Source organism: Tranquillimonas alkanivorans, from assembly GCF_900115595.1.
GTDB classification, from domain to species: Bacteria; Pseudomonadota; Alphaproteobacteria; order Rhodobacterales; family Rhodobacteraceae; genus Tranquillimonas; species Tranquillimonas alkanivorans.
Genome location: NZ_FOXA01000001.1, coordinates 549,976 through 662,719 on the forward strand (window position 1 = coordinate 549,976; position 112,744 = coordinate 662,719).

At 67.4% G+C, this 112,744-nt stretch carries 114 protein-coding genes and 1 pseudogene (1 of these 115 cut by a window edge); 39 read left to right on the forward strand and 76 right to left on the reverse strand.

Features of this window, described 5'->3' with window-relative positions:
• Positions 1-39: 39 nt before the first annotated feature.
• The 3 genes and pseudogenes from BM162_RS02775 to pip form a co-directional block, all read right to left on the reverse strand.
• Positions 40-1,212, reverse strand: coding sequence for an ABC transporter permease (locus BM162_RS02775; protein ID WP_093417349.1), 1,173 nt, complete (start codon positions 1,210-1,212; stop codon positions 40-42).
• Positions 1,209-2,207, reverse strand: a pseudogene (locus BM162_RS02780) (ABC transporter permease). The gene BM162_RS02775 and the pseudogene BM162_RS02780 overlap by 4 nt, the downstream one beginning before the upstream one ends.
• 122 nt (positions 2,208-2,329) lie before the next feature.
• Positions 2,330-3,304: a prolyl aminopeptidase gene (gene pip / locus BM162_RS02785; RefSeq protein ID WP_093417351.1), complete on the reverse strand. Its 975-nt coding sequence runs from the start codon at positions 3,302-3,304 to the stop codon at positions 2,330-2,332.
• Between the two features lie 68 nt (positions 3,305-3,372).
• On the opposite strand from pip, the gene ubiG reads away from it, so the two are divergent.
• A complete protein-coding gene (gene ubiG / locus BM162_RS02790) occupies positions 3,373-4,110 on the forward strand; it encodes a bifunctional 2-polyprenyl-6-hydroxyphenol methylase/3-demethylubiquinol 3-O-methyltransferase UbiG (protein WP_093417354.1) in 738 nt (245 codons plus the stop codon).
• Here ubiG and tspO read toward each other — a convergent pair.
• Genes tspO through BM162_RS02805 form a run of 3 tightly spaced genes read right to left on the reverse strand, consistent with a single transcriptional unit; the run spans position 4,107 to position 7,177 of the window.
• On the reverse strand, positions 4,107-4,565 hold the full coding sequence (tspO, locus tag BM162_RS02795; protein WP_093417356.1) for a tryptophan-rich sensory protein TspO: 459 nt from the start codon (positions 4,563-4,565) through the stop codon (positions 4,107-4,109). The two genes, ubiG and tspO, sit on opposite strands and share 4 nt — an antisense overlap.
• 6 nt (positions 4,566-4,571) lie before the next feature.
• On the reverse strand, positions 4,572-5,621 hold the full coding sequence (gene crtB / locus BM162_RS02800; RefSeq protein WP_093417359.1) for a 15-cis-phytoene synthase: 1,050 nt from the start codon (positions 5,619-5,621) through the stop codon (positions 4,572-4,574).
• Positions 5,618-7,177: a phytoene desaturase gene (locus BM162_RS02805; RefSeq protein WP_093417360.1), complete on the reverse strand. Its 1,560-nt coding sequence runs from the start codon at positions 7,175-7,177 to the stop codon at positions 5,618-5,620. The genes crtB and BM162_RS02805 overlap by 4 nt, the downstream gene beginning before the upstream one ends.
• A 142-nt stretch (positions 7,178-7,319) precedes the next feature.
• Here BM162_RS02805 and crtA point away from each other — a divergent pair, with 142 nt between their 5' ends.
• From crtA to bchO, 4 genes are read left to right on the forward strand one after another with little or no spacing between them, the layout of a single operon-like run.
• Positions 7,320-8,021, forward strand: coding sequence for a spheroidene monooxygenase (gene crtA / locus BM162_RS02810; RefSeq protein WP_342741132.1), 702 nt, complete (start codon positions 7,320-7,322; stop codon positions 8,019-8,021).
• A complete protein-coding gene (bchI, locus tag BM162_RS02815) occupies positions 8,018-9,043 on the forward strand; it encodes a magnesium chelatase ATPase subunit I (protein WP_093417365.1) in 1,026 nt (341 codons plus the stop codon). Before crtA ends, bchI begins: the two co-directional genes overlap by 4 nt.
• Entirely contained in the window at positions 9,040-10,692 is a 1,653-nt protein-coding gene (locus tag BM162_RS02820) for a magnesium chelatase subunit D (protein ID WP_093417368.1), read from the forward strand. The genes bchI and BM162_RS02820 overlap by 4 nt, the downstream gene beginning before the upstream one ends.
• A 1-nt stretch (position 10,693) precedes the next feature.
• Positions 10,694-11,584 carry an alpha/beta fold hydrolase BchO gene (gene bchO, locus BM162_RS02825; protein ID WP_245759147.1) on the forward strand — a complete coding sequence of 297 codons (891 nt, stop codon included), beginning with the start codon at positions 10,694-10,696 and terminating at the stop codon, positions 11,582-11,584.
• A 15-nt stretch (positions 11,585-11,599) separates the two neighbouring features.
• On the opposite strand, the gene BM162_RS02830 is transcribed toward bchO, so the two are convergent.
• The 15 genes from BM162_RS02830 to bchF all read right to left on the reverse strand — a co-directional run bounded on the left by BM162_RS02830 (position 11,600) and on the right by bchF (position 27,607).
• Positions 11,600-12,067 carry a c-type cytochrome gene (locus BM162_RS02830; protein ID WP_093417373.1) on the reverse strand — a complete coding sequence of 156 codons (468 nt, stop codon included), beginning with the start codon at positions 12,065-12,067 and terminating at the stop codon, positions 11,600-11,602.
• A 68-nt stretch (positions 12,068-12,135) separates the two neighbouring features.
• Complete coding sequence (hemA, locus tag BM162_RS02835; protein WP_093417376.1) at positions 12,136-13,350, reverse strand: 5-aminolevulinate synthase; 1,215 nt, start codon at positions 13,348-13,350, stop codon at positions 12,136-12,138.
• Positions 13,340-14,140: a putative photosynthetic complex assembly protein PuhE gene (puhE, locus tag BM162_RS02840; RefSeq protein ID WP_093417378.1), complete on the reverse strand. Its 801-nt coding sequence runs from the start codon at positions 14,138-14,140 to the stop codon at positions 13,340-13,342. The genes hemA and puhE overlap by 11 nt, the downstream gene beginning before the upstream one ends.
• A gap of 72 nt (positions 14,141-14,212) precedes the next feature.
• Positions 14,213-15,343, reverse strand: coding sequence for a magnesium-protoporphyrin IX monomethyl ester (oxidative) cyclase (gene acsF, locus BM162_RS02845; protein ID WP_439332811.1), 1,131 nt, complete (start codon positions 15,341-15,343; stop codon positions 14,213-14,215).
• Positions 15,340-15,636 (reverse strand): O2-dependent cyclase accessory protein, encoded by a 297-nt coding sequence (locus tag BM162_RS02850; RefSeq protein ID WP_093417381.1) that lies wholly within the window; start codon positions 15,634-15,636, stop codon positions 15,340-15,342. The genes acsF and BM162_RS02850 overlap by 4 nt, the downstream gene beginning before the upstream one ends.
• A gap of 13 nt (positions 15,637-15,649) precedes the next feature.
• On the reverse strand, positions 15,650-16,132 hold the full coding sequence (gene puhC, locus BM162_RS02855) for a photosynthetic complex assembly protein PuhC (RefSeq protein ID WP_177215023.1): 483 nt from the start codon (positions 16,130-16,132) through the stop codon (positions 15,650-15,652).
• Positions 16,133-16,143: 11 nt separating this feature from the next.
• Positions 16,144-16,776, reverse strand: a complete 633-nt coding sequence (gene puhB / locus BM162_RS02860) for a photosynthetic complex putative assembly protein PuhB (protein ID WP_093417386.1) — start codon at positions 16,774-16,776, stop codon at positions 16,144-16,146.
• Between the two features lie 10 nt (positions 16,777-16,786).
• On the reverse strand, positions 16,787-17,542 hold the full coding sequence (gene puhA / locus BM162_RS02865) for a photosynthetic reaction center subunit H (protein WP_093417389.1): 756 nt from the start codon (positions 17,540-17,542) through the stop codon (positions 16,787-16,789).
• An 18-nt stretch (positions 17,543-17,560) separates the two neighbouring features.
• Complete coding sequence (locus tag BM162_RS02870) at positions 17,561-18,994, reverse strand: MFS transporter (RefSeq protein ID WP_245759148.1); 1,434 nt, start codon at positions 18,992-18,994, stop codon at positions 17,561-17,563.
• Complete coding sequence (gene bchM / locus BM162_RS02875) at positions 18,991-19,671, reverse strand: magnesium protoporphyrin IX methyltransferase (protein WP_093417391.1); 681 nt, start codon at positions 19,669-19,671, stop codon at positions 18,991-18,993. Before bchM ends, BM162_RS02870 begins: the two co-directional genes overlap by 4 nt.
• A complete protein-coding gene (bchL, locus tag BM162_RS02880; RefSeq protein WP_093417393.1) occupies positions 19,671-20,567 on the reverse strand; it encodes a ferredoxin:protochlorophyllide reductase (ATP-dependent) iron-sulfur ATP-binding protein in 897 nt (298 codons plus the stop codon). Before bchL ends, bchM begins: the two co-directional genes overlap by 1 nt.
• A gap of 112 nt (positions 20,568-20,679) precedes the next feature.
• Entirely contained in the window at positions 20,680-24,228 is a 3,549-nt protein-coding gene (locus BM162_RS02885; RefSeq protein WP_093417395.1) for a magnesium chelatase subunit H, read from the reverse strand.
• Positions 24,218-25,771 carry a ferredoxin:protochlorophyllide reductase (ATP-dependent) subunit B gene (gene bchB, locus BM162_RS02890; RefSeq protein WP_093417398.1) on the reverse strand — a complete coding sequence of 518 codons (1,554 nt, stop codon included), beginning with the start codon at positions 25,769-25,771 and terminating at the stop codon, positions 24,218-24,220. The genes BM162_RS02885 and bchB overlap by 11 nt, the downstream gene beginning before the upstream one ends.
• Positions 25,772-25,838: 67 nt before the next feature.
• A complete protein-coding gene (locus BM162_RS02895) occupies positions 25,839-27,113 on the reverse strand; it encodes a ferredoxin:protochlorophyllide reductase (ATP-dependent) subunit N (RefSeq protein ID WP_093417400.1) in 1,275 nt (424 codons plus the stop codon).
• 5 nt (positions 27,114-27,118) lie between these two features.
• Complete coding sequence (bchF, locus tag BM162_RS02900) at positions 27,119-27,607, reverse strand: 2-vinyl bacteriochlorophyllide hydratase (RefSeq protein WP_093417403.1); 489 nt, start codon at positions 27,605-27,607, stop codon at positions 27,119-27,121.
• 292 nt (positions 27,608-27,899) lie between these two features.
• On the opposite strand from bchF, the gene BM162_RS02905 reads away from it, so the two are divergent.
• The 9 genes from BM162_RS02905 to BM162_RS02945 all read left to right on the forward strand — a co-directional run bounded on the left by BM162_RS02905 (position 27,900) and on the right by BM162_RS02945 (position 36,944).
• Complete coding sequence (locus BM162_RS02905) at positions 27,900-28,682, forward strand: cobalamin B12-binding domain-containing protein (RefSeq protein WP_177215025.1); 783 nt, start codon at positions 27,900-27,902, stop codon at positions 28,680-28,682.
• A 38-nt stretch (positions 28,683-28,720) separates the two neighbouring features.
• Entirely contained in the window at positions 28,721-30,133 is a 1,413-nt protein-coding gene (gene ppsR, locus BM162_RS02910; protein WP_093417408.1) for a transcriptional regulator PpsR, read from the forward strand.
• A 62-nt stretch (positions 30,134-30,195) separates the two neighbouring features.
• A complete protein-coding gene (gene cls / locus BM162_RS02915) occupies positions 30,196-31,581 on the forward strand; it encodes a cardiolipin synthase (RefSeq protein ID WP_093417411.1) in 1,386 nt (461 codons plus the stop codon).
• Between the two features lies 1 nt (position 31,582).
• Positions 31,583-32,305 carry an endonuclease/exonuclease/phosphatase family protein gene (locus BM162_RS02920; protein ID WP_093417413.1) on the forward strand — a complete coding sequence of 241 codons (723 nt, stop codon included), beginning with the start codon at positions 31,583-31,585 and terminating at the stop codon, positions 32,303-32,305.
• Between the two features lie 56 nt (positions 32,306-32,361).
• Positions 32,362-33,267 carry a chlorophyll synthase ChlG gene (gene chlG, locus BM162_RS02925; RefSeq protein WP_093417415.1) on the forward strand — a complete coding sequence of 302 codons (906 nt, stop codon included), beginning with the start codon at positions 32,362-32,364 and terminating at the stop codon, positions 33,265-33,267.
• Positions 33,264-34,544 (forward strand): BCD family MFS transporter, encoded by a 1,281-nt coding sequence (locus BM162_RS02930; RefSeq protein WP_093417417.1) that lies wholly within the window; start codon positions 33,264-33,266, stop codon positions 34,542-34,544. Before chlG ends, BM162_RS02930 begins: the two co-directional genes overlap by 4 nt.
• A 2-nt stretch (positions 34,545-34,546) precedes the next feature.
• A complete protein-coding gene (locus BM162_RS02935; protein WP_093417419.1) occupies positions 34,547-35,725 on the forward strand; it encodes a geranylgeranyl diphosphate reductase in 1,179 nt (392 codons plus the stop codon).
• Complete coding sequence (gene idi, locus BM162_RS02940; RefSeq protein ID WP_093417422.1) at positions 35,722-36,252, forward strand: isopentenyl-diphosphate Delta-isomerase; 531 nt, start codon at positions 35,722-35,724, stop codon at positions 36,250-36,252. The genes BM162_RS02935 and idi overlap by 4 nt, the downstream gene beginning before the upstream one ends.
• A gap of 122 nt (positions 36,253-36,374) precedes the next feature.
• Entirely contained in the window at positions 36,375-36,944 is a 570-nt protein-coding gene (locus BM162_RS02945) for a L,D-transpeptidase (protein WP_093417424.1), read from the forward strand.
• 14 nt (positions 36,945-36,958) lie between these two features.
• On the opposite strand, the gene pufX is transcribed toward BM162_RS02945, so the two are convergent.
• The 12 genes from pufX to BM162_RS03005 all read right to left on the reverse strand — a co-directional run bounded on the left by pufX (position 36,959) and on the right by BM162_RS03005 (position 46,976).
• Positions 36,959-37,204: an RC-LH1 core complex protein PufX gene (pufX, locus tag BM162_RS02950; protein ID WP_093417427.1), complete on the reverse strand. Its 246-nt coding sequence runs from the start codon at positions 37,202-37,204 to the stop codon at positions 36,959-36,961.
• Positions 37,188-38,129: a photosynthetic reaction center subunit M gene (pufM, locus tag BM162_RS02955; protein ID WP_093417429.1), complete on the reverse strand. Its 942-nt coding sequence runs from the start codon at positions 38,127-38,129 to the stop codon at positions 37,188-37,190. Before pufM ends, pufX begins: the two co-directional genes overlap by 17 nt.
• Positions 38,130-38,142: 13 nt before the next feature.
• Positions 38,143-38,973 (reverse strand): photosynthetic reaction center subunit L, encoded by an 831-nt coding sequence (gene pufL, locus BM162_RS02960; RefSeq protein WP_093417431.1) that lies wholly within the window; start codon positions 38,971-38,973, stop codon positions 38,143-38,145.
• Positions 38,974-39,070: 97 nt separating this feature from the next.
• Positions 39,071-39,253, reverse strand: coding sequence for a light-harvesting antenna LH1, alpha subunit (gene pufA / locus BM162_RS02965; protein ID WP_093417432.1), 183 nt, complete (start codon positions 39,251-39,253; stop codon positions 39,071-39,073).
• Positions 39,254-39,269: 16 nt separating this feature from the next.
• Positions 39,270-39,419 (reverse strand): light-harvesting antenna LH1, beta subunit, encoded by a 150-nt coding sequence (gene pufB, locus BM162_RS02970; RefSeq protein ID WP_093417434.1) that lies wholly within the window; start codon positions 39,417-39,419, stop codon positions 39,270-39,272.
• A gap of 119 nt (positions 39,420-39,538) precedes the next feature.
• Positions 39,539-39,763, reverse strand: coding sequence for a cytochrome PufQ (pufQ, locus tag BM162_RS02975; RefSeq protein ID WP_093417436.1), 225 nt, complete (start codon positions 39,761-39,763; stop codon positions 39,539-39,541).
• Positions 39,760-41,259, reverse strand: coding sequence for a chlorophyllide a reductase subunit Z (gene bchZ, locus BM162_RS02980; protein WP_093417438.1), 1,500 nt, complete (start codon positions 41,257-41,259; stop codon positions 39,760-39,762). The genes pufQ and bchZ overlap by 4 nt, the downstream gene beginning before the upstream one ends.
• Before the next feature lie 82 nt (positions 41,260-41,341).
• Positions 41,342-42,940, reverse strand: a complete 1,599-nt coding sequence (gene bchY, locus BM162_RS02985; protein WP_093417440.1) for a chlorophyllide a reductase subunit Y — start codon at positions 42,938-42,940, stop codon at positions 41,342-41,344.
• Positions 42,927-43,928 (reverse strand): chlorophyllide a reductase iron protein subunit X, encoded by a 1,002-nt coding sequence (locus BM162_RS02990; RefSeq protein ID WP_093417442.1) that lies wholly within the window; start codon positions 43,926-43,928, stop codon positions 42,927-42,929. Before BM162_RS02990 ends, bchY begins: the two co-directional genes overlap by 14 nt.
• On the reverse strand, positions 43,925-44,860 hold the full coding sequence (gene bchC / locus BM162_RS02995; RefSeq protein WP_093417444.1) for a chlorophyll synthesis pathway protein BchC: 936 nt from the start codon (positions 44,858-44,860) through the stop codon (positions 43,925-43,927). Before bchC ends, BM162_RS02990 begins: the two co-directional genes overlap by 4 nt.
• A 110-nt stretch (positions 44,861-44,970) precedes the next feature.
• Positions 44,971-46,098 carry a methyltransferase gene (locus BM162_RS03000; protein WP_093417446.1) on the reverse strand — a complete coding sequence of 376 codons (1,128 nt, stop codon included), beginning with the start codon at positions 46,096-46,098 and terminating at the stop codon, positions 44,971-44,973.
• Positions 46,095-46,976 carry a polyprenyl synthetase family protein gene (locus BM162_RS03005; RefSeq protein WP_093417448.1) on the reverse strand — a complete coding sequence of 294 codons (882 nt, stop codon included), beginning with the start codon at positions 46,974-46,976 and terminating at the stop codon, positions 46,095-46,097. The genes BM162_RS03000 and BM162_RS03005 overlap by 4 nt, the downstream gene beginning before the upstream one ends.
• 73 nt (positions 46,977-47,049) lie before the next feature.
• On the opposite strand from BM162_RS03005, the gene crtD reads away from it, so the two are divergent.
• Both crtD and crtC read left to right on the forward strand, forming a co-directional pair.
• The gene (crtD, locus tag BM162_RS03010) at positions 47,050-48,597 is read left to right on the forward strand and encodes a 1-hydroxycarotenoid 3,4-desaturase CrtD (protein ID WP_093417451.1); all 1,548 of its coding nucleotides are present in this window, start codon (positions 47,050-47,052) and stop codon (positions 48,595-48,597) included.
• Between the two features lie 14 nt (positions 48,598-48,611).
• Positions 48,612-49,445 (forward strand): carotenoid 1,2-hydratase, encoded by an 834-nt coding sequence (gene crtC / locus BM162_RS03015; RefSeq protein WP_500691296.1) that lies wholly within the window; start codon positions 48,612-48,614, stop codon positions 49,443-49,445.
• Here the strand turns inward: crtC and BM162_RS03020 are convergent.
• Genes BM162_RS03020 through BM162_RS03035 form a run of 4 tightly spaced genes read right to left on the reverse strand, consistent with a single transcriptional unit; the run spans position 49,436 to position 51,710 of the window.
• Entirely contained in the window at positions 49,436-49,873 is a 438-nt protein-coding gene (locus BM162_RS03020; RefSeq protein WP_093417453.1) for a MarR family winged helix-turn-helix transcriptional regulator, read from the reverse strand. The two genes, crtC and BM162_RS03020, sit on opposite strands and share 10 nt — an antisense overlap.
• Positions 49,870-50,700, reverse strand: coding sequence for a carbon-nitrogen hydrolase family protein (locus BM162_RS03025; protein WP_093417455.1), 831 nt, complete (start codon positions 50,698-50,700; stop codon positions 49,870-49,872). The genes BM162_RS03020 and BM162_RS03025 overlap by 4 nt, the downstream gene beginning before the upstream one ends.
• Before the next feature lie 3 nt (positions 50,701-50,703).
• Positions 50,704-50,961: a glutaredoxin 3 gene (gene grxC / locus BM162_RS03030; RefSeq protein ID WP_093417457.1), complete on the reverse strand. Its 258-nt coding sequence runs from the start codon at positions 50,959-50,961 to the stop codon at positions 50,704-50,706.
• Positions 50,962-50,993: 32 nt separating this feature from the next.
• Positions 50,994-51,710, reverse strand: a complete 717-nt coding sequence (locus BM162_RS03035) for a double zinc ribbon domain-containing protein (protein WP_093417460.1) — start codon at positions 51,708-51,710, stop codon at positions 50,994-50,996.
• Between the two features lie 30 nt (positions 51,711-51,740).
• Here BM162_RS03035 and BM162_RS03040 point away from each other — a divergent pair, with 30 nt between their 5' ends.
• Positions 51,741-52,586, forward strand: a complete 846-nt coding sequence (locus BM162_RS03040) for a methyltransferase domain-containing protein (RefSeq protein WP_093417814.1) — start codon at positions 51,741-51,743, stop codon at positions 52,584-52,586.
• Positions 52,587-52,648: 62 nt separating this feature from the next.
• Positions 52,649-53,743 carry a ferrochelatase gene (gene hemH, locus BM162_RS03045; RefSeq protein ID WP_177215026.1) on the forward strand — a complete coding sequence of 365 codons (1,095 nt, stop codon included), beginning with the start codon at positions 52,649-52,651 and terminating at the stop codon, positions 53,741-53,743.
• Positions 53,744-53,821: 78 nt separating this feature from the next.
• Here the strand turns inward: hemH and BM162_RS03050 are convergent, their stop codons facing one another.
• Together BM162_RS03050 and BM162_RS03055 are read right to left on the reverse strand one after the other, a co-directional pair.
• Positions 53,822-54,004, reverse strand: coding sequence for a hypothetical protein (locus tag BM162_RS03050; protein WP_093417465.1), 183 nt, complete (start codon positions 54,002-54,004; stop codon positions 53,822-53,824).
• Between the two features lie 144 nt (positions 54,005-54,148).
• Positions 54,149-54,745: a L,D-transpeptidase gene (locus BM162_RS03055; protein ID WP_093417467.1), complete on the reverse strand. Its 597-nt coding sequence runs from the start codon at positions 54,743-54,745 to the stop codon at positions 54,149-54,151.
• Between the two features lie 168 nt (positions 54,746-54,913).
• On the opposite strand from BM162_RS03055, the gene dalA reads away from it, so the two are divergent.
• Positions 54,914-55,426: a divisome-associated lipoprotein DalA gene (dalA, locus tag BM162_RS03060; protein ID WP_093417470.1), complete on the forward strand. Its 513-nt coding sequence runs from the start codon at positions 54,914-54,916 to the stop codon at positions 55,424-55,426.
• A 13-nt stretch (positions 55,427-55,439) separates the two neighbouring features.
• Here the strand turns inward: dalA and BM162_RS03065 are convergent, their stop codons facing one another.
• The 9 genes from BM162_RS03065 to hslO are packed head-to-tail and all read right to left on the reverse strand — an operon-like array spanning position 55,440 to position 63,974.
• Positions 55,440-55,940: a L,D-transpeptidase family protein gene (locus BM162_RS03065; protein WP_093417472.1), complete on the reverse strand. Its 501-nt coding sequence runs from the start codon at positions 55,938-55,940 to the stop codon at positions 55,440-55,442.
• A 32-nt stretch (positions 55,941-55,972) separates the two neighbouring features.
• Positions 55,973-56,785 (reverse strand): ion transporter, encoded by an 813-nt coding sequence (locus tag BM162_RS03070; RefSeq protein WP_093417474.1) that lies wholly within the window; start codon positions 56,783-56,785, stop codon positions 55,973-55,975.
• A gap of 17 nt (positions 56,786-56,802) precedes the next feature.
• Positions 56,803-58,029, reverse strand: a complete 1,227-nt coding sequence (locus BM162_RS03075; RefSeq protein WP_093417476.1) for a class I SAM-dependent RNA methyltransferase — start codon at positions 58,027-58,029, stop codon at positions 56,803-56,805.
• 39 nt (positions 58,030-58,068) lie between these two features.
• Positions 58,069-59,958 (reverse strand): ABC transporter ATP-binding protein, encoded by a 1,890-nt coding sequence (locus BM162_RS03080; RefSeq protein WP_093417479.1) that lies wholly within the window; start codon positions 59,956-59,958, stop codon positions 58,069-58,071.
• A gap of 47 nt (positions 59,959-60,005) precedes the next feature.
• Entirely contained in the window at positions 60,006-60,584 is a 579-nt protein-coding gene (locus tag BM162_RS03085) for a LysE family translocator (protein ID WP_093417481.1), read from the reverse strand.
• Between the two features lie 4 nt (positions 60,585-60,588).
• Positions 60,589-61,185 carry a LysE family translocator gene (locus BM162_RS03090; RefSeq protein ID WP_093417484.1) on the reverse strand — a complete coding sequence of 199 codons (597 nt, stop codon included), beginning with the start codon at positions 61,183-61,185 and terminating at the stop codon, positions 60,589-60,591.
• A 53-nt stretch (positions 61,186-61,238) separates the two neighbouring features.
• A complete protein-coding gene (locus tag BM162_RS03095) occupies positions 61,239-62,339 on the reverse strand; it encodes a CCA tRNA nucleotidyltransferase (RefSeq protein WP_093417817.1) in 1,101 nt (366 codons plus the stop codon).
• Between the two features lie 47 nt (positions 62,340-62,386).
• Positions 62,387-62,989, reverse strand: a complete 603-nt coding sequence (locus BM162_RS03100; protein ID WP_093417486.1) for a CoA pyrophosphatase — start codon at positions 62,987-62,989, stop codon at positions 62,387-62,389.
• Positions 62,976-63,974, reverse strand: a complete 999-nt coding sequence (hslO, locus tag BM162_RS03105; protein WP_093417489.1) for an Hsp33 family molecular chaperone HslO — start codon at positions 63,972-63,974, stop codon at positions 62,976-62,978. The genes BM162_RS03100 and hslO overlap by 14 nt, the downstream gene beginning before the upstream one ends.
• 82 nt (positions 63,975-64,056) lie before the next feature.
• Between hslO and BM162_RS03110 the strand changes: the two genes are divergently transcribed.
• Positions 64,057-64,503: an NUDIX domain-containing protein gene (locus BM162_RS03110; RefSeq protein ID WP_093417491.1), complete on the forward strand. Its 447-nt coding sequence runs from the start codon at positions 64,057-64,059 to the stop codon at positions 64,501-64,503.
• Here the strand turns inward: BM162_RS03110 and ilvA are convergent.
• Positions 64,500-65,747, reverse strand: coding sequence for a threonine ammonia-lyase IlvA (gene ilvA, locus BM162_RS03115; protein ID WP_093417494.1), 1,248 nt, complete (start codon positions 65,745-65,747; stop codon positions 64,500-64,502). The genes BM162_RS03110 and ilvA overlap by 4 nt on opposite strands.
• Positions 65,748-65,864: 117 nt before the next feature.
• Here ilvA and BM162_RS03120 point away from each other — a divergent pair, with 117 nt between their 5' ends.
• Both BM162_RS03120 and msrA read left to right on the forward strand, forming a co-directional pair.
• The gene (locus tag BM162_RS03120) at positions 65,865-67,082 is read left to right on the forward strand and encodes an argininosuccinate synthase (RefSeq protein WP_093417497.1); all 1,218 of its coding nucleotides are present in this window, start codon (positions 65,865-65,867) and stop codon (positions 67,080-67,082) included.
• A 135-nt stretch (positions 67,083-67,217) separates the two neighbouring features.
• Positions 67,218-67,877: a peptide-methionine (S)-S-oxide reductase MsrA gene (gene msrA / locus BM162_RS03125; protein WP_093417499.1), complete on the forward strand. Its 660-nt coding sequence runs from the start codon at positions 67,218-67,220 to the stop codon at positions 67,875-67,877.
• A 25-nt stretch (positions 67,878-67,902) separates the two neighbouring features.
• On the opposite strand, the gene BM162_RS03130 is transcribed toward msrA, so the two are convergent.
• Complete coding sequence (locus tag BM162_RS03130; protein ID WP_093417502.1) at positions 67,903-70,158, reverse strand: NADP-dependent malic enzyme; 2,256 nt, start codon at positions 70,156-70,158, stop codon at positions 67,903-67,905.
• A gap of 129 nt (positions 70,159-70,287) precedes the next feature.
• Between BM162_RS03130 and mutS the strand changes: the two genes are divergently transcribed.
• Positions 70,288-72,945, forward strand: a complete 2,658-nt coding sequence (gene mutS / locus BM162_RS03135) for a DNA mismatch repair protein MutS (RefSeq protein WP_439332812.1) — start codon at positions 70,288-70,290, stop codon at positions 72,943-72,945.
• Here the strand turns inward: mutS and BM162_RS03140 are convergent, their stop codons facing one another.
• Complete coding sequence (locus BM162_RS03140; RefSeq protein WP_093417504.1) at positions 72,946-73,551, reverse strand: nucleotide exchange factor GrpE; 606 nt, start codon at positions 73,549-73,551, stop codon at positions 72,946-72,948. It abuts the gene before it with no gap.
• 11 nt (positions 73,552-73,562) lie between these two features.
• The gene (hrcA, locus tag BM162_RS03145; protein ID WP_093417823.1) at positions 73,563-74,627 is read right to left on the reverse strand and encodes a heat-inducible transcriptional repressor HrcA; all 1,065 of its coding nucleotides are present in this window, start codon (positions 74,625-74,627) and stop codon (positions 73,563-73,565) included.
• Positions 74,628-74,745: 118 nt separating this feature from the next.
• Between hrcA and rph the strand changes: the two genes are divergently transcribed.
• From rph to hemW, 3 genes are read left to right on the forward strand one after another with little or no spacing between them, the layout of a single operon-like run.
• Entirely contained in the window at positions 74,746-75,456 is a 711-nt protein-coding gene (rph, locus tag BM162_RS03150) for a ribonuclease PH (RefSeq protein ID WP_093417507.1), read from the forward strand.
• Positions 75,453-76,064: an RdgB/HAM1 family non-canonical purine NTP pyrophosphatase gene (gene rdgB, locus BM162_RS03155; RefSeq protein ID WP_093417509.1), complete on the forward strand. Its 612-nt coding sequence runs from the start codon at positions 75,453-75,455 to the stop codon at positions 76,062-76,064. Before rph ends, rdgB begins: the two co-directional genes overlap by 4 nt.
• A complete protein-coding gene (hemW, locus tag BM162_RS03160) occupies positions 76,057-77,214 on the forward strand; it encodes a radical SAM family heme chaperone HemW (RefSeq protein ID WP_245759149.1) in 1,158 nt (385 codons plus the stop codon). Before rdgB ends, hemW begins: the two co-directional genes overlap by 8 nt.
• On the opposite strand, the gene BM162_RS03165 is transcribed toward hemW, so the two are convergent.
• From BM162_RS03165 to hemJ, 7 genes are all read right to left on the reverse strand, one after another.
• Positions 77,215-78,129 (reverse strand): ParB/RepB/Spo0J family partition protein, encoded by a 915-nt coding sequence (locus tag BM162_RS03165; RefSeq protein WP_093417514.1) that lies wholly within the window; start codon positions 78,127-78,129, stop codon positions 77,215-77,217.
• 15 nt (positions 78,130-78,144) lie between these two features.
• Positions 78,145-78,936, reverse strand: coding sequence for a ParA family protein (locus tag BM162_RS03170; RefSeq protein ID WP_093417516.1), 792 nt, complete (start codon positions 78,934-78,936; stop codon positions 78,145-78,147).
• Complete coding sequence (gene rsmG, locus BM162_RS03175; RefSeq protein WP_093417519.1) at positions 78,929-79,552, reverse strand: 16S rRNA (guanine(527)-N(7))-methyltransferase RsmG; 624 nt, start codon at positions 79,550-79,552, stop codon at positions 78,929-78,931. The genes BM162_RS03170 and rsmG overlap by 8 nt, the downstream gene beginning before the upstream one ends.
• 2 nt (positions 79,553-79,554) lie before the next feature.
• A complete protein-coding gene (gene mnmG, locus BM162_RS03180) occupies positions 79,555-81,420 on the reverse strand; it encodes a tRNA uridine-5-carboxymethylaminomethyl(34) synthesis enzyme MnmG (protein ID WP_245759150.1) in 1,866 nt (621 codons plus the stop codon).
• A gap of 9 nt (positions 81,421-81,429) precedes the next feature.
• On the reverse strand, positions 81,430-82,716 hold the full coding sequence (gene mnmE / locus BM162_RS03185; protein WP_093417526.1) for a tRNA uridine-5-carboxymethylaminomethyl(34) synthesis GTPase MnmE: 1,287 nt from the start codon (positions 82,714-82,716) through the stop codon (positions 81,430-81,432).
• Positions 82,717-82,740: 24 nt separating this feature from the next.
• Positions 82,741-84,012: a transcription termination factor Rho gene (rho, locus tag BM162_RS03190; protein ID WP_093417529.1), complete on the reverse strand. Its 1,272-nt coding sequence runs from the start codon at positions 84,010-84,012 to the stop codon at positions 82,741-82,743.
• Between the two features lie 117 nt (positions 84,013-84,129).
• Positions 84,130-84,582, reverse strand: a complete 453-nt coding sequence (gene hemJ, locus BM162_RS03195; RefSeq protein ID WP_093417826.1) for a protoporphyrinogen oxidase HemJ — start codon at positions 84,580-84,582, stop codon at positions 84,130-84,132.
• Between the two features lie 404 nt (positions 84,583-84,986).
• On the opposite strand from hemJ, the gene BM162_RS03200 reads away from it, so the two are divergent.
• Genes BM162_RS03200 through dnaQ form a run of 4 tightly spaced genes read left to right on the forward strand, consistent with a single transcriptional unit; the run spans position 84,987 to position 87,709 of the window.
• Entirely contained in the window at positions 84,987-85,595 is a 609-nt protein-coding gene (locus BM162_RS03200; RefSeq protein ID WP_093417532.1) for a Maf family protein, read from the forward strand.
• Positions 85,592-86,428 carry a shikimate dehydrogenase gene (locus BM162_RS03205; protein ID WP_093417535.1) on the forward strand — a complete coding sequence of 279 codons (837 nt, stop codon included), beginning with the start codon at positions 85,592-85,594 and terminating at the stop codon, positions 86,426-86,428. Before BM162_RS03200 ends, BM162_RS03205 begins: the two co-directional genes overlap by 4 nt.
• Positions 86,425-87,024 carry a dephospho-CoA kinase gene (gene coaE / locus BM162_RS03210; protein WP_093417538.1) on the forward strand — a complete coding sequence of 200 codons (600 nt, stop codon included), beginning with the start codon at positions 86,425-86,427 and terminating at the stop codon, positions 87,022-87,024. Before BM162_RS03205 ends, coaE begins: the two co-directional genes overlap by 4 nt.
• Positions 87,017-87,709 carry a DNA polymerase III subunit epsilon gene (dnaQ, locus tag BM162_RS03215; RefSeq protein ID WP_093417541.1) on the forward strand — a complete coding sequence of 231 codons (693 nt, stop codon included), beginning with the start codon at positions 87,017-87,019 and terminating at the stop codon, positions 87,707-87,709. Before coaE ends, dnaQ begins: the two co-directional genes overlap by 8 nt.
• Here the strand turns inward: dnaQ and secB are convergent, their stop codons facing one another.
• Together secB and BM162_RS03225 are read right to left on the reverse strand one after the other, a co-directional pair.
• Positions 87,710-88,243: a protein-export chaperone SecB gene (gene secB / locus BM162_RS03220; RefSeq protein ID WP_093417543.1), complete on the reverse strand. Its 534-nt coding sequence runs from the start codon at positions 88,241-88,243 to the stop codon at positions 87,710-87,712.
• A gap of 57 nt (positions 88,244-88,300) precedes the next feature.
• Positions 88,301-88,810, reverse strand: coding sequence for an FxsA family protein (locus BM162_RS03225; protein ID WP_093417546.1), 510 nt, complete (start codon positions 88,808-88,810; stop codon positions 88,301-88,303).
• Positions 88,811-88,914: 104 nt separating this feature from the next.
• On the opposite strand from BM162_RS03225, the gene BM162_RS03230 reads away from it, so the two are divergent.
• The 3 genes from BM162_RS03230 to BM162_RS03240 are packed head-to-tail and all read left to right on the forward strand — an operon-like array spanning position 88,915 to position 91,217.
• A complete protein-coding gene (locus BM162_RS03230) occupies positions 88,915-89,583 on the forward strand; it encodes a Tim44/TimA family putative adaptor protein (RefSeq protein WP_093417548.1) in 669 nt (222 codons plus the stop codon).
• A gap of 1 nt (position 89,584) precedes the next feature.
• Entirely contained in the window at positions 89,585-90,613 is a 1,029-nt protein-coding gene (gene mltA / locus BM162_RS03235) for a murein transglycosylase A (RefSeq protein ID WP_245759151.1), read from the forward strand.
• A 4-nt stretch (positions 90,614-90,617) separates the two neighbouring features.
• Positions 90,618-91,217 carry a Smr/MutS family protein gene (locus BM162_RS03240; RefSeq protein WP_093417550.1) on the forward strand — a complete coding sequence of 200 codons (600 nt, stop codon included), beginning with the start codon at positions 90,618-90,620 and terminating at the stop codon, positions 91,215-91,217.
• Here BM162_RS03240 and BM162_RS03245 read toward each other — a convergent pair.
• From BM162_RS03245 to BM162_RS03270, 6 genes are all read right to left on the reverse strand, one after another.
• Positions 91,179-92,423: an MFS transporter gene (locus BM162_RS03245; RefSeq protein WP_093417553.1), complete on the reverse strand. Its 1,245-nt coding sequence runs from the start codon at positions 92,421-92,423 to the stop codon at positions 91,179-91,181. The two genes, BM162_RS03240 and BM162_RS03245, sit on opposite strands and share 39 nt — an antisense overlap.
• Positions 92,424-92,470: 47 nt before the next feature.
• Entirely contained in the window at positions 92,471-93,781 is a 1,311-nt protein-coding gene (hslU, locus tag BM162_RS03250) for an ATP-dependent protease ATPase subunit HslU (protein WP_093417556.1), read from the reverse strand.
• 70 nt (positions 93,782-93,851) lie between these two features.
• Positions 93,852-94,409 carry an ATP-dependent protease subunit HslV gene (hslV, locus tag BM162_RS03255; RefSeq protein ID WP_093417558.1) on the reverse strand — a complete coding sequence of 186 codons (558 nt, stop codon included), beginning with the start codon at positions 94,407-94,409 and terminating at the stop codon, positions 93,852-93,854.
• A 75-nt stretch (positions 94,410-94,484) separates the two neighbouring features.
• Positions 94,485-95,774, reverse strand: coding sequence for a nicotinate phosphoribosyltransferase (gene pncB / locus BM162_RS03260; protein ID WP_093417561.1), 1,290 nt, complete (start codon positions 95,772-95,774; stop codon positions 94,485-94,487).
• Between the two features lie 4 nt (positions 95,775-95,778).
• Complete coding sequence (pncA, locus tag BM162_RS03265) at positions 95,779-96,384, reverse strand: bifunctional nicotinamidase/pyrazinamidase (protein WP_093417564.1); 606 nt, start codon at positions 96,382-96,384, stop codon at positions 95,779-95,781.
• 73 nt (positions 96,385-96,457) lie between these two features.
• On the reverse strand, positions 96,458-96,775 hold the full coding sequence (locus BM162_RS03270) for a four-helix bundle copper-binding protein (RefSeq protein ID WP_093417566.1): 318 nt from the start codon (positions 96,773-96,775) through the stop codon (positions 96,458-96,460).
• 86 nt (positions 96,776-96,861) lie between these two features.
• On the opposite strand from BM162_RS03270, the gene trhO reads away from it, so the two are divergent.
• On the forward strand, positions 96,862-97,764 hold the full coding sequence (gene trhO / locus BM162_RS03275; RefSeq protein WP_093417569.1) for an oxygen-dependent tRNA uridine(34) hydroxylase TrhO: 903 nt from the start codon (positions 96,862-96,864) through the stop codon (positions 97,762-97,764).
• A 36-nt stretch (positions 97,765-97,800) separates the two neighbouring features.
• Here the strand turns inward: trhO and BM162_RS03280 are convergent, their stop codons facing one another.
• The 8 genes from BM162_RS03280 to BM162_RS03310 are packed head-to-tail and all read right to left on the reverse strand — an operon-like array spanning position 97,801 to position 105,626.
• Positions 97,801-99,219, reverse strand: coding sequence for an NADH-quinone oxidoreductase subunit N (locus BM162_RS03280; protein ID WP_093417571.1), 1,419 nt, complete (start codon positions 99,217-99,219; stop codon positions 97,801-97,803).
• Positions 99,220-99,222: 3 nt separating this feature from the next.
• On the reverse strand, positions 99,223-100,695 hold the full coding sequence (locus BM162_RS03285; protein ID WP_093417574.1) for a complex I subunit 4 family protein: 1,473 nt from the start codon (positions 100,693-100,695) through the stop codon (positions 99,223-99,225).
• A 1-nt stretch (position 100,696) separates the two neighbouring features.
• Positions 100,697-102,586, reverse strand: coding sequence for an NADH-quinone oxidoreductase subunit 5 family protein (locus BM162_RS03290; protein WP_093417577.1), 1,890 nt, complete (start codon positions 102,584-102,586; stop codon positions 100,697-100,699).
• Entirely contained in the window at positions 102,583-102,888 is a 306-nt protein-coding gene (nuoK, locus tag BM162_RS03295) for an NADH-quinone oxidoreductase subunit NuoK (protein ID WP_093417579.1), read from the reverse strand. The genes BM162_RS03290 and nuoK overlap by 4 nt, the downstream gene beginning before the upstream one ends.
• Positions 102,888-103,493: an NADH-quinone oxidoreductase subunit J gene (locus BM162_RS23070; RefSeq protein ID WP_245759152.1), complete on the reverse strand. Its 606-nt coding sequence runs from the start codon at positions 103,491-103,493 to the stop codon at positions 102,888-102,890. Before BM162_RS23070 ends, nuoK begins: the two co-directional genes overlap by 1 nt.
• On the reverse strand, positions 103,487-104,389 hold the full coding sequence (locus BM162_RS23075) for an NADH-quinone oxidoreductase subunit H (protein ID WP_218153064.1): 903 nt from the start codon (positions 104,387-104,389) through the stop codon (positions 103,487-103,489). Before BM162_RS23075 ends, BM162_RS23070 begins: the two co-directional genes overlap by 7 nt.
• Complete coding sequence (locus BM162_RS03305) at positions 104,386-105,297, reverse strand: hypothetical protein (protein WP_143096104.1); 912 nt, start codon at positions 105,295-105,297, stop codon at positions 104,386-104,388. Before BM162_RS03305 ends, BM162_RS23075 begins: the two co-directional genes overlap by 4 nt.
• Positions 105,288-105,626 (reverse strand): NADH-quinone oxidoreductase subunit A, encoded by a 339-nt coding sequence (locus BM162_RS03310; protein ID WP_093417588.1) that lies wholly within the window; start codon positions 105,624-105,626, stop codon positions 105,288-105,290. The genes BM162_RS03305 and BM162_RS03310 overlap by 10 nt, the downstream gene beginning before the upstream one ends.
• Before the next feature lie 196 nt (positions 105,627-105,822).
• Between BM162_RS03310 and BM162_RS03315 the strand changes: the two genes are divergently transcribed.
• From BM162_RS03315 to BM162_RS03330, 4 genes are read left to right on the forward strand one after another with little or no spacing between them, the layout of a single operon-like run.
• Positions 105,823-107,097 carry an ATP-grasp domain-containing protein gene (locus tag BM162_RS03315; RefSeq protein ID WP_093417591.1) on the forward strand — a complete coding sequence of 425 codons (1,275 nt, stop codon included), beginning with the start codon at positions 105,823-105,825 and terminating at the stop codon, positions 107,095-107,097.
• A gap of 12 nt (positions 107,098-107,109) precedes the next feature.
• Positions 107,110-107,616, forward strand: a complete 507-nt coding sequence (locus tag BM162_RS03320; RefSeq protein ID WP_093417593.1) for a CinA family protein — start codon at positions 107,110-107,112, stop codon at positions 107,614-107,616.
• A 5-nt stretch (positions 107,617-107,621) separates the two neighbouring features.
• Complete coding sequence (locus BM162_RS03325) at positions 107,622-109,676, forward strand: NAD(+) synthase (protein WP_093417596.1); 2,055 nt, start codon at positions 107,622-107,624, stop codon at positions 109,674-109,676.
• 9 nt (positions 109,677-109,685) lie between these two features.
• On the forward strand, positions 109,686-110,081 hold the full coding sequence (locus tag BM162_RS03330) for a PIN domain-containing protein (RefSeq protein WP_093417600.1): 396 nt from the start codon (positions 109,686-109,688) through the stop codon (positions 110,079-110,081).
• A gap of 18 nt (positions 110,082-110,099) precedes the next feature.
• Here BM162_RS03330 and ggt read toward each other — a convergent pair whose 3' ends face one another.
• Positions 110,100-111,884: a gamma-glutamyltransferase gene (gene ggt, locus BM162_RS03335; protein ID WP_093417603.1), complete on the reverse strand. Its 1,785-nt coding sequence runs from the start codon at positions 111,882-111,884 to the stop codon at positions 110,100-110,102.
• 71 nt (positions 111,885-111,955) lie between these two features.
• Here ggt and BM162_RS03340 point away from each other — a divergent pair, with 71 nt between their 5' ends.
• Positions 111,956-112,744, forward strand: the 5' portion of a protein-coding gene (locus BM162_RS03340; RefSeq protein WP_342741135.1) for a flagellar motor protein MotB. It continues 144 nt past the right edge of the window; 789 of the gene's 933 nt are visible here — the first part of the coding sequence; it begins with the start codon at positions 111,956-111,958; its stop codon lies off the right edge, out of view.

The window sequence follows — 112,744 nt, forward strand, 5'->3', positions numbered from 1 at the left end:
GCGCGCCGATCAACCCGAAGCCATAAAGGGCCAACATCCTCACTCCTTCAGTCCCGACGACCGGTGCAGCATCCAGTCGACCACGAAGTTCACCGCCACCGTCAGCAGCGCGATGGCCCCCGCCGCCATCAACGGCAGCGCGGCGGTCAGCGGCGAAAACGCGGCGAAGTTGATGAACTGCGAAAGGTCGCGCACCATCGTGCCCCAGTCGGCCAGCGGCGGCTGGATGCCCACGCCCAGGAACGACAGCGACGCGATGGTCAGGAAGACGAAGCAGAACCGCAGCCCGAACTCGGCCAGAAGCGGGGCATAGGCGTTGGGCAGGATCTCGCGGAAGATCAGGTAGCCCAGCCCCTCGCCCCGCAGCTTCGCCGCTTCGATATAGTCCATCACCACGATGTTCCCGCCCACGGCCCGCGACAGGCGATAGACGCGGGTCGAGTCGATCACGGCAATGATGATCACCATGTAGAAGGTCAGCATCCCCGACTGCGACCCGGCCCAGGCGCTGGCGATGGTCATCAGCAGCAGTGCGAAGATCAGCGACGGGATCGCCATCAGCACATCCACCGCCCGCGACAGCAGGTTATCGAGCCAACCGCCGATGGTGGCAGCAAGGAACCCCAGCGAGCCGCCCAGAAGGAAGGCCAGGCAGGTGGTGGCAAAGGCGATTCCGACAGTGTTCTGCGCGCCGTAGATCAGGCGCGACAGCAGGTCCCGCCCGATCTGATCGGTGCCAAGCGGATGCGCCGGGTCGCCGCCCGCCGCCGGATCGCCGCCCGGCAGGACGTTGACCTGGGCGAAGACCTCCTCCTGCCCGTAGGGCGCGAGCCATTGCGCGAAGATCGCGACGATCGCGTAGATGAGGATCATCAGGATGCCGAAGCTCGCCGTCAGCGGCATGTGGCGGAACAGCTTTCGGGTCCCCTCGGTCCCGACATGGCGGCCGAGCAGCCGGAACAGCCAGGCCGCAAGCGCGAAGATCACGAAGCCTTGCACCGCCCAGCGGAAGAACACCGCCTGCTCAACGAAGAAATAGAGCCAGACACCGACGCCGATGGTGAACACGCCGAGCGCATAGCCGAACGCCGTCGTCATCTCCATGTCGCGGAAATACGGGCGGCCGGTGACGGTCTGCCCCGCGAAGCGGAAAACCCAGCCCGCCGCCACGAGCGCGGCGAACACGAGGACGATCCAGATAAGCGTGCTCATCTCGGGTGCCTCAGCCTGGGGTTCGACAGGATCGACAAGATGTCGGCCAGCAGGTTCAGCGTGATGTACGCCCCCGCGAAGATCAGGCAGCAGGCCTGCACCACGGGGATGTCGCGGATCTTCACGCTGTCGACGAAAAGCTGGCCGATGCCGGGATAGACGAAGACGACTTCGACCACGACGACGCCGGTGATCAGGTAAGCCAGGTTCAGCGCGATCACGTTGATGATCGGCGCCAGCGCGTTGGGCAGCGCGTGCCGGACGATCACCCGCCACGGCGACAGGCCCTTGAGCCGCGCCATCTCGATATAGGGCGAGGCCAGCAGGTTGATGATCGCCGCGCGCGTCATCCGCATCATGTGTGCCGTCACCACCAGCGTCAGCGTCAGCGCGGGCAAGAGCGTCCGCTCCAGCCGCTGGCCGAGGCCCATGTCGGCATAGATGTTCGACAGCGACGGCAGCAGCGGGTTCAGCACCGCCAGGAACAGGATCAGGATGTAGGCCAGGAAGAACTCGGGGCTCGAGATCGAGGATAACGTGAACACGTTCGTCGCCCGGTCGAAGACCTAGTTCCGGTAAAGCGCGGCGAGGATGCCGAGGATCAGCGACAGCGGCACCGCGATGCAGGCCGTGACGCCCGCCAGGAACAGCGTGTTCTGGAACCGCGGCGCGATCTGCGCGGCCACGGTGTTCAGGCCTGATCCCGTCCCCTCGCCCACGAAGCTGGCGAAATTGGCCTGCGCGAAGCTCGTGCCCAGGTCACCCTGAAGGACCCCGCCCAGCCAGCTGAGGTACCGCGTCACCGGCGGCTGATCGAGCCCCAGGTCCCGCCGGATCGCCTCCACCGCCTCGGGCGTGGCGCCCTGACCCAGGATCGCCTGCGCGAAGTCGCCGGGCAAAAGGTTCACTGCGACGAAGATCACCAGAGAGACGATGAAGAGCGTCAGAACGCCGAAAAGAAGACGTTGCAGCACGATGCGTGCAACCGGTCCCACGTGAAACAATCCCCAACCTTTTTCAGGTGGCGGCTAACCTATGCCGGCGCAGGGGGCCAAGTAAACCGAAAGCGACACAAAATGTTCCGCCCGCGGCATGCGGTCCGGTCGGAAACGTCGCGTCAATCCCCGTCGCGCAGGGCGTCGGTGGCGCGCACGAGCTCGCGGCTGATGCCGGGCTCGGACAGGGCATGCCCGGCGCGCGGCACCATCCGCAGGCGCGAGGCCGGCCAGAGATCGTGCAGCCGGTGCGCCGACACCGGCGGACAGATCATGTCGTAGCGACCCTGCACGATGGTGCCGGGGATCGACTCGATCCGTGGCATGTCCTGCAGGATCTGCTCATCCCGCTCCAGAAACCCGGCGTTGGTGAAATAGTGGTTCTCGAGCCTCGCGAAGGCGCGGGCATAGTCCGCCGGACTTTCGCCGCCGGGGCCGTCGTTGTCGATCGAGGCGAGCGTGTTTTCCCAGCTCGCCCAGGCGCGGGCGTGCCGGATCTCGGTTGCCGGGTCGTCCGAGAACAGCCGGCGGTGATACGCTGTGATCAGGTCGTCGCGCTCGTCCTCGGGGATCAGGTCGGTAAAGCGCTTCCACACATCGGGCCAGAACTTCCCGGCGCCGCCGCCATAGAACCACTGGAGCTCGGCCTGCGTCATCAGGAACACGCCGCGCAGCACCAGGTGCCGCACCCGATCGGGATGTGACTGCGCGTAGATCAGCGCCAGCGTCGCTCCCCAGCTTCCGCCGAAGACGACCCACTCACGGATTCCCAGAACGCCGCGGATCTTCTCGATATCCGACACCAGGTGCCAGGTCGTGTTGTTCTCGACGCTCGCATGGGGCCGCGACCGGCCGCAGCCACGCTGGTCGAACAGCACGATACGATAGACGGTGGGGTCGAAATACCGCCGCATCGCCGGCGAGCAGCCGCCGCCGGGCCCGCCGTGCAGCACCACGACCGGCAGCCCCTCGGGGTTGCCGCACTGTTCGAAGTACACGCGATGACCGTCGCCCACGTCGAGCATCCGCTGATCGAACGGGTCGATGGGCGGATACAGGAACTGGGCTGCGCTTTTTTGACCCGACAATCTGTCCATGACAGAGCTATATAACTTCGCCGGGCGTCCTGCCACGGGGACGAAACGGAAATTCCAGGAGGATGGGCATGAACACCACCACGATCGACGCGTCCGAAGTCGCCAAGTTCGAGGCGATGGCCGCCGAATGGTGGGACCCGAACGGCAAGTTCAAGCCTCTCCACATGCTCAATCCGTGCCGGCTGGACTACATCTGCGCGCAGATCGCGGCCGAATTCGGGCGCGATCTTTCGACCGGGACGCCGTTCGACGGCCTGCGCCTGCTCGACATCGGCTGCGGCGGCGGCCTGCTGGCCGAGCCCATGGCGCGGCTGGGGGCCGATGTCGTGGGCGCCGACGCCGCCGCCCGCAACATCCCCGTGGCCGAGGTGCACGCGCAGCAGTCCGGGCTGGACATCGATTACCGCCACACCACCGCCGAGGACATGGCCGCCGCGGGCGAGCAGTTCGACGTCGTGCTGAACATGGAGGTGGTCGAGCACGTGTCCGACCCGCTCGCCTACCTCACCGCGTGCCAGCAGCTTCTCAAGCCCCACGGGCTGATGATCTGCTCGACCATCAACCGCAATCCCAAGAGCTTCGCCATGGCCATCGTCGGGGCCGAGTGGGTGATGCGGTGGCTGCCCAAGGGCACGCACGAATGGGCGAAGTTCATCACGCCCGACGAGCTGTATGACCTGATCCGGCAGTCGGGCCTCGACCCCGTCGACCGCACCGGCTTCGTCTTCAACCCGGTGTCGTGGTCGTGGAAGCTGTCGGACCGCGACCTGTCGGTGAACTACGTCACGGCGAGCGTGAAGCGCTAGGCCTCGGACGGGTTGCGCCGCCAGACGCTGAAGTTCAGCGCGCCGGCGGTCGTCACCCAGGCGAGGTACGGCACGAACAGCAGCCCCGCGATCAGGTCAAGCTGCAGGAAGGCCACCAGCGTCGCCGCCACCGCGAGCCAGAGCGCGGCCAGCACGACCATCGCCGCCTTCATTCGGCGCAGCCCGAAGAAGACCGGGGTCCAGAGCGTGTTGAACGCGATCTGCACCGCCCACAGCGCCATGGCATAGCCGCTGTCGGGCAGCACGGCGACGCGCGCGGCGGCATACGCAATGCACAGGTACAGCGTCGTCCAGACCACCGGGAACGCCCAGTTGGGCGGCGTCCAAGGCGGCTTGTCCAGGCGCTGGTACCACGCGCCGGGCTGGAACATCGCGCCCGTGGCCGCCGCGGCGGCGCAGGCACAGAGAAACAGAAAGAACAGACCCCACTCCATACGGGATCAACTAGCGCCGGCCGCGTCGCGCGCCAAGGCCCTGCGGTCGCGGTCGCGCGCCTCGAGCTGCGCGAAGACCGATACCAGCGATCCGGCCCGCCCTTCGCCCCAGGCGTGCCGCGCCGGGCCCGGCCGCGCCGCCGCCTCGACCAGGAACGCCGTTTCGTCCAGCGGCGGCGCATACAGCACGGCCGAGCGTGGCATCCCCGCACTCGCCAGCGCGCGAAGGCCCGAGAGCCCGAGGCACCCGGCCTTCTGCCGCCGCGAGGTGCGCCCGCGCCACGACACCGAGTCGTAGCCGTTGCGCCGCACGGCCAGTCCGATACCGGCATAGATGTGCCGCGCCGCGAAGATGCCGGGCCGCACCGCCATGGGCAGCGCGGCAATCCCGGCCTCGGCCCGGGCATAGAGCCTGTCGGCCTCGTGCAGAAGCCGGCGCGTCATCTCGCGCACGGGGTCAAGCGGGAGCGGCTCGGCGAAGAAGCTTTCCGCGTCCAGCCGCGCCGCCTCCATCCAATCCGTCGGCAGATAGAGCCGCCGCGCCCGCGCATCCTCGCCCACGTCGCGGGCGATGTTGGTCAGCTGCATCGCCACGCCCAGGTCGCAGGCCCGCGCCAGCGCATGGGCGTCGCGCATACCCATCAGCACGCACATCATCGCGCCCACCGCACCGGCCACCCGAGCGGAATAGGCCCGCAGGTCCGAAAGCGTCGCATAGCGCCGCCGCTCGGCATCCCATGCCAGCCCGTCCAGCAGCGCCTCGGGCAGCGCGCGCGGCATGTCGTAGTCTTCGACCACGGCGGCGAAGGCGCGGTCCGCCGGCGCGTCGCGCGGCACGCCGCGATAGGCGGCGTCGAGCCGCTCGCGCAGCCGCCGAACCGCCGCGCGCTTGTGGTCATGCAGGTCCACCGCGTCATCGGCCAGCCGGCAGAAGGCATAAAGCGCCAATGCCGGGTCACGCAGCCGCGTCGGCATCAGCCGGGACGCGGCATGGAACGACAGGGACCCGTGGCGGATCGCGCTTCGGCAATGCTCAAGATCATGCGGGTCGATCATTCTGAGGCCACCTTCATCTGTGCGGGACCGGGCACGGCGTCGGGCACCAGCTTGCCCAGCACCTCGGCCGACGAAAGAACGCCCGGCAGCCCGGCTCCGGGATGCGTTCCCGCCCCGACGAGATAGAGGCCGGTGGCCTCCTCACTCACGTTGTGCGGGCGGAACCAGGCCGATTGCAGGATGCGCGGCTCGATCGAGAAGCCCGAGCCGCGCGTCGACAAGTACCGGTCGCGGAAGTCGTGCGGTGTGAACACGCGGCTCGCCGTCAGGTGCTTCGACAGGCCGGGAAGCAGCCGTTCCTCCAGCACCTCCTGCACGCGCCGGCGGTAAGGCTCGGCCACCGCGTCCCAATCCACGGGCTCGTCGAAGCCCAGGTGCGGCACGGGTGAGAGAGCATAGAACGTGTCTCCACCCTCGGGCGCGACCGAGGGGTCGGTGATCGAGGGGCGGTGCACGTAAAGGCTCATGTCCCGCGCCAGCCGGCCCTTGATGAAGATGTCTCGCACCAGGCCTCGGTAACGCGGGCCGTTCAGGATGGTGTGATGGCCGACATCGGACCACATGCCGCGCGTGCCCGCAGTGCCGAAGTACCAGACGAACAGGCCCATCGACCATCGCGAGCGGCCGAGCCGCGGCGAGGTCCAGCGCCGCCGGACGTGGTTGCGCAGAAGGCGGTCGTAGGTGTGGCCCGTATCCGCGTTCGACACGACGACCGGGGCGTGCAGCACCTCGCCCTCCACCAGCCGAACGCCCTGCGCCGCGCCGCGATCGACCAGGATTTCGTCCACCTGGGTGTTCAGCCGCAGCAAACCGCCCTGCCGCTCGATCACCCGCGCCATCGCCCGGGCGATCGCGGCGACGCCACCCATGGCGTAATGGACGCCGAACTCCTTCTCGAGATGGCTGACCAGGATGTACATGCTGGTCACGTTGAAAGGGTCGCCACCGATGAACAGCGGGTGGAACGACAGCGCCATGCGCAGCCGCTCGTCCTTCACCCGCCGCGCGGCATGGGCATAGACCGACCGGTCCGCGCGCAGGCGCCCGAAGGCCGGAAGCGCCTTCAGCATGTCGGCCACCGCGTGCATCGGCCGGCGGCCCAGGTCCTCGAACCCCAGCGCATAACGCCGGGCGCTGTCGGCGAGGAACCGATCGTAACCCTTCAGGTCCCGCGGCGACAGGCGCGCCACCTCCTGCCGCATCGCCTCGGTCGATTGCCGGGCGCGGAATGTCGAGCCATCGGGCCAGCGGATCTCGTAAAACGGATCGAGCGCGCGCAGGTCCACGTGGCGGTCGAAGTCTTCGCCGCAGTCGCGCCAGAGCTCACGGAAAAGCTGCGGCACCGTCACGATCGTGGGGCCAAGGTCGAAGCGGTGACCATCCTCGGTGATCGAGGACCCGCGCCCGCCGGGCATGTCAAGGCGGTCGAGCACGGTGACGGCGTATCCCTTCGCGCCCAACCGCATCGCGGCGGCGAGCCCGCCAAGCCCCGCCCCCACTACGATCGCGGTGGGCCGGGTGCCGGAGTCTGAGGGGCGGTCGGGCTGCTTCAACATGCAATCAGGCTAGCCTGTGTCTAACAAAGTTGACAACCGTTTTCCTTATCTAGAGCGCATGAGCCTTTTTCTCTTTATGAGCCGCGCCCATGATGTCATCTTTACTTTACACACCCGAACCCGGAGTCGCGTCATTCAAACGGTGACCCTGTCCCTGCACCGCTTCAACTCGCCCCTCGGGCGGGCTTGGGCGTTTACCCAGATGGGCTTTTCGCGGCTGTCGCTGGCGGGGATGCCCGACTGCGGCTTCTGGAAGCTCTGCGGTTCGGGCACTGGCGAGGGATTCACTCCTGTCCCCAATACCGCCGTCTGGGCGATCCTTGCGGTCTGGCCAGACCCGGACACAGCCCGCACCGCCATCGAGGACAGGCCGCTCTTCCGTCGCTGGCGCCGGCGCGCCGACGAAAGCTGGACCGTGTTCCTTTCCGCAACCTCGGTACGCGGCCGCTGGTCCGGCCGCACGCCGTTCGACGCCGTCGCCGCGCAAGACGCGGGCCTGGTGGCCGCGTTGACCCGCGGCACCATCCGGCCCACCCGGCTGGCCCGCTTCTGGGGCCGGTCGCCCGACATCTCGCGCGCCATCGGGCAAGACCCGAACGTGATTTTCAAGATCGGCATCGGCGAGATCCCGTGGCTGCACCAAGTCACCTTCTCGATCTGGCCGGACACGCAAAGCATGGCCGCCTTCGCCCGCGCCGACGGGCCGCATGCCCGCGCCGTACGCGCGGTGCGCGCGGGCGGCTGGTTTTCCGAAGAGCTTTATGCCCGGTTCCGCGTTCTCGGCGACCGGGGCACCTGGGGCGGCGCTTCGCCGCTCCACCGATACGAAAGGCATGCCGCATGACACAGCCATTCCCCTTCTCGGCAATCGTTGGACAGGACGAGATGAAGCAGGCGATGATCCTGACGGCGGTCGATCCGCGCATCGGCGGCGTGCTCGTCTTCGGCGATCGCGGCACCGGCAAGTCCACCGCCGTGCGCGCACTGGCGGCGCTTCTCCCGAAGATCGACCAGATCGAAGGTTGCCCCGTGAACAGCGCACGCCTGTCCGACTGCCCGGGCTGGGCCGAGGTAAAGTCGAAACGGCGCGTAGAGCGCCCCATGCCGGTGATCGACCTGCCGCTTGGCGCGACCGAGGATCGCGTGACTGGCGCGCTCGACATCGAACGCGCCCTGACCCGGGGCGAAACGGCCTTCGAGCCGGGCCTGCTGGCGCGCGCAAATCGGGGGTACCTCTATATCGACGAGGTCAACCTGCTTGAAGATCACATCGTGGACCTTCTCCTGGACGTGGCGCAATCGGGCGAAAACGTGGTCGAGCGGGAGGGTCTGTCGATCCGCCACCCGGCGCGATTCGTCCTCGTCGGCTCGGGCAACCCGGAAGAGGGTGAACTGCGCCCGCAACTCCTCGACCGGTTCGGCCTCTCGGTCGAGGTCGAAAGCCCGCGCGAGGTCGAACAGCGTATCGAGGTCATTCGCCGACGCGACGCCTACGAACGCAATCCCGCCGATTTCGCAAAGACCTGGAACGCCGAAGACGCCCGCCTGCGCCGGCGAATCGTCACCGCGCGGGATGCGGTGGCGCGTATCGAGACCCCGGAACAGACGCTGCGAGACTGCGCCGAACTCTGCCTCGCACTCGGGACCGACGGGCTGCGGGGCGAACTCACGCTGCTGCGCGCCGCCCGCGCACTCGCCGCCTTCGACGGGGCGGCGGTGGTCGAGCGGGCGCACCTGCGCGCCGTCGCCGCGCCCGCCCTGCGCCACCGTCTGCGCCGCGACCCGCTGGACGAGGCCGGATCGGGCGCCCGCGTCGCACGCACCGTCGACGGGCTGTTCGGGGCGTTCAGGACCGCAGCCGAATGACAAGCCCCCTTTCGCCCGCCGCCCGCGCCGCGCTCGCACTCGAACTGCTGGCGATCGACCCGCTTGGACTGGGCGGAGTTTGGATCCGCGCCCGCTCCGGCCCCACACGCGATGCATTGCTCGACCGGGCCAGTGCGCTGCCCCTGCCCCTCCGCCGCCTTCCGCCGGACGCGGGGGACGACGCGCTGTCCGGCGGCACCGATCTTGGCGCAACGCTGGCGGCGGGAGGCCTCGTGCGCCGGCCTGGACTTCTGTCGACGCACGCCGCGCTGATCGTGCCGATGGCCGAGCGGGTCCGACCCCGCTGCGCCGCACGGCTCGGTCAGGCGCTCGACCGCCGTGCCGTCTGCCTTCTGGCGCTGGACGAGGGCGACGCGGCCGAGGAGGCCCTGCCCACCGCGCTGGCCGACCGGCTGCCCATTGCGGTGTTCCTCGACGGCGTACGGCCCGCCGACCTCCCCCCGGCGCGCGACGCGCAGGCGGCACGCGCCCGTCTGGCAGAGGTGCGGCATGACAGCGGCGCGCTGCAAGAACTGACCCTGGCCTCCACCGCCCTCGGCATTTCGAGCCTGCGCGCCCCCCTCGCCGCCCTCGCCGCCGCCCGCGCCCACGCGGCCCACGCCGGGCGTGACGCCCTGGCGGCGGAGGATCTGCGCGTCGCGGTCGAACTCACCTTGGTCCACCGTGCCGAGGCCGCTCCGCAGGACGACGCTCCGCCGAGCACGGCGAGCGAGCCCGAAACGGAAGACGACCGTGACCCGCATGACGACGCCTCCGGCAAGCAGAGCGAGACGCTGACGGAGGCCGCGCGCGCCGCGCTGCCCCCAGGACTCCTCGCACAACTCTCCGCCGCGCGGGCGGCGCGAATGGCACGCGGCTCCGGCAGCGGCGGCACGAAGCAGGGCGGACGGCGCGGACGTCCCCTGCCCGCGCGGCCGGGCCGGCCCGACGGCAGCGCCCGCATCGACATCGTCGCCACCCTGCGCGCCGCCGCGCCATGGCAGACGATCCGCCGGCGGGACGCGCAGGACGACCGCGCGATCCACGTTCGCCCCCGCGACATCCGCCTGCGCCGGCACGAAGAGCATGCCGACCGCCTGCTCGTCTTCGTCGTCGACGCCAGCGGATCGGCCGCCATGGCACGGCTCGCCCAGGCGAAGGGCGCGGTGGAGCTTCTGCTGAGCGAAGCCTATTCGCGCCGCGACCACGTGGCGCTGGTCGCCTTCCGCGGCGCATCGGCCGAGGTGCTGCTGTCGCCCACCCGCTCGCTCGTCAGCACCAAGCGGCAGCTCGCCGAGCTTCCGGGCGGCGGCGGTACGCCACTGGCCGCCGGGCTTCAGGTCGCCGCCACACTCGCCGCGCAGGCCTCCGGCCGCGGCATGACGCCGTCCTTCGCCCTGCTGACCGACGGTCGGGCCAACATCTCGCTCGACGGCCGCCCCGACCGCGCGGCGGCCTCGGCCGATGCACAGCGCGTCGCGGCGACGCTGCGCCGGCACGGCTGGCCTGCGCTAGTGATCGACACAGGCCGCCGCCCCGCCCCGGCGCTGCGCACGCTCGCCGGGACTCTCGACGCGCATTACCTGCCGCTGCCACATGCCGACGCCGCCACCATGTCCCGCGCGCTTGCGGCAACGCTGGACGGCTAGCGTGGATTGGGCGAAGGACGGCCGCGACTGGCCGAACAACGAGCATTCCCGCTTCGTCGCCTGCCGCCCGCACCGCTGGCACGTGCAGGCCGCCGGCGAAGGCCCCGTGCTTCTGCTGCTGCACGGCGCGGGCGGCGCGACGCAAAGCTTTCGCGATCTTCTACCCCTGCTCGCGCGCCGCTTCACCGTCGTCGCGCCCGACCTGCCGGGGCAGGGTTTCACATCGCTCGGCACCCGCCAACGCTGCGGCCTCGCGCCCATGGCCGAGGACATTGCCCGCCTGTGCGAGGAAAACGGCTGGCGACCCCATCACATCGTCGGACATTCGGCGGGCGGGGCGATCGCCCTGCAACTGGCCCTGCACTGGCCGGTGAAAAGCGTCGTCTGCCTGAATGGCGCGCTCGGCACGTTCGAGGGGCTGGCGGGCTGGCTGTTTCCCGTGCTGGCCAAGCTGCTGGCGATGAACCCGCTGGTGCCGCGCCTGTTCGCGCGCCTGTCCTCGACCGAGAAGCGGGTGAGCGACCTGCTCGCCTCGACCGGCTCTCAAATCGACCCCCGCGGTGTCGGGCTCTACCGCCGGCTCGTGGCGGATCGAGCGCATGTCGAGGGGACGCTCTTGATGATGGCTCAGTGGCGGGTCGAGGGGCTGATGTCCCGGCTCGACCGGATCAGCGCGCCGGTCCTGTTCTTGACTGCCGAGAACGACCGCAGCGTACCGCCCGCGACATCCGTTCTGGCCGCCGCGAAAGTGCAGGACGGCGAGATCGTGGAACTGCCCGGCCTCGGACACCTGGCCCACGAAGAAGCGCCGGAGCGCGTGGCCGAGGAGATCCTCGCCTTCATCGACCGCATTGAGACGAAGAAGCCGCCGAAGGTCTCCGGCGGCTCCTGAATGATCGGTCGCGGCTCAGTTGGTCGCGGCCGCGTCCTCTTCCATCCCGGGCCCGAGCGAGGCGAGATAGGCGAACAGGTTTTGCGCGTCCTCCTCGGACCGTACGCGGTACGACATCTTGCCCCGCGCGCGCGGGTCGTCGAGGTACTCGCGCAGGAAGCCGGTCGGGTCCTGGACGTAGGGAACGAAGGTCTCGGCGGTCCAGACGAGGCCTTCCTCCCCGGCCTCCTCCATTGCGCTCGAGTACCGGAAATCCTCGACCGTGCCGGCGGTGCGCCCGACCACCCCGTAAAGGTTCGGTCCGGTGCGCGCGTTGCGCCCGGCAAGCGTGTTGCCCTCGTCGTCGACGACGACGTGGCAGGTCTGACACTGGCTAAACAATTCCTCGCCGGCCGCCGCGTCGCCGACCATCTCGTGCTGCTCGGCATAGGCCGGAGCCGACATGGCCATCGCCGTGGCACAGGCGATCCAGAACTTCGTCATGGCTGTCTCCCTTTCACCGTCTCTCTCTCGGCGCTTTGCGCGCGGATCAGGACGCCTTCTCAACTAGATCAGGCAACCTGCCGGGCAAGCGCGCACTGCCGCCACAGCGCGTTCAGCGCGGTCGCGAGGTGCTCGATATCGTCGTCGGAATGCAGCGGGCCGGGCGTCAGGCGCAGCCGCTCGGTGCCCTTGGGCACGGTCGGGTAGTTGATAGGCTGCACATAGACGCCCCACGCGTCCATCAGGATGTCGCTGATCTGCCGGCACTTGACCGGATCCTTGATCATAACCGGGATGATGTGGCTCGGGTTCGGCAGGTGCGGGATGCCCAGCGTGTCGAGCCGCGCACGCAGCTTCTCCACTTGAATCTTCTGGCTCCGCCGCTCGACATCCGAGGTCTTGAGATGCCGGATCGAGGCCCGTGCCGCCGCGGCGACCGCCGGGGGCAGTGCGGTGGTGAAGATGAAGCCGCTCGCGAACGAGCGGATGAAGTCGCACAGCGCCGCCGAGCCCGTGATGTAGCCGCCGAAGCAGCCGAACGCCTTGCCCAGCGTGCCCTCGATCAGGGTTATGCGGTCCATCAGCCCTAGTTCCTCGGCCACGCCGCCGCCGCGGGGTCCGTACATGCCGACGGCGTGCACCTCGTCGATATAGGTCATCGCGCCGTGCCGCTCGGCGACCTCGACGATCTCGGCGATGGGGGCGATGTCGCCGTCCATGGAATAAACCGACTCGAAGGCGACGATGGGCGTGGCGTCGGCGGGCAGCGCGGCAAGCTTGCGGTCCAGGTCCTCGGGGTCGTTGTGCCGCCAGATCACCTTCCCGGCGCGGGAGTGGCGGATGCCCTCGATCATGCTGGCGTGGTTCAGCGCGTCCGACAGGATCACCGCGTTAAGCAGCCGCGCGCCCAGCGTGGACAGCGCCGCCCAGTTCGAGACATAGCCCGATGAGAACAGCAGCGCCTGCTCCTTGCCGTGCAGGTCGGCCAGCTCTTCCTCGAGCAGCAGGTGATGGTGGTTCGTGCCCGAGATGTTGCGCGTTCCGCCCGCGCCCGCGCCGCAGATCTCGGCCGTCTCGACCATGGCACGGACAACGTCGGGGTGCTGACCCATCCCCAGGTAGTCGTTCGAGCACCAGACCGTCACCTCGCTCGGGCCGTCGCCGCCGTGGCGCGTCACGCGCGGGAACGCGTCGCGCTTGCGCTCGAGATCGGCGAAGATGCGATAGTTGCCTTCGGCCTTCAGGTCGTCGAGCTGGGCCTGGAAGAGGCGGTCAAAGTCCATGGGTCTTCTCTCTTGTCAGCATCTCGTCGTCGGGGCGCGGCGCGGGGATCATCCAACGCCACAACTTCTGGTCGGGCAAGGGCAGCACCATCAGCCAGTGCTCCAGCAACGCCAGGCCCGTCAATGCCGCGAGCAGCGCAAAGCGCGCTTCTCCGGTGGAATGAAGACGTTCCAGCCAGCAGGAGGTCGCCAGGCTGAGCACCGTGACCGACACCGGAAACAGCCAGTTCAGCCGCGCGATACGGAAATGGCTGGGCACGTGCGACAGCGGCAGCGGCAGGAACTCGACGTTGATGCGCGGAACGCCCAGGAACAAGTTCAGCTTGGCCGAGATCCGGGCAAGGTAAAGCACCACGAAAGTCCACAGAGCCACCGTGTTCGCGGCCTCGCGCGATAGCCAGACGATCAGCGCCAATGCCGCCGTCAGCAGGACCTCGTGATAGGCCACGATGCCCCAGGCATGGGCGAAGCGCGCCCGCAGCGGCAGGCCCGGCGGGCACTCCGACCGGTTCGGCCCGGTCACGATCCCGGCCAGGAACGAGATCTCGATCCACCCCCAGATCGCCAGCGCCGACAGAAAGCCCAGATACACCTCGCGCGGGCCGCTCCCGTCGAGCGTCGCGGTCAGGGCGACGACGCCGAAGAACAGAAGTGGGAGCGACAAAAGCAGCGTGTAGAGGTGCGCGTCCGGACCGCCCCGGTCGGCGCGCTTGACCGCCCACAGGATCGCGCCGGTGGCGAACCACCAGACGAACAGGGCGACCAGCGCGGCGATCCACGGATTGTCCACTTACGCTCCTTCCTCCCGTCCTCGACCAGAAGCCGCGATTTTTCGTCGAAAAATCGCCGCCCGGCGGCGCCGTCAGTACGCGGGCTCCAACCGCGGATCCTCGGGCACCTCGTTGCGCTTGACCGGGATGGTGTAAAGCTGCGCGAAGGCCAGTGCCGCCGCCGCTCCTGCCTTCGCCCGCCCCAGCGCGCCGGCGACGCCGCCGCGCCTGCGCGCGCGGTCCATCGCCAGGAACGCCCGGTTCATCCGGTCGAGCCCGCTTCGAAAGCGCGGGTTGTCGATGTCGAGTTCCACGGGAAACACCTGCCGCGCGATGGCCGAGGTCTTGCGGAACACCTCCATGTCGTACCAGTCGATGTCGACGCCCAGCGCCTCGTGGAACTTCGGGCGAGCGTGGTCGCGCACCCACATCGTGGCGTAGACGGCGGTCAGGAAGAACCGGATCCACAGTTTGTTGGTGAAGGATTGCGTGATCTTCGGCTCGGTTTTCATCAGCAGGGCGAACGCCTCGCCATGGCTGAACTCGTCGTTGCACCACTCCTTGAACCACTTGAAGATCGGGTGGAAGCGATGCTCGGGATGCGCCTCCAAGTGCCGGTAGATGGTGATGTAGCGCGCGTATCCGATCTTCTCGGACAGGTAAGTGGCGTAGTAGATGAACTTCGGCCTGAAGTACGTGTACTTCTTCTGCTTGGTCAGGAAGCCCAGATTCACGGCAACGCCCGCCTCGCGCAGGGCGTCGTTGATGAAGCCGGCGTGCCGCGCCTCGTCCCGGCTCATGTAGCTGAACAGCTCGCAGATGTCGGAGTTGTTGCCGCGGCGCTTCATCTCCTTGTAAAGCACGCAGCCCGAGAATTCGGCCGTGCACGACGAGATCAGGAAGTCCAGGAACTCCTTCTTCAGCTCGGGCTCCATCCCCTCCCAATCGATTTGGTCCCAGTCCTCGGTCTTGCGGAAATGGCCCTTGTTCGGGTCGGCCTTCATCCGCCCGAGCAGGGCATCCCATTGCGGCCGCACCGGCGTGACGTCGATCGCGTCGAGCTCGTCGAAATCGGTGGTGTAGAAGCGCGGCGTGAGGATGGTGTTCTGCATCGCCAGGTCGGTCGCCGCCTGGCTGTCGAACTTCGCCTTCTCCTGCTGAAGGGCGAGCCCCTCCTCGACGGTGGTGGCGTCGGCGGTGTGGGTCGGGGTCTGCACGTTCACAGCGTGGCCTCCTCTGAGAAGGAAAATTCGCAGAGTTCCATGAACTCCAGGTCGCCCGTCAGCCGGGTCCAGAGCCTTTCAAGCCCGCTGGCCCGCGTGATCGTGGCGGTGCGGCGTTCCTTCACCGCCTCGCCGAACGGCGCGAGCACGGGCCGGCCGTGCACCTGCACGCTGTCACCGGGATGGACGACCGCGCCGTTGTCGATCCTGACATGCGCGCTCAGTTCCTCGAATTTGTGGCAAACCTCGACCGTGCAGGGCGCGGTCTCGGTCACTCTTGTCAGCAGTCCCATTCCTGTCGTCCTTTCACCGTTCCGCCAGCACGCGGTCCCAGACCGCGCGGTTGCCGGGGCCGAAGCTGCCCAGTTCGGCGCGCCAGCCCGTCGCCGGGTCGGTCAGCGCCAGCCGTCCATTGTCGAAGCGGGTGAGGGTGACCCGCGGATTGCCCGCGACCCGGTGCACGCGCCGCGCCCGATCCAGTCCGTCGGCCACGACGGCGACGAAGCCGCCCTGCCCGGTGTCCAACAGCACGCGCCCGTCCGGCGCGGTCAGCCGCACCGCGTTGCCGTCACCCTCCAGCCGGAAGCTCACCACCTGCGCCACCTGGGCCGCCGGGGGTCGGCCCACCAGCGGCCGGTCGGTCGCCACGGCGAAGGCCGCCAGCGCCACCGCCGACAGCGCGAGCGCCGCCATCGCCGCCACGAGCCGCGTCGGGATCATCTCGCGGTCGCGGGCCTGCATCTCGCGCCGCTCCGCGTCGTAGTAAAGGCCGCCCTCGATCCGTTCCATCGCCGCCTCCTTCATTCCGCCGCCACCGCGCCGCCGCGCGCGGCGACCGCCAGTTCGGGCTGCGTAACCCGCGCCTCGGCCGCGCGCGCCAGGATGCCGGCGACACGCTCGGCATCGGGGATGCAGCGCAGCGCCGGTTCGGGCCGCTTCATCCGCCAGGGTCGCGCGTGCGGCCACAGGACGAGGTAGCTGAGCTTCGTGCGCCCGGCCGTGCGCAGCGCCACCGTCCCGGTCCCGTCGCGCCGCAGGGCCAGGTCCGCCGCGCCGATGCGCGGGAACGGCAGGTTCAGCGTCAGCGTCAGCGCCGCGCCGATGCGCATGGCCACCCGCGCCGTCGTGACGGTGTAGAGCGTCGCCCGCGCCTGTGCCCACGCGATCAGCAGGATCAGTCCGCACGCCGCCGCGCCGAGTGCCAGGAACGGCAGGCCGTGCAGCAGCGCCTGCGCCAGTGGCTGGCCGGACGCCGACACCGCAACGCGCCAGACGGTGAGCAGGGCGAAGTAGCCCGCCACCCAGTCCAGCCACAGCGCCTCGCGCGCGAGCGGCAGCGTTCGGGGACGACCCTGCCACAGGATCACCTCGCCGCGCGGCGGGCGCTCGGGCAGGCCGGGAAGCGGCTCGAATGCGGTGTCATCGTGGGCCATCCTCTCCTCCTCAGGCAAAGAGCAGGCCGCCGGCGTACCAGGCCGACACCTTCTCTTCCTCGAGCAGCGTGATCTGCGCGGGGGATTTCACCTGCGGCGCGTCCGCGATGCGGGCCGCCGTCAGCGAAAACAGGTCGACCCAGCGCGGATCGACCCGCACCATCGTCATCGGCGCCAGTCGCGTGCCGCTTCCGAATTCCGGCGCGACCTCGTACTCGACGTAGCGGACGTTGCTTTCGGGCACGTCCACCCACAGGTCGGTGACGCGGCCGACGACCTTGTCGTCCTTCGTCACCACCGGCAGGCCGCGGGGGTCGTAACCCGCTGAGACGAAGAAATCCTCGTGCGCCGACATCGGCTGGATCTTGGGCCGCCCGTGACCGTCAAGCTCGGGCATGTCGCGGCGCGGCACCCAGGCCGCCGGACCTACGCCGTCCTTCATCGGGTCCCCTGTCGGCGCGAACGGAAAGCCCGAGGCCGCGTCGGTACGCGCCAGCGCCAGCGACTCGCGCCGGTGCGCGGCCTCGTTCGCGGCGCCCGGCACGGTCACCTCGCCGCGCCCGAAGGGCAGCTTGAACGACTTGGGGCTGGGCAGGGACCACAGGCCCGGATTGGCGGCAGGCTTTCCGTCCTCGTCCTCGAGCGGATAGCCCTCGCGCATGTTCTCGGTCTGCAGGTAGTAGACGAGGACCGCGAAGAAGAGCCAGAACGACCAGATCGCCAGACTGGCAAGGTCGAAATTCCCGAAGAACGTGACGCCGACCATTGTGGTGTCCTCCCGTGGTCAGGTCGGAAAGTCGGCTAGGCCGAACTTCCCGGTGTCGTGGGTTGGCGGATGAAGAAACGACAGCCGCACCAGAGGGCCCAGCGCGACGAGCGTGGCGAACAACAGCGCGACCTCGATGTGATAGACGGCGGAATATCCGGTGGCGGGCGTGTTCAATGCGTCGCCCAGCGCGCCTGACAGCGCCAGCGCGTTCATGCCGTCGCGCACCAGCCCGCCCAGCGCGATGGCGCAACCCGCCGCGGTCGCCTGCGCCGCGCCCCAGGCGCCCAGGGCGAGGCCCCGTCCCGCCGCCCCCGCCGCCGGCATGGTCATCGCGGCCGTCAGCGTCGCGACGGCGAAAAGCCCCCCGCCCATGCCGATGCCCGTGGCTCCGGCGAAGAACAGCGGCGGGGCGTGCATCGGGTCGGCGAAGATCACCGCCGAGAAGCCGGTCACGCCGATCAGGATGCCCCGCGCCGCCATGCGGTAGGGGCTGAGCCCCCGCGCCAGCCACCGGGCGGCGCAGGCAAAGCCTGTCAGCGCCCCGGCGGCCCAGAGTGCGGTTATCAGCGTCGTCGCGCTCACCGACAGGCCGAGGATCTCGCCGCCATAGGGCTCAAGCAGCACGTCCTGCATGTTGAACGCCATCGTGCCCAGGAAGACGACCGCCAGCAGCCGCCCTGCATCGCCGCCCTTTGCAAAGTCGCTCCACGCATTTGCAAAGCTCGGTCGGGGGCGGTCGCGCTCGGCCCGGCTCAACGGGCGCACGCGCTCCTGCTTCCAAAGCGCCAGCAGGTTCAGCGCCACGGTCGCCACCGCCGCGCCCTGCACCACGCGGATCAACCGCAGGGCCGAGAAGTCGCGCAGCAGCCAGCCGATGACGACCGCCGAGAGGCCCATCCCCAGCAGGAACATGACGTAGAGCAGCGCCACCACGCGCGGCCGCGTGGCGTCGTCCGCCCGGTCCCCGGCGAGCGCAAGGCCCGCCGTCTGCGTCATATGCAACCCGAGGCCCGTCATCAGGAAGGCGAGCGCCGCCAGCACCTCTCCGGCGAAGGGAACGCGGTGCACGGTGTCGCCCGCCAGCACCAGCAGCGCGAAGGGCATCAGCGCGAGCCCGCCCATCTGCCACAGCGTCCCGAACCACAGGTAAGGAACGCGCTTCCAGCCGATGGCGCTGCGATGTGTGTCCGACCGGAAGCCCAGCAGCGCCCGGAACGGCGCGACCAGCACCGGCAGGGCGATCATGCAGGCCACGATCATCGCGGGAAGGGACAGCTCCACGATCATCACCCGGTTCAGCGTGCCCAAAAGCAACACCGTCGCCATGCCCACCGACATCTGGAACAGCGACAGCCGCAGAAGCTGGCCCAGCGGCAGCCCCTTGCTCGCCGCATCCGCGAAGGGCAGAAGCCGCACCGCCAGGCGCGACAGGGGGAGCGGCCCGCTCACGCCCGAAGCTCCATGGCGCGGCTGATATAGAAACCGCTGTTCACCGTCTCGCCCGGCCGCAGGGTGCGGCCGCACCCGGCCCGCCGCAGCTCGGCCGCGACCCGGCCCGGCGTGTGCGGCACGATGGCCGGAGAGCGGTCGCCGCGCGGGAAGGCCTTGCCGGCCCACCACATCGCCGTCAGCAGCGGCGTGCGCGGCGCGGCGGTAAATGCGATTGTGCCATCGGTACGCTCCGCCAGCCGTGCCAGCGCCGCGCCGATGTCGCTCGCGCCGTAGTGGATCAGGCTGTCCATCGCCACCACGTGATTGAATCGCCCCAGCGCCGGGTCCAGCATGTCGCCCGCGCGGTACGCGATCCGCCCGGCCAACCGCGCCGGCGTCCGCCGCGCCGCCACGTCCAGAAGGCTGGGCGAGATATCCACCGCCACGACCTCGGCCCCGCGCGCGGCGAGGTCCTGCGCCATCCGGCCGGCGCCACACCCGGCGTCGAGCACGCGCACCCCGCGCAGATCCATAGGCAGCATGTCCAACAGCACCCCGCGCATCCGCTCGCGGCCCGCGCGTACCGTACGGCGGATGCGGCTGACCGGCGCGTCCGAGGTCAGCGCCTCCCACGCGCCCGCGGCGGTACGGTCGAAATAGTTTTCCAGCCGCTCGCGCGTTGCCTCGTACGTCATCAGTCGAACCCCAGAAGCTCGAAGATCTCTCGGTCGGGCAGCGGCTCGGGCGCCAACGGCTCGGTTCCGCGCCAGAGCGTCTTGGCCAGCCGCACGTACTCCGCCCGCGCCGCGACGATGTCGTCCTCGTCCGGCATCTCGAACAGCGTCTTCTTCTTGAGCCGCGACCGGCGGACCGCGTCGATGTCGGGCATGTGCGCGACGCGGTCGAAGCCCACGGTGCGGCAGTAGCGGTCGACCTCGTCGGTATCGGTCGAGCGGTTGGCCACGCAGCCCGCCAGCCGCACACCGTAATTCTTCGCCTTGGCCTGAACCGCGGCGATGATGCGGTTCATGGCGTAAATCGAGTCGAAGTCGTTCGCCGTGACGATCACCGCCCGGTCCGCATGCTGCAACGGTGCGGCAAACCCGCCGCAGACCACGTCGCCCAGCACGTCGAAGATCACCACGTCCGTGTCCTCGAGCATGTGGTGCTGTTTCAGAAGCTTCACCGTCTGACCCACCACGTAGCCCCCGCAGCCGGTCCCGGCGGGCGGGCCGCCGGCCTCAACACACTGCACGCCGCCCCAGCCCTCGGTCACGAAGTCCTCGGGGCGCAGTTCCTCGGGGTGGAAATCGACCTCCTTGAGGATGTCGATCACCGTCGGCTGAAGCTGCCCGGTCAGGGTGAAGGTCGAGTCGTGCTTGGGATCGCAGCCGATCTGCAGCACGCGCTTGCCCATCGTGGTGAAGGCCGCCGACAGGTTCGATGAGGTCGTCGACTTCCCGATGCCACCCTTGCCATAGACCGAGAACACCTTCGCCCCCTCGATCCGCATGCCGGGGTCCTGGTGCACCTGCACCGACCCCTCGCCGTCTTCTCCCCTCAGCGCGGGGATCTCGTCGCGGGGGCTCATGCCGTTCCTTTCCGCGGGGACATGCGCCCCCGCATCTTCGTCTCGGAAATTCCCCGGCAGGCGCGAGGGGTCGGGCCCCAGCCCTGCCGGGCGCGATATGCGGGCCGCCGGGTCATTCCGCCGCGATCCCTTCGACTCGATCCTCGATCTCGTCCGCCGCACCCTGAAGCGCCGCCAGAGTTTCGGCGTCCGGCGTCCAGTAGGCACGGTCCGACGCGTCGAGCAGCCGGTTCGCCATCCGGGCCGAGGCTTGCGGGTTCAGCGACGCCAGCCGCCGGCGCATCTCGTCGTCCAGCACGAACGTCTCGCTGATCCGCTGATACACCCAGGGCTCGACCTTGCCGGTGGTGGCGGACCAGCCCAGCGTATTCGCGACCTGCGCCTCGATGTGGCGCACCCCCTCGCTGCCGTGACGCAGCTGCCCCTCGAACCACTTCGGGTTCAGGCTCCGTGTCCGGGTTTCGAGCGCGATCTGGTCCTGCAGGGTGCGCACCTTGCCCTGCCCGCGGGTCTGGTCACCGATATACACCGGCGCCTCCGCCCCCTTCGCCCGCTTCACGGCGCGGCTGATGCCGCCCAGCGTGTCGAAGTAATGGTCGACGGTGGTGATCCCCAGTTCGACAGATTCGAGGTTCTGATATGCCAGGTCCACGTCCCGCAGCGCCCGCTGCAGCAGCGCCGACTGCTTCTCTGCTCTGCCGCTGCGGCCATAGGCGAAGGACTTGCGCGCCTCGTATGCGTCGGCCAGTTCGTCCTCTTCGGCGAAGGCGCCCTGGTCCACCAGCATGTTGACGTTCGAGCCGTACGCCCCTTCGGCGTTGGAAAAGACGCGCAGGCTCGCCGTCTCGGCGTCACAGGCCATCTGCTGGGCATAGGCCAGCGCGTGGGCGCGGACGAAGTTCATCTCGGCCGGCTCGTCGGCGGTGGCGCATTTCCAGGCGGCCTCGGCCAGCATGCGGGTCTGAAGCGGCAGCAGGTCGCGGAATATGCCAGAGAGCGTCATCACAACGTCGATGCGCGGACGGCCCAGTTCCTCCAGCGGCACCAGATCGGCGCCGCACAGCCGCCCGTAGCCGTCGAAGCGCGGCCGCGCGCCCATCAGCGCCAGCGCCTGCGCGATCGGGCCGCCGTCGGTCTTGATGTTGTCCGACCCCCAGAGCACCAGCGCCACCGTGCGCGGCAGGCCGTCATGCGCCGCCAGCAGCGCGCGCGCCTGTTTCGCGCCGTCCGCCATGGCGAAGGCGGTGGGCATGCGGAACGGGTCGAAGGCGTGGATGTTGCGGCCCGTGGGCAGAATGTCCGCGCCGCGGTTCAGGTCGCCCCCCGGCACCGGCGGGACATAGTGCCCGCCCAGCGCACGGAGCAGCGCCGGCGTCTCGTGGTCCTCGGCAAGCAGTGCCTCGGCCCGCGCGCGCCCCTCGGGGTCGAGACCCGGGATCAGGTCGAGCTGGGCGCGCCGCGCCCCGGCCGCCTGCGGGCGGCCGACGACATGCAGGCCGTCGGGGATCAGCGCCTCCTCCGTCTCGAGAAGCGTGAGCCACAGGGCGTCCGGGGCGACGCCGCCCAGGTCCACCGCCTCGGCCTGCGCGGCGATCAGCGCCTCGAGGTCGGCGCGATCCTCTCTGTCCGGCAGGCCGCGCCAGCGCGTCAGGCTCTCTTTCAGGTCCAGTAGGCCCTTGTAGAGCCCCGAGGTGGACAGCGGCGGCGTCAGGTGCGTCACGCAAACCGCGTTCGCCCGCCGCTTGGCCAGCGTCGCTTCCGAGGGGTTGTTGGCCGCGTAAAGGTACACGTTCGGCACGCCCCCGATCAGCCGGTCGGGCCAGTCCGACGCGCCCACCCCGGCCTGCCGGCCCGGCATGAATTCCAGCGCGCCATGCATGCCGAAGTGCAGGCAGACGTCGGCGCCGAAGTCGTTCCTGATCCAGCGGTAGAAGGCTGCGAAGGCGTGGGTCGGGGCGAAGCCGCGCTCAAACAGAAGCCGCATAGGGTCGCCCTCGTAGCCGAAGGCCGGCTGCACGCCGACGAAGACCTTGCCGAAGCGCGCGCCCAGCACGAACACGCCGCGCCCGTCCGACTGGATGCGGCCCGGCGCGGGGCCCCAGGCAGCCTCGATCTCCTCGAGCCACGGGGTCTCGGCCACCAGCCGGTCGGCGGGAACACGGGCGGCGACGTTCGCCTCCTGCCCGTACTGCGCCGCGTTGCCCTGCAACAGAGCCGCGCGCAGGTCATCGACCGTCTTGGGCGGGTCAAGATCCCAGCCCTCGGCCTTCATGGCGTGAAGCGTCTGGAACAGGCTCTCGAACACTGCAAGGTGCGCCGCCGTGCCCACGGCCCCCGCGTTGGGCGGGAACGCGTGCAGGACGACCGCCGTCTTCCGCTCGGCCGCCTTCGATTGCCGCAGCCGGGCCAGCCGCAGGGTCTTGTCGGCCAGCGCCTCCACCCGCTCTGGACATGGCGCCATCGCCCGGCTGTCGGTCGCGCCGCAGCCGCGCACGCAGCCGGTACATGTGTCACTGCCGTGCCGCCCGGCGAAGACGGTGGGGTTCGTCGCCCCGTCGATCTCGGGCAGCGCGATCAGCATCGTCGTCTCGACCGGCCCCAGACCGCCAGGGCTCGCCGCCCACTGGCCCAGCGTCTGGAACTCCAGCGGATGCGCTGCCACATACGGCACGTCGAGCCCCGCCAGCGTCTCGACCGCAGCCGGGCTGTCGTTGTAGGCCGGCCCACCCACGAGGCTGAACCCGGTCAGCGACACCATCGCGTCAATGCCCACGCCTTCTACGCTGCGGAAGTACGCCTCGATCGCCGGCCGGCCGTCGAGCCCGCCGGCGAAGGCCGGAATGCAGCGAAGGCCGCGCGCCTCGAACGTCCGGATCACCGCGTCGTAATGCGCCGTGTCCGAGGCCAGAACATAGGACCGCAGCATCAGCAGCCCGACCGTCGCCACCGGCCGCTCCGGCCCCGGCAGGTCGGCCGCGCAGGTCGCGATCCGCTCCGGCAGGTCAGGGTGATAGAGGCCCACCTCGGGATGCTCCACCGGAGCCTTCGCCTCGCCCCCACGCCAACCATGCTTGCTGGCATAGCGCGACAACAGGAAGCGGATCAGCTGCTCGACGTTCTCGTCCGAGCCGCCCAGCCAGTACTGCATCGACAGGAACCAGGCCCGCAGGTCCTGCGCCCGGCCGGGAATGAACCGCAGAAGCCGGGGCAGGCGACGCAGCATGCGCATCTGCCGCGCGCCCGAGCCTCCGCCGCGCGACGTCCCGCGCAGCCGTCGGATCAGTTGCGCCGCCCGCCCCGCAGGCCGTGCCATGTCCAGCTCGCCCATCTTCGTCAGCCGCACGATCTGCGGGTCGGCGATCATGCCGACGAAGGCGTCCGCCCGCTCCCGCGCGGCCCGCAAGTCGGGCAAGATCGCGTTCAGGTGTTCCTCCAGGAACAGGAGGGTCGAGATCACGATGTCCGCGTGCCGCACCGCGTCCTTCGCCCGTTCCAGCGCCTCGGAACTCTCGCCCCATTCGGCGGCGGAGTGAACACTGACATGCAGACCGGGGAACTCCCGGGCCAGCCGGGGAAGCACCCGCGCCGCCGGCCCCGCCGCGTGCGCGTCCAGGGTGACGATGGCGATCCGGTAACCGGGGATGTGGCCGTCATCGCGCATAACGGGCCTTCGCCTCGTAAAGTGTCTCGACCCCGATCTCGGACAGGCCGCGCGCCGCCGCGAAGGCCTCGGTGTTGCGCCGGGCCTTGCCACGCACGAAGAACGGCACCTTCCTCAGCTCGTCCTCCGCCGCCCGCGCCCAGACCGGGTCCATCTTCGGTCCGGAAATATCCCGGGGGGAATGCGCCGCAGGCGCATGGGGGGCTGGCCCCCCCTCCCCGGTCCCGGCCCGCGCGGTGCGGCCGTGATGGCTCGCCCCCGCCGCGTCATGGAACTCGAAATCCTCGCGGAACATGTGCAAAAGGTGCTCTTCCAGCCCCATGACCAGGGGGTGCACCCAGGTGTCGAAGATCACGTTCGCACCCTCGAGCCCCATTTGCGGCGAATACCGCGCCGGGAAGTCCTGCACGTGGACGGGGGCCGAGATGACGGCGCAGGGGATGCCGAGCCGCTTGCCGATATGACGCTCCATCTGCGTGCCCAGGATCAACTCGGGCTGGAGCCGCTCGATCTCGGCCTCGACGTCCAGGTAATCGTCGGTGATCAGCGCCTCGACGCCGTGGTCGCGGGCCAGCGTGCGGACGGGACGAGCGTATTCGCGGTTGTAGCAACCGAGGCCCGCCACCTCGAACCCCATCTCGTCGCGCGCGATGCGGGCGGCGGCGGCGACGTGGGTGCCGTCGCCGAAGATGAACACGCGCTTGCCGGTCAGGTAGGTCGAATCGACCGACCGCGCGTACCACGGTAAACGCAGCCGCGACTCGTCGAGTCGCGCGTCGACCCCGGCCAGCCGCGCCGCCTCGGCCACGAAGGCGCGGGTCGCGCCGACGCCGATGGGCACGGTCTTGGTGAAGGGCTGGCCGAGGGACCTCTCGCACCACCGTGCCGCCGTCTCGGCCGTCTCGGGGTACATCAGCACGTTGAAATGCGCCGCACCCAGCCGCGCCAGGTCGGCAGGCGTCGCGCCCATGGGCGCGCAGACGTTCACGCCGATGCCGAGGTCCGACAGCAGCCGCGTCACCTCGTCGATGTCGTCGCGGTGCCTAAAGCCCAGCCCGGTCGGACCGAACAGGTTCGCCGTCACCTCCGGCGTCCGCGCCATCGGCCGCGCAAGGTGGCGGACCAGCTGGAAGAAGGTCTCGTCCGCGCCGAAATTCTCCTTGCGCTGGTAGGACGGCAGCTCGAGCGGGATCACCGGCACCGGCAGGTCCATCGCCGCCGCCAGCCCGCCGGGATCGTCCTGGATCAGCTCCGCTGTGCACGAGGCACCGACGATCATCGCCTGTGGGCGGAACCGCTCGTATGCGGCGTGGCAGGCAGTGGTGAAAAGCTCGGCCGTGTCGGACCCGAGGTCGCGGGCCTGGAACGTCGTATAGGTGACCGGCGGGCGGTGGTCGCGCCGCTCGATCATGGTGAACAGCAGGTCGGCGTAGGTGTCGCCCTGCGGCGCGTGCAGCACGTAGTGCAGGCCGCGCATCCCCGTCGCCACGCGCATGGCGCCGACATGGGGCGGGCCCTCGTATGTCCAGACCGACAGCTTCACGGCCGCCCCCGGGGGTTTTGCACCCCCGGACCCCCGCAGGATATTTCAGGACCGAAGATGTGGCGGGTCATTCTGCGGCCTCCAGCTTCAGAAGGTCCCGGCGGCGCAGGGGCCGGGCGAAGAGCTGGGCGAGGTCGCCGACCTGTTCGTAGAGGTGGACCGGCGTGAAGACGAGCTCGATAGCCCATTTCGTCGCCAGCCCCTCGGCCTCGAGCGGGTTGGCGAGGCCGAGGCCGCAGACCGTGAGGTCCGGGCGTGCGGCGCGCAGGCGGTCGAGCTGGCGGTCGACGTCCTGCCCCTCGGACAGGTTCGGGCCCGGTGCGATCAGGTCGAGGTCGGGGCCCATCAGCGCCTTGTGCAGGTAAGGAGTGCCGATCTCGATCGCCTCCATTCCGCATTCGCGGGTCAGGAAGCGGGCCAGCGGGATCTCGAGCTGGCTGTCGGGGAAGAAGAAGACCGACCGGCCGGCGAGCGTTTCGGCCGCGGCGGCCACGGCGCGCCGGGCCCGAGCGCGTGGGGCGGCGGTGACCTGTTCGAACCGGCCGGCCGGCACGTCGAACTCGCGGGCCAGCGCGGCCAGCCACTCGGTCGTTCCCTCCTCTCCGAACGGGAAGGGGGCCGGGATGTGGCGTGCGCCGCGGCGTTCGAGCGCGGCGTGGGTGTCGCCCAGGAAGGGCTGGGTGAGCGCGAAGACCGTGTCCGGGCCCACCAAAGGCATGTCTTCGGCGCGGCGGGCGGGCAGGCAGCGGACGGGGCCGATGCCAAGGTCGGACAGCAGGCGCAGCGCCTGGTCCTCGACCACGTCCGGAAGCGCGCCGACGAGAAGCAGTTCACGCGCCGACTTCTCGGGCAACTGCGGCACCATCGCGGCGAGGCAGGCATCCTCGCCCTGGGTGAAGGTCGTCTCGATCCCGGAGCCCGAGTAGTTGAGCACGCGCACGTGCGGGGCGTGGCGGGCCGAGAGCCGCTGTGCCGCCTTGGCGAGGTCGAGCTTGATGACCTCGGACGGGCACGAACCGACGAGGAAAAGCTGGCGGATGTCCGGGCGGCGGGCGAGCAGGCGCGCGACCTCGCGGTCGAGTTCCTCCTGCGCGTCGGCGAGCCCGGCGAGGTCCTGCTCTTCCAGGATCGCGGTGCCGAAGCGCGGCTCGGCGAAGATCATCACGCCGGCGGCGGATTGCAGAAGGTGCGCGCAGGTGCGCGAGCCGACGACGAGGAAGAAGGCGTCCTGCATCTTGCGATGCAGCCAGACGATGCCGGTCAGCCCGCAGAACACCTCGTGCTGGCCGCGCTCCTTCAGGACCGGGGCGCTGCGGCAGCCCGTGGCCGGCGGAGGGGGCATGTGGGTCACGCCGGCACCCCGGTGTCCAGCCGGGCGCGGCGCAGTTTCCACAGGAACTGACCTGCATTGAGGAGGTATGCCGCATAAGCCAGCAGCGCGAGCGCCATCAGCCCGGCGGGCGTCAGAGCATCCGCGAACAGTGCCCAGACATAGGCGGTGTGCAGCGCGATGACGCCGAAGCTGACGACGTCTTCCCAGAAGAAGGCCGGGGCAAGCAGGTAGCGCCCGAAGACCGCCTTTTCCCAGATCGCGCCGGTTACCATGATCCCGTAGAGTACTCCGGTCTTGATCAGGATCGACCAGGTCGCGGCAGCGTAGCCTTCGCCGGTGGCGAGGTAGCGAAGCACGAGGACGAGCGAGACGGCGAAGACCGCGAACTGGAGCGGCGCGAGCACCCCCTGCACCAGCGTCCAGACGGTGGCGTCGCGGCGGCGGCGCTGCTCGGGCGTGTAGAGCGGCGGGACCGGACCGGGAACTGTCGGACGATGGCGCACTTCACGGACCTTTCCGGTGGGCGTTGCGACAGGGGAAGGTTAGCTTCGGGATTCGGGATGTGTCAATCCAGGATTACACACCGTGTCAGGTAAAACCGCCGGAGAGCCTGCGCCGGTACTGGCATTTTGCGCCGATACAGGCGAAATCACCCGCAGCGGCAAGTCGTTGGAACGGGGCCTGTGTGTCAGGTGTCAATTTTCTTTGACAACACCAATGCGGCCGGCCGACACTTGTTGGGTCAGGCCGGCGCACCGGCGCCCGCCCAGCTCTCGCCAGCGCAAAGGGGGACGGATGTCGTACGCAGCAGAAAGCCAGATCCCCGAGGCTCCGAACCGACCGGTCCAGTCTTTAGCCTCGCGGGCGCTTTCGGTGCTCGCCGGCCGCCGCGCGTGTACCGTAGCGCCGCTGGTGCATCTTCTCGACATGCTCGAGGCCGGGGCGCTGAGCCGCGAACCGGGCGCGCCGGGCCGGGCCCTGGACCGACTGCGCCGGGCGCACGTGCCGCTTCAGGACGTGGCCGAACGCTACGTGCCCGAGGTCGCCCGCCGCATGGGCGCGAAGTGGTGCGACGACCGGATGAGCTTTGCCGAGGTGTCAATCGGCGCGGCCCGGCTGCAATCGCTCCTGCGCGATATCGACCGCACCCTGACCGAAACCGAGGGACACCGCGACCGCCCGGTGGCCGGCGTGCTGGTGGTTGCCGACGCGCATCACACGCTGGGTGCGATGGTGCTGACCGGGCAGCTTCGGCGGCGGGGCGTGTCGGTGCGGCTGTCGCTCGGCCAGGCCCCGGCCGAGGTTGCGGCGCTGGCGCGGACGATTCGCTTCGACGCGGTCATGGTGTCGGCCAGCCACACCGAAAGTCTTGTTTTCCTCAACGACATGATAGACAAGATCCGCAAGGCGATGCCGTCCCCGGTTCCCGTGGTCGTGGGCGGCTGCGCCGTGAGCGATAGCAGTGGTGCGAAAACGACGACCGGTGCAGATCACATTTGCAACGACCCTGACCAGGCGCTCAGGCTCTGCGGCTTGACGGGTCCGACAACGGATCTGTCCTCCGCCGAAAGGCATTAGACGATGAACATACGGCCGATCCCGGGCAGCGAGACATCGTGACGTCGCGAGGCACCAAATACTGGTCCAGCGGGTCCATCCCGCTGATCGCGCCCGAGCTTCTGGGCGACATCATCTCGGCCACGGCGGACGTGGCTGTCGTGATATCGGACATGGGGCGCGTGCTGTCGGTGCTTGTGAACCCGGGCCACGCCGCTTACGGCCGGCTCGACCACTGGGAAGGCCGCGACATTCGCGAGTTCCTGACCATCGAGAGCGTCGCCAAGCTCGACGCGCAGCTAGCCAAGTACAACAACGGCGAAGGTGCGGTACGGCCGGTCGAACTCAACCACACCGACGGCATGGCGTGGGAGTTCCCCGTCCGCTACTCGTTCCATGCCATCGGCCCGGACGGGGCGCTTCTGATGCTGGGCCGCGACCTGCAGCCCATCGCCGAGATGCAGCAACAGCTCGTCAAGGCGCAGATGGCGCTCGAGCGGGATTACGAGGCCCAGCGCGACTACGACACGCGGCTGCGCGTCCTGCTCGAGACGACGGACGAGGCGGTGATCTTCGTGTCGGCCGAAAGCGGCCGCATCCTCGACCTCAACCGCCCCGCGGCCAAGATGCTGGGCGGCGACGTGACCGAGCTGAGCGGCGCCCCCTTCGCGCAGGAGTTCGAGGGGCGTCGACGCGGCGAATTCCTGGAAAGCCTGGCCGCCGCCGCGGCCTCTGATGCGCACACCACCGTGTCCCTCACGGCGCGGCGGTCGGAGCGGAAGCTGTCGATGGAGGCGCGGGTGTTCCGCGCAGCGGGCGAGCGTATGCTGCTGTGCCGGGTGGAGGCATCGGACGGCCAGCAAGACGTGCCGGACGTGCTGGGCGCCAACCTTGCCGCGCTGTTCAGCAAGGGCGCGGACGGGATCGTGTTCACCGACCGCGCGGGCATGATCCTCAGCGCGAACGACTCGTTCCTGGCCCTCGCCGACGTGGCGCAGGCCGCCGGTGCGCGGGGCCGGTCGCTGGCGGATTTCCTGTCGCGCGGGTCTGTCGACCTCAAGGTGCTGATCGACAACGCCGCCCGCGCCGGGCACATGCGGCTCTATTCCACGAAGCTCGTGACCGAGTACGGCAGCCAGATCGCGGTCGAGCTGTCCGCGACGTACCTCAACGACCGCAGCGCGCCCGCCGTGGCCTTCGTCGTGCGCGATGCCAGCCGCGTCGATGCCGTGCGCCAGCCGGGCGTGCCGCTCAGCGACGACGGCATGCGCTCGATGATGGAGCTTGTCGGCTCTGCCACGCTGAAGGACATCGTCTCGGAAACCACCGACGTGATCGAGAAGATGTGCATCGAAACGGCGGTCGAGCTGACGCGCAACAATCGCGTCGCGGCGGCCGAGATGCTGGGACTCAGCCGCCAGAGCCTCTATGTAAAGCTTCGCAAGTACGGTCTGCTCAACAAGGGCGACTGAGACCGGATCGCGCGCACCGCCCCCGCGGCAAGCGCGCGACGCGGGGTAGGAGCGGCTGACGCATGTGGATGTTCTCGGTTCCGCTGGTTGCGGCGCTAACGCTGCTGGCGGTTGCGTACACGGCGTTTCGCGCATCGCAGACGGCGCGCACGCCGCAGGGCGCGGTCGGCTGGGTGGTCTTCCTTGTCGCGCTTCCCTTCGTCGCCGTCCCGGCTTATTACGTCTTCGGCTACGCCCGCATCAGCCGCTTCCGCGACCGATGGAAGGTTGTGCGCGTCTCGCCCGAGACCTGGAGCCGACCGCAGGGCCTTCCAAAGTCGTCCGCTGCGTCCGAGCGGCTCGCCCCCTTCACCGCCATCGGCGGCGGCCCCGTCGTCGCTGGATGCGGCCGGACCGTCCTGCGCGATTCGGAAGAAACCTACGACCCGATCTTCGATGCCATCGCCGAAGCGCGGCACTACGTCCTTGTCCAGTTCTACATCATCCGCGACGACGAGACGGGACGCCGGCTGCATGCGGCGCTGTGCGACGCGGTGGCGCGCGGGGTGCGGGTGCACCTGCTCTACGATCCGCTGGGCTGTCTCCTCCTGACCCGCCGCTACCGCCGGACGCTGGCCGAGGCCGGGGTCCAGATGTACCCGACGCGCGGCCCCTCGCGCCTGCTGGGCCGGTTCGCGCTGAACTACCGCAATCACCGGAAATGCGTCGTGGTCGATGGGCGCACCGGCTTCACCGGCGGGCTGAACGTCGCCAACGAGTACGCGGGCGCCTGGCGCGACACACACATTCGCCTCACCGGTCCGGTCGTGTCGCAGCTTCAGGCGATATTCGCCGACGACTGGGCCATGCAGGCGCACGAACAGCTCGACGGCCTGCTGTGGGACACCGACCACGATTCCCAGGGCACCCACGCCCTGATGATCGGCAGCGGTCCCATCGACGGGCACGAGATCGGCACGCTCTATTTCACCGCGCTGTGCCAGGTGGCGCGGCGCAGGCTGTGGCTGACAACACCCTATTTCGTCCCCACCGCCGACCTTCTGTCGGCGCTCAAGCTCGCCGCGCTGCGCGGAGTCGAGATCCGCATTCTGGTCCCCCACGTCTATGACAAGCTGACGCCGTGGATCGCCGCCTTCGCCTATTTCGACGAGGTGCGCGACGCAGGCGTGCAGATCCTGCGCTACACGCCCTGCTTCATGCACCAGAAGGTCGCACTGGTGGACGACGACATCGTGTCGATCGGGACCCTCAACATGGACATCCGGTCGTGCATACTGAACTTCGAGGAAACCGCCGTGTTCTATGGTGAGGACCAGGCGCGCGAGGTCGAAGAGATGCTGAGGCAGGACATGGAACACGCCTACGTCATGACGAACCGGCTGGACGAGCAGCCGCTGTGGCTGCGGGTCGCCGCGCCGGTGTTCAAGCTTCTGGCGCCGTTGCTCTGACATGCGCCCGCCCCCGAAGCCCGAAGGCCACCTGAGGCTCGCCAGCTACAACATCCGCAAGGCCGTGGGCCTTGACTGGCGGCGCGATCCCGGGCGCATCCTCCGCGTGATCTCGGACCTCGACGCCGACATCGTGGTGCTGCAAGAGGTCGACAAGCGGCTGGGCGATCGCCCCACCGTACTGTCTCCCGCCCATGTCGAGCACGAAACCGGCTTCTGCGCCGCGCCGGTGTCGATCAATGACGTCAGCCTGGGCTGGCACGGCAACGCCATCCTCGTGCGCAAGGGCATCGACATTCTGGATACCGAGCGGATCTTCCTGACAGGGATCGAGCCGCGCGGCGCCGTCACCGCGACCGTCGCCGCCGCGTTGGGCGAGATCACCGTCGTCGGCGTGCACCTGGGCCTGCGCCGCCGCTGCCGGCTGGGCCAGTTGCGCGCGATCCGGGCGCATCTGGGCGACGACCGGCACACCGGCACCGTCATCGCGGGCGACTTCAACGAGTGGTCCGCCGCCGGCATGGGCCTGCGCCCGCTCGAGGGCCGGTTCGAGATCATGCGCCCGGGCCGCAGCTTCCACGCCGCCGCGCCGGTGGCGGCGCTCGACTGCATCGCGCTCGGCGGGGAGCTGACGGCGACGGACTCGGGCGTAGTGCAGACGCCGCTGACCCGCAAGGCGTCTGACCACCTGCCGATCTGGGTCGACATCCGCCGCGCGGCGTAAGGCCGGCCTGACATTCGGCGCTTGCCCGACTCGTATATGTATAGTGTAGTTGACACATGACTGTGTCAGAGACTGTACATCCACGTCCCCTGCCCGCCCCGGCCGCCACGCTGGAGCTAATCAAGCCGATCACGTGGTTTCCCCCGATGTGGGCCTATTTCTGCGGCGTCGTCTCCTCCGGCGTCGCGCCGCTGAACGGTTGGCCGCTGGTCATTCTCGGCCTCGTCCTCGCCGGTCCGATTGTCTGCGGGATGAGCCAAGCGGCCAACGACTGGTGCGACCGGCACGTGGACGCGATCAACGAACCCGACCGCCCGATTCCCTCGGGCCGGATGCCGGCGCGCTGGGGTCTCGGCATCGCGCTCGCAATGTCTGCGCTGGCCCTCGTGCTGGGCTGGCAGCTTGGCCCCTGGGGTTTCGGCGCGACTATCGCGGCGGTGCTCGCCGCCTGGGCCTATTCCGCGCCGCCGCTACGGCTCAAGCGTTCCGGCCTCTGGGGTCCCGGCCTCGTCGGCCTGTGTTACGAGGGGCTGCCGTGGTTCACCGGCGCGGCCGTTCTGTCCGCCGGCGCCCCGTCGTTCTTCGTCGGCACGGTCGCGTTGCTGTACGCGCTCGGCGCGCACGGGATCATGACGCTCAACGACTTCAAGGCCGTCGCGGGCGACCGCGCCACCGGCATCCGCTCGCTTCCGGCGGTGAAGGGCCCCGAGGTCGCGGCACGCATCGCCTGCATCACCATGGCCGTGCCGCAACTGGTCGTCGTGTGCCTTCTGCTCGTCTGGGCCCGCCCGGCGCACGCCACCGTCGTGGCGTGTGCGCTGGCGGCGCAGATCGTCTGCATGCGCGTCCTGCTCCGCGACCCCGAGGAGAAAGCGCCCTGGTACAACGCGACCGGCGTGACGCTTTACGTCCTCGGCATGATGGCGACCGCGCTCGCCGTCCGCACGCTGGAGCTTCCGTGACCCTCTCCTGGCTCTCCATCGTCCGCCTCGGGCTCGTGCAGATGTGCCTGGGCGCGATCGTCGTGCTGACCACTTCGACCCTGAACCGGCTGATGGTGGTGGAGTTGGCCCTTCCGGCCGTCCTGCCCGGGCTGCTGGTGGCGCTGCATTACGGCATCCAGATCACGCGCCCGAACTGGGGCTTCCTGTCCGACACCGGCGGCCGGCGCACCCGCTTCATCGTCGGCGGCATGACGGTGCTGGCGCTCGGCGGCCTCGGCGCGGCGGCGGGCGTGGTGCTGCTGGAGACTGCCTTCGCCGCCGGACTGGCCCTGTCGGTCGTGGCCTACGCGCTGATCGGCCTCGGCGTCGGCGCGTCCGGGACCTCTCTGCTCGCCCTCCTCGCCACGGCGACCGTGCCGCACCGGCGCGCCGCCGCGGCGACGATCACCTGGCTGATGATGATCCTCGGCATCGCGCTCACGGCGGGGCTGGTCGGGGCCATCCTCGACCCCTACTCCCCGGCCCTCCTGATCAAGATCGTTGCCGTCGTCACCGGCGCGGCTGTCCTCCTCACAGCAGTCTCCGTCGCAGGCATCGAGCGTCGTGTACGGGCCGAACGCCGGCCCGACCCGATGCCGTTCCGCGCGGGCCTGGCCGAGGTCTGGGCCGAACGCCGCGCGCGCAACTTCACGCTCTTCGTGTTCCTGTCGATGACCGCCTATTTCATGCAGGAGCTCATCCTCGAACCGTATGCCGGGCTTGTCTTCGCCTTTACCCCAGGCCAGTCCACGTCGCTCTCGGGTGCGCAGAACGGCGGGGTGTTCGTCGGGATGTTGACCGTCGGCATCGCCGCCACCGGCCTGCGGATCGGCGCACTGCGCCACTGGGTCGCGGCGGGATGCCTCGGCTCCGCCGCCGCGCTGACGACCATCGCGGCGCTCGGCCAGTCGGGCCTGCCGTTCCTGGTGCCCGCGACCGTCGCGCTCGGCGTCTTCAACGGCGTGTTCGCCGTCGCCGCCATCGGCTCGATGATGGCGCTCGCCGGTCAGGGGCGCGAAACGCGCGAGGGCACGCGGATGGGCCTCTGGGGCGCGGCGCAGGCCATCGCCGCAGGCTTCGGCGGTCTTCTGGGCGCGGCCACCGTGGACGTGCTGCGCCTGCTCACCGACACCGCCACCGCCTTCGGCCTCGTCTTCAGTCTGGAAGCCGGGCTGTTCCTCGCCGCCGCCCTGATGGCGGCGCGCATCATCGACCGCCGGCCGGTGCTCCCGGCGCAGGTCGTGCCGGGAGAGTGACCATGTTCGATGTCGTCGTCGTGGGCGGGGGGCCGTCCGGCGCCACCGCCGCCGAGGATCTGGCCCGGGCCGGGCGCTCGGTCGCCCTTCTCGACAGGGCTGGCCGGATCAAGCCCTGCGGCGGCGCGATCCCCCCGCGCCTGATCGCCGACTTCGCGATCCCCGACAGCCAGATCGTCGCGCGCATCAGCACCGCACGCATGGTCTCGCCCACCGGCCGCGCTGTGGACATCCCGATCGAGAACGGCTTCGTCGGTATGGTGGACCGCGAACATTTCGACACGTTCCTGCGCGACCGCGCCGGGCAGGCGGGGGCGGAACGACACACCGGCACCTTCCTTCGCATGGAGCGGAGCGAAGCCGGCCCCGCCGTCGTCTACCGCGACAAGGTCAGCGGAGAGGAGCGCCGCCTGCCCACCCGCCTTGTCATCGGGGCGGACGGCGCGCGCAGCCAGGTGGCGAAGCAAGAGGTGCCGGGCGGCGACCGCATCCCCTATGTCATCGCGTATCACGAGATCGTCGCCGCCCCGCCGAATACCGCCGCCTACGACCCCGTGCGCTGCGACGTCGTCTATGACGGCCGCATCAGTCCCGATTTCTACGGCTGGGTGTTCCCGCACGGCACACAGTGCAGCGTCGGGATGGGCAGCGGCGTGCAGGGCATCGACCTGAAGGCCGCCACCGCGGCGTTGCGCGCCGCCGCGGGCCTGTCCGAGTGCGAGACGATCCGGAAGGAAGGCGCGCCCATCCCGCTGAAGCCCCTCGACCGCTGGGACAACGGAGGCGACGTGGTGCTTGCGGGCGACGCCGCCGGGGTGGTCGCGCCAAGTTCGGGGGAAGGCATCTACTATGCGATGGTCGGCGGCCGCGTCGCCGCCACCGCCGTGCAGGCGGCGCTGACCACGGGGCGCGCCCGCGACTTGCGCCTCGCCCGCAGGCTTTTCATGAAGGAACACAAGTCCGTCTTCCGCGTCCTGCGCTCGATGCAGGACGCCTATTACCGCTCGGACGAGCGGCGGGAACGCTTCGTGTCGCTGTGCCACGACATCGACGTGCAGCGCCTGACGTTCGAGGCGTACATGAACAAAAAGTTGGTCAGGGCCCGGCCGATGGCCCATATCAGGATCGGGCTGAAGAACGCGGCCCACCTGTTGCGGCTGGTACCGGAGACCTACGCTTGACCGACACAATCCCCGCCTGGGTGGACGGCACGCTCACCCCGGTCGAGAAACTGGAAGTCCACGAACGCGGCCTGAGGCACAAGGCGATTTCCGTTTTCGTGCTGCGCGGCGACGCCGTCCTGATCCAGCGCCGCGCGCTCGGCAAGTATCACACGCCGGGCCTGTGGGCGAACACCTGCTGCACGCACCCGCACTGGGACGAACCGCCTGCCGACTGCGCCGCGCGGCGCCTGCGCGAAGAGCTGGGGATAAGCGGCCTGACGCTCGAACACCGCGACCGGGTCGAGTACCGCGCCGACGTGGGCGGCGGCCTGACCGAACACGAGGTCGTCGATATCTACACGGCGCAGGCCCCGGCGGCCCTGCCGCTGCGCCCCGACCCCGACGAGGTGATGGAGACGCGCTGGATCGACATGCACACGCTGACCGACGAGGTCGCGCGCCACCCCGACCGGTTCACGCCCTGGTTGCGCATCTACCTCGACCGGCACCGCGACGTCATCTTCGGCGCACCGGCCGAGGGGTGAAACCTGCACGATCATGAATAGTTGAGCACCCGCGCGGCACCAAACCGCCCGTTACGCGTTTACAGCGAGCGATGGGCAGGGGCATCCTGCCCCAGGGGAAGCCGCCAAGGAAGGGGTCGAACATGTTCTCACGTCGCCACGTACTTCTGTCAGCCGCAGCAGGTGCGCTCGCCGCGCCCTCACTGGCCCGCGCGAACGTGGCGAAACCCCACTCCTCGCTCGAAGAAATGCGCCCCCGCTACGTCCGCGTGCGCCGCGACGCGCAGGTCGGCAGCATTCACGTCTTTCCGAACCTCTTCCATCTCTACCTGATCACCGCCCCCGGTGAGGCGATCGAGTACCACGTCGCCGTGGGTGAAGAGGGCCGGAACTTCACCGGCCGCGCCACCATCGAGCGGAAGGAAGAATGGCCCAGCTGGACGCCGACGCAGAACATGATCCGGCGCGAACCCGAGGTCTATGCCCGCTACGCCGACGGCGTGCCGGGCGGCCCCGACAACCCGCTTGGTGCGCGGGCGCTCTATCTCTATCGCAACGGGCGCGACACGTATTACCGCATCCACGGCACGCCGCAGCCATGGACCATCGGACGCGCCGTATCCTCGGGCTGCGTGCGGCTGACCAACCAGGACATCATCGACCTGTACGAGCGCGTCCCGCTCGGCGCGCCGGTCCGCGTCTACCCGGCCTGAGCCGGGCGGACGCCTCAGGCCGACAGCACCGCCCGGCCCGCGTCCAGAACGGCGTACGGGTCCTCGGGCAGAAGTCCGGACAGCGCCACCAGGATCAGGATGAACGCGATCACGCCGAAGGCCACCACCGCCGCGTAGGCCGCGCCGATGGTCATCTGCGTGAACGCCCACATCCGCAGGCTCGGCTTTTGATCCTCGAGGTACCAGTACTTGCCGCTCATCTCGCGGCCGCGGTCTGCGGGGTCATTGGACGGGGGCATAGGTGAACTCCGGTGCATAGCCATGATCCTGGGCCCAGACGTACCAGTTGTCGACGACGGTGCCGGTCAGCAGGATGCCGATCCCGCCCGTCAGCGTGGTGAGGACGGCGAACCACCAGGCCCAGCGGTGGATGCCCTCGAACGTGGCGTTGAAGCCCATGGTCCAGCGCCAGAACAACGCCCCCCGCTCGGCCGCCGTGCCGCGGTCGGCGATCTGCTCGAGTTCGCGGTCGCCACCGAAGCGGCTGACGGCCAGGATCGTCGCGCCGTGCATCGCGAACAACAGCGCCGAGCCGTAGAGGAAGACGATCGAAAGGGCGTGGAACGGATTGTAGAACAGGTTGCCGTAGGTCAGCGAGAACAGGTTGGTCCAGTCGAGGTGCGGGAAGATGCCGTAGGGCACCGCCTCGGACCAGGCGCCCATCAGGATGGGCCGGATCAGGCCCAGCACCAGAAACAGCCAGATCGCGCTGGCGAAGGCCCAGCACACGTGTTTGCCCATGCCCAGCTGCTGCGCCAGCACATAGGACCGAATCCACCACGCCAGGACCGAGATCAGCAGGAAGAACGATGCGATCAGCCACAGGCCGCCTTCCCAGATCGGGGCGAAGCCCAGCCCGTATTCCGGCCCCGGCGGCTCGAGCGCGAGGTAGTTGAAGTCGCGCAGGAACAGCGCCGGGCTGAATTCCACCTGCACCCAGAACGAGATCCCGACAAGGAAGAACCAGACAAACCCGGTGGCCAGCGACACCACACCGTAGGGACCAAGGTAGATCGGCCCCAGTTGCGCGTTGCCCAGCCAGCCCAGGAGTTGCGAGGAGCCGGTGTTCACCGAGCGGTCGCGCAGGTCGGCGTCCTCGACCATTCCCATCTCGGGGCGGCCCTGCACCTGCACCTGCGTGAAGATGTTGCGATAGGTCGTCATGTCGCCGCCTCCCTCAGAGGTCCGCCCACCAGGGCAACAGAAGATACCAGTCCCACCAGACGATCCACTGGTCGAACCAGACGGTGCCCGAGATGACGATGCACACCGCGCTCCAGAACCCGGCGTTCAGCGCCAGAAGCAGGCCCAGCCGGTGGATACCCAGCGGCCCGATGGAATAGCCGATGTAGTCGCGGAAGAACGTGTCCTCGTGGTCGGGCGTGCGCATCTCCTTCCCCTTCTCGGGGTTGGCCGCCGACAGGACGAGCGCGCCGTGTAGCGCAAGCGCCAGGCACGTGGTGAAGAAGAACGTCACCGCGATCATGTGCGCCGGGTTGTAGTGGAAGTTGCCGTACAGGTACCCGGTGTAGCTGACCCAGTCGACGTGGCTCCAGATCCCGTACGGGAAGGCGTGGCCCCACGCGCCCATCAGCACCGGCCGGATCACCACCAGCGTGGTATAGGCCAGGATGGCGAAGCCGAACGCCACCGGCACGTGGTAACCCATCCCCAGCTTTCGGCTGATCTCGACCTGCCGCAGCGCCCACGAGATGAAGGCGCCATGCGCGCAGATGGTGACGATCTGCCAAAGCCCCCCCTCCTCGATCGGGGCGGGGCTCAGGCCATAGGAAATGGGGGGCGGGTTGATCGAGATGAGCCAGGGGTTCCACACCCCCTGCAACGCCGCGCCATAGAAGATCAGGATCGCCCCGAGCACGGCGAAGAAAATCGTCGTGACGCCGAAGAAGCCGACATAGAAGGGCCCGACCCAGAAGTCGAACAGGCTGCCTCCGACAAGCGTGCCGCCCGGCACGCGGTACTTGCGTTCGAAACTGAGTAGCGCCATCGCGTCGCCCTCCGCTGCGTCGCCCGCGCGTCCCCGCGGACCGGCGTTCAGGAAATGAAGTGCTCCGGGCGGCGCGCGGCCGCCCGGAACGGGCAGCTCACTCGTCCAGTATCGCCAGTTCGCGGTCGTACTTGGCCGCGGCGATGGTGAACCAGTTGTAGCTGGGGTTGCTGAGCAGGACGAGATGGATCATCACCGCCAGCAGGAACAGGAAAACGCCCTGCGCCACGAAAACGCGGCGCGGGTCGAAGACCAGCCAGATCTTGTAGAACTTGCTCATGTCTTCCGCCCCCTGTTCAGAACCACGGGCGCCAGATGAACACCGCCAGATGAGCCAGAAGCGCCACGGCCACGAATAGCCACAGCCCGCTCATGTAGACGGAGTGCAATTCCTGCGCCTGCTCGTCCGTGAGACCTGTGAACGACAGGTCGGTTCGATCAGCCATGTACTCTCCTCCGGATCGTCATGCTGACGCCGCGGACCCCCCGCGGCCGGGTTCCGGCGGTTTGGACCCGCCGGTACATCCGCGCCCCCTTGAAGGCCCGCGAATGCCGCTTCCGGCCGTCAGGCCGAGAAGATCATGGGCGTGATGATCCGCGCCTGGCTCCAGGCGCGGGCGATCGGCCCCTTGTCGGTCAGGCTGCCGCTCTTCAGCGCGCTCAGCCCCCAGGTCAGGACGGCGAGCGGAAGCGTCGCCAGGAAGATGATGCCGAAATAGACGCAGAACTCGGTACGCGGCGCTCTCGGGCCACGCGCCGGGATCGCGGCCTCGCTGGTGAAGTCGCTCATGTCTCGCTCCCTCGGTGGTGATCGGGCCGCTCCTCCGGCACGGCGGAAATTTCCGGATGCAGCGCCTCGACCGTCTCGCGCACGACGCGCTCGGCCCCCTGCGCCAGCGCCGCGCGTTCGGCGGCGTCGCGCAGCGTCTTGGCTGCGGAAATCCGGGTCAGGACGGGATGGCGCGACACGATCCGGTCGAGCGCCGCCTGCGCATCGCGATCCCACGGGAAGTCCCGGCGCAGCGTGGCCGGCGTCGCCTCGGCCGCGTCCATCTCGGACCCCAGCGGCAGCACGTGAAACAGCGCGTCGAAAAGGCCATTGCACACCTCCTGCAACAGGTAGGTCGCGCCGGCATAGCCCATGAAGGGAGTGCCGGTGGCCCTCCGGATGGCGGCGCCGGGAAAACTCGCCGGGATGAAGGCGGGCTGCGGCCCGTGCCCGGCGCGGGTCTCGGCCAAGTACATCTTCTCGTTGACGCTGCCCATCACGATCAGCGGCCGCTCGCGCCCGATCAGCGAACGCACCTCTTCGTTGTTGGTCTTGCCACCCGCCACGCGCGGCACCGCGAAGGCACAGGGCAGGCCCAGATCGTCCTCGAGGAACAGCCGGATGCCCCGGGCATAGGTCTCGTTCGCGACGATCCCGAAGCTCGCCGTGGCAAAGAAGTCCTGCGTCACCGACCGCCACAGGTCCCAGACGGGCTTGAGCGTCGAGTGCTTCTCGCGCGTGATGAACGGCTCGGGGTCCAGCCCCAGCATCTCGCCCAGCTTGCGCAGGAACAGCGTCGTGGATTCCACGCCGATGGGCGCCTGCAGGTACGGCTTGCCCAGCGCCTCGGACAGGCCGCGCCCGAACTCGCGGTACATGCACACGTTGACATCAGCGTTCACGAGGTTGCGCATCTCGGCCAGGTGCGCGCCCAGCGGCATCACCATGTTGACCTCGGCGCCGATCCCCTCGACCAGCCGCCTGATCTCGGTCAGGTCCGAGGGCATGTTGAACGTGCCGTACATCGGGCCCAGGATGTTGACCCGCGGCGCCGCACCCTCCTCGCGTTTCTTCTCGGGCGGCATCCGGCCCTTGGTCATGCCGAACTCGGTGAACAGCCACGTCATCGCCCGGTCCGCGGCCTGCCACTGGTCCTCGTCGATGGTGCGCGGCAGGAAACGCTGGATGTTCGTGCCCTGTGGCGTGACGCCCCCGCCGATCATCTCGGCGATCGATCCGGTGACGACGACCGCCGGCAGCGCCGGGTCGAGCGTCTTCCACGCCCGCGTCATCGCCCCCTCGGTCCCGTCCCGGCCCAGCTCCTCCTCGCCGAGGCCGGTCACCACGATGGGCAGCTCGTGCGGTGGCAGCGCATCGGTGTAGTGAAGCACGCTCGTCACCGGCAGGTTCTCGCACCCCACCGGTCCGTCGATCACCACCTGGAGCCCCTTCACGGCGCAGAAGGCATAGATAGCGCCCCAGTAGCCGCCCGCGCGGTCGTGGTCCTGGATCAGCATGGCCGCCCCCCGCGCCGGCGGGCCGCAAATGTACTCGTTTGCCCCGGAATTGTACGGATTGACCGTTTTTCGCGGCGCTCCATCAGATCATCTCCTGCGCCTTGCGCGCCCGCGCCTGCTTGTCGAGCTTCTTCTGATGCTGCCTGCGAAAGTCCGGCCTCAGGTTCGGTGCGCCTTCCCAAACGCCCGCCGTGTCACCCTCACCCACGCCGTCGAAGAACCCGCGCATCCGGGCCATCCGGTCTCGGTTGCCGATCGCCGCGTTGACCACCTGCGCCAGCGATCCGGCCCCCGCCGGGCCCATCAGGGGCCGCGCCGAAATCAAATTCGTGAAATAAAGCGCCGGGAGCCCAAGCTCTTTCGCCCGCTGCACCACCGGAGTGGTGCCGACGGCCAGGTCCGGCCCCACCGCTTCCATCGCCGCCAGGTCGTCCTCGAGCGACGCGCGAAAGACGACCTGCGCCCCGTGCGCCTCCAGCCAGTCGCGGTCCCACTCAGACTCCGGCGTCCGCGGACAGGCGGTCCCCACATATGGCACCCGCGCCCCGCTTTCGATCAACAGCCGCGCCACCAGCAACTCCGAGCCCTCGTAGCCCGACAGCGTCACCGTCCCATCAACCCGCGCCGCACCCAGCGCCGCGCGCACCGCCGGGACGAAGGCGTTCTGAGCCGCCGCAATCCGCTCGGCCGGGACGCCGCAGGCCGTCCCGATCTCGGCCAGCCAGTGCGCGGCGCCGTCCGCACCCACCGGCGCGGAGCCGACGACCGGCCGCCCGGCCGCCACGAGTTCGCGCTTGGCGGCGGTATAGAAGGGGTGCACCGCCCCCACCGCAGCGCAGTCCAAGGCCGCGTATAACTCCCGCCACTCGCGGCACGGCACCACAGGCCCGGCGGCCAGCCCCATCGGGGCGAGCATCTGACCGATCACCACCGGGTCCGCCGGGAACATCTCGCCCAGCAGCGTCACGGTCGGGCGGTCGGCGCGGCCCCGCGCCGGGCTCTGCACCGGCCCAGCCTCGGCCTCTTTCCGGGCATATGCCAGCATCGCCCCGGCCAGCACGTCCTTCGCCTCGGCATGGGTCGGCACGCCGAAGCCCGGCACGTCGATGCCGACGATGCGCACGCCGTTGATCTGGTCGGGCAACAGCCGCAACGGCACGCCCGAGGCGGTGGGCACGCAAAGGTTCGTCACCACCACAGCGTCATAGCGGTCCGGGTCCGCGAGGTCGTGCACCGCCTCGCGGATGTCCTCGAACAGCTTGCCGGTCACCAGCGTTTCCGAACTGAACGGCACGTACCCGACCGACCGCCGCGCACCATAGAAATGGGACACGAAGCTCAGGCCATAGACGCAGCAGGCCGACCCCGACAACACGGTGGCCACCCGCCGCATCCTCAGCCCGACGCGCAGGCTGCCGAATGCCGGGCACATCGATTGCGGCTTGTCGTGCGGACCCTGTGGATAATCCTGTGCATAGCGGTCCAGCACCTCGGACTGCCCCGCCGCCCGCGCCGCCGCCTGCATTTCGGCCGCGCCGGCATGGCATCCCTGTTCGTCCTGCGGGGCATCGGCCACGGGCCGGCCTGCATCTTCGGTCCTGGAAATATCCTCGGGGGGGCTCGGCGCAGCCGAGCGGGGGGCAGACAGCCCCCCTGCCCCGGGTCCGTCACGCCTCGTCATATATCACCTCGAGCGAGGGCTTGGGCAAGCCGTACGTTCCGCGCATGTCGGCGTCGGTCGCGGGCTCCAGCACCACGTTTCCGCCGGTCTCGTCATTGTCGAACAGGCCCAGCAGACCGTCCTGGTCCAACGGCGCCGGACGAACCGGCGGCGCGCCCGCTACGGCCTCGGCCAGACCGGCGAACAGGTCGCCCCAGCGCGAGGCGGACGAGCCGACGATCTGGTAGTTCGCGGATTTCTTCCGCAGGTCGTCGTCCTGCGGGATCGCGGCCAGCACCGGCACGTCGACCGCCCGCGCGAAGGCCTGCGCCTCGCCCGAGCCGTCGTCCTTGTTCACCACCAGCCCGGCCACGCCTACATTGCCGCCGAGCTTGCGGAAGTACTCGACCGCCGAGCAGACGTTGTTGGCGACATAGAGGCTTTGCAGATCGTTCGAGGCAACCAAAATCACCTTCTGCGCCATGTCCCGCGCGATTGGCAGACCGAAGCCGCCGCAGACCACGTCGCCCAGAAAATCCAGCAGGACATAGTCGAAGTCCCAGTCGTGGAAGCCCAGCTTCTCGAGCAACTCGAAGCCGTGGATGATCCCGCGCCCGCCGCAGCCGCGTCCGACCTCGGGTCCGCCCAGCTCCATGGCGAAGACGCCCCCGCGCTTGAAGCAGACATCGCCGATCTTCACCTCTTCGCCCGCGAGCTTCTTCTTGGTCGAGGTCTCGATGATCGTCGGGCAGGCCTTGCCGCCGAACAGTAAGGACGTGGTGTCGGATTTGGGGTCGCAGCCGATCAGCAGCACACGCTTGCCCTGCTCGGCCATCATGTGGCTGAGGTTGGCGAGCGTGAAGGACTTTCCGATTCCGCCCTTGCCGTAGATCGCGATGATCTGGGTTCTCTTCGCGGGTGCGGTCGCCTGGATGTCGGCGAGGTCCTCGTGCGCCTCCTCCCGAAGGCGGGCGTCGAAGTCCTTGAGGTTCGGAACGTCGAGCGTCATGCGTGACCTTTCCAGTCGAGGATCATTTTCAAGCAGTCCGGGTCGGTGAAGGCGGTGCGATAGGCCTCTTCCGCCTGACCCGCCGGCCGGCGGTGCGAGACGAGCCCGGCGAGCGACAGCGCGCCGCGTTCAACCAAGTCGCGCACCGCGCGCAGGTCCTCGGGCGCCCATTCCGCCGCCACGCGCAGGCGCGCCTCTTTCAGGAAAGCCGTCGGGAAGGCGAAGCTGATGGCCTGTGGGTAAAATCCGGACAGCACCACCTCGCCGCCGCGCGCGATGCGCCCGATAAGCGTGTCGAGCAGCCCGGCATCGCCAGAGGCGTCGCAGATCGCCGCATAGTCGCGGCGTGCGTCGTCCTCGGGCGCGATGACAGGGTACGCGCCGCCGCCCGTGCGGCGCACCGCGTTCGTCTCCCACACCGTCGGCGGTGGAGCGCCCTTGGCCACGGTCAGGCGGGCGAGCAGCCGGCCCAGCGTGCCGTGTCCGACGATCAACTCCGGAAGAGCGTGACCCGCGATGGCATGGTGCGCCGTCGCGGCGAGGGCCAGCAACGCGCCCCGTTCGCCGTGGCCAGAGTCGATCTTCGTCACTCGGCCACCGGCGGTGAGAAGGCGGGAGGCCGCGCCGCCGAACAGGCCGCGCGCGCCGTCGTAGCAATCGGCGCCGGGCACGAAGACGTGGTCGCCTGGCCTCAGGCCGCTTTCGCGCCCGGCCTCGACCACCTCGCCGACGGTTTCGTATCCGGGCACCAGCGGGTAGCCCATGCCTGGGAAGGGCGGCATCGTGCCGGACCAGAACAGCCGCTCCGTTCCGCTTGAGATGCCGGAATACGCCGTCTCGACCACGACATCTTCAGCGCCCGGCGGCGTCAGGCGCAACGCGTCGAGCGCCAGGTCCGACGGAGCCTTCAGGATGATCGCGGTGGTCTGCACGTGCGGCTCCCTTCATCGGGACGCGCGGGCCGCCGGATCGGCCATGCCGCGCTGATATGTCAGATTAACCTGACACGTTTATATGTCAACTTTAATGAACTGTGGATGTGTCAGGCGCGCGTTGCAGTGACAACGCGGGTGACGAATGGCCGCCGTGCCCTGGGGCAGCGGATGGAGGAGAAACCGGCCTCCGACAGGTGCGTCGCGATTTCGTCAGCCGAACGCGTGCGCCCGGTTCGCATGGCGAGCGTGTAAAGGGCGAAATAGACGTCGGTCGCCCGTTCAGGCCACGCTCCGCCGGACATCGGCTCGGACACGATCACCTGTCCGCCCGGCGGCAGGGCGTCGTGCACGCGGCGTAACAGGGCCGCCACCGTCCGGTCGTCGTGGTCGTACAGCACCCGGCCCAGGCTGATGGCATCTGCCCCTTCCGGCAGCGGGTTCGACCGGAAATCGCCGGCCACAATGTCTACTTCACCTGACACATCCGATTCGCCCCCGCGTGCGGCCTCGAGCACCTGCGGCAGATCGAAGAGCGTCAGGCGCATGCCCGGGTGACGGCGCGCCACCTCGCGCAGGAAGGCACCGGTCCCGCCGCCCACGTCCATCAGGTGCCGGACGCGGCGAAGGGACACGGCATCCAGCGTGTCCTCCGCCACCATGCGCTGGCTCTCGGCCATCAGGGTCGAGTATCGGGCGGCGTCTTCGGCCTCCATCTGCCCGGACAGCACGTATGGCCAGACCTGTGCCAGCTCGGTCTCACTCTCTCCGCGAAACAGGGCCACGGGATCGGACAGATCGCGATACAGCACGTCGTGGTGGCGGATCATCGCTTCCAGTCCCGGCACCCCGACCAGCGCCGCGCCACGGCGGGACGTCCGATAGCCGCGGCGCGTCCGCTCGAGCAGCCCCAGCGCCGCCCCTGCCTGCAACAGCACCCGGCACCGCTCGGGCGGAAGGTTCAGGCGTGGTGCTAATGCCCCCGGCGTCGCCGTCTCCTCCATGAGCAGGTGCAGCACCCGCAGTTCCACGAGCGCGGCGAGGACCTGTGACTGTACGAAGCCGCTGACGATGGCGAACAGCGCCTCCCCCTCGCGCCGTGCGAGGTGGCGGACCACCGGAAGCCGGCCGAGGCGTGACAGGACTGACGGAGAGGACAGGAGCCGGTTGCGCCATCCCACGAACGACCGACGTGGTCTTCTTCCGCCCTGCCGCCAGTCGCGGGCGCGGGCAGTCATTCGCCCGGCACCGCCCAGCGCCCTTGCGCCGCGGATGGCACCAGCCGGTCGGCATAGGCGCGCACCATTCCGGCAAGCCGCGCTTCCCCGGGACAGGACGGGATGGAAGCAATCGCACCGGACAGGATGTCGTCGAGCCGCCGCAGGGCACCCTGCACACCCAGTTCCGACACCGCGCTTGGGCGGCCCAGTCGGTCATCCTGTCCGACCGGCTTGCCCAGCATGTCTGCGTCGCAGAGCGTGTCGCGCAGGTCGTCGGCGACCTGAAATGCCTCGCCGATCAGCGCCCCCAGATCCTCCCACGCCTGGGGCTCCTGCCCGGCGGCGGCCGCGCCCATCTGAGTGGCGGCGACGAACAGCGCGCCGGTCTTGGCACGGTGATAGGCGGCGAGGTCGATGTCGCGCTCGCTCTCCCACCCCTGCCCCGCGCAGATGCCGAAGGGCATCCCGGTGTTGCGCGACAGAAGCGTGACGAGCGTCGCCGACCGATCCGGCGCCTCGGCCGCGGCGCGGGCGAGCGTGCCGAAGGCTGCGACGATCAGGCTGTCGCCTGTCAGTACCGCCAGCGGCTCGGAATACGCGGCATGGACCGACGGCCTGCCGCGCCGGGTGCCGGCGTCGTCGAAGCATGGTAGATCATCATGCACGAGGCTCGCGCAGTGGATCAACTCGAGCGCGGCTGCGGCGGCGTCGGCCAACGCGGGGCGGTCGTCGCCGCAGGCCGCGGCGACCGAGAGGCAGATGGTGGGGCGGATGCGGGCGCCCCCGGGAACGACCGCGTGCCGCATGGCGTGGGCGAGGCGCGGCGGCGCGGGGGGCGCGCAGGCGGCAGAGAGCGCAGCGTCCAGGGCCGACTCGAGGCGGGCGTGAAGGCTCATCGCGCTCTCCTATTTACAGCACATATTGTAAATCATACTGGACAGTGAGCCTGTGCGAGTCAACTATCGCCGCATGTCCCGTTCGCGCCCCCACATCGTCGTCATCGGCGCCGGCATCGGCGGGCTCGCCGCCGCCGCGCGGCTCGCCCATGCGGGGCTGCGCGTGACGGTTCTGGAACGGCAGGACGCACCGGGCGGCAAGATGCGCACGCTGCCCACGGCGGCCGGCGCTGCGGACGCGGGACCAACCGTCCTGACCCTGCGCGGCGTGTTCGACGGCCTTTTCCGGGACCTAGGGCTAAGGCTGGATGACCATGTGACCTTGCGCCCCGAGCCGGTGCTGGCCCGCCACTGGTGGCCGGACGGTACAACGCTCGACCTGTTCGCGGATGCCGAGGCGAGCGCTGCCGCCATCCGCGCCTTCGCCGGAGAACGGGCGGAAGCACAGTTCCGGCGCTTCACGACCGAGACCCGCCGGCTGTTCGAGGCGTTCGAGCGCCCGATGATGCACAACGCCGCACCGAAGCAGAGCGCGCTGGCCCTGCGGGTGATGCGCGCGCCGAGCCTGATGGCCGCGATGGCGCCGCACCGGAGCCTCGCCTCGCACCTCGCGCGCCGGTTCGACGACCCGCGCCTGCGGCAGCTCTTCGCTCGCTACGCCACCTATGTCGGCGGTTCGCCCTACGAGGCGCCGGCGCTCCTGTCGCTGATCGGGCACGCCGAGGCGGCGGGCGTCTGGCGGGTCGGGGGCGGGATGCATGCGCTGGCGCAAGCCGTCGCACACGCGGCTCAGACACTGGGCGCCGACGTCCGGTACGGTGCGCCGGTGCGGCGGATCGAAGTGCAGGACGGCAACGTTGCGGCGGTTCACACCGGCGACGAGCGCCTGCCCTGCACCCACCTCGTCTTCAACGGCGATCCGCGCGCGCTGGTCGAGGGAATGCTCGGCGAGGCCGTGCGCCCCGCCGTGCCCCGCCAGCAGGTGGAGCCGCGCAGCCTTTCGGCGCACGTCTGGACCTTCGCGGCCCGGCCCCACGGGCGCGAGCTGTCCCACCACAACGTGCTGTTCGGGGCAGACCCGCGCAGCGAGTTCGACCCGATCGCGCGCGGCCGGATGCCCGAGGACCCGGCGATCTATGTCTGCGCACAGGATCGCGGGGCGGGGCTGACGCCGCCCGCCCCCGAACGGTTCGAGATAATCGTGAACGCGCCGCCGCTGCCGCACGCGACGCAAGAGGAGTTCCCGAAATGTCTGATACGCACGTTCCGGGCGCTGGCGGCGCGCGGCCTGACCTTCACGCCCGAGCCGGGACGCGCGGCGCTGACGCGGCCCGAGGACTTCGACGCTCTGTTCCCGGCGAGCCACGGATCGCTCTACGGCCGGAGCCCGCACGGGCTGACGGCGGGCCTGAATCGGCCCACGGCGCGGACGCGGGTTCCGGGCCTATACCTCGCGGGGGGCGGAGCGCACCCGGGAGCGGGGGTGCCGATGGCGGCACTCTCAGGGCGGCACGCGGCCGAGGCGATACTGACGGACCATGCTTCCACCTCGACGTTCCGCCGGGGGGCTACGCCTGGTGGTACTGCGACGGGATCAGCGACGACGGCAGCCGAGGCCTGACGATCATCGGCTTCATCGGGTCGGTCTTCTCGCCCTGGTACCACTGGTCCGGGCGCGGCCGCCCGGAGGAACACTGCTGCTTCAACGTAGCCGGCTTCGGGCCGGGCTCGCGCTTCACCATGACCGACCGGGGCGCAGACGCTCTGAGCACCAGCCGCGACACGCTGCGGATCGGGCCCAGCGCGATGCGCTGGACCGGCACGCGGCTCGAGATCGAGTTGGACGAGCGCGGCGCGCCCCCCGTTCCGAGGCGGGTGCGCGGGCGGGTGACGGTGACGCCAACAGCGGTGACCGACCGCGAACTGCTGCTGAGCCCGGACGGTGCGCATGTCTGGCGCCCTTATGCCCCCGCCGCGCGGATGGAAGTCGAGATGAACGGCGTCCGCTGGAGCGGGCACGGCTACCTGGATGGCAATTTCGGCACCCGGCCGCTGGAGGACGACTTTTCATACTGGACGTGGGGGCGGTTCCCGATCCGGAGGGGTGCGACGTGCTTCTACGAGGCGGTGCGTCGGGACGGGACCGAGGCGAATGCCGCGCTGGCTTTCGACGCCGAAGGCGGCGTCACACGCACCGAGGCGCCGCCGCGCGCGCCCTTGCCGCCAACGCTGTGGCGCGTGCGGCGGGCGACCCGCGCCGATGCCGGATACGCGCCGCGCCAAGTGTGCAACATGCTCGATTCGCCGTTCTACTCCCGCGCCTCGGTCCGCACCCGGATCGACGGGGAAGAGACGGTAGGCATGCACGAGGCGCTGGACCTGGACCGGTTTCGCTCACCGCTGATCAAGCCGATGGTGGCGATGCGGGTGCCGCGGCGGGGGCGCTGGCGGCCCCGCGCTCAGTCCTGATCGAAGCGCATCCGCACCTCGCGCAAGACACGCAGTGCGGCGCGCACCTTCTCGGCCCCGATGGAGGAGACGACGTCCTCGATGATCGGGCGGATCGCCTCGATCGCGGCGTCGCGCGCGGCCTGCCCAGCCGGGCTGATCGAGACGAATTTTCGCCGCGCGTCGTCCCAGTCGGGACGGACATGCACGTGCCCGGCCCATTCCAGCTTGGTCAACGTGTTGGTCATCGCCCCGCGCGTCACGTGAAACGTCCGGGCCAGTTGCGCCGGACTCCTCTCCCCCGTCCGGGCGAGGTGGTTGAGGACCGAGAAGTGGCTGAGCTCCATGCCCTTTGGCAGCGCCTTGGACAGCCGCGTGCGAGCCAATTGGTCGGCCATGAAGATTTCGCTGAACAGCGCGACGGCGAGCGGGTCGTTGGGCTGGCTCATGGGCCGTCGAACGGCCTGTCATGGGTCAGCGAGGGAACCTTGCGCCGCGCGGCTTCCACCTGCGCGAGGTCCAGGTCGACCAGCGTCACCCCCGGCTCGGTGCCCGCGTCGGCGATGACCTCGCCCCAGGGCGCGACGGCAAGGGAATGGCCGTGGGTCTTGCGCGGTTTGCCCCACGATGCCGCGTGCTCCCCGGTCTGGGCGGGGGCCAGAACGAATGCGCCGGTCTCGATGGCGCGGGCGCGCAGCAGGCTTTCCCAGTGCGCCGCCCCCGTGACGGGCGAAAACGCCGCCGGGACGGTGATGATCTGCGCCCCGCCCTTGCCCAGCGCGCGGTAGAGGTGCGGGAAACGGAGGTCGTAGCACACGGTCAAGCCTATCTTCGCCAGCGGCGTGTCGGCCAGCACCGCGCGAGTGCCGGGCCGAAAGCCGGCGGATTCGCGGTAGGTCTCGCTTTCCGACACCTGCACGTCGAACATGTGAATCTTGTCGTAGCGCGCGGAGATTTCTCCGTCCGGCCCGATCAGGAACGACCGGTTGGCGAAGCGCCCGTCCGCGTCATGCGTCTTCAGCGCGAGAGAACCGATCAGCAACCATCGCCCGAGCGCCGCCGCATCCTCTCGCAAGGCGGCAAGGGTCGGGTCGTCGTCCTCGTGGCGCAGCACCTGCGCCTGGCGGGTGCGGCTGGCCGAGACGCAGTTCGTGACTTCCGGTGTCAGGATCAGCTCGGCCCCTGCCTCGGCCGCCGCGCGCACGTGGTCACGCGTAACCGGCGAATTGGCCTCGGGGTCGTCCGACGAGGTAAGCTGGATCAGCGCCGCGCGCATGGCTCAGGCGGCGAGCATCTGGTCGAGCTTGCCGGCCCGTTCCAGCGCGTATAGCTCGTCGCATCCGCCGACATGCGTCTCGCCGATGAAGATCTGCGGAACCGTGTGGCGTCCGTTGGCGCGCTGCATCATCGCCTTGCGGTCGTCCGGGTCGCGCGACACGTCGATCTCGGCAAAGCTCGCGCCCTTCTCGTTCAGAAGTCGCTTCGCAGCGTGGCAGAAGCCGCAGGTCGGAGAGGTGTAGATGTCGATCTTCGGCATGGGGTCCTCGGATTTGTGGTGTTCCCGTGAACCTAGGCATCCTTGACCACGCGCGCCAGTGTCGCGACCGAAACGCTGCTCGCACCTGCGGCGCGGCACGCCTCGGTCGCGGCGGCAAGCGTCGCGCCCGAGGTCATCACGTCGTCCACCAGCAGCACGTCCGCCCCGTCCAAAGTGGTTCCGTGGCGCGGGTGCGGGCGGATGACGTCGGCCTGGTTCGCGAACCGCTGTCCAACCGTCATGCCGTCCTGCACGGGGGTCCGTCGCACGCGCATCAGTGCCTGCGGCCGGGGCGTCGCGCCTGTTACACGCGCCAGCGCCAGCGCCAGCAGGGCGGCTTGGTTGTACCGGCGACGCAGGCGGCGGGTCCAGTGGATCGGGACCGGCACGATCGCCTGCCCCTCGTGCAGCACCGGCGCCGCCGCAGAGGCGAGCCAGCGTCCGGCGGGCCGCACGAGGTCGAGCCGGTCGGCATGCTTCAGGGACAGGACCATTCGCCGCGCGCGGTCGCGGTATAGGAACGCTGCGCGTCCCCGGGACCAAGGGCGCGCGATACTCATGCAGTCGTCGCAGTGGACGCCGTGGCCCGGATCCTCGCCGGGCAGCGGTGCGCCGCACAGATCGCAGACGAGGCCGCGGATGAAGGGTGTGTCGCGCCAGCACGGACCGCACAGCGCGCCCGGTCCTTCGACCAGGGTGCCGCACATCGCGCACTGGTGCGGGTAGATCAGGTTCAGAAGGCTTTGCATCCGCGCCTCCGCCGCCTATGTCGCGCGGTGATGCAACGCCCGCCCGAACTCACCGACCGCCACGCCCTGTCCGCCCACCGCCGCCGCGCCGCCCGGATGGACGAGCCGGCGTGGTTCCTGCACGACGAGGCGAAGCTCGAGCTTCAGGAGAGGCTGAGCGAGGTTAACAGGACGTTCACCGACGCCGCGTTGGTGACCGGGCACCCCGAGCTTTGGCGCGACGCCGTGCCGGGGGCCCGGGTGGTCGAGGACACGGACGTCCTGGACCTGGCCCCACAATCCCTCGACCTGCTGGTCCACGCCATGTCGCTGCACTGGGCGAACGATCCGGTGGGGCAACTGGTACAGGCGCTGCGGGCGCTGCGGCCCGACGGGCTGTTCGTGGGCGTGATGTTCGGCGGACAGACCCTTTCGGAACTGCGAACCGCGCTGGCCGAGGCCGAGGCGCGGGTGACGGGCGGGCTGTCGCCGCGCGTGGCTCCGATGGCCGAGATCCGCGACCTTGGCGGCCTGCTGCAGCGGGCGGGCTTCGCGCTTCCGGTGGCGGATTCTCTGAAGCTGCCGGTGCGCTATCGCTCGGCGCTGCACCTGATGCACGACCTGCGCGCGATGGGCGAGACCAACGCGCTCGCCGCCCGCGATCGGCGCGCCCCGCCTCGCGCGCTGTTCGGCGCGTGTGAGGCCGTATATGCAGAGAACTTCACCGACGGCGACCGCATGCTCGCCACCTTCGAGCTGGTGTTCCTGGCAGGGTGGGCGCCGGACGAGAGCCAGCAGAAACCGCTGCGGCCGGGATCGGCGCAGCAGCGCCTGGCTGATGCGCTGGGAGTCGAGGAGAAACCGGCCGAAGATGATGCGACGGCCCGCCGCGATTGATAATCCGGCAGACTCCGTTATGTCCCCCGGAAGTTTCATGTGAAAACGGTACGGAAGTGTCGATGCTGGATGCGAAGACCCCGGGCGCGACGACGCGCTCCTCCACGCCGCGCGAGGCCGAGCGGCCGGCCCACGCGCCCGCCGATCACCCCAAGATCAAGCCGGCCCGCGTGGGCATCCTGCTGGCCAACCTCGGCACGCCGGACGGCTATGACTACTGGTCGATGCGCCGCTACCTGAACGAATTCCTGTCGGATCGGCGAGTGATCGATTACTCGCCCTGGATCTGGCAGCCGCTGCTGCAACTGGTGATCCTGACCAAGCGCCCGTTTTCTTCGGGTGAGGCGTACAAGTCGATCTGGAACGAAGAGGCTGGTGAGAGCCCGCTGATGACGATCACCAGGTCGCAGACCGCGAAGATCGCCGCGGCGATGAAGGCGAAGTACGGCGACGATGTCGTGGTAGACTTCTGCATGCGCTACGGCAATCCGTCGACCAAGTCGAAAGTGCGCGAAATGGCCGAGGCCGGCTGCCGCAAGATCCTGTTCTTCCCGCTTTACCCGCAATACGCGGGCGCGACGACGGCGACGGCCAACGACCAGTTCTTCCGCGCGCTGATGGACGAGAAGTGGCAGCCGCCAGTGCGCACTGTCCCCGCCTATTACGAAGAACCCGTCTATATTGACGCGCTCGCGCAGTCGGTGCAGCGGGCCTATGCCAAGTTGGACCACGAGCCGGACGTGCTGGTGACTTCGTACCACGGCGTGCCCGAGCGCTATTTGATGGAAGGCGACCCCTATCACTGCCAGTGCCAGAAGACGACGCGCCTGCTGCGCGAGAAGCTGGGCTGGGACAAGGACCGGGTCGTGACCACTTTTCAGTCGCGCTTCGGCCCCGAGGAATGGCTGAAGCCTTATACGGTGGAAGAGGTCGCGCGGCTGGCGAAAGCCGGGAAGAAGCGCATCGCCATTATGGCGCCCGCGTTCTCGGCCGACTGCGTCGAGACGCTGGAAGAGATCAACGAAGAGATCCGGGAAAGCTTCGAAGAGGCCGGGGGCGAGGAATTCACCTACATTCCCTGCCTCAATGACGACGAGGCGCATGTTACGGCGCTGTCGAAGGTGATCGAGGACAATCTGAGGGGCTGGATGGGCTGACGCCCGTCCGGCCTGAGCCAAAAATAAAGGCGGCAGGGGCAGGCCCCGCCGCCTTGTTTTTTGCGTGGATGACCGCGATCAGCCGTTGGCGGCCACGGCGGCGACCACCGCGAGAACCAGCAGCGGAACCACGAAGCCGCCCGAAGCCGACTGCGTTTCCTCGACAATCACGGGAGCTTCCATCACCGGCTCGGCAAGACCGCCAGCAAAAGCCGAGGTGGCGGCGACCGAGAGGGCGGCGGCGAGTGCGAACTTCTTCATTCTGTCCTCCAGTGTAAGCTGCCCTGCCGCTACGTCCGGCGGCAGGTACAGTAATCGTAGCGTACAAAAGCTGTATAACCAGCAACTTGCACGACTCGAAAAGTCACCGAAGCGACCGAAGGTTCCGATTCCGCTTCCGCGTGGTCAAATAAGCAACACCTGCGTCCCCGACCGAGCAAGACCAAAGAGCTCGGCGATGTGCTCGTTGTAGAGCCCGATGCAACCGTTGGACGATCGGCGGCCGATCTTGCGCGTGTCGTGGGTGCCGTGGATGCGGTAGTACGTCCAGCCCAGGTACAGCGCGTGCGTGCCCAGCGGGTTGTCGGGCCCCGGCGGGACGTAGTCTGGCCATTCCGGGTTGCGCTGCTTCATGGACGGTGTCGGCCGCCAGTCCGGTCCCTCGACCTTGCGCACGACCGAGGTGCGGCCGCGGCGGGTCAAGTCCTCGGTCATCGGGACAGAAGTGGGATAGAGCTTATAGATACCGCCGGACTCGTTCCAGAAGTGCAGCGCACGCGAGGTGATGTCGACCAGAATGGCGCCGTTGCGCAAGTCGTCGAAATACGGCTGCCAGTCGAGCGCGCGAAAGCTCGACGCGTTGCGGCGGACGGAGTCGCCGGCGGTCGGGCGATACTCGGTGCTGCTCTGCGCCAAAGCAGGTGCAGCGAGAAGTGCAACGGTCGCCGTCGCGCCGCCCAGGATCGCGCGCCTGCCGACGGTTCCTTTGGTGTCACTGGCCATGGACATGCCTCCGGGCTGATTGGGACAGGGCAACAACGAACTTACTTCGCGTCCGGTTGCCGGACAATCCGCCCCGGCATCAAAACGCCGGTCGCGGCGCCACCGGGTTTGAACCGGCGGAGGATTGCCAGTATCCATCTCCCGACCAGAGGGAACGACGAACCATCCATGACACGAAGAATTGCCCTATTCCTGCCGCTGCTTGCGGCATTGGCGGCGTGCGCCACCCCGCCGCCCCCGCAGCTCGGCCCGGACGGACAGCCGTTGCCGCAGCTTTACCAGATCTCTCAGTCCGACGAGAACCAGGTGCGGTTCCGCATGCTCGACGCGGTCAACGCGCTGCGCCAGGCGGATGGCGCGCCGCCGCTCGAGCTGGATTCGGAGCTCACAGCCGCCGCCGCGACGCATTCACGCGACATGAGCATCCAGAACCGGCCGTGGCATTTCGGCTCGGACGGATCATCCCCGCTCGACCGGGTGCGGCGCGTGGGCTACCGCGGCGACATGCTGGGCGAGAACATCTCGGAAAGCTACGAGACCGAACTCCAGACGCTTGCCGCGTGGATGGACGATCCGGCCACGGCGGACATCATCCTCGACCCCCGCGCGCGCGACATGGGCTTCGCGTGGTTCCAGGAGCCCAACGGCAAGATCTGGTGGACGCTGGTCACGGGCGCCTGATGGCGCCGGTCCCTCACGGGTGGATCGAGATCGGCGTGCCGTCCTTCACCATGGCATAGATCTCTTCGATCTCGTCGTCGGTGACGGCGATGCAGCCCCAGGTCCAGTCGCGCGGGCTGCCGCGTTCATAGCTCGGGCCCCGGCCGTGAATGAAGATGTCGCCGCCGGGGCTGAAGCCCAGCGCCTGCGCCTCGGCCATATCCCGCGGATCGGGATAGGAGATGCCGATCGAAAGGTGGTACTTGCTGTTCGGGTTGCGCTTGTCGATCAGGTAGTGCCCTTCGGGCGTGCGCCCGTCGCCCTCGACCTGCTTGTCGCCCTCGGGCGCCCAGCCCAGCCCGATCTCGTACGCTTTCAGAGCGTAGGGGCCGTGCATCAGAAGCAACTGCCGCTGGCCCTTGAGTACGTGGATCCGCGTCACCTCCGGCCCGTCATAGGTCCGGAATTTCGATCCGCCACAGCCTGCCACCGTAACGACCAGGGCCAGAAGGCCCAGCGCCCGAAGAAATCTCATCGCCGTCCTGCCTGCTCTTGTTTTGCAGGCGACTATACCCGACGATGCGCCGTCACGGAATCCGGTTTCGCATCCTCGTGCGCATCCAGCTTCGCCTCGATCGCCGCCAGGCGGTTGAGCACCTCGTCGCGGTAGGTGTCGGTTCTTTCGACGTCCTCGGCGTGGTGGGCGTCCTGCATCGAGTTGACGATCAGGCCCACCAGCAGGTTCACCACTGCGAAGGTCGTCAGCAGGATGAACGGCACGAAGAACAGCCAGGCGTAGGGATAGGTTTCCATCACCGGGCGGACGATGCCCATGGACCACGACTCGAGCGTCATGATCTGGAACAGCGAATAGGCCGACTGGCCCAGCGTGCCGAACCACTGGGGAAAGCTCTGCCCGAAGAGCTTCGTCGCCATGACCGAGCCGATGTAGAAGATCAGCGCCATCAGCAGGAAGACCGAGCCCATGCCCGGCAGCGCGCTGACGAACCCCTCGACCACCCGGCGCAGGCGCGGCGCGACCGAGATGACGCGAAGCAAACGCAGGATGCGCAATGCCCGAAGCACGCTGAGCGTCTGCGCGCCGGGCGCGAGCGAGATGCCGACGATGACGAAGTCGAACAGGTTCCAGCCGCTGGCAAAGAACCGTCGACCATAGGCTACGATCTTTGCCGCAAGCTCGGCCACGAAGATCAGAAGGCAGATCGAATCGAGCACCGGGATCAGCGGGCCGGTCGCGCCCATGATCCTGTCCGATGTCTCCATCCCCAGCAGCACCGCGTTGACGATGATCACCGCGATGATGCCGTTGCGCACGATCTTCGTATCCAGCGCAGCGCCGAGCCTGGCCCTGAAGTTCATGTCCGTCCCCGTCAGTTTCAGGCGATATGGCCCCGCGAGAGACGCGCCGCAAGCTCGACATGGCTCGACCACCGGAACTGGTCCACCACGTCAATCCAGTCGATGCGGAATCCCGCATCCGCCAATCGGCGTGCATCGCGCGCGAAGGTGACCGGATTGCAGGACACGGCGGCGATCACTTTGACGTCTGACTGCGCCAGTTCCTCGGTCTGCGCCTCGGCGCCCGCACGGGGCGGGTCGATGACGACGGCGTCGAAGCGCTTCAGCTCTTCGGGCAGAAGCGGGCGGCGAAACAGGTCGCGCGCCTCGGTCGTCACGCTGCGCAGACCCGAGGCGTGGCGCCAGCCGTGATCGAGTGCATCGAGCATGGCCCGCGCCCCCTCGACCGCGTGTACTTCGGCCCGCTCGGCCAGCGGCAGGGCAAAGGTGCCGCAGCCCGCGAACAGGTCGAGCACATGGTCAGCCTGCCCCACCGCGTCCCGCACCGAGGCGGTCAGCGCCGCCTGCCCCTCGGCCGTTGCCTGAAGGAACGCGCCCGGCGGCGGCACGACGCGCGCCGGGCCGAAAACCTGCACCGGCGGGCGTGCGGCGGCGACGGTCTCATCGCCCCACGTCAGGCGGGCAATGTCGTGCGTCCCGCACCACAGCGCCAGCCCCTCGCGCAGTGACAAGTCCAGCGGCTTGCCGCCCGCGGCCGAGATGTCGAGCCCGGACTCGGACACCGTCACGTGAAACGTCAGTTCACCCTTCCGGGATCCGCCCAGCGCCGTGAGTTCCTCCAGCGCCGGCAACGCGGCGAGGATGGACGGGTGCAGCAGGTGGCATTCGGTTATCGCTGTGATCGTGTCCGACGCGCGGGCATGGAGACCGACCAGCGCCCCCTTCTTCGTCCGGCGGCCCGAAAGTGCGGCGCGGCGGCGGCTGTTGGGCGGCGAGGTTGCGATGCGGCGGACCGGGGCGTCGAGACCCTGCGCCGCGAGCGCCGCGCGCACGACCGAAGCCTTCCAGTCAGCCACGAACGTGTCGGAGGCGTGCTGCAACGCACACCCGCCGCATGCCTTGTAGTGCACGCAGGGCGGCGCGACGCGGTCAGGCGAGGGCGTGACGATGCGCGAGGCGGCGATGCGGCCGTCCTCTGGCTCGCCCTCCACCACTTCGCCCGGCAGGGTGCGGGCGGCGAAGACAGGGCCGGAGGCGATGCCGTCGCCCCGGTGTCCGAGGCGTTCGATAAAGTGCTGGGTCATGAGCGTCTGATCGCGCGGAACGGGCGGAGGGTCCAGAGCCTACTCCGCGGCGTCCTGAAAGTTGATGAATCCGCCCGACTGCCGGTGCCAGTAGCGGGCATAGACACCTTCCTGCGCCAGAAGGTCGTCGTGTGTGCCCTGCTCGACGATGTGACCGTCTTCGAGCACGATGATCCGATCCATGCGCGCGATGGTCGACAGCCGGTGCGCGATGGCCAACACGGTCTTGCCCTCCATCACCCGGTCGAGCGCTGCCTGGATCGAGGCCTCGACCTCGGAATCCAGCGCGCTCGTCGCTTCGTCCAGCACCAGGATCGGCGCGTCCTTCAGGATGGCGCGGGCCAAGGCGATGCGCTGGCGCTGCCCGCCCGACAGCTTCACGCCCCGTTCGCCCAGGTGCGCGTCATAGCCGGTGCGCCCCTTGAAATCGACGAGGTCCAGGATGAAGTCGTGCGCCTCGGCCTTCTTGGCGGCGGCGACCATCTCGTCCTCGGTGGCGTTGGGGCGACCATAGCGAATGTTGTCGCGGGCCGAGCGGTTGAACATCGCGGTTTCCTGCGTGACCATCCCGATCCTGCGGCGCAGGCTTTCCTGCGTGACGTCCCCGACGCTGTGCCCGGCAATGGACACCGTCCCCTCCTCGGGATCGTAAAGCCGCAGAAGCAGCGCCACGAGCGTGGACTTTCCCGCGCCCGAGGCGCCGACGATGCCCAGCTTCTCACCCTGCCGGATCGTCAGGTCGATGTTCTGCACACCGCCGCTCTGCCGGCCGTAGGCGAAGCTCACGCGGTCGAAGCGGACATCGCCCCCCTGGCTCAATTCCACCGCATCGGGTTTGTCGGTCAGGGTGTGCGGCGGGGTGAGGGTGTTCATCCCGTCCTCGACCTCGCCCACGTTGGCGTAAATCGCCATGAGCGTGAAGCTGACCCACCCGGTCATCTGCGCGATACGGATCGCAATGGCTCCCGCCGCCGCAATGTCGCCCGGCGTGGCCGCACCGTTCGCCCAAAGCGCAAGCGTCCCCCCCACCAGCAGCACCGGCAGGATGCCGGCCAGCGACATCAGCGCGAACCGGAAGCCAGCGGACAGGACGCCGAAGTCGATGACGCGCTCGCGGAAGCTGCCGATGGCGTCGATGGCCGCCTGATCCTCGTGATCGGCGTGGGCGAACAGTTTCACGGTCTTGATGTTGGTGATCGTGTCCACGACCTGCCCCGACACCATCGCCCGCGACGCCGCGCGCGCCATCGACCGGCGGCGCACACGCGGCATGAACCAGCGGATCAACGACAGGTAGGCGACGACCCAGACGGCCAGCGCCAGCGCCATCCAGACGTTGATCGTCGTCAGCAGCAACGCCGATCCGATCAGCGAGGCCAGCGCGAAGAAGACGACGTTGATGACCTCGCTCGCCACGTCCGTAATGGCGCGGCTGGTCTGCATCTGTTTCTGCGCGATACGCCCCGCAAAGTCGTCGTCGAAGAAAGTGACCGACTGCCCAAGCGTCCAGCGGTGCAGGCGCGTCAGTACCAGCGGGTTCACATTGGGCGCGACGATGATCGAGTTCGAGCCGGCCGAGAGCCCGAACAGGATCGGGCGCAGGGCCAGGAAGAACAGCGCCGTGCCGACGAGGAACCACAGGTTCTCGGCCACGAACTCGGCGGGCCCCGAGGCAAGCGCGGCGTCGATGACCTCGCCCAGCAGGACGGCCGTGACCACCTCGGCGGTGCCCGCGGCGGCAGACAGACCCCCGGCTATCCAAAGCCACTTCCACGATCCCGCGAGCGTCCAGCGGAAAAAGGCGAACAGCGTGCGCGGGGGTGGCCCGTCGGCGGGGCGGAAGGCGTCGATGACGTCGGCGAGGCGCTTGAGACGGCCGACCGGCTTGGGGTCGGCGGGGCGCTCGGCGCCCGGGGACGAAACTGACATGCGCCTCAATTTAAGGGAGGCGCGGGCCGAGACAATGCACTCTCGCGTCAGAAAAACACCGCCCCCGCCGACAGGGCAAGCGCAAGGGCCATCGTGCGTAGGAAGATCACCCATGCCGCCGGAGTGGTCAGCAGGAAGGCGAGCAGCCCGCCGGCCGTCGTCCAGAAGAGGCAGACAAATAGGTTGATGCCCGAGAATGCCGACGCGAGGCGCAGCGCCTCGTGCGCCGGGTCCAGACCGGCGGAATACCCCGAGGCGGCGGCCAGTGCGACGGCCCAAACCTTCGGGTTGACCCACTGGAACAGCACGGCCTCGACGAAGCTGAACGGGCGGTCCTTGCCCTTTGCCTCGGGCCGCGTGGCGCGGGTAGCGAGCGTGTAGGCCATCCAGACGATCCAACCGGCCGCCAGCAGCTTCAGGGACCATTCCAGCGCGGGAAGGCTCAACAGAAGCGCCCCTATGCCCAACCCCGTCAGCCCCGAGGTCACGCCGACCCCCGCCGCTACGCCCAGGATATGCGGCACGGTCCGCCGCAAGCCGAACCGCGCGCCCGAGGCTGTCAGCAGGATGACGTTCGGCCCGGGCGAGAACAGGCCGAGGAAGACGAACAGGTACAGCGGATCCACGTTGTCAGCCGACGAAAAGCAGTGCCACGCTCAGCACGATGAGCACCGCCATCACGCGGTTGAACAGCTTCAGTCGCCGTTCGGTGCTCAGCCACCGTGTCAGCAGCGCGCCCGCAACCGCCCAGGTCGATATGCTGAAGCCGCCGACGCAGGAAAACACCAGCGCAATCACAGCCGCCGTCACCACGGGCGCGGCCGGAGAGATGAATTGCGCCGTTACGGCCACCGCCATCGCCCATGCCTTCGGATTGATCCACTGGAAGCCGGCGGCCTCCAGGAAGGTGAACGGACGCGCACGACCGCCCGAGCCGGACAGCCCGCCCGCGCTCCACAGTTTCCACGCGATCCAGAGAAGCAGCGCCGCCCCGACCAGCCGCAGCCCCTCGCGCAGGAGGTCTGACCTTTGGAACACCTCGCCCAGCGTCAGACCGACGATCAGCATCATCAGCGGAAAGCCAATGACGATGCCAACGATGTGCGGCGCGGTGCGGCGCAATCCGAACGTCGCGCTGGAACTGGCGACGAGCGCGTTATTCGGCCCCGGCGCGAGCGTGGCAGCCGCGGCGAGCGTCACGAGGCTGAGAAGGAGGTCGTAGGACATAAGAGCGGCTTTCGGGCGATTACGCCGGACGCTCCTCCGGACGGGCCGGAACGTCAACCCAGAAGAGCGTCGCGGTCCAGCGTGAAGCGCGACGCGATCCAGCGCCGCTCGAGCTCGGCCAGCTTCCGGCCAAGCTCGGGGCCGTGGTAGCGCGGCATCAGGTCGGCGGCCTTTACAGGGAAAACCGCCTTGGCCCCGGCAGCGATGTCGTCTTCCAGAGCCGCAGGCAGCGGCGCCTCGAACGTCGCGGCGCGCAGAAGCTCGATGTCGCGCGCCGCTTCAGGTCCTTGGCGATAGGCGAGCTCGGCCGTGCCCGCCTCACTTCCGATCCCGTCGCGCAGAAGGTGCAGGCGCTTGCCCTCGGCCTTGGACAGGCGCAGCCGGTCCGGGATCTCCTGTCCTCCCAGCAGTGCGAGGCGGCGGATCGGATCCGGCGCGACGCCGGCTGCCTGTTCAAGGTGAACCAGCACCGGCAACCGCTCGGCATCGGCGCCCGGCAGAACGTGAAACAGGATCGGCGCCTGCGCCATCGCGGCCACGGCGGGCGAGGGATCCGGTGCGGAAAGAAGCTTCTTCGTCTCCGCCCCCACCCGTTCGCGCGAGAGGGTCTCGAGCCCGTCGGCGAGAGCGGCGGCGGCGGCGAGGCCTTCTGCGTTCAGCCCCTCGGCCGGATCGCCGTACCAGGCGTGGAAGCGGAAGAAGCGCAGAATCCGCAGGTAATCCTCGCGGATCCGCTGCTCGGGGTCGTCGATGAAACGAACGTGCCGGGCGCGCAGATCGGGCAGGCCGTCGAGCGGGTCGTGCAGCCGCCCTTCGGCATCGGCGTAAAGCGCGTTCATCGTGAAGTCGCGGCGGCGGGCGTCGTCCTCGATGTCGGTGGAAAAGGCCACCACGGCATGCCGGCCAAACGTCTCGACGTCCTTGCGGAACGTCGTGACCTCGTGCGGGATGCCGCCCGAGACGACAGTGATCGTGCCGTGCTCGATCCCGGTTGGCACGGCCTTCAGCTTCGCCGCCTCGGCCAGCTCGATCACCCGTTCAGGACGGGCATCGGTCGAGATGTCGATGTCGTCGACCGGCGCATCGATCAGCGCGTTGCGCACGCAGCCGCCGACGAAGAACGCCTGATGCCTGCCCTGCCCCAGCGCCTGCATCACGCGGCGCGTCTGAGGGCGCGTCACCCACTCGGCCGCAATCCGCGTCACTGGGCCAGCCTTTCGCACAACCCACGCAGCATCCGCGCGGTCGCCCCCCAAACATAGTAAGGCCCGAACGGCAAAGCGTAGTAGAAGCGGTGCATCCCCCGCCAGCGGCGGGACTGGATCGTGTAGCGGGACGGATCCGCAAGGTGATCGAAGGGAACGGTGAAGACCTCTTCCACCTCTCCCGGCTCTGGGCGCGGGATGAAGGGGCGCTCGATCCAGCCCAGCACCGGGGTGACGCGGAAGCCGGTGACCGTCTCGTGCGACGGCAGCTCGCCCAGGACCTCGACCGACTCGCGGGGCAGGCCGACTTCCTCTTCCGCCTCGCGAAGCGCCGCGCCCACGGGGCCGTCGTCGCCAGCGTCGACCTTACCGCCCGGAAAGGCCACCTGTCCCGGATGGTGCTTCAGCGCCGACGAGCGTTTCGTCAGCACCACCCGCACCTCGCCGTCCTCGACCACGAAAGGCACAAGAACACCCGCCGGCCGCAATACGCGGCCCGCGGGAAGCACGACGTTCGGGTTCAGGTCGTAGTCCGAGGATGCCCCGCTTGCGCGGGACACGGCGTCCAGCAATCGGTTCCGAACGTCACTCGCCGTCATCGGGAGGAACGTCCGCCTCGAACCCGAGGGTCCGGGGATCGAATTCGTAGTGCGCGCCACAGAACTGGCAGTCTGCGGTCACGATGCCCTCGTCCGTCGTCATCGTGCCGATGTCCTTGGACGAATAGATCGACAGGCTCTGGCGCACGCGATCCGCGGAACAGGTGCAGCCGAACTCGACGCGCTGGGAGTCGAATATGCGCGGCGTCTCTTCGTGGAACAGCCGAACCAGAAGGTCGGTGGGGTGCACCGACGGGCCCACCAGTTCCATCTCCTCGACGGTGTCGAGCAACTTGTTGGCGCGGTTCCAGTTCTCCTCGTCGTCGCCGTCGACAATATCCTGCGCCTCAAGCAGCCCGCCCTCGCCCGAACCGCCACCGCTGGCGAAGGGAGACGCCTTCGGCATGTGCTGGAGCATGATGCCACCCGCGCGCCAGCTTTCCGGGCTTCCGCGCTCGGTCGATCGGCCGAAGCTCAGCGCGAAGCGGGTCGGAAGTTGCTCGGACTGGGCGAAGTAGGTCTCGGCACAGGCCGACAGGGAGCCGCCGGCGATGGGCGTGATCCCTTGGTACGGCGTCATGTCGCGGCCCTGGTCGATCAGGATCGCGAAGTAGCCCTTCCCGATCTGGTCGAACGGATTCACGCGCGGCTCCAGCCGGTCCTTGTCGAAACTGGCATAGGCGCGGATGCGCGCCGGCGCGCCATCCTTGGTCGGAGCGTAATAGTCGGTCGCGATCAGGCGGGCGGGACCGTCGCCGCGTATCTGCAGCGACAGCTTCCAGCGCAACTTGATGGTCTGGCCGATCATCGCGGTCAGCAGCGCAGCCTCGGCCACCAGCGCCTCGATCTCGGGCGGATAATCGTGCTGCTCCAGCACGGCGTCGAGCACACCGTCAAGGCGCGCGACGCGGCCGCGGATATCCGAGCGGTCAAGCTGGAAGGGCAGAATGGTATCGTCCCAGGCGATACGGGATCCGAGGGTCATGGGCTTTCCTTGCGGCGTGCGGATTGGCATACCGCGTCTACGTAGGCAGAACAACTCGCGGTCCAAGGGGCAGATAGCTGACATGATCCGGAGGTATGGCGAACCGGTCCTGAACGGACAGGCGTACCGGCACCGGCCCGGCGTCTATGCCGTGCTCTTGCGCGGCCACGACATCCTGGTGACCCATCAGCTCGAGCCGCGGGACGAATTCCAGCTTCCCGGCGGCGGAGTGGACGCGGGCGAACACCCGCTGAGGGCCCTGCACCGCGAGGTGTTCGAGGAAACCGGCTGGCGCATGACCCGCCCCCGCCGCCTGGGTGCCTTCCGGCGCTTTGTCTTCATGCCGGACTACGACATGTGGGCCGAGAAGCTGTGCCACATCTACCTTGGCCACCCCGTCCGTCCCCACGGTCCGCCGATGGAGGAAGGCCATACCGCCATCTGGATGCCGCTGCGCGAGGCGGCGGAGCGTTTGGGCAACGAGGGCGACCGCGCCTTCGTGCGCCGGCTGGCAGGGCGGCGGCGCTAGATCAGGAACTCGGCCAGGATCTGGTCGTCGGTGATGTCGCGATACGTGAACTCGGCCGCGTCGAGACGGGCGAAGAGCGTCTCGAAGTTCTCGGGCCGGTCGGTCTCGATCCCGATGAGGACCGAGCCGAAGTTGCGGGCCGACTTCTTGAGGTACTCGAACCGCGCGATGTCGTCGCCCGGCCCCAGCATCTCGAGGAAATCTCGCAGCGCGCCCGGGCGCTGCGGCAGGCGCAGGATGAAATACTTCTTCACGCCGGAATAGCGCTGCGCCCTCTCCTTCACCTCGGGCAGACGCTCGAAATCGAAATTGCCACCCGAGGTGATGCAGACCACGCGCTTGCCCCGGATCCGGTCGCGCAGCTGATCCAGCACGTCGAGCGACAGCGCCCCGGCCGGTTCCAGCACGATGCCCTCGACGTTCAGCATCTCGATGATGGTGGTGCAGATGCGGTCCTCGGGCGCGGTCAACACGTCCTCGGGCGGCACGTCGCGCAGGGCCTCGAACGTGCGCTCGCCGATGCGGGCCACTGCCGCGCCGTCCACGAATGTATCGACCCGGCCCAGCGTCACCGGCTCCTGCGCCTTCAACGCGGCGGTCAGGCTCGCGCCGCCCTCGGGCTCGACGAAGATCGTCTCGGTCTGCGGCGCCATTTCCCTGAGATAAAGCCGCATTCCCGAAGACAGACCGCCGCCACCCACCGGCATGATGACGAGGTCCGGCGCTCCGCCCAGCTCCTCCAGCATCTCGACCGCGACGCTCGCCTGGCCCTCGATGACGTAGGGGTCGTCGAAGGGCGGCAGGAAATGGCCGCCGGCGTCAGCGCAGAACGCCTGCGCCTCGGCCAGCGTATCGTCGAAATAGTCCCCGACCAGCCGAACCTCGATCGCGTCGCCGCCGAAGGTCCGGGTCTTGTGGATCTTCTGCTGCGGGGTGGTCACCGGCATGAAGATCACGCCCTTCACGCCGAAGTGCCGGCAGACGAAGGCCATGCCCTGCGCGTGGTTACCGGCGCTCGCCGCCACGAACAGCGTCTGATCCGGCTTCTCGGCCAGCACCTTTCGCATGGCGTTGAACGCGCCGCGGATCTTGTACGAGCGGACCGGCGACAGGTCCTCGCGCTTGAGCCAGATGTCGGCGTCGTACTTCGCCGACAGGTAATCGTTCCGCAGAAGCGGGGTGGCCGGAAACAGGGCGCGCATCCGCGCCGTGGTCGCGAGGGCGGTGTCGGCAAAATCGCTCATCCGTCCCATGTGCCCCTGTGGCTCTCCCCGCACAAGCCCCGGCATGGCGCCCGACCTTGCCCTTGCGTCGAAAAAGGGCTATCCGCCGCGCGTTTCATACATGAAGGATCCGCCCGCATGTCCGCACCCAAGAAAGTCGTTCTTGCCTATTCCGGCGGGCTCGACACCTCGATCATCCTGAAGTGGCTTCAGACCGAGTACGGCTGCGAGGTCGTCACCTTCACCGCCGATCTCGGTCAGGGCGAAGAGCTCGAGCCGGCGCGCAAGAAGGCCGAGATGATGGGTGCGACCGACATCTACATCGAGGACCTGCGCGAAGAGTTCGTGCGCGACTTCGTGTTCCCGATGTTCCGGGCCAACGCGCTTTACGAGGGGCTGTACCTTCTGGGCACCTCGATCGCGCGTCCGCTGATTTCGAAGCGGCTGGTCGAGATCGCGGCCGAGACCGGCGCGGACGCCGTGGCGCACGGCGCGACCGGCAAGGGGAACGACCAGGTGCGGTTCGAACTGGCGGCCTATGCGCTGAACCCGGACATCAAGGTGATCGCGCCGTGGCGCGAGTGGGACCTGACCAGCCGGACGAAGCTCATCGACTTCGCCGAGAAGAACCAGATCCCGATCGCCAAGGACAAGCGGGGCGAAGCCCCCTTCTCGGTTGATGCGAACCTTCTTCACACATCCTCCGAGGGCAAGGTACTGGAGGACCCGGCCGAGGAAGCACCGGACTACGTCTACCAGCGGACCGAGCATCCCGAGAACGCGCCCGACAGCGCCGAGTACGTCGAGATCGGGTTCGAGAAGGGCGACGCCGTCTCGATCAACGGCGAGGCGCTTTCGCCCGCGGCGCTGCTGACCAAGCTGAACGAGCTGGGCGGCAAGCACGGTGTCGGCCGGCTGGATCTGGTCGAGGGCCGCTTCGTCGGCATGAAGTCCCGCGGCATCTACGAGACGCCGGGCGGTACGATCCTGCTGGAAGCGCACCGGGGGATCGAGCAGATCACGCTCGACCGGGGCGCGGCGCACCTGAAGGACGAGCTGATGCCGCGCTACGCCGAGCTGATCTATAACGGCTTCTGGTTCTCACCCGAGCGCGAGATGCTGCAAGCCGCCATAGATCGCAGCCAGGAACACGTGACCGGCACGGTTCGCGTAAAGCTTTACAAGGGTTCGGTCCGGACAGTGGGCCGCTGGTCGGATCACTCGCTTTATTCCGAGGCGCACGTGACGTTCGAGGACGACGCCGGCGCTTACGATCAGAAGGATGCGGCCGGCTTCATCCAGCTCAACGCCCTGCGCCTGAAGCTGCTGGCCGCGCGCAAGCGTCGGCTGGGCTGAGCTATTGCCGCCTGCGGACACGTCTGCGGGCGGCTTCTTCCGTGAAACAAGGGTGACACCTGCGTGAGATCACGCGCGGGTGAATTGCCGCGTCGGCTCTCACGCCTCACGTTGAGTGCAAACGGAGGAGCCGACATGAAGACATTCGCCAAGTCTCTGCGACCACTCGCCCTTTCCGCGGCCATCGTCGCGGGTTTCGCGGCGCAGACCGGCATCGCACGCGCCGCGCCACTGGAAACCCTCACCGTCGCTGGCGGCTGTTTCTGGTGCGTCGAGGCCGACTTCGAAAAGGTACAGGGCGTCGAGGAAGCCATTTCGGGCTATACCGGCGGCCGGACCGAGAACCCGACCTACAAGGAAGTATCTCGCGGCGGGACCGGCCACTACGAGGCGGTCGAGATCAAGTACGACCCTGACGTGGTGAGCTATGCCCAGCTTCTGGACCTGTTCTTCCGATCCATCGACCCGCTCGACGCGGGCGGGCAGTTTTGCGATCGTGGTGAAAGCTACCGCACTGCCATCTTCGTCGAGAACGAGGAAGAGCGCCGGCTGGCCGAGGAAGCCAAGGCTACGGCCGAGGCGGAGCTGGGCCAGGAGGTTGTGACGCCAATCCTCGACGCGCAGGAATTCTACGTCGCCGAGGAGTATCACCAGGATTACTACAAGAGCGACGACAAGGTGATCACCCGCTTCGGCTGGATCGACAAGCAGGACGCCTATGACAGATACCGCGAAGGCTGCCGCCGGGACGAGCGAATCATCGAGCTCTGGGGCCCCGAGGCACCTTTCGTCTGACGTTAGGTGAGGCGGCGAGCCCGCCTCACCCCATCTTCGACGCGGCGATGGCGGCCATGTTCAGGATGTCGTTCACCTTGCTGCCGATCGAGCAGACCTGGATCGGGCTCTTCACGCCGGTCAGGATCGGGCCGATCACCGTCGCGCCGCCCATTTCCTGCATCAGCTTGACCGAGATCGAGGCCGAGTGCCGCGCCGGGACGACCAGCACGTTGGCAGGGCCGCTCAGGCGGCAGAACGGATAGTGCGCCATCGCGTCGGCGTTCAGCGCGACGTCGACCGTCATCTCGCCCTCGTACTCGAAATCGACGCCGCGCTCGTCCAGAACAGCCGGCGCGCGGTGCATCTTCTCGGCCCGCTCGCTGACCGGATAGCCGAAGGTCGAGAAGCTCACGAATGCTACGCGAGGCTCCAATCCCAGGCCACGCGCGACCTCGGCCCCCCGCTCGGCGATGTTGGCGAGGTCGGTCTCGTCAGGCCATTCGTGGACGAGCGTGTCGGCCACCAGGACGATGCGCCCCTTGTGCAGAAGCGCCGTAATGCCGACCGCGCCATGCTCGGCCCGCGCGTCGAAGACGTGGTTGATAAGGTCGAGGATGTGGCCGGACTTCCGCGTTGCCCCCGTCACCAACCCGTCGCCGTGCCCGTGCGCCAGCATCAGGGCCGAAAACACGTGCCGATCGCGCGCGGCCAGCCGGTGCACGTCCTGCATGTCGTAACCCTTGCGCTGAAGCCGCTCGTACAGGAACGCCTTGTAGGTCTCGAGATGCGTGGTGTTCGCGGCGTTCACCACCTCGATCTCGCGCACCGCGTCGGCCAAGCCCTCGGCCTCGAGCTTTGCCTTCACGTCGGCCTCGCGTCCGACGACCAGCGCCTTGCCGAAGCCCGACCGCTGATAGGAGACGGCGGCGCGCAGCACCCGCACGTCGTCGCCCTCAGCGAAGATCATGCGGGATTGGGCGGCACGGGCACGGGTATAGATGCCCTGAAGGATCGAGGCCGTCGGGTCCATCCGCGCTTTCAGGCTAAGCTCGTACCGCTCCATGTCGATGATCGGCCGACGCGCCACACCGGTGTCCATTCCAGCTTTTGCCACGGCGGGCGGGATGCGGTGGATGAGCCGGGGGTCGAACGGGGTCGGGATGATGTAGTCCCGCCCGAAGGTCAGCTTGCGGCCGTAGGCCATCGCCACCTCGTCCGGCACATCCTCGCGCGCGAGTGCAGCCAAAGCATCGGCGCAGGCGATCTTCATCTCGTCGTTGATCGCCCGGGCGTGGACGTCGAGCGCCCCGCGGAACAGGTAGGGAAAGCCCAAGACGTTGTTCACCTGGTTCGGGTAGTCCGAGCGGCCGGTCGCAACGATGGCGTCGGGCCGCACCTCCTGCGCCTCTTCCGGCGTGATCTCGGGGTCCGGGTTCGCCATGGCGAAGATCACCGGCTTGTCGGCCATGCTGACGACCATTTCCTGCGTGACCGCACCCTTCGCGCTCACGCCCAGGAACACGTCCGCCCCCTTCATCGCCTCTTCCAGCGTCCGCAGGTCGGTCTTCACGGCGTGGGCGGACTTCCACTGGTTCATGCCCTCGGTGCGGCCCTGATAGATCACGCCCTTGGTGTCGCAGACGATGCAGTTCTCATGCCGGGCACCCATGGACTTGAGCAGCTCGATACAGGCAATGCCGGCGGCCCCTGCCCCGTTCAGGACGATCTTCACGTCCTCGATTTTCTTCCCCGACAGGTGCAGCGCGTTAATCAGGCCCGCGGCGCAGATCACCGCCGTACCGTGCTGGTCGTCGTGGAAGACGGGGATGTCGCATTCTTCCTTCAGGCGCTGCTCAATGATGAAGCACTCGGGCGCCTTGATGTCTTCGAGGTTGATGCCCCCAAAGGTCGGCGCCATCAGCTTCACCGCCTGGCAGAAGGCGTCCGGATCCTCGGTGTCCAGCTCGATGTCGATCGAGTTCACGTCGGCGAAGCGCTTGAAGAGCACCGCCTTGCCCTCCATCACCGGCTTCGAGCCGAGCGCGCCGAGGTTGCCGAGCCCCAGCACCGCCGTGCCGTTCGAGATGACGGCCACGAGGTTGCCCTTGGTCGTGTAGTCGTAGGCAAGTTCGGGATCGGCGGCGATGCGTTCGCAGGGAACTGCGACACCGGGGGAATAGGCGAGGCTCAGGTCGCGCTGCGTGGTCATCGGCACGGTCGCCTGAACCTCCAGCTTGCCCGGCATCGGCTCCATGTGGAAGGTCAGAGCCTCTTCCGGCGTGAACCTGTTCTTGCGCATGTCGATCTCCCGTCCCCGTCAGCCCATGATGCATAACGTCCGCGTTGGCCCGACGGCAATGGCGGGTTTCGCCCTTTCGCCGGCGCGGCCGGGTTTGTAGTTTGGCGCAGGGCTCGAGCAGGGGGCGAAATGACCGTCGCGAAATCCGCCGTGACGCCGATGATGGCGCAGTATCTGGAGATCAAGCAGGGCTACCCAAACGCCCTTCTGTTCTACCGGATGGGCGACTTCTACGAGATGTTCTTCGACGACGCCGTGGCCGCGGCCGAGGCGCTGGACATCGCGCTGACCAAGCGCGGCAAGCATCTGGGCGACGAGATCCCGATGTGCGGTGTACCGGTGCACTCCGCCGACGGCTACCTGCTGACGCTGATCCGCAAGGGCTTCCGCGTTGCCGTGTGCGAGCAGCTGGAGGACCCGGCAGAGGCGAAGAAGCGCGGCTCTAAATCGGTCGTGAAGCGTGACGTCGTGCGATTGGTCACCCCCGGCACCCTGACCGAGGATGCGCTGCTCGAAGCGCGGCGGCACAACTTCCTCGTCGCCTGGGCCGAGGTTCGGGACGAGGCAGCTCTAGCGTGGGTCGACATCTCGACAGGCGAGTTCCGCGTGATGGGCTGCGCACCGGTGCGGCTGGGTCCGGAACTGGCCCGGCTCGCCCCCCGCGAGGTGATCGTTTCCGAGGCGAAAGAGGCTGATCTCGCCGGAGTCGTGACGGAAATGGGCGCGTCGATCACGCCCCTGTCGCGCGCCAGCTTCGACAGCACCGCGGGACAGGACCGGTTGCAGTCTCTGTTCCGCGTCGGTTCGCTCGACGCCTTCGGCGCGTTCGGAAGGGCCGAAGTTTCGGCGATGGCGGCCATCGTCGCGTATCTGGAGATCACGCAGAGGGGCAAGCTGCCCCTCCTCCGCCCGCCGGTGCGCGAGGCGGCCGATCGGGTGGTGCAGATCGACGCCGCCACGCGCCGCAACCTGGAACTGACGCGCAGCCTTTCGGGCGGGCGCGACGGCTCTCTGCTCGGTGCCATCGACCGCACCGTGACAGCACCGGGCGCACGTCTGCTGGAACGGCGGCTGACCAGCCCGTCGCGGGACCTCGAAACCGTCCGAGCGCGGCTCGACGCGGTGTCGGTGCTGATCGAGGATCAGGCATTGACCGAAGAACTGAGAGAGGCCCTGCGCAAGGCCCCCGACATGGACCGCGCGCTGTCCCGTCTGGCTTTGGAACGCGGCGGGCCGCGTGATCTGACGGCCATCCGAAACGGTCTGGAACAAGGACAGGCGTTGGTCGAGCGGATGGAAGGAGAGACCCTGCCGCCGGTCCTGAGCGAGGCCACAGGAAGCCTTGGCGGTCATCTGGACCTGCTCGACGTGCTGGATCAGGCACTGGTGGCGGAGCCGCCGCTTCTGGCCCGGGACGGCGGCTTCATCGCGCCGGGCTATGACGAGGAACTGGACGAGGCGCGCTCCCTTCGCGACGAGGGCCGCGGCGTGATCGCCGGCATGCAGGCGCAGTATTGCGAGCAGACCAGCATCGGGTCGCTCAAGATCAAGCACAACAACGTGCTGGGCTACTTCGTCGAGACAACGTCAACGCATGCCGACAAGATGATGTCGCCGCCACTGAACGAGACGTTCATCCACCGGCAGACCACCGCCAACGCGGTGCGCTTCACGACAGTGGAGCTGAACGAATTGGAAACCAAGATCATCAACGCCGGCAGCCGTGCGCTGGAGATCGAGAAACGGCTGTTCGAGGACCTGCGCACCCGCATCCTCGACTGTGCCGACCGCGTCGGCGACGCTGCACGTGCGCTGGCCGAGATTGACCTTGCCGCCGCCCTCGCCGTCATCGCGCGCGACGAAGGCTGGGCGCGGCCCAAGGTGGACGAGAGCCGCGCGTTCGACGTGGCGGGCGGACGTCACCCGGTCGTGGAACAGGCCCTGCGCCGGCAGGGCGGCGCGCCGTTCATCGCCAACGACTGCGATCTGTCCGCCGAGGCGTCCGGCGCGACGATGTGGCTTGTGACAGGCCCGAACATGGCCGGCAAGTCGACGTTCCTGCGGCAGAACGCGCTGATCGCGCTGATCGCACAGATGGGGTCGTTCGTGCCGGCGAAGTCGGCGCATATCGGGCTCGTCTCGCAGGTATTCAGCCGCGTTGGCGCATCGGACGACCTGGCCCGTGGGCGGTCGACCTTCATGGTCGAGATGGTCGAGACGGCGGCAATCCTGAACCAGGCGGACGACCGGGCGCTGGTGATCCTGGACGAGATCGGGCGCGGCACGGCCACGTATGACGGCCTGTCCATCGCGTGGGCGACGCTCGAGCACCTGCACGACGTGAACCGGGCGCGCGGGCTGTTCGCCACGCACTACCACGAACTGACGCGCCTCGCCGACCGGCTGGACGGCGTGCGAAACGCGACGGTCGCGGTGAAGGAGTGGCAGGGCGACGTGATCTTCCTGCACGAGGTCAAGCGCGGCTCGGCCGATCGGTCCTACGGGGTGCAGGTCGCGCGCCTTGCCGGGCTACCGCATCCGGTGGTCGAACGGGCCCGCGTGGTGCTGGAAGCGCTGGAGGAAGGAGAGCGCGAGGGGGGCAAGCAGACGACGCTGATCGACGATCTGCCGCTGTTCTCGGCCGCGCCGACGCCGGCCCCCGCGTCCCCTGTGAAACAGTCGGATGTCGAAGCGCGGCTGGAGGAGGTCGTGCCCGACGACCTTACCCCGCGCGACGCGCTTCAACTGGTCTACGATCTGAAGAAACTGCTGCGCGAAAGCGCCTGATCAGGACGCCGGGGTCGAGCTGACGCCGACATGCGCGGGCCGCAGCAGGCGGTCGTGCAGCATGAAACCGTCGGCCATGACCTGGATGATCTCGCCCTGCTTGGTGCCGGGCACCGGGGCCTCGAACATCGCTTCGTGGCGCTGCGGATCGAACTTCTCGCCCACCTCGGGCGACACCGGCTCGATTCCATGCTTGCGGAACACGTTCAGAAGCTCGCGCAGCGTCAGTTCCACGCCCTCGATCAGGGCGCTCTGCGTGCCCTTCTGCTCTTCCGTGGCGGCGTCGAGCGCGCGCTTGAGGTTGTCGAACACCGGAAGCAGATCGCGCGCCAGCTTGGAGCCGCCATAGTTCTCGGCCTCGCGCCGGTCACGATCGGACCGCTTGCGCGCGTTTTCAGCATCCGCGAGCGCGCGCATGAAACGGTCGCGGTACTCGTCCCGCTCGGCCTTGAGCGCCTCGATCTCGCCCTGCGTTGCGGCGTCCGCCGGAGCCGCCTGCGCCTCTTCGGTCTGAGCCGGTGCTTCGGCTTCCTGAGCCGCCTCGTTCGCGTCGTTCAGGATTTCGTTGATCGCGCTCTCGATATCCTGCCGTTCGGATTTCGCCATGTCTCCACCTGTTACCCACGGTCGGACAGCAATCTGCCGACCAGTTGCGCCGTGTAGTCCACGATCGGGACGATCCGCCCATAGTTCAGCCGGGTGGGTCCGATCACGCCAACGGCGCCGATGATCTTTCGGTCCGCGTTCATATATGGGCTCACGACCAGAGAGGAACCCGAAAGTGAAAAAAGCTTGTTCTCGGAGCCGATAAAGATGCGCACGCCCTCGCCTTCCTCGGCAAGCTCGAGGAATTCGGCGATGTCGCGCTTGCGCTCGAGGTCGTCGAACAACGACCGGATCCGGTCAAGCTCTTCCGCCTCGGCCTCGTAATCCAGAAGGTTGGCACGGCCACGCACGATCAGGCGCTCGTATCGTTCGCCTTCGTTCTCCCATATGGCCAAGCCACCCTCGACCAGATCCGCCGCCAAAACGTCAAGTTCGCGGCGGCGGCGCTTGATCTCGTCTTTCATCGACTCGCGCAGTTCCGACAGCGTCCGCCCCTCAGCCAGCGCGTTGAGGAAGTTCGCCGCCTCGCGCATCGAAGACGGCGTCTGGCCCGGCGGCGGCAGGAATACGCGGTTCTCGACATGCCCGTCGGCGAAGACCAGAACCACGAGCGCCCGGTCGGGGGCCAGGCTGACGAATTCGATGTGCTTGATCGGCGCCTCGTGCTTCGGCGCCAAGACCAGGCTCGCGCCGTGCGTCACGCCCGACAAGGCGGATCCGACCCGGTCAAGCACCGTCGTCACGTCCCGCTCATTGCTGCCGAGGGTGGCGTCGATCTTTTCCCGGTCGCCCGAGGTCAGGTCACCGATCTCCAGCAAGCCATCCACGAACAGCCGCAGCCCAAGCTGCGTCGGGATACGCCCGGCCGAGATGTGCGGCGAATCGAGCAGGCCCAGGTACTCCAGGTCCTGCATCACGTTGCGGATGGTCGCGGCGCTGACCTTCTCGCTCATCGCGCGGGTCAGCGTCCGCGACCCGACGGGATCGCCGCTTTCCAGATAGCCTTCGACCACGCGGCGAAATACCTCGCGCGAGCGGTCATTCATCTCTTCAAGCAGGCGTGCGCCGTCTTTCATGGGTGGCATGTTGTTCATCGGATCGGAGACATTAAGTCACGTTCGTTATGGGCGTCAATCGGCCTTGCGCCGCGCCGTTGGCCGGGGGTAAGCCCGGCGCAAACATCAGGAGATATTCATGCGCCCCTCAGGCCGACAGATAGACGAAATGCGCCCGATTTCAATCGAGACCGGGGTAACGCGACACGCCGAAGGGTCCTGCCTGATCCGCTGCGGCGACACGCATGTGCTGTGCACGGCCAGCATTGAAGACCGCCCGCCTCCGTTCCTGCGCAATACCGGCCTTGGCTGGGTGACGGCCGAGTACGGCATGCTCCCCCGCGCGACTCATACCCGCATGCGGCGTGAAGCAAAGAACGGCCAGTCGGGTCGGACGCAGGAAATTCAGCGCCTGATCGGCCGCTCCCTGCGCGCCGGCGTCGATCGTGTGGCCTTGGGTGAGCGGCAAATCACCATTGACTGCGACGTGATCCAAGCCGACGGCGGCACGCGCTGCGCCGCCATCACCGGCGGCTGGGTGGCACTCCGACTGGCGGTGAACAAGATGCTGAAGGCGGGCGACGTCGTCTCGGACCCGATCGTGGATCACGTCGCCGCCGTGAGCTGCGGCGTCTATGCCGGCCAACCCGTCGTCGACTTGGACTATCCCGAGGACAGCGAAGCCGGTGTCGATGGAAACTTCGTCATGACCGGCACCGGCCGGCTGATCGAAGTGCAAATGTCTGCCGAGGGCGCGACCTTCTCGCGGGACGAGATGGGCACTCTCCTCGACCTCGCAGGACAGGGTACCGCCCTGTTGGTCGAAGCCCAGAAGGCTGCCGTGGCATGACCCGGAAGTTCGAGGGTCGTGAACTCGTCGTCGCCACACACAACACCGGCAAGCTTGAGGAGATTGCGAAGCTCCTCGAGCCCTTCGGCGTTCGCGTGAGCTCGGCAAAGGACCATGCGCTGCCCGAGCCCGAAGAGACTGGCACGACCTTCGTCGAAAACGCCCGCATCAAGGCTCATGCCGCCGCTAAGGCCACCGGCCTTCCGGCGCTTTCTGACGATTCCGGAATCTGCATCGACACACTCAACGGCGCGCCTGGTGTGTATACCGCAGACTGGGCCGAAACCGGTAACGGCCGCGACTTCGTCATGGCGATGACAAAGGCGCATCAGCGGCTCGAAGCCTTGGGCGCCCCCCACCCTCGCACGGCGCGTTTCTGCTGCACGCTCGTCCTTGCTTGGCCCGATGGCCATGACGAGGTGTTCGAAGGTAAGGTCGAAGGTCGTCTCGTCTGGCCGATGCAAGGCGATCGGGGTCACGGCTACGACCCGATCTTCCAGCCCGACGGGTATGACATCACTTTCGGCGAAATGGATCGGTGGGAGAAGAACGAAATCAGCCATCGGGCCGACGCCTTCCGCAAGCTGGTGGCTGGCTGCTTTGAGTGAAGACTGGCGCAACGGGGGCTTCGGTCTCTACATCCACTGGCCGTTCTGCCAGGCAAAGTGCCCCTACTGCGACTTCAACAGCCACGTCAGCGCCAACATCGACCAGCGGCGCTGGCGCGACGCGTATTTGAGGGAACTCGACAGGTACGCCAGCTTCACCGGTGACCGCATCCTGCAATCCGTATTTTTCGGCGGCGGCACACCCAGCCTGATGGACCCCGACACGGTCGCCGCGATCATCGACCGGATCCGCCGCAACTGGCGCACCTCCAACGACCTCGAGATCACGCTCGAAGCAAATCCGACCTCGGTGGAAGCCAGCCGCTTCGCCGGCTACCACGCTGCCGGAGTGAACCGCGTATCGCTCGGACTTCAGGCGCTCAACGACGCTGATCTCAAGGCGCTTGGTCGGCTACATAGCGTAGAGGAAGGCCGGACGGCCTTTGAGATTGCACGAAAGCAGTTCGATCGAGTTTCCTTCGACCTGATCTATTCCCGGCAGTCCCAAACACCGGGCGCCTGGCGCAGCGAACTCACGGAAGCGCTCGCAATGGCAGCCGATCACCTCTCACTGTACCAGCTCACAATTGAGCCCGGAACCGCGTTCGGCGACCGATACTCGCGTGGCCGGCTAAGGGGCCTCCCGTCTGAAGATGCCGCAGCGGATATGTACGAGATCACGCAGGACCTTTGTGGCACGGCGGGCCTGCCCGCCTACGAGGTATCGAACCACGCGGCTGAGGGAGCGGAGTCGCGACACAATCTGATTTATTGGCACTATGGCGACTATATCGGCATCGGACCCGGCGCGCACGGCCGGGTTACGCGCAACGGCGAACGGCACGCCGTTGAAGCCGCCCGTCAGCCGGGGGCATGGCTGACGTCAGTCGAACGCGACGCAACAGCAGAGACGTGGTCGCGCCTTGCCGAGCAGGAGCAGGCACAAGAGTACCTGTTGATGGGCATGCGCGTAAACGACGGCGTCGACCTTGCACGGTACGAGGCGATTTTCGGCGCAGCCCCGCCCTTAGAGGCCATCGCAGAGCTTTCAGAGATGGGCTTTGTCGAAACAGATATGGGCAGGCTGCGGACAACCCCTAAGGGCCGTCCGTTGCTCAACGCGATCCTGGGCCGCCTGCTCGCCCACTGATCAAGCGGTCTGCGTCGCCGATAGCAAGCCGCAGAGTTCATCCAGCTGCTCCAAGGTCTTGTATCTGATCGTGACGGATCCGCTCTCACCGCCGGCGTCATGGTCGACCGAGACGCCCATGCCGGTTGCCGCAGACAAATCCAGTTCGAGTGCCCGCGTGTCGGCGTCTTTCTCGGCCTGCGCACGCGGCGCCTGTGACCTGCTGCGTTGGGTCTTGCCATGGCCTTTCGCCAGCTTCTCGGCCTCGCGAACCGAAAGACCCTTCGCAACCACTTCCCGCGCGATTGCAGACGGATCATCGGTTGTAATCAGCGCGCGCGCGTGTCCCGCCGAAAGACGTCCCTCGCGAAGGTATTCCTGCACGTCCGGCGGCAAGGACAGGAGTCGGAGCAAGTTCGCGATGTGACTGCGGCTTTTGCCGAGCGCTTCCGCCAACTTCTCCTGCGTGTGCCCGAAGCGGTCCATCAACTGACGGTAGGCTCCCGCCTCTTCCACCGGGTTCAGATCGGCACGTTGGATGTTCTCGATGATCGCGATCTCGAGGACTTCTGTGTCGTCGAACTCCCGGATCAGCGCCGGAACCTCGTGCAGCTTGGCCATCTGCGCAGCGCGCCACCGGCGCTCACCCGCAACGATCTCGTACATGCCGTCTTGGCTCGGGCTGCGACGCACGATTAGGGGCTGGATGATCCCCTTTTCCTTGATCGATGCCGAAAGTTCGTCCAGCGCTTCTTGTGTGAAGGTGCGACGCGGCTGATCTGGGTTTGGAACGACTTTTTCGATAGGGAGCATCTGATCCGGCCGCTTTGTAGACATGGCGCCCGTATTCGGCTCGGGTTCGGCCACGGCGACATCGGCCATCAGCGCGGACAGTCCCCGCCCCAGACCCCGGCGTTCTTGCTTTTTCTCATTCATCACTTCTTTCCTGCCTCAAGCGAGTTCGACCGAGTGCCGCGCCAGTATTTCTCTCGCCAATTCTTGGTATGCCAGGCTTCCTTTGGAACCGGGATCATACTCCAGCACCGGCTTCGAGTAGGACGGAGCTTCGCTGATCCGGACATTCCGGGGCACCACCGTTTGGAACACAAGATCCCCTAAAGTCTCCCGCGCGTCCCTTTCAACCTGCTGCGCCAGCCTGTTACGCCCGTCGTACATCGTCAGAACGACGCCCTCGATGCGGAGGTCCGGGTTCGCAGACTGTCGCACCTGCCGAACTGTCAGCATGAGCTGCGACAAACCTTCAAGCGCAAAAAATTCGCTCTGCAGCGGCACCAGGACCGAATGAGCAGCGACCATCGCGTTCACCGTCAGAAGGCTGAGCGACGGGGGACAGTCGATCAACACGTAGTCATAGCTCGTGGTCGCTTCGGCGAGAGCACGCTGAAGCAGCGTGATCCGGTTTTCGTTGGAAACAAGTTCGATGTCCGCAGAACTCAGGTCGGTGGTCGCCGGGGCTATGTCCAAGTTCGCCACGTCGGTCTTCCGGACCACGTCATTCAGCGACGCGCCCTCAAGCAGAAGATCGTAGGTAGTCAGATCGCGCTGTTCCGGCTCAACCCCAAGACCCGTGGAGGCGTTTCCTTGCGGGTCGAGATCGATGACTAGGATACGCCGATCCTGAGCCGCCAGGGCCGCACCGAGGTTGATCGCTGTCGTCGTCTTTCCGACCCCGCCCTTCTGATTGGCGATCGCAATGATCCGAGGTGGTGCTTGATCATGCACGGCGGAGGTCTCCGATCTTCAGGACAACGGCGTCTGGGTGGGTCTTGCTTTGTACCTGTTCGCACCGAAAAGTCCACCGCTCCCGAGCCTTCTCAACTTCGAGTGCGTATTTTTCGCCCTTCGGAAACAGGGCGACTCCTCCGTCAGAAAGATGACGACTTGCGATATCAAGGAGCCCAGGAAGTTGTGTAAGTGCGCGCGCAGAGATTACATCCGCCCTCTGCGGCTCCAGCTCTTCGACCCGTGCGCGAAGGATTTGGACCGGAAGTTTTAGCTCGCGGGCCACAGTGCGCATGAAGGCGCACTTCCTAGCATCGCTCTCCACGCACGTGACCTCAAGGTCACGTGCATCTTCCTTGGCTAAGATGGCGACGACCAACCCTGGAAGCCCGCCCCCGCTTCCGACGTCCAACCAGTGCTGACCTTCCCGCATCATCGGGAAAAGCTGCGCGGAATCAACGATGTGCCGGCTCCATGCATCTCTCACCGTACCGGGAGCGACGATGTTGATCTTTGTGTTCCACGTTCGGAGTAACCGGACGTACTGCTCTAGCGTCTCTACAGTTTCACGTGAAACATCGACGTCCGCCTCGCGGAGTTCAGCCTGAGGGTCCATCGTCACGCACTCGCGCGGGCGGCAACACGCAAGCGCGCAAGAATCGCTGTGAGCGCGGAAGGCGTCATGCCCTCGATCCGCGCCGCCTGCGCGATCGTTGTAGGCCGCGCAGCTACCAGCTTCGTCCGGAGCTCGTTAGACAGCCCATTCACGCTGCAAAATTCGAAGTCTTCCGGAATCTCAACGGCCTCATCTCGCTTCAAAGCTTCAACATCGCGCTTCTGCCGCTCAACATAGTGCGCGTACATCGCATCCTTCGCCAACTGGCTGAAGATGCCTCGGTCAATGCCAGAGATCCCGGGTTCGAGGTGCTCGAGCTGATCCCTGGTGACGCCGCTTATGCTAAGAAGATCGTACGCAGTTCTCCTTGAACCGTCAGCCGACAGCTTGATGCCAGCCGACTGCGCTTCATTCGACGACCAGAGCCTCGCCTGCAAGAGCCTGCGCCCCTCTTCCAGGGCCCTCGACTTCTCTTCGAAAGCAACTTTGCGCTCCGGCGAAATGCAGCCGAGCTCCAGTCCCACGGGGGTCAGGCGCTGATCCGCATTGTCCGCGCGCAGCGACAGCCGGAACTCGGCACGGGAGGTAAACATCCTGTAGGGCTCGGATACGCCGCGCGTAATCAAATCATCAACCAAAACGCCGATGTAGGAGGATGACCGGCTAAAGATGATTGGCTTGCGTCCCTGTACTTCGAGCGCGGCGTTCAATCCCGCAACCAGACCCTGTGCAGCGGCTTCCTCGTAGCCGGTGGTCCCATTGATCTGACCCGAGAGAAAGAGGCCCCTCACCCCACGTACCGCAAGCCTGGCGTCAAGAGCCCGCGGATCGACGTAGTCATACTCGATCGCGTAGCCTGGTTGCAGTACTTGGACCTCCTCAAGGCCGGGAATAGTACGGACATAAAGTTCCTGTACCTCCTCGGGAAGCGACGTTGAGATGCCGTTCGGATAGACTGTGGGATCCTCAAGACCCTCCGGCTCAAGGAAGATCTGGTGCGACGGCTTGTCGGAGAATCGAACCACCTTATCCTCGATTGAGGGGCAATAACGTGGACCGACACCGTCGATGTGACCGCCATACATAGCGGAGCGAGACAGGTTCTCCCGAATGATCCGGTGCGTCTCTTCCGTGGTGTTGGATATGCCGCAGGCGATCTGCCGAGCCGCGACGCTCTTCGAAAGGAATGAGAACAGCACCGGGTCATCATCGCCCGGCTGCATCTCCAGCCTGTCCCAGTCGATGGTTCTCCCATCGAGGCGTGGCGGAGTGCCCGTCTTCAGGCGGCCAAACGGAAGGCCCAGGTCGAAAATCCGTTCAGCAAGCGGCGTAGAGGCTTCTTCACCCATTCGGCCACCTGCGAACGAGCGGTCGCCGATGTGGATCACACCACGCAAGAAGGTCCCTGTCGTAATGATTACCGCCTGCGCCTGGACATGTCGCCCATCCGCAAGCCGCACGCCCTGGACAGCCCCGTCTTCGATTACGGCATCGACCACTTTACCTTCGATCACCATCAAATTCGGGGCGCGCAACGTTTCGGTGTGCGCGAACGCTCTGTATAGCTTCCGATCGGCTTGCGCGCGGGGGCCTTGAACCGCCGGTCCTTTCCTTCGGTTCAGCAACCTAAACTGGATGCCGGCAGCGTCTGCAGCTCGGCCCATGAAGCCATCCATCGCGTCGATCTCGCGGACAAGATGGCCTTTCCCGAGCCCGCCAATCGCCGGATTGCAGGACATGACACCGATGTCGTCGATGCTCGGTGTCACAAGCGCCGTAGCAGCACCCATGCGTGCAGCAGCATGCGCTGCCTCGGTCCCGGCGTGGCCGCCGCCGACCACGATGACGTTGAAATCATCTTGTTTCACGTGAAACACCTACTTCCCGATACAGAAGGACGCGAAGATCTCCCCGAGGATATGCTCCACGTCGACGCGTCCTACAAGGGCATCCAACGCTCGGATTGCCGCACGCAGGTCCTCGGCCACGATTTCATCCGGGCCCGGACCGGCGAGACCCGCCTGCGCCTCTGAAAGGCTCTGCAGTCCTTTTTGCATCGCTTGGCGTTGACGCGCGTTTGTCGCAGTTGCAGAGCGCGCCATGCGGCTGGATAACGTATCAACTATCTGATCGAGAAGCTCAGATACGCCTGCTCCGCTTTTCCCGGATATTCCGTTTATGCTGGACCGCCGAAGATCGCACTTCGCGATGCGGAGCAGGTCGCCCTTCTCCGGCTGCATCACGGGCTCTTCTTCGGGTGCACTGATCAGGATCACGCGCAGATCAGCTCCCCTCGCGCGCAAGATTGCGCGCTCAACGCCAAGCGATTCGACCCGGTCGGCTGTCTTGCGCACACCCGCGGTGTCGAGGAACGTAACCGGAAGCCCCTTAAGGTCCATTCGTACTTCGATGACATCTCGCGTCGTCCCGGCGACGTCGGACGTTATCGCGGCGTCTCGACCGGCGAGCGCGTTCAACAATGTCGACTTCCCTGCGTTCGGAAGTCCGACGATCGCGACCTCAAATCCGTCCCGCAAACGCTCCGAGATGCGGCTACCTTCAATCTCACCCGAAAGGCTTTCCCTCACCTCGTCGATTAGTGCCGCCACCTCTGGCGTGACATCCACCGGCACTTCTTCGTCGGCGAAGTCGATCGTCGCCTCGAGAAGCGCCGCTGCTCTCAGGAGCTTCTGGCGCCACTCCTCGCTCTTGGCGGCGAGCGCGCCGGTGAAGGTACGGACAGCCTGCTTCCGCTGCTCCTCGGTCTCGGCGTCGATGAGGTCGGCCAGCCCCTCGACCTGCGTCAGGTCGAGCCGGTCATTCTCCAGCGCGCGCCGGGTGAACTCCCCAGGCTCCGCCATACGCAGCCCCGGCACCTCTTCCAACGCATGAAGAACGGCGCCGACAATGGCCACGCTCCCATGGACCTGGAACTCCACAATCTCTTCACCAGTAAAGCTGGCACCTTTCTCGAACCGCAGGACAAGCGCCTGATCTAAGATTTCTCCATTAGAGTCAGCTAGTTGTCGTAGCCCAGCCTGGCGGGCTGGAGGACAACTCCCGCAAAGACGCTCGGCCGCGACCACAGCGTCGGGACCCGAAATGCGGATAACCGCGACACCGGATTTGCCCCGTGCCGTCGCGGGGGCATAGATCGTGTCCATGGATGCACTCCCAGGTTGCCCTGGTCAGGTGTTCATCGAATCAAAGAACTCGGAGTTCGTTTTCGTCTGCTTGAGCTTCGACAGCAAGAACTCGATCGCGTCCGTGGTCCCCATCGGGTTGAGGATGCGGCGGAGCACGTACGTCTTCTGCAGATCGGATTTGTCGACCAGAAGGTCCTCTTTCCGGGTACCCGACTTGAGGATGTCCATCGCCGGATAGACGCGCTTGTCGGCCACCTTGCGGTCCAGCACGATCTCGCTGTTGCCGGTGCCCTTGAACTCTTCGAAGATGACCTCGTCCATGCGGCTGCCGGTGTCGATCAGCGCGGTGGCGATGATGGTCAGCGAACCGCCCTCCTCGATGTTCCGCGCCGCGCCGAAGAAGCGCTTCGGCCGCTGCAGAGCATTGGCGTCGACACCGCCGGTCAGCACTTTGCCCGAGGACGGGACAACGGTGTTGAAGGCGCGGCCGAGACGCGTGATCGAGTCAAGAAGGATGACCACGTCGCGCTTGTGCTCGACCAGGCGCTTCGCCTTCTCGATCACCATGTCCGACACCGCGACGTGCCGGGTTGCCGGTTCGTCGAAGGTCGATGAGATGACCTCGCCCTTCACCGACCGCTGCATGTCGGTCACTTCTTCCGGCCGCTCGTCGATAAGCAGCACGATCAGGTAGCACTCGGGGTGGTTCGCCTCGATCGAGTGGGCGATGTTCTGCAGCAGGACGGTCTTGCCTGTCCGCGGCGGCGCCACAATCAGCGAACGCTGGCCCTTCCCGATGGGCGCGACAAGGTCGATGATCCGGGCCGACTTGTCCTTGATGGTCGGGTCTTCGATCTCCATCTTCAGCCGCTCATCCGGGTAGAGCGGCGTGAGGTTGTCGAACGCGACCGTGTGGCGGGCACGCGCCGGTTCCTCGAAGTTGATCTTCTCGACCTTCGTCAGCGCGAAGTAGCGCTCGTTGTCGTCGGGTGCGCGGATCTCGCCTTCGACAGTGTCGCCGGTACGCAGCGCGTACTGGCGGATCATGTCGGGCGACACATAGATGTCGTCGGGGCCCGGCAGATAGTTCGCCTCGGGCGAGCGCAGAAAACCGAAACCGTCCTGCAGCACCTCGAGCACGCCGTCGCCGCCGATCACCCAATCCTCGTCGGCACGCTCCTTGAGGATGGCGAACATCATGTCGCCCTTGCGCATGGTCGAGGCGTTCTCGATCTCAAGTTCCTCCGCCAGCGAGAGGAGGTCCTTGGGGCTCTGGGCCTTGAGATCGGACAGGTTCAGACGGTCGTTGCTCATGAAAATATCCTGGACCGGCCGGACAAGCGGCACGCGGTCGGTTCTCTGGGGAATTTCGGCGATCGGACGATCGGTGGCAGGATAGCTAGAGGCTGCTCTTCGCCGAGTCAAGAACCGTCAGAATGGGCGAACAATCACCGCGATTACGATGACGATCAGCAGAAGCGTCGGAACCTCGTTCATCATCCGGTATGTCCGGCCGGTGCGGGTGTTCCTGCCCTCGGCGAACTCACGTCGACGGGCGGCGCACCACATGTGAAACCAGGTCAGAGCGATGACTCCCGCGGCCTTGATCCACGGCCATGGCTGCCCCCAGTCCACGATCCCCGGCGTCGAGAGGAGCAGAAAGCCGAACAGCCAGGTCGAGATCATCGCCGGGTTCATGATCAGCCGCAAAAGCTTCGTCTCCATGGTCTGGAAGGCGCCGTCCATCCGAGCGGATCCGTCCGTCTGCTCGGTGTGATAGACGAAGAGGCGAGGCAGATAGAACAGGCCGGCCATCCATGCGATCACCGAGACGACGTGGAAGCTTTTCACCCACGGGTACGCATACGCGAGAAGGTCGGCCATCTTGTCCCCATGCTCCATGCCCTGCCCCTCTAAACAATAAAGAATATAAAGAAAAAGGATGATGTGATTGTTGGGGCTAGGGATAAGTGGATTACCGGATCCGTCCCTGAACTGATCAACAGGATCCGTCATCTGTGGGAGTCGCAGTGTGGATAAATCTAACAACTCATGTAAAGCGCCTATAAACCGATTTATTTCAATGTCTTACGAAGATCCGGCTGTGGATAACTCAGTGGAGTCATGTTGAGAGACTCGGGCGACGGATCCGTCATCCCCAGCCTGTGACGGATCCGGATCCGCTGTGGACACCGCGACTACGGAAAGCCAAGAGTGGTGGCGGATCTACTGCCGCCGTCCCGGAGGGCGGATCCGTTCACACACCACACAGTTACCGTCCGGATCTTATGCACAGACCTGTCCCACCCCACCTGATCCTCGCCTCGTCCTCCATGACCCGGCTTCAGATGCTTCGTTCGGCGGGACTCACGGTCGAGGCGATGCCGGCGCGCGTCGACGAGGATGCGGTCAAACGAGCCATGGTGTCCGAGGGGGCCAACCCGCGCGACGTGGCCGACGCGTTGGCCGATGGAAAGGCGCGGAAGGTGGCCGGCAAACAGGGCGGCCTGGTGCTGGGCTGCGACCAAGTGCTTGCGTTCGAGGGTGAGGTGCTCTCGAAGCCCGAAAACGTCGAGGATGCGAAGGTGCAGCTTCTCCGCCTCGGCGGACAGCGACACATGCTGTTCTCGTCCGCTGTCATCTACGAGGACGCGAAGCCGGTCTGGCGGCATGTCGGCGTGGCGCGGATGCACATGCGCGCGCCCTCGCCCGGTTACCTTGAAGACTACCTCGACCGGAACTGGGACAGCGTGCGCCACTCTGTCGGTGGCTACAAGGTCGAGGAAGAGGGCGCGCGGTTGTTCACTCGGATCGAGGGCGATCAGTTCACAGTCCTCGGCATGCCGCTGCTCGAGATCTTGTCCTATCTCGTACTGCGGGGCACTTTGTCTGCATGAACGACGACAAGATTCCGCTCGCCGGCGTCATCGGCTCGCCCATCGCGCACAGTCGGTCGCCGGCGCTACACGGCCACTGGCTGCGCACCAATGGTTTGCGCGGCCACTACGTGCCGATGGACGTGGGTCAGTCGAACCTGGCCGAGGTGCTGCGCGCGCTGCCGAAGGCCGGCTTCGTCGGCGTCAACGTCACGATCCCCCACAAGGAAGCGGCGTTGGAGCTTGCCGACGTCGTGGCGGATCGCGCGGCACTCATCGGCGCGGCGAACACGCTGACGTTCAAGCCAGATGGAAAGATATATGCCGATAACACTGACGGCTACGGGTTCATGGAGAACCTGCGCACCGCGGCCCCGCATTGGGACCCGTCCGTCGGCCCGGCAACCGTGCTCGGAGCTGGAGGCGCCTCGCGCGCCGTCATCTGTTCGCTGCTTGACGCCGGCGTGCCGGAAATCCGGCTATCGAACCGCACCCGCGCGCGGGCCGAAGCGCTACGGCAGGAATTCGGTACGCGTGTCGTCGTATATGACTGGGTTCAGGCCGGCAACGCTCTGGATGGGGCGGCGACGGTGGTGAACGCCAGCTCGCTGGGCATGATTGGAAAGGCCGAGCTTCGCGTCCCGCTGGATGGCCTCTCGCCCGACGCCGTCGTAACCGATCTCGTGTACGCCCCGCTGGACACGGCGCTTCTGCAGCGCGCGCGAGAGCGAGGCTGCGTAACCGTTGACGGCCTGGGCATGCTGATCCACCAAGCCGTGCCCGGATTCGAGCGGTGGTTCGGCGTACGGCCCGTCGTGGACGAGGAGACGCGGCGCGTGGCCCTCGGCCAGTGACACGCCCGATCCTCATCGGGCTCACCGGGTCCATTGGCATGGGCAAGTCGACGACGGCAGGCATGTTCGCCGAGCTCGGGGTGCCGGTTTGGGACGCGGACGCCGCAGTACACCGCCTGTATGCCGCCGGGGGGGCGGCGGCCATGCCCATCGCGCGCCTGCGCCCGGACGCGGTGCGCGACGGCGTAGTCGATCGGACTGCCCTGAAAGCGTGGATCGAGGAAGAGCCGGGCGCGCTGAAGAAGATCGAAGCCGTGGTTCACCCTCTCGTCGCCGAGGACCGCCAGTCCTTCATTGCCAACATTGACGCGCCGGCGGTCCTGCTCGACATCCCGCTGCTGTTCGAGACGGGGGGCGACAGGGACATGGACGAGGTGGTGGTCGTCTCTTCTCCGCCCGAGGTGCAGCGCGCGCGGGTGCTCGATCGACCGGGCATGACGGCTGATATGTTTGAGCGCATCCTAACCACGCAGATGCCCGACGCCGAAAAGCGTGACCGGGCGGAGCACGTGATCGCCACGACGGACCTTGAGACCGCCCGTGCCCAGGTGAGAGAAACGTGGGACCGAATCAGAAGGAAGCACGGCCTTGCGTGAGATCGTCCTCGACACCGAAACCACCGGCTTCGAACCCGAAACCGGCGACCGCATCGTCGAAATCGGCGGCGTCGAGCTGTTCAATCACGTCCCGACCGGCCGGACATATCACCAGTACATTAACCCCGAGCGCTCGATGCCGCACGAGGCGTTCGAGGTGCACGGGCTCGGCGATGACTTCCTGCGCGACAAACCGGTGTTTCGCGAGATCGGCCAGGCGTTCCTGAACTTCGTGGGCGACGCGAAGCTGGTGATTCACAACGCCGCGTTCGATATGAAATTCCTCAACGCTGAGCTGGGCTGGATCAAGCTGCCGCAAATTCCGTGGGAACGGGCGGTCGACACGCTCGCCATCGCGCGGCGCAAGTTTCCGGGCTCTCCCGCTTCGCTCGACGCACTGTGCCGCCGGTTCGGCATCGACAACTCGTCGCGCACGCTGCACGGTGCGTTGCTCGACTCCGAGATCCTGGCGGAAGTGTACCTGGAGCTGATCGGCGGTCGGCAACCCGGCTTCACGCTGGCGGCTGACACCTCCGGAACCGGCGGCGATCAGGGGCACGAGGCCTGGCGTCCCCGCCCGCGTCCACAGCCCCTGCCCCCGCGCATAACACCCGAAGAAGCCGCCGCCCATGCCGCCTTCGTCGAGGTGCTGGGCGACGACGCGCTCTGGCGCAAGCTCGGTTGATCAGTTGGTCGGCTGAGCGGCCTGCTGCTGCTTCTGACGCTCGGCGATCATCTGGCGATACAGCGCGACGAAGTCGACATTGTCGAGGTTGAGCGGCGCGAAGCCACCGTCACGGGTCACGTCGCTGACGATGCGGCGCACGAAGGGGAACAGCATGCGCGGGCATTCAATCATCAGGTAAGGGTGCAGCTGCTCCTGCGGCACGCCATCGACCTGAAAGATGCCGCCGTATTCGAGCTCGAGGACGAAGAGCGTCGCGTCGCCGTTCTTGTCACGCGAGGTGACGTTGAACTTGCTGATGACCTCGTACTGGTTCTCGGCATCCTTACGCTTGCGCGCGTCGAGGCTGACCTGAACCCGGACGTCGGGCTTGGCGTCACCGCCAACGCCCTTCTGGGCCACGATGTTCTCGAACGACATGTCCCGGATGAACTGCCCTAGGATGCGCATCTGCGGCACTTGCGGTTGCTTGTTTTCGGTGTCCGCGGCGGGCTGGTTCGCCTGCGCGCCGTTCGTCTGATCCTCGTCCGCCATGTTTCCGGCTCCTCCTGAAATGCTTTACAGCTTTGCTAGCAGGAAGGCCGGGGGGCCTCAATGCCGGGTCCAGCCCGACGGTGCGCCACTCGGCCGATGGGTCGGGCGCTGCGGATGATCCAGGTCTTCGTACTCTCCGTCGATGGTCTGCGGCCCGGACGGCCGCGTATTACGCCCGCTGGCACGGGGATCGGCGCCTGCGCCATAGGAAAAGCTGCTGACCCGCACGCGGGCGCGCAGCCAACGGAATGCAACCCGGCGAAACGGTGGAAACAGCAGCGCAAAGCCGATGGCGTCGGTGAAGAAGCCCGGCGTCAGCAAAAGTGCGCCGGCGATCAGGATCATCGCGCCATGCGCCAGCGGCTCGGTCGGGTCGCTCATCCGGTTGAACGACGACCGCAACTGAGACATCGCGAGCGCGCCCTGCGTGCGAACCAGGTATGTCCCGGCGATCGCCGTCAGAACCACGATCAGAAGCGTCGGCCACAGCCCGATCAGGCCACCGACCTGGATGAACAGGGCGATCTCGATCAGGGGAATGGCAACGAACAGCGCGAACAGCCACATTAGGCAACCTCCAGTCGGGAGCAGCGGTAGACTTGGTCTGCCCCGCCACCTACATAGGAGGACGACCTGCCTGATACCAACCCCGCCCGCCGAAAGAGGTGTTGATGAACTCTGCCATTATCCAGCTTCTGGTCCTGGCCGGAATCGCGGTTTTCCTGATCCTGAGACTGCGTAGCGTGCTGGGAACGCGCGACGGGTTCGAGAAACCGCCTCTTTCGAAGCCGTCCCAAGGCGACCGCCTGCGCAGCTCTCGTCCCGAGTTCGAGGTCATCGAGGGCGGCCCCGACCGCGACATCACCGATCACGTCGCCGACGGTTCGGACGACGCGAAGGCTCTGGCCGCAATGAAAATGACCGAGCCGGGCTTTTCCGTCAGCGAATTCCTGCAGGGCGCACGCTCGGCCTACGAGATGATTCTGATGGGCTTCGAGCGCGGCGAGATGGACGAGATCCGCGACTTCCTGGCCGAAGACGTCGCCGCCGTTTTCGAGGACGTGATCGCGCAGCGCCAGGAACAGGGCCTTCAGATCGAGGCGAATTTCGTCGGTGTACGTGAAGTGACGCTGGTCCGCGCCACCTTCGACCGCAATACCCGCGAGGGCGAGATTACCGTTCGCTTCCTGGGCGAACTGACGTCCGTCGTCCGCGACGCCGAGGGCGAAATCGTCGAGGGCAGTGCGACCGAGATCAAGCGCCAGCGCGACATTTGGACGTTCGGCCGGGTGTTCGGCACCGACGACCCGAACTGGAAGCTGGTCGCCACCGGGGAATGATATGCGGTACCTCGGCGCGGTTCTCCTCGCGGCGTTCTCTGCCATGACGCCGCCCGCCGCGGCCGAGGTACGCCACACCATCCTGAGCTTCGAAGACCTCGAAGGATGGGCCGATGACGATCATTCGGCCGCGCTCGAGGTGTTCCTGAATACCTGCCGCGACCTCGACCACCCCGAATGGCGCCCGATCTGCCGCGTAGCCGAGGATCAGACCGACGCGCGCGCCTTCTTCGAGGTCTTCTTTCGCCCGGTCCTAATCGAGGACGGCGAGCCGATGCTCTTCACCGGGTACTTCGAGCCGGAACTGACAGGGTCCTTGGTCGAGACCGAGCGCTTCAAGTACCCCCTCTACAGCCTGCCGCCCGACATCGACACGGCCGCGCCATGGTATTCGCGCGCCGAGATCGAAGAAGACGGCGTGCTGCAAGGCCAGGGGCTCGAGATCGCTTGGGTCGACAACCCGGTGGACGCTTTCTTCCTGCATGTGCAGGGCAGCGGGCGGATCCGCCTGCCGGACGGGTCGTCGCTTCGGGTTGGCTATGCCGGCAAGAACGGGCACGACTACCGGTCCATCGGCCGCGAACTCGTGCGCCGCGGCATTTACGAGGCGCACCAGGTCTCGGCGCAGGTCATCCGGAACTGGGTCCACCGCAACCCGGCCGAGGGGCTGGCGTTGCTGCGGCACAACCCCTCCTACGTTTTCTTCCGAGTCCTCTCGCGCCTGCCTGCGCACAAGGGTCCGCTGGGCGCGATGAACCGCTCGATCACCGAATTCCGGTCGATCGCCGTCGATCCGGCCTTCACTCCGCTCGGCGCGCCGGTCTGGATCGAGAAGGACGGAAACCAGCCAATGCGGCGGCTCATGGTCGCGCAGGACACCGGATCCGCCATAAAGGGACCGCAGCGGGCGGACATCTTCTTCGGGACCGGGGCCAAGGCCGGGCGCGAGGCCGGGACGATCAAGGACCCGGGCCGGATGGTCGTCCTGCTGCCGATCCAGCGCGCCTACGCGCTCGCCCCGGAGGTCTGAGACCGTGTCCCGGCGCAAGACCCGCGGGCTGCGGCCCGAGGAGCGTGAGCTTTGGCAGAAGGTGGCGCGGACGGCGGCACCGCTGCACCCCGAGCGCCGAGCGCCCGCGCCAGAAGAGCCCAAGGCGGGGCCGCCGATGCAGCACTCGGCTTCTCCGCCCGAACCCGTCCGGCCCTTCCGCGTCGGAGAAACTGCGTCCTCGACCTCCGGTCCCGATCTAGCCCCGCGGCTGTCCGAGCAGTTGTCGCGCGACGCGCTTCAGATGGACCGCAAGGCTTTCACCCGGATGAAGCGCGGCAAGCTGGGTGTCGAAGGACGGCTGGACCTTCACGGCATGACCTTGGCGCAGGCGCACCCCAGACTGAACGAGTTCATCCTGTCGGCCCATGCGCAGGGAAAACGGTTGGTGTTGGTCATCACGGGCAAGGGGAAGTCCAAGGGCAACGACGGCCCGATCCCCGAGCGGCGGGGGCTGCTGAAGCACCAGGTGCCGCAATGGCTGCGCAGCGGGCCGTTGCGCGCCGCCGTGCTGCAGATCAGCGAAGCCCATCAAAGCCACGGTGGCTCAGGGGCGTACTACGTTTACCTCCGTCGCCGCAGATAGCAGCGGGCGTGCCCGTGCGATGCCGGTGCCGACGAGCACGGCAGCGCTGACGAAGTAGACGGCGATGCCTATCATCTGGTTCTCGAAAACGATTCCCTTATCGATTAGCGCGCCCGTCAGTCCCGGCCCGATTGCCGTGCCCAGCACCATCGCCGCCGCGGCCAGCGACTTGATCCCGCCGAGGTACCGCGTGCCGTAGAACTCGGCCCAGAAGGCGTTTGGGACAGTCTGGTTCGCCCCCTGTGACAGGCCCATCAGCGCCATGGCTATGGCGGCCGTGCCAAGTGTGCCTGCCTGGCTCATCAGCACGAAGCCGGCCGCCATGGGAAGCTGGTACAGAGGCATCAGCCTTACGGTCCCGATCCGGTCGATCACAGCGCCGGATCCCAGCATCGACAGGATGGACGCGCTCGTAAATACCGGAAACAGCGCCACGAGGCCCATATGCTCCCAGCCCTTCGTCTCGGCCAGGTGCACCTGCTGGAAGAAGAACGCGGTGCTGAATGCCGCGGGAGCAAGCAGAGCCGGCACGATGAACCAGAACAGCCAGTGGCGCAGCATCCGCACACGCGTCCATTGTTCGCCCAGCATGCCGACAGCCTGCGTCTCGGCGGCCGCCGATTGCGGCGTGCGTTCGAGACGGAGAAGCGGGATCAGCAGCGGGACCAGCGCCAAAGGCACGATCGCCGCGACCACCCATAGCGCGCGCCAGTCGAACGGCCCCAGGAGCGCCACGAAGGCCAAGGGGAGAAACGCCTCGCCGGTTGCGACGCCCAGCGTGGCGACCGATAGCGCCCTGCCCCGCGTGGCGACGAACCACCGCGCCATGGCGACCATGGCGATCAGGCCCGACATGCCTTGCCCGAAGAACCGCAGGAAGAAGATCGCGACCGGCAGCAGCCATGCAGCGGGCACCGCGGCCATCAACAGGCTGGCCGAGGCCAAGGCCACCAGGACGACCGCGCCCAGCACGCGCACCCTGAAGTGATCGGTCAGCAGGCCGGCCCAGACCATCGCGACGGCCGAGGCCGTGGTGCCGGCGGAATAGATCGCGCCCCAGGTCCCGTGGCTCAACGCGAACTCATCGCGGATGGCGCCGGCGAAGACCGAGATGAAGAACGTCTGCCCGAAGCTTGAGCAGAACGTCATCAGGACGCCGACGGCAAGGAACGGCGCGTTGCGGCGGAGAAAGGCGGCGAAGCTCATTCCGCCTGTCTCTGCCTCTCGCTACGGAATGGGAAGCGGAAAACGCGTCAGAGGACGTACCGGCTGACGTCCACCGACCGCGACAGCTCGCCCAGGTTCTTCTCGACAAAATCGCCGTTTACGACGACGGACTCCCCGCCCCGGTCGGGCGCGGTGAAGCTCAGTTCCTCGAACACCCGTTCCATGATCGTATAGAGCCGCCGCGCGCCGATATTCTCGACCGACTGGTTCACCTCGGCCGCGATGCGGGCCAGCGCGGCAATACCGTCATCGGTAAATTCGACCTCGACACCCTCGGTCTTCATCAGGGCCGCGTACTGTCGGGTCAATGCGTTGTCGGTTTCGGTGAGGATGCGGACGAAGTCCTGCTCGGTCAGCGCACGCAACTCGACCCGGATCGGAAGGCGGCCCTGAAGCTCGGGCAGCAGGTCCGAGGGCTTGGCGATGTGGAAGGCGCCCGAGGCGATGAACAGGATGTGGTCGGTCTTCACCGGGCCATACTTGGTGCTGACGGTCGTGCCTTCGATCAGCGGCAGCAGGTCGCGCTGCACACCTTCACGTGAAACATCTCCGCCACGGGCGTCGGACCGGGCGCAGACCTTGTCGATCTCGTCCAGGAAGACGATCCCGTTCTCCTGCACGGACTCAAGCGCGGCCTTGTTCACCGTCTCGTCGTCCAGGAGCTTGTCGGCCTCTTCCCCGATCAGGATTTCGTAGCTCTCGGACACCGTCATCTTCTTGCGAACGGTGCGCCCCTGGAACGCTTTCCCGAACAGGTCGCCCAGGTTCATCATGCCGCCCATCTGACCCGGTTGCATCCCCGGAAGCTCCATCCCGCCCAGCGGGTTCGAGGTATCCTGCACATCGAGCTCGATCTCGGTATCGTCCAGCTCTCCGGCGCGAAGTTTGCGGCGGAACATCTCGATCGTCTGCTCACGCGCATTTTCGCCGGAGATTGCGCGCAGCACCCGATCTTCCGCGTGTTCCTGAGCCCGTGACTTCACGTCCTCGCGCATGAAGTCGCGGGTCTGGGTGATCGCCGTCTCCACCAGGTCGCGCACGATCTGCTCAACATCCCGCCCGACATAGCCGACCTCGGTGAACTTCGTCGCCTCGACCTTGACGAAGGGCGCGCGGGCGAGCTTGGCCAGCCGGCGGCTGATCTCGGTCTTGCCGACGCCGGTGGGGCCGATCATCAGGATGTTCTTGGGATAGACCTCTTCCCGCAGGTCGGCACCGAGCTGCTTGCGGCGCCAGCGGTTGCGAAGCGCCACAGCGACGGCGCGCTTGGCGTCCTTCTGGCCGATGATGAAACGGTCGAGCTCGCTGACGATCTCGCGGGGGGTCAGGTCGGTCATGTTCGTCCTCGGGTGATGCTGGGCCCGAAATCCTTGTAAAGGATTTTGGGAAGGCTCTTTCAAAGAGCCTTCATGCCTCGATGGTTTCGACGGTCAGGTTGCCGTTGGTGTACACGCAGATGTCGGCAGCGATTGCCATGGCGCGGCGGGCGATCTCTTCGGCCGGCAGGTCGCGGTCCATCATCGCCCGTCCGGCGGCGAGAGCATAATTGCCACCCGACCCGATGGCCGTCACGTCATGCTCGGGTTCCAGAACGTCGCCGGCGCCGGTGATCACGAACAGGTCGCGCCCATCCGACACGATCAGCATCGCCTCGAGCTTCTGCAGGTACTTGTCCGTGCGCCAGTCCTTTGCAAGCTCTACCGCCGCGCGCTGCAATTGGCCCGGCGTCTGTTCGAGTTTCGCCTCGAGCCGCTCCAGAAGCGCAAAGGCATCGGCCGTCGATCCGGCGAATCCCGCTACGATGTCGTAGCCACCGGGGCTGAGACGGCGCACCTTCCGCGCGGTTCCCTTGATCACCGTCTGGCCCAGGCTCACCTGCCCGTCGCCCGCGATCACCACCTGTCCGCCCTTGCGCACGCCGATGATCGTCGTGCCGTGCCAGCCGGGAAACTCGTCCTGCGCCATGCGCCCTCCTTCGTCTTTCGGAGGCTATATGGACACCGGGACGCCGAATGCCAACCGGACGGGCGGGATGGCGCCTCAGACCAGCACGTCCATCGCCGTCTGCTCGCCTACGCCGAAGACGCGCTTATAGCGTGCCACCTCGTCCGCCGGACCCATCGCCTTGTTCGGGTTATCACTCAGCTTCACCGTGGGACGGCCGTTGGCGGCCACCGCCTTGCAGACCAGGCTGAAGGGGCGCAGCGCGTCGTTCGGGACTAATCCGCGGAAGTCGTTGGTCAACAGCGTGCCCCAGCCGAATGAGACGCGCGTGCGGTCGCCGAAACGCGCCTGAAGCTCGATGATCTTGTCGACGTCCAGCCCGTCCGAAAAAATCACCAGCTTCTTCTTCGGATCCTCGCCCCTCGACTTCCACCACGCGATCGCCGTCTCGGCCCCCTGCACCGGGTCGCCCGAGTCGATGCGGATTCCTGTCCAGCCCGCCAGCCAGTCCGGCGCATGGGCCAGGAAACCACGCGTGCCGTAGGTGTCGGGCAGGATGATGCGCAGGTTGCCATCGTGTTCTTCATGCCAGTCGGACAGCACGTCATAGGGCGCGAGAGCGAGTTCTTCATCGTTCTCGGCGAGAGCGGAGTAGACCATCGGCAGCTCGTGCGCATTTGTCCCGATCGCCTCGACCTCGCGCCGCATGGCGATCAGGCAGTTCGAGGTGCCCACGAACTTGTTCCCCAGCCCCTCGATCATCGCCTGTACGCACCAGTCCTGCCACAGGAACGAATGGCGACGGCGCGTGCCGAAGTCTGCCACGCGCAGGTCGGGGACGTCGCGCAGGCGCTCGATCTTCTCCCACAGCTTGGTCATCGCGCGGGCGTAGAGAACCTGAAGCTCGAAGCGGCCCATGTCGTTGATGACGGCGCGGCCGCGCAACTCCATCAGGACGGCCAGCGCCGGGATCTCCCACAGCATGACCTCCGGCCACTTGCCCTCGAACGTCAGCTCGTACTGTCCGTCGCGCTTTTCCAGGTGATACGGCGGCAGACGCAGGTTCTCGAACCACTCCATGAAGTCGGGGCGGAACATCTGGCGCTTGCCGTAGAAGGTGTTGCCGCGCAGCCAAGTCGATTCCCCGCGGCTCAGCGAAAGTGAGCGGATATGGTCGAGCTGTTCGCGCAGTTCGCCCTCGTCGATCAGCTCGGCCAGCCGGATCGACTTGGTCCGATTGATTAGGCTGAACGTCACGTGCGTGTCCGGCTTGTTGCGGAACACGGACTGGCACATTAGCAGCTTGTAAAAGTCGGTGTCGATCAGGGAGCGGACGATCGGGTCGATCTTCCACTTGTGATTATAGACGCGTGTCGCGATGTCCATCGGCTCAGTCCAAGCTAACGCCGGCCGCGCGCATGCCCTCTCGGGCGGCGGCGAGCGAGCCGTCGAGGTCGATGGCGCCGGTCAGATCCTTGCGCACCGAAACGGCGAAGCCCAGCTTCGCCGCGTCCACGGCCGAGAAGTTCACGCAGAAGTCCAGTGCCAGCCCGACGCAGGTGACATGCGTGACCCCGCGCGTGCGCAGGTAGCCCTCGAGCCCCGTCGGCGTCTTGTGGTCATTTTCAAAGAAGGCCGAGTAGCTGTCGATCGACGTGCGAAACCCCTTGCGGATGATCAGGTCGGCCGGGTCCGTGTTCAGGTCGGAATGAAACTCGGCGCCGTGGCTGCCCTGCACGCAGTGGTCGGGCCACAGCACCTGCGGTCCGTAGGGAAATCCGGTGACCGAGAACGGATCAAGCCCCTCGTGCTGGGATGCGAAGGAGGAATGGCCGGACGGGTGCCAGTCCTGCGTAAAGACACGGACGTGGAACTGGGACAGCAGCTCGTTGATGCCGTGGACGATCTGGTCGCCGCCTTCGACGGCGAGGGCGCCGCCCGGGCAAAAGTCGTTCTGGACGTCGATGACGAGCAGGGCTTCGTGGGGCTCACGCATCGAGGCACCCTCCTGATAACGGTAATTGGAACCTGCTATGCGGGCGCGTGGCGCGGTGTCAACCGAAGGGCGCTCAGAGCAGCGCGCGGCATGCTTCGGCGCAGTGGCGGCAGGCTTCGGCGCAGCGCTGGCAATGCGCATCCTCATGCTGCCCACACGTGGCGGCGCAGTCTATGCAGATCTCGTAGCAGGCCCGGCAAATCTCGTGGGCATGGCGCGAGTTCCCGGCGACCATAAGCACGCAGGCCTCGCACACGGCGATGCAGTCCCGGCAGTCGCGGATGCAGTCGGCCATGCCTGCCTCGCCCGCGCACGCGTCCAGACAGGCGGCACACGCGGTCACGCAGTCCTGGCAGGCATCGAGGCAGTTCTGGTGTGTGGTGTCCAGCATCGCGTCCTCCAAAGAATCAACCGGGTTACGCCTGTGGCGGTTCCGCGCCTTGCCCGAGCGTCGCGGCGGGCGTAGGAGACCGGGCCATGTTCACTGTCGCTGCGCTCTACCGCTTCACCACCTTCGACGACCCGGCTGCCCTGCGCGGGCCACTGCTGGAGGTCTGCGCCCGAAACGGCGTGCGCGGCACGCTCCTGCTGGCGCGCGAGGGCATCAACGGCACCATCGTCGGCCCGCGTGAGGGCCTCGATGCGACGCTGGAGCATATCCGGACCCTGCCCGGCTGCGCGGACATAGAGTGGAAGGAGTCGACTGCACAGGAGATGCCCTTCGGCCGCATGAAGGTCCGCCTCAAGCGCGAGATCGTGACGATGGGCCAGCCCGGGGTCGACCCGAAGGCTGCGGTCGGACACTATGTCGAGCCGTCCGAGTGGAACGACCTGATCGCCGCGCCCGACGTGGCGGTGATCGACACTCGGAACGATTACGAGGTGGCAATCGGCACCTTCGAGGGCGCCGTCGACCCCGAGACGCGGTCGTTCGGCGAGTTTCCCGAATGGTGGGAGAAAAACCGGCACCGCTTCCACAACAAGCGTATCGCCATGTTCTGCACCGGCGGCATCCGCTGCGAAAAATCCACCAACTTCCTTCTGGGACAGGGAGTGGAGGAGGTTTTTCACCTAAAGGGCGGCATCCTGAAATACCTCGAGGAAGTTCCGCAGGATCAGAGCCTTTGGCAGGGCGAGTGTTTCGTGTTCGATGAGCGCGTGGCGGTCGGGCACGGGCTGTCGGAAGGAACGCATCGGCTCTGCCGCGCCTGCCGTCGTCCGGTGTCGCTCGACGACATGCTGCGCCCCGAGTACGAGGAAGGTGTCCGCTGCCACCGCTGCGTGGACGAATACACGGACGCGCAGCGCGCGCGCTTCCGAGAACGGCAACGGCAGATGGAGCTGGCCGAGGCGCGCGGACTGGCGCATCTGGGCGGCTGAGCGCGCGCGAGGCTTTTCAAAAGAGACTTTGGAAGATCATTCTGAATGATATTCGACCGGCGGCTGGGGTAGGAGCGTGATGTTTGCCCCGCTCCACAAGCCTCCCGCGGATGCCGAGAGGATGAAGATGAGCGCACCCGCCACAACGGTGGCCAGCCCCGCGCTTCGGCCCAGCGTCTGCGGTGTGTCCTCCCGCCGCTCGAACGCCATCGGCGCGGCGACGCGCAGGTAATACACCAGCGACAGGACCGAATTGGCGACAGCTATGACGGCGAGCCATGCGAGTCCGCCCTCCAGTGCGGCGAGGAACAGGGCGAACTTGCCCACGAACCCGGCAAGCGGCGGAATGCCGACGAGCGACAGGAACGCGATCACCAGTACCGTGGCGGCGAAGGGTCGCGTGCCGAACAGGCCGGAGTAGTCACGAAGTTCGGTCCGGCCGCGCAGATACGTCACCACGCCGAAGGCGGCGATGTTGGCGGCGGCATAGGCGGCGAGGAAGATCAGGAGCGCTGGCAGCGCGACGGCACTTCCAGCCACGGCGACGGCCATGAGCGCGTAGCCCGACTGGCTTACGGACGACCAGCCGATCAGTCGCCGCACGTCCGTCTGCCACAGCGCCGCAAGGTTGCCGAGGGTCATCGTCGCCGCCGCGACGATGGCGATCAGCAGCCGGACAGCGGAGTCACCAGCCGGGATCAGCTGCACCAACCGGATCAGTGCCACGGCGGCGGCAATCTTCGGCACGACGGTCAGAAATGCGGCGGCGGGGGCCGGTGCGCCCTCGGCCACGTCGGGCATCCAGGCGTGGGCGGGGACCGCTCCCAGCTTGAAGAACAGCCCCGCGAGGAGCAGCATCAGGCCCGTAAGCGTCAGCGCGTCCGTCATGGGCCGGCCGGCGAGTCCCTCGTAGCCCGTCGTGCCCATCATCCCCATCACGAGGACGACGCCGATCACCATCAACGCGTTCGCCAGTGCCCCGACGAGGAAATACTTCATCCCCGCCTCGAGCGAGATTGCCCAGTTGCGGTGATAGGCGGCAAGCGTGTAGCCCGTGATCGACGACAGCAGCACGCCCATGACAAGCTGCATCAGGTCCGCCGCACCCGCCATTGCCATCGCGCCGAGGGTGGAGAACAGGAGCACGGCGTAGAACTCGCCGTGTCTGCGGTCGCTCGCGAACCAGCGCGGGGCGAGCAGCACGCAAAGCGCGGTCGCCGACAGGATCAGCAGCCGCGTCCAGCCGGTCGCGCCGTCAAGCGCGAACGTGCCTGAAAAGGTCAGGCGGCTCTCCTGAAGCTGGTCCAGGGCGAAAAGCCCCGCCGTGGCAAGCCCGCCGACCGCCGTCCAGGCGCACGCGGCATGGTGCCGGTGCGGCAGGAACATCGCCAGGATCAGCACGCCGACCGCCGTCAGCAGCACCGCCAGTTCGGGTGCGAGGTCACCGACCGGCATCAATCAGGCCCCCGCAGGCAGGGCGGCGGCGGCGTCGATGAGGTCCAACAGCCAAAGCGGCCAGACGCCGATCAGCACGACCAGGGCGAGCATTCCCGAAAGCACAAGGACCTCGGAACGGGTCAGGTCGGGGAACACGGAATCCGTCTGCGACGTCACCTCGCCGAAGAAGACCTGCCGCAACATCTGGAGAAACAGGGCTGCGGTTATCAGGATTCCGATCAGCCCGATTGCGGCGAGCCACGGGTAAACCACGAAAGCGCCGAGGAAGATGTGTAACTCGGCCACAAACCCGGCCAGCCCCGGCAGGCCCAGCGATGCGAAGCTCGCCAGAGCCGCCGCGCCGGTCAGCTTCGGGGCGACCCCGGCGATGCCGCCGTAATGGTTCATCTCGTAATCCTGCCGGCGCTGCCAGAAGGCTCCGGCGATCAGGAACAGTGAGCCGGTGATCAGGCCATGCGCAATCATCTCGACCACCGCGCCGGTCAGTGCCATCGCCCGTGCGGCCTCGGTCCCCAAGGCCGAGCCCGCGACGGCGATGCCCAGCACGGTGTAGCCCATGTGGTTCACCGAGGTGTAGGCGATCCGCCGTTTAAGGTTCCCCTGCCCCAGCGCCACGAAGGCGCCCCAGAGGATCGAGATGACCGCGACGATGGCCACCGGCAGCGCCCATCGGCTGAAGGTGTCCGGCATCATCTGAAGCAGGAAGCGCACCATCCCATACGTCCCCATCTTCAGCAGCACGCCTGCCAGGATGGCCGAGGCCGGTCCGGGCGCGTCGACATGGGCGGGTGGCAGCCAGGTGTGGACCGGAAAGAGCGGCGTCTTGATCCCGAAGCCGATGACGAAGGCCAGCAGGACAAGCGACGCGGTCAGGCCCGACCTCGCCAGCGGCGCCTCGGCGATCACGGCGCGCATGTCGAAGGTCGTCTCAGGCATCGACAGCGCCAGCACGATGATTCCGATCAGGATCAGCAGCGAGCCGGCGAGCGTGTAGACGAAGAATTTCAACGCCGCCGCCTGCGCCTCTCCATGCCCCCAGCGGCCGATCAGGAAGTACATGCCCACCAGACTAAGGTCGAAAAAGACGTAGAACACGATCATGTCGAGCGCGAAAAACAGCCCCAGCGACACGCCAGTGAGAAACAGCAGCCAAGCGTAGTAGGCCCGCGCACGGGGCAGCGGAGCCATGGGCCAGGCGACGGCGGCGAGGAATACCACCGCGCTCATCAGTCCTAGCGAGAGCGAGATGCCGTCGACCCCCATGCGCCAGGCGATGCCGATGGCCGGCATCCATGGCACCTCCTCGACCGAGGCGAAGGCACCGTCGAACCCGATCCAGACCAGCAGCAGCAGCACCAGCGGCACGGCGGCCACGGCGATGGCGGCCGTGCGCGCCTGTGCTTCCCGCAACTGCGGCATCAGCGCGAGCGTCAACGCGCCGGCGAGGGGGATCAGGACGGCGAGGCTCAGCATGTCAGGCTCCGAATATCAGGTACAACACGCCCGCCGCGGCGCCGACGGCGAGCAGGGCATAGTAATGGTGGGCCATCCCGGTCTGCATGCGGCGGGCGTCGGTCCCGGCCATGCCGCTGACGCGCCCGGCGCCCGTGGGGATCAGGTCGGCGGCGGCCTCTCCGGCGCGCGATGCGCCGCGTGCAGCGGCATCGCCCAGCCGGACCAGCAGCGCCACGGCGCCGTGGCCTGCTCCGCGGCTCATCCCATCGATGCCGTGATCGTCGGCGGTACCGAAGCCGGAGGCGACCGAGCGCCCGGCAAATGCTGCGCCGCGCGGGATGCCGTCGAAAACGAGGTCGTCGATGCGAGACGCCAGCCGCGCTACGGCGAGGCCGGGTCTTTCGACGCCCGCATGGAAGATCGACGGCAAGCCGAGCCAGTCCGACCAAGACCGCTCGACCGGGTGCCGGGATAGCCACAGGCCACTGCCGATGCCGATTGCGACGGCGGTGAGCGACGAGATGATGATCAGCTTCGGCCCGTGCGGGAGGTCACCGCTCAGAAGGTTGGCGACGGGGTCGTGCACCGCCGGCCACCAGATAGGGATGAGCAGGATGGTGCAGGTGGTCAGGAAGATGCGCGCGCCGACCTCCGGCATGGCCGGCTTCTCTGCCTCCGTCTTCTCGCCCGGCCCGAAAGCCATGACTGCGAACCGCGTGGCATAGGTCGCCGACAGGCCGCTCGCCACCACGCCGGCGGCGGCCAGCCAGGGCGAGATCTTCTGGAGCCCCTTCAGGATCTCCTCCTTCGTCCAGCCGCCGGGCAATGGCGGGACGCCGGCAAGGCAGAGGGCCGAGATTGCGGTCAGCACCGCCGCGATGGGCAGGGCGCGGCCCAGCCACATGGAGCGCAGGTCGAAGCTTCCCGTCCTTTCGTGCGCGACGCCGGCTGCATAGAACAGCGGCGCCTTCAAGAGAGCGTGAGTGATCAGGTGCATGACCGCGATCATCGGGTAGCCGGCCCCGGCGGCGCAGAACATCAGCCCCAGCTGCGCCGAGGTCGACGCCGCGAGCAGCTTCTTGGCATGCATGTGCGCGGCGGCCACCACGCCGCCCGCGATGGCCGTGGTCAGGCCAAAGCCGATCGTGGCCGCGGCGAAGCCCGGCGCGTCGCCCAGCCACGGGTGCAGGCGCGCCAACAGAAACGCGCCCGCAGCCACCATCGTGGACGAGTGCAGCAGTGCCGAGACCGAGGTTGGGCCGTCCATCGCCCGGAACAGCCATGGCGAGAACGGGACCTGCCCTGCCTTCGACGCAGCGGCGACGACGATGCCGAGCGTGGCGATGATCAACGGCCAGCCCGAGAGGCTCCCGAGCGCCTCGTATTCGGCGGATCCGGTCATGGCGACGACGGCGAAAAGTGCCAGAAACATCCCCAGGTCGCCCGCGCGCGTGACGACGAAGGCGAAATTGGCGGATCGCATCGGTTCGACCTGCCGCCACTTGTGGCCGATCAGGGCCCAGGAACACGCGCCCATGAGCTCCCACCCGATGAGTACGGTGATCAGGTCGTCCGCGATCACGACGAGCTGCATGGCGCCGGCAAAGACCAGCATCAACCCGGTGAGCCGTGGCAGCCCCCCCTTGGCCTCGTGCGCTGAGGCATAGGCCACCGTCGCCCCCGCCACCATGGAGACAAGGATCGCAACGGCGCGCGACAGCGGCGTGAACTCGGCATGGAGCGCGAAGTCCGATGACCATGAGAAGCTGCCGCTTTCGGCGAACACGGCGATCAGCAGCGACCCCAGCATCGCCTGCACGCCGACCACCGCCAGTCGGTTACGCGACCCGCCGGTCGACCATACGCCAAGGCCGGCGAAGAGCGGCAGGAGGGCGGTCCACCAGATCATTCCTTGAGCGTCCCCAGAGCCTCGGTCATGTCGGCCTGCCGCTTGCGATAGACGGCGACGATCAGCGCGAAGCCGAGCGCCATCTCGACCGCCATCACGGCCATGACGATGATCGCCAGAAGCTGGCCTTCGGGCATCCCGGCAAGACCGAGGCTCCAGAACCCGATGATCGCGAGGATCGCGCCGTTCAGCATAAGCTCGAGGCCCATCATCAGCATCACGAAGCTCTGTTGCGAAAGCGCGCCGTAAAGCCCGATGCCGATCAGCGCGGACGCACCCAGAAGCACGATTGTCAGCGTCATCAGTGGCCCCCGTGGTGGTGGTGATGGTGACCGCCGCCCTCGTCCGGCACGCGACCGGCGGGGTCCCCGCCCTCTGCCAGGCCCGGCGGGCGCGATCCGTGGTCGGCGTGGCCGTAGCGGCCTTCGCGCGACGACAGGATGACCGCACCGACCATCGTGGCCAGCAGCGTCACGCCCGCCGTCTCGAAGATCAGCATCGAGGGGCCCAGAAGCTCGATCCCGAGGTCGAAGACCACCCTCTGCTCGGACGTCACCGGTGCGCTGGGCAGCTCGGCCGAGAGCACGGCGGTCGAGAGGCCCAACCAGGCCAGGACCCCCGCCCCGACCGAAAACTTGTGCTGGTGCACCATCATCATCGGGTTCAGCCCGGCGGGGTTCATCATGAAGGCGACCATGAAGATGGCCATCGCCATCATCTCGACCGCCATCATGAACACCGTGGCGACACCGATATAGGGCATCGACAGCACCACCCCGACGCCGCCGACCGCGATGAACGACAGCATCAGGGAGAACGAGGCGCGGACCATCGAGTCCACGCGGAAGACCCGCCAGCCCGTCCAGACGGCGAAGAGGATCAGCGCGATGACGACGACATTCACCACAGCGCCAACCCTCCGGATACCGCAAGGTGCAGGAAGGACACCGGCAGCGCGACGATCCAGAGCAGGGTGAGCATCCGGCCGGGCGTCGTGCGGGCGATGCCGTGCCCCAGAAGAACCGTCAGGGCCATGATTGCGGCGGTCTTGAGCCACAGCCAAACCGGCCCCGGCAGACCCGGCCCCAGCGGACCGCCCAGGAACAAGGCCGCCGCCATGGCGGAGAACGCCGTCAACATGGCGAGCCGGGCGAGTTGCCATAGCGCGCGCCCTGCCCCGCTGTCCTCGGCCGAGGTGCCGCCCGCGATATCGGCGCCATCGGCAAAGTCGAACGGCCCGCGCTGGGTTAGCGTCAGGCCGACGAGCAGGAAGAGCGCCAGGCCCAGCGGCTGGCGCACGACGTTCCAGACCTCGCGCTGGGACTCCACGATGGCGGTGACGGACAAGCTCTCAGCCGGAAGAGCGGCCGCGATCAGGACAAACATCGACGGCAGCATCACCGGCAACGCGATCGCAGCATAGCGATACGCCCCGATCAGCGGGAACGGAGCGTTAGGCGACCAGCCGTGCAGGAAGACGGCGATGATCGTAAGCGCCTCGCAACTGCCCCAGATCACGATGCCGACCGGGCTCTCGATGGGTGCGGCGTGGGTGACGGGGACGACCGACAGCCCGATGGCGGCAAGCGCGAGGTAGACGACCGGCGCGAGGCGGCGGTTCAGGTCGTCCGGTGCCTCGGTGCGGACTGTCTGACGGCGGAGCAGGAGCGCTCCGTCTCGCAATGCGGCGACCGGTCCGCCGGCCCGTGCGCCCCAGAGCGCGGGGGCCAGCCGGTCGAACGTCGCTGCGAGCCAGACGCCCACGGCAAGCGTGACGGGGACGGTCAGGAGCAGCCAGATCATGCGGCCTCCTCCTCTTCCGCGCAGGCCCGGTGAAGGGCGTCGGGGGCATAAGAGTTCAGAACAAGCATCGCCTCGTGCCATTCCAGCCCGGGCAGCATCGAGCCAATGCGGGGCGCCTGGTACGGTCCCGCCTGCCCGGCCAGCCAAGCCGACAGTCTGGCGCGCACATCCTCGCCCTTCGCCGCCTCGCCCAGTCCCGCCGGGATCGCGCCCCGCGTCCAGAGCGCGCGCGGCGAGCTACCCCGGGCCACGCGGGCGGCAGCGGCATTCAGCCCGAGGAGGCGCAGAAGGCGTGCAGCGCAGAGGTGTGGCGCGCTCGCCTCGTCGCCCTGCGGGAATGGAGGAGCGGTGACAGAGGTCGAGATGATCACGTCTCCCTGCAACGTGATCTCCAGCGTCAGGCCCGGCGGCAGCATGGGCGCGAACGGACCGACGGTCGCTGTGTAGGCGTCGAGTTGCAGGCCGTCGCGGATGTCGTCGCCGGTCATGGCCATCGGGCGGCCGTAGGGGACGCCGCCCATCATGCCTTCGCCGCCCTGCCCGTGATCGCCCTTTCCCTCCCACGGATTCGGCGGCTCGTCAGACCGGCGGTCGGTGTCGCTATCGGCACCATTGAGGAGGTCGACCCACGCATCCGTGATGACGTCTGCCGGGTCACCCTGCCCGTCCCAACGCAACACGGCGCGCGGATGGGGAAGCTGATCATGCACACGCCCGAAGGCGGCCGCGGCTCTCTCGGGGATCGCTCCGGCGCGCAGCAGCACCGCCGCCTCGCGCGGGCTGGCCGCACGCCGCAGGCGCGGCGACAGCAACGCATGCTCGGTGACCGCCTGCATCCCCGGCCCGATGCAGGCGAAGACCGGAACCGGCGCGCGGCCGGCGAGGCGGTCGAGCAGGCTCATTGCCACCGGAACACCCCCTCGCGCCAGCCGTAGAGGATGCCGATGGACAGGATGGCGAGGAACATGCCCATCTCGGCCATCGCCTTCAGCCCTTCGTGCACGAAGACGACCGCCCACGGGTACATGAACATCATCTCCATCTCGAACGCGATGAAGACGAGCGTCATGGTGTAGGCGCGGAAATGGAACCGCTGCCAGGCGTGGGTTTGGGCCTCTCCACCACCGAGGTATGGTGCGGCCTGCGGCCACGTGGACCGGCTGTCGCGACCCGTCAGAGCAAACGAGAGGGCGAGCGCCAGCCCTACGGCACCCACGCAGACGGCGACGAGGGTCATGATCCCGATCCCCGGGTGCCGGGCCCTTGCAGCAATATAACTCCGTAAGAAACCACGCAGCCGTAACGGCTGACAAGCGCGGGATGTTCCTGCACCTTCCCGCGCGTGCACTCTCGGAACATCCGCAATCAGGGGACGTTTTCTACGCAAGACCGGGGCCTCTTGCCCCGCATCACATCTCCAAAGGGGAGGCACCATGAGCATCAAGGTCGCCGTCGTCGGCTTCGAGGAAGCATCGCGCGACTATTTCGAGGACCGGCTGCGCACCGACGAGGTGCACTTCGTGAACGCGATCAGCCGGGACGAGTGCATCATCCACGACTCTGATTACCCGTTCGAGGAACGGCTGGAAGCCGGCCACACCCGCATGGAGGATGCGGACGTGCACGCCGTCATCACCTACTGGGATTTCCCGGCCTCGATGCTGACCGCGTTCTTGGCCGAACGCGAAGGGACGCCCTATGCCAGCACGAGCGCCGTGTTGAAGTGCGAGCACAAGTACTGGTTCCGGCAGGAACAGGCCAAGGTCGTGGACACGCCCGCGTTCGCCTCGTTCAATCCCTTCGCTGACGATCCGCTGTCCGAGATCGGGATGGATTACCCCTTCTGGGTGAAGCCGGTGGTCGGCCACTCCTCGATGCTCGGGTTCGAGATCAAGAACGAGGACGACTTCAAAAAAGCGCTCGCCGAAATCCGCGAGGGGATCGAGCAGATGACCCGGCCCTTCCGCTACGCGATCGAACACGTCGACATGCCGCAGGAGCTCAAGGACAAGGGCACCTGCCTGTGCATGGCCGAAGAAATCATCTCGAAGGGCGAACAGTATACGCTCGAAGGCTACGTGCGGAACGGGAAGGTCTTCGTCTACGGCGTCGTCGCCTCGGTCCGGCACCCGAACGGGCACACCTTCTCCCGCTACCAATACCCCGCCAAGCTGGAGCAGGTGATCGTAGACCGCATGATCGAAACGACCGAGAAAATCATCGGGCAGATTGGCTTCGACGGCTCGCCGTTCAACATCGAGTTCTTCCACGACGAAGACGCCGACCGGCTGCACGTGGTCGAAATCAATTCGCGCCTCTCGCAGTCGCATTCGGACCTGTTCTACAAGGTCGATGGACAGACCCATCAGCAGATCGCGGTGAACCTGGCGCTCGACGAAGAGCCGGAATGGAAGCGCGGCGAGGGTGAGTTCAACGTCGCCGGAAAGTGCTTCCTGCGCTACTTCGAAGACGCCGTCGTAACGCGCGTGCCGACCGAGGCGGACATCGCCAAGGTGAAGGCAGAGATGCCGGACGTGCGCGTGGACTCGAACGTGGGCGAAGGCACGCGGCTGAGCGAACTGGAAGAGCAGGAAAGCTACAGCTACGAGGTTGCCGATATCTTCATAGGGGCCGACAGCGAAGAGGAGCTTCTGCGCAAGTATGATCGCGCGGTCGAGCTTCTGAACTATCAGTTCGAGGCGGTCTGAGGCGGGGCAGACGTGAGCGAGACGCTGTCCAGTGTTCTGCCCCGCGAGGTCGAGCAGGAGATCACGCGGCTGCTGCACGCGGTGTGCGACGCAAACCTGCGCCTCGCAACTGCCGAAAGCTGCACCGGCGGTCTGCTCGCGTCGCTCCTGACCGATGTGCAGGGCTGCGGCCACGCCTTCGACCGCAGCTTCGTCGCCTACACCGGCGCGGCGAAGCGCGAGATGCTGGGGGTCTCGGCCGCAACGCTCGAGCGATACGGGGCGGTCTCGCGCGCGGTCGCCATCGAGATGGCTGAAGGGGCGCTGAAGAACTCCGACGCCGACGTCGCCTTCGCCGTAACGGGGTTCGCCGGGCCCGGCGGCGACTGCGACGAAGAGGGACTAGTCCATTTTGCCTGTGCGCGAAAGGGACGAGACACGGTGCACGAAGAGGCGCATTTCGGCCCCGCCGGGCGCGGACAGGTGCGCCTTGAATGCGTCGGACGCATGGTCACAATGCTGCGGGAGATGCTGAAGTGAGAGCGATGGGTTCCAAAACCTTTTATTCCATGCACCGGCACGGCTTCGTCCGCGTCGCTACAAGCACGCCGCGCGTGAAGCCGGCCGACGTTGCCTTCAACCGCGACTCAGTGATCGAAGAGGCAAAGCGCGCCGACGCGGCGAACGTGGACCTCGTCGTCTATCCCGAGCTTTGCGTGTCGTCCTATGCCATCGACGACCTGCACATGCAGGACGCGCTGCTGGGTGCAGTTGACGAGGCGGTGGCGGACATCGTGGCGGCGAGCGAGACTTTGTCGCCCGTCCTTCTGATCGGCGCGCCGCTGCGGCACTCGGGGAGGCTCTATAATTGCGCGATTGTGGTGGCGCGGGGCGAGATCCTCGGCGTGGTGCCGAAGTCGTTCCTGCCGAACTATCGCGAATACTATGAGAAACGCTGGTTCGCCCATGGCCGCGACATCGCCGGTGAGATCATCAGGGTCGCGGGCCGCGAAGCGCCGTTCGGCAGTGACCTGATCTTCGAGGCGAGCGATCTTCCCGGCTTCGTGTTCCACGTCGAAATCTGCGAGGATTACTGGGCCCCGATCCCGCCATCCTCGTCCGCCGCGCTGGCCGGCGCCACGATCCTCGCCAACCTTTCGGCCTCGAACATCGTGATCGGTAAATCCGACGACCGGCACATGCTGTGCCGCGCCCAGTCCACCCGCGCCGTCGCCGCCTATGCCTATTCCGCCGCGGCTCCCGGTGAGAGCACCACGGATCTGGCGTGGGACGGGCAGGGGGCGATCTACGAGCTCGGTGACATGATGGCCGAGGCCGGGCGCTTCTCGCTCGAACCGCTTCTGACGGTGGCCGACATCGACACCGGGCGCATCTTGGGCGAGCGGATGCGGTTCGGCACCTTCAACGACGCGGCCGACCACTTGGGACGCCCCGAGCACGACTTCCGGCGGGTGACTTTCGAACACCAGCCGTCGATGGATGACATAGGCCTGATCCGCCCGGTCCGGCGCTTCCCGTACGTTCCGAACCGCAAGTCTCACTTGGATCAGGATTGTTATGAGGCGTTCAACATCCAGGTCGAGGGCTTGCGTCGGCGGCTGGAGGCAACGGGCTCGGAGCACATGGTCATCGGCGTGTCCGGCGGCTTGGACTCGACGCACGCGCTGATCGTAGCGGCAAAGGCCTGCGACCGGCTGGGCCTGCCGCGCGAGACGATCCTGGGCTTCACGATGCCCGGCTTCGCCACCGGCGAGGCGACGAAGGGCAACGCCTGGAAGCTGATGAACGCGCTTGGCATCAAGGCCGAAGAGATCGACATCCGCCCGGCCGCGACGCAGATGCTGAGCGACATGGGTCACCCTTTCGCGGGCGGCGAGCCGGTTTACGACGTTGCGTTCGAGAACGTGCAGGCGGGCTTGCGCACCGACTACCTGTTCCGGCTGGCGAACCAGCGGAAGGGGTTCGTGATCGGCACGGGCGACCTGTCCGAGCTGGCGCTGGGCTGGTGCACGTATGGCGTCGGCGACCAGATGAGCCACTACAACGTCAACGCGGGCGTGCCGAAGACGCTGATTCAGTACCTGATCCGCTGGACCGTCAGCTCGGGCCAGTTCGATGCCGAGACGGACAAGATCCTGACCTCTATCCTGAACACCGAGATTTCGCCTGAGCTGGTGCCGACGACCGAGGAAGAAGAGCTTCAGAGCACCGAGGACAAGATCGGTCCTTACGAGCTGAACGACTTCTTCCTGTTCCACATCATGCGCTACGGCCTGCCTCCGTCTAAGGTGGCATTCCTGTGCTGGCACGCCTGGAAGGACGTGAACGCCGGGCTCTGGCCCATCGGATTCCCGGAGACTGCGCGCAAGCAGTACGACCTCGCCACCATCCGCAAGTGGCTGGAGTCGTTCCTGTGGCGCTTCTTCGCCTTCAGCCAGTTCAAGCGGTCGGCCTTGCCGAACGGCCCGAAGGTCTCGGCCGGCGGTTCGCTGTCGCCGCGCGGCGACTGGCGCGCGCCGTCCGACGCGAGCGCGCAGCCGTGGCTGGACGAGTTGCGGCGGAACGTGCCGGACGCCTAGTCCGTAGCCGTGCGTGTGATCCTCGACACCAACGTCTTCGTCGGCGCAGGCTTCAATCGCGGCAGCGCATCGGCACGGCTTCTCGAGGCGGCGCGTGAGGGACGCCTGACGATCGTGTGGAGCGACGCGACCCGCCGTGAAACGCGCGCCGTGCTCACGCGCATCCCGCGGCTGAAGTGGGAGGATGTGGAGGCGTTGTTTCGCGACGAAGGACGGGTCGAGGCCGAGGTCTGGCCGGATGCCGATTTCGTGACCGACCCGCAGGATCGAAAGTTCGCCGCGCTGTCGATGGGGGCAGGGGTGCCGGTTGTCAGTTCCGACGACGACCTTCTGTCGCACAGCGACCGTCTGGACGTCGTGAAGCCGTCGGAGTTCCTGCGGCAGGTGGAAATCCCGGCCGACTGAGCGGCCGGGTGATCAATCTCACTCGCCGAGCGCGATGCCTTCGCGACGCGGATCGGCCCCGCCGACGAGGCTCCCGTTCTCGAACGCGATGGCGTGGAGACCGCTGGTCAGATCGCGCACGTTCGTCTCGAACCCGGCTTCTTGGAGCGGACCCTCAAGCTCGGTGGCCGTGGTCCCGTCCTCAAGGTCGTAGGTTCCGAACCGGTTGACGAGATGCGGCGCTGCCACGGCCTGCTGCGGGTTCATGTCCCAATCCACGTAGTTGATGATCGCCTGCGCGACGTAACCGATGATCCGGCTGCCGCCCGGCGAGCCGACGACCAGCAGCGGCGCCCCGTCCTGCATCACGATCGTAGGCGACATGGACGACCGCGGCCGTTTGCCCGGCTCCACCCGGTTCGCGATCGGATACCCTTCCTCATGCGTGGCGAAGGAGAAGTCGGTCAGTTCGTTGTTCAGCAGAAAGCCCCGCACGAACAGGCGCGAGCCGAAGCCATTCTCGATCGTCGTGGTCATCGAAAGCGCGTTGCCTTCACTGTCGACGATCGAGATGTGCGACGTCGAGGGGAACTCGATCGACCGGTCGTCGCCCCAAAGCTGCGCGTGGTCCCAGACCGGTTCGCCCGGCTGTACCTCGGTCAGCGCCTGATCCGGATTGAGCTGCTCTGCACGCAGCGAAAGGTAATCGGGTGCCACCAGCCCCTCCGTCGGCATGGGCACGAAGTCGCTGTCGGCCATGTACCGGCCCCGATCCGCGAAGGCGAGGCGCGAGGCGTCTCCGATCAGCGTCCAAGCCTGCGGGCTGTCGGGACCCATCGAGGCCAGCTCGAAGCTGTCGAGCATCCCGAGGATCTGCCCCACTGTCAGCGCGCCCGACGACGGCGGCCCCATGCCGCAGACATCCGTTTCGCGGTAGTCGGCGCAGACCGCCGGACGCTCGACCACGTCGTAGATCGCGAGATCGGTCATCGACAGCAATCCGCCCGCGTCCTGAACGGTCGCGATAATATCCTCGGCGATCGGGCCGGTATAGAACGCGTCGCTGCCGCTTTCCGCGATGGCGCGCAGAGTGTCTGCGTAGGCTTGGTTCGTCAGGGTCTCGCCGGCCTGGATCGGCTCACCATCCGGGTAGAAGTAGGCCGCCGTCGGCTCGAACCGCGGCAGCCGGTCCTCCGGCTCTTCGGCGACCAGCGTGGCGAGACGGGGAGATACGGTGAAGCCGCCTTCCGCAAGCTCGATCGCGTCGCCGAACAGCCCCGCCCACTCCTGATTGCCCCACATCTCGTGGACGGACTCGAGCAGGCGCGGCGTGCCGGGCGTGCCCACCGAGCGGCCGCCCACCACCGCCTCCCAGAAGTCCAGAGGCTCGCCCACGTCGTTCAGGAAGTATTCCGGCGTTGCGTCGAGCGGAGCCGTCTCTCGCCCGTCGATCGTCGTCAACTCACCGCTCTCGGCATCGTACCAGACCAGAAACGCGCCCCCGCCAAGGCCCGACGATTGCGGTTCGACCAAGCCGAGCACCGCCTGCACCGCCACCATCGCGTCGGCGGCGGTACCGCCGTTGCGCAGAACCTCGGCCCCGGCCTGCACCGCCAGAGGGTTGGCTGCGGCGACCATCCAGTCCTCGGCCATGACGGGCTCGCCCGCCATCTTTGCTTCCATCGATGCGGCGGCCGGGCCGGAGAGTCCGGGAAAATCACCGGTAGAGGTGCCTTCGGTCGTGACGGTATCGGCGGCCTGCTGCGCAAAGGCCGGCGCGGCAAGCAGCCCGGCGAACGCGATGTGAACGAGTCGCAACGGCATCGAAATCTCCCTTCATCTGAAAGGGACGATGATGAAGGAATAGGCCGACGACGCAAGGGAAGTGTCCTCGCATGGGCGTGCAACTTCATCAGCCCGCACCGGCGTTAAGCCGTCTTTCACGTCTCTCCTCTAACAGCCGCCTCGGGGTAACTGAGATTGGGGTAGGGACCATGGTTTCGCATGCGAATGCGCCGGTGATCATCCGGCGCAAGAAGGTTGTTGGCGGCGGCGGACATCACGGCGGCGCATGGAAGGTGGCGTATGCCGACTTCGTCACCGCGATGATGGCGTTCTTCATGCTGATGTGGCTGCTGAACGCCACGACCGAAACACAGCGGAAGGGCATCGCGGACTACTTTAATCCGACCATTGCCGTGAACCGGATTTCGGGCGGGGGCGACGGATCCTTCGGTGGCGACTCGGTCTTCTCCGAAGATGTTTTCTCGCGCAACGGCCTCGGGGCCACGGCGCGTCACCACGACCAGGGCGAACGTGCCCGAGGCGCCTCGGCACCCGGCTCGCACGGAGAGGCAGTCGGCGACGAGATGCGCGATCTCGCCGAGATCGAGGGCAAGCTGACCGCCCGCAGCGGCGAAAGCATGGTCAGCGAACATCTGCAGCGCCACATCGTGACGAAGCTGACGGACGAGGGACTGATCGTTGAACTCTTCGATCTGGAAGACGCACCACTGTTCGAAGGAAGCGAGGCGACGCCGCTACTCGAAGATCTGACATCTGTCGTTGCCGAGGTTTTTTTGCTGGCCCGGAACGACGTCGCGATCAAGGGCCATGCCAGCGCGGTGCCCGTCGTCAGGGCCGAGAACCCGGTTTGGGATATCTCCATCGCCCGTGCGCAAACC

Coding starts and splice junctions, on each gene's coding strand:
- BM162_RS02775 (WP_093417349.1), bottom strand. CDS start 1,212: ATGAGCACGCTTATCTGGATCGTCCTCGTGTTCGCCGCGCTCGTGGCG.
- pip (WP_093417351.1), bottom strand. CDS start 3,304: ATGGACAGATTGTCGGGTCAAAAAAGCGCAGCCCAGTTCCTGTATCCG.
- ubiG (WP_093417354.1), top strand. CDS start 3,373: ATGAACACCACCACGATCGACGCGTCCGAAGTCGCCAAGTTCGAGGCG.
- tspO (WP_093417356.1), bottom strand. CDS start 4,565: ATGGAGTGGGGTCTGTTCTTTCTGTTTCTCTGTGCCTGCGCCGCCGCG.
- crtB (WP_093417359.1), bottom strand. CDS start 5,621: ATGATCGACCCGCATGATCTTGAGCATTGCCGAAGCGCGATCCGCCAC.
- BM162_RS02805 (WP_093417360.1), bottom strand. CDS start 7,177: ATGTTGAAGCAGCCCGACCGCCCCTCAGACTCCGGCACCCGGCCCACC.
- bchI (WP_093417365.1), top strand. CDS start 8,018: ATGACACAGCCATTCCCCTTCTCGGCAATCGTTGGACAGGACGAGATG.
- BM162_RS02820 (WP_093417368.1), top strand. CDS start 9,040: ATGACAAGCCCCCTTTCGCCCGCCGCCCGCGCCGCGCTCGCACTCGAA.
- BM162_RS02830 (WP_093417373.1), bottom strand. CDS start 12,067: ATGACGAAGTTCTGGATCGCCTGTGCCACGGCGATGGCCATGTCGGCT.
- hemA (WP_093417376.1), bottom strand. CDS start 13,350: ATGGACTTTGACCGCCTCTTCCAGGCCCAGCTCGACGACCTGAAGGCC.
- BM162_RS02850 (WP_093417381.1), bottom strand. CDS start 15,636: ATGGGACTGCTGACAAGAGTGACCGAGACCGCGCCCTGCACGGTCGAG.
- puhC (WP_177215023.1), bottom strand. CDS start 16,132: ATGGAACGGATCGAGGGCGGCCTTTACTACGACGCGGAGCGGCGCGAG.
- puhB (WP_093417386.1), bottom strand. CDS start 16,776: ATGGCCCACGATGACACCGCATTCGAGCCGCTTCCCGGCCTGCCCGAG.
- puhA (WP_093417389.1), bottom strand. CDS start 17,542: ATGGTCGGCGTCACGTTCTTCGGGAATTTCGACCTTGCCAGTCTGGCG.
- bchM (WP_093417391.1), bottom strand. CDS start 19,671: ATGACGTACGAGGCAACGCGCGAGCGGCTGGAAAACTATTTCGACCGT.
- bchL (WP_093417393.1), bottom strand. CDS start 20,567: ATGAGCCCCCGCGACGAGATCCCCGCGCTGAGGGGAGAAGACGGCGAG.
- BM162_RS02885 (WP_093417395.1), bottom strand. CDS start 24,228: ATGCGCGATGACGGCCACATCCCCGGTTACCGGATCGCCATCGTCACC.
- BM162_RS02895 (WP_093417400.1), bottom strand. CDS start 27,113: ATGCCCCCTCCGCCGGCCACGGGCTGCCGCAGCGCCCCGGTCCTGAAG.
- BM162_RS02905 (WP_177215025.1), top strand. CDS start 27,900: ATGTCGTACGCAGCAGAAAGCCAGATCCCCGAGGCTCCGAACCGACCG.
- cls (WP_093417411.1), top strand. CDS start 30,196: ATGTGGATGTTCTCGGTTCCGCTGGTTGCGGCGCTAACGCTGCTGGCG.
- BM162_RS02920 (WP_093417413.1), top strand. CDS start 31,583: ATGCGCCCGCCCCCGAAGCCCGAAGGCCACCTGAGGCTCGCCAGCTAC.
- chlG (WP_093417415.1), top strand. CDS start 32,362: ATGACTGTGTCAGAGACTGTACATCCACGTCCCCTGCCCGCCCCGGCC.
- BM162_RS02935 (WP_093417419.1), top strand. CDS start 34,547: ATGTTCGATGTCGTCGTCGTGGGCGGGGGGCCGTCCGGCGCCACCGCC.
- BM162_RS02945 (WP_093417424.1), top strand. CDS start 36,375: ATGTTCTCACGTCGCCACGTACTTCTGTCAGCCGCAGCAGGTGCGCTC.
- pufX (WP_093417427.1), bottom strand. CDS start 37,204: ATGCCCCCGTCCAATGACCCCGCAGACCGCGGCCGCGAGATGAGCGGC.
- pufM (WP_093417429.1), bottom strand. CDS start 38,129: ATGACGACCTATCGCAACATCTTCACGCAGGTGCAGGTGCAGGGCCGC.
- pufL (WP_093417431.1), bottom strand. CDS start 38,973: ATGGCGCTACTCAGTTTCGAACGCAAGTACCGCGTGCCGGGCGGCACG.
- pufA (WP_093417432.1), bottom strand. CDS start 39,253: ATGAGCAAGTTCTACAAGATCTGGCTGGTCTTCGACCCGCGCCGCGTT.
- pufB (WP_093417434.1), bottom strand. CDS start 39,419: ATGGCTGATCGAACCGACCTGTCGTTCACAGGTCTCACGGACGAGCAG.
- pufQ (WP_093417436.1), bottom strand. CDS start 39,763: ATGAGCGACTTCACCAGCGAGGCCGCGATCCCGGCGCGTGGCCCGAGA.
- bchZ (WP_093417438.1), bottom strand. CDS start 41,259: ATGCTGATCCAGGACCACGACCGCGCGGGCGGCTACTGGGGCGCTATC.
- bchY (WP_093417440.1), bottom strand. CDS start 42,940: ATGACGAGGCGTGACGGACCCGGGGCAGGGGGGCTGTCTGCCCCCCGC.
- BM162_RS02990 (WP_093417442.1), bottom strand. CDS start 43,928: ATGACGCTCGACGTTCCGAACCTCAAGGACTTCGACGCCCGCCTTCGG.
- BM162_RS03000 (WP_093417446.1), bottom strand. CDS start 46,098: ATGACTGCCCGCGCCCGCGACTGGCGGCAGGGCGGAAGAAGACCACGT.
- BM162_RS03005 (WP_093417448.1), bottom strand. CDS start 46,976: ATGAGCCTTCACGCCCGCCTCGAGTCGGCCCTGGACGCTGCGCTCTCT.
- crtD (WP_093417451.1), top strand. CDS start 47,050: ATGTCCCGTTCGCGCCCCCACATCGTCGTCATCGGCGCCGGCATCGGC.
- BM162_RS03020 (WP_093417453.1), bottom strand. CDS start 49,873: ATGAGCCAGCCCAACGACCCGCTCGCCGTCGCGCTGTTCAGCGAAATC.
- BM162_RS03025 (WP_093417455.1), bottom strand. CDS start 50,700: ATGCGCGCGGCGCTGATCCAGCTTACCTCGTCGGACGACCCCGAGGCC.
- grxC (WP_093417457.1), bottom strand. CDS start 50,961: ATGCCGAAGATCGACATCTACACCTCTCCGACCTGCGGCTTCTGCCAC.
- BM162_RS03035 (WP_093417460.1), bottom strand. CDS start 51,710: ATGCAAAGCCTTCTGAACCTGATCTACCCGCACCAGTGCGCGATGTGC.
- BM162_RS03040 (WP_093417814.1), top strand. CDS start 51,741: ATGCAACGCCCGCCCGAACTCACCGACCGCCACGCCCTGTCCGCCCAC.
- hemH (WP_177215026.1), top strand. CDS start 52,649: ATGCTGGATGCGAAGACCCCGGGCGCGACGACGCGCTCCTCCACGCCG.
- BM162_RS03050 (WP_093417465.1), bottom strand. CDS start 54,004: ATGAAGAAGTTCGCACTCGCCGCCGCCCTCTCGGTCGCCGCCACCTCG.
- BM162_RS03055 (WP_093417467.1), bottom strand. CDS start 54,745: ATGGCCAGTGACACCAAAGGAACCGTCGGCAGGCGCGCGATCCTGGGC.
- dalA (WP_093417470.1), top strand. CDS start 54,914: ATGACACGAAGAATTGCCCTATTCCTGCCGCTGCTTGCGGCATTGGCG.
- BM162_RS03065 (WP_093417472.1), bottom strand. CDS start 55,940: ATGAGATTTCTTCGGGCGCTGGGCCTTCTGGCCCTGGTCGTTACGGTG.
- BM162_RS03070 (WP_093417474.1), bottom strand. CDS start 56,785: ATGAACTTCAGGGCCAGGCTCGGCGCTGCGCTGGATACGAAGATCGTG.
- BM162_RS03075 (WP_093417476.1), bottom strand. CDS start 58,029: ATGACCCAGCACTTTATCGAACGCCTCGGACACCGGGGCGACGGCATC.
- BM162_RS03080 (WP_093417479.1), bottom strand. CDS start 59,958: ATGTCAGTTTCGTCCCCGGGCGCCGAGCGCCCCGCCGACCCCAAGCCG.
- BM162_RS03090 (WP_093417484.1), bottom strand. CDS start 61,185: ATGTCCTACGACCTCCTTCTCAGCCTCGTGACGCTCGCCGCGGCTGCC.
- BM162_RS03095 (WP_093417817.1), bottom strand. CDS start 62,339: ATGCAGGCGCTGGGGCAGGGCAGGCATCAGGCGTTCTTCGTCGGCGGC.
- BM162_RS03100 (WP_093417486.1), bottom strand. CDS start 62,989: ATGACGGCGAGTGACGTTCGGAACCGATTGCTGGACGCCGTGTCCCGC.
- hslO (WP_093417489.1), bottom strand. CDS start 63,974: ATGACCCTCGGATCCCGTATCGCCTGGGACGATACCATTCTGCCCTTC.
- BM162_RS03110 (WP_093417491.1), top strand. CDS start 64,057: ATGATCCGGAGGTATGGCGAACCGGTCCTGAACGGACAGGCGTACCGG.
- ilvA (WP_093417494.1), bottom strand. CDS start 65,747: ATGAGCGATTTTGCCGACACCGCCCTCGCGACCACGGCGCGGATGCGC.
- BM162_RS03120 (WP_093417497.1), top strand. CDS start 65,865: ATGTCCGCACCCAAGAAAGTCGTTCTTGCCTATTCCGGCGGGCTCGAC.
- msrA (WP_093417499.1), top strand. CDS start 67,218: ATGAAGACATTCGCCAAGTCTCTGCGACCACTCGCCCTTTCCGCGGCC.
- BM162_RS03130 (WP_093417502.1), bottom strand. CDS start 70,158: ATGCGCAAGAACAGGTTCACGCCGGAAGAGGCTCTGACCTTCCACATG.
- mutS (WP_439332812.1), top strand. CDS start 70,288: ATGACCGTCGCGAAATCCGCCGTGACGCCGATGATGGCGCAGTATCTG.
- BM162_RS03140 (WP_093417504.1), bottom strand. CDS start 73,551: ATGGCGAAATCCGAACGGCAGGATATCGAGAGCGCGATCAACGAAATC.
- hrcA (WP_093417823.1), bottom strand. CDS start 74,627: ATGAAAGACGGCGCACGCCTGCTTGAAGAGATGAATGACCGCTCGCGC.
- rph (WP_093417507.1), top strand. CDS start 74,746: ATGCGCCCCTCAGGCCGACAGATAGACGAAATGCGCCCGATTTCAATC.
- rdgB (WP_093417509.1), top strand. CDS start 75,453: ATGACCCGGAAGTTCGAGGGTCGTGAACTCGTCGTCGCCACACACAAC.
- BM162_RS03165 (WP_093417514.1), bottom strand. CDS start 78,129: ATGAATGAGAAAAAGCAAGAACGCCGGGGTCTGGGGCGGGGACTGTCC.
- rsmG (WP_093417519.1), bottom strand. CDS start 79,552: ATGGACCCTCAGGCTGAACTCCGCGAGGCGGACGTCGATGTTTCACGT.
- mnmE (WP_093417526.1), bottom strand. CDS start 82,716: ATGGACACGATCTATGCCCCCGCGACGGCACGGGGCAAATCCGGTGTC.
- rho (WP_093417529.1), bottom strand. CDS start 84,012: ATGAGCAACGACCGTCTGAACCTGTCCGATCTCAAGGCCCAGAGCCCC.
- hemJ (WP_093417826.1), bottom strand. CDS start 84,582: ATGGCCGACCTTCTCGCGTATGCGTACCCGTGGGTGAAAAGCTTCCAC.
- BM162_RS03200 (WP_093417532.1), top strand. CDS start 84,987: ATGCACAGACCTGTCCCACCCCACCTGATCCTCGCCTCGTCCTCCATG.
- BM162_RS03205 (WP_093417535.1), top strand. CDS start 85,592: ATGAACGACGACAAGATTCCGCTCGCCGGCGTCATCGGCTCGCCCATC.
- secB (WP_093417543.1), bottom strand. CDS start 88,243: ATGGCGGACGAGGATCAGACGAACGGCGCGCAGGCGAACCAGCCCGCC.
- BM162_RS03225 (WP_093417546.1), bottom strand. CDS start 88,810: ATGTGGCTGTTCGCGCTGTTCGTTGCCATTCCCCTGATCGAGATCGCC.
- BM162_RS03230 (WP_093417548.1), top strand. CDS start 88,915: ATGAACTCTGCCATTATCCAGCTTCTGGTCCTGGCCGGAATCGCGGTT.
- mltA (WP_245759151.1), top strand. CDS start 89,585: ATGCGGTACCTCGGCGCGGTTCTCCTCGCGGCGTTCTCTGCCATGACG.
- BM162_RS03245 (WP_093417553.1), bottom strand. CDS start 92,423: ATGAGCTTCGCCGCCTTTCTCCGCCGCAACGCGCCGTTCCTTGCCGTC.
- hslU (WP_093417556.1), bottom strand. CDS start 93,781: ATGACCGACCTGACCCCCCGCGAGATCGTCAGCGAGCTCGACCGTTTC.
- hslV (WP_093417558.1), bottom strand. CDS start 94,409: ATGGCGCAGGACGAGTTTCCCGGCTGGCACGGCACGACGATCATCGGC.
- pncB (WP_093417561.1), bottom strand. CDS start 95,774: ATGGACATCGCGACACGCGTCTATAATCACAAGTGGAAGATCGACCCG.
- pncA (WP_093417564.1), bottom strand. CDS start 96,384: ATGCGTGAGCCCCACGAAGCCCTGCTCGTCATCGACGTCCAGAACGAC.
- BM162_RS03270 (WP_093417566.1), bottom strand. CDS start 96,775: ATGCTGGACACCACACACCAGAACTGCCTCGATGCCTGCCAGGACTGC.
- trhO (WP_093417569.1), top strand. CDS start 96,862: ATGTTCACTGTCGCTGCGCTCTACCGCTTCACCACCTTCGACGACCCG.
- BM162_RS03280 (WP_093417571.1), bottom strand. CDS start 99,219: ATGCCGGTCGGTGACCTCGCACCCGAACTGGCGGTGCTGCTGACGGCG.
- BM162_RS03285 (WP_093417574.1), bottom strand. CDS start 100,695: ATGCTGAGCCTCGCCGTCCTGATCCCCCTCGCCGGCGCGTTGACGCTC.
- BM162_RS03290 (WP_093417577.1), bottom strand. CDS start 102,586: ATGATCTGGTGGACCGCCCTCCTGCCGCTCTTCGCCGGCCTTGGCGTA.
- nuoK (WP_093417579.1), bottom strand. CDS start 102,888: ATGACGCTGACAATCGTGCTTCTGGGTGCGTCCGCGCTGATCGGCATC.
- BM162_RS23075 (WP_218153064.1), bottom strand. CDS start 104,389: ATGATCTGGCTGCTCCTGACCGTCCCCGTCACGCTTGCCGTGGGCGTC.
- BM162_RS03310 (WP_093417588.1), bottom strand. CDS start 105,626: ATGACCCTCGTCGCCGTCTGCGTGGGTGCCGTAGGGCTGGCGCTCGCC.
- BM162_RS03315 (WP_093417591.1), top strand. CDS start 105,823: ATGAGCATCAAGGTCGCCGTCGTCGGCTTCGAGGAAGCATCGCGCGAC.
- BM162_RS03325 (WP_093417596.1), top strand. CDS start 107,622: ATGGGTTCCAAAACCTTTTATTCCATGCACCGGCACGGCTTCGTCCGC.
- ggt (WP_093417603.1), bottom strand. CDS start 111,884: ATGCCGTTGCGACTCGTTCACATCGCGTTCGCCGGGCTGCTTGCCGCG.